Here is a 111,395-nt window from a genome sequence, read left to right as displayed (position 1 = left end):
GAGCGAGGTCATCGCATAGGAGAACGTCCCCTTCTCCGCCCGCTCGCGCCAATCGGTGTCGATGCCGTGGCTGCGGAAGGCCCGCGCCTTGCGGTCGTGCGCGGGGTCGAGGGCGATCAGCATGCCGCCTTCCGCCGTCGTGATGTGCTTGACGGGATGGAAGCTGAGTGCGGTCAGATCCGCCAGCCTGCCCACCGCGATGCCGTCGCGCCGGGCGCCGAGCGCGTGGCAGCCGTCGGCGACCAGCGGAATCTCGTGCGGCTCGGCGATTGCACGCAGCGCCCGCCAATCGCAGGGCTGGCCGGCGTAGTCGACGCCGACGATCGCCTTGGTCCGCGGGGTGACGCGGCGGGCCACGTCCCGCGGATCGATCAGCAAAGTCGCCGGATCGATATCGGCAAAAACCGGCCGCGCGCCCTGGAAAACGGCGGCATTCGCCGTGGCGACGAAAGTGAGGCAGGGCACGATCACCTCGTCGCCCGGCCCGATGCCGAGCACCGCCATGGCGGCATGCAGCGCGGCGGTGCCGGTATTGACGGCGACCGCATGCGGGACGTCGAGATAGCCCGCCACCGCCTGCTCGAAGCCGGCAACCGCGGGGCCGGTGGTCAGCCAGTCGGAGCGCAGCACGCCGGCGACCGCGGCGATATCGTCATCGTCGATCGAATGCCGACCGTAGGGAATCACGTCGTCCCCCTTTGTCGCCGTCAGGCGGCCTGGAGCAGGCGCAGCTCCCCGAGCAGCGCGCGGATCTCGTCGACCGTCAGGAAGTGGTGGTTGGTGCCGCTGGAATAGACGAAGCCCGGCGGGACCGCGACCGGCTCATGGCCGTTGGCGTTGACGATGTCGCCTTCCGACCACCAGGGGAACAGCGGCTTGAGCAGGAAGCGGTCGCCGAGGTCGAGGCAATGCCGGCTCTCGTCCTCGGTCACCATGGTCTCGTGCAGCTTCTCGCCCGGACGGATACCGACGGTCTCGAGCTTGCAGCCCGGCGCCAGCGCCGCGGCGAGATCGAGGATGGTGGCCGACGGGATCTTCGGCACGAAGATCTCGCCGCCGCTCATCTGGTCGATGCAGGTCTCGACGAAGCGGACCGCCTGGTCGAGGGTGATCCAGAACCGCGTCATGCGGTCGTCGGTGATGGTGAGCTTGCCGTTGTTGCGCTGGTTCAGGAACAGCGGCACCACGCTGCCGCGGCTGCCGACCACGTTGCCGTAGCGCACCACCGAGAAGCGGGTGCCCTTGTCGCCGGTATAGCTGTTCGATTGCACGATCAGCTTCTCGGCCGCCATCTTGGTGGCGCCGTAGAGGTTGACCGGGGCGCAGGCCTTGTCGGTCGAGACCAGCATCACCTTCTGCACGCCGCAATCGAGCGCCGCCTCGATGACGTTCCTGGTGCCGTTGATATTGGTGTTGACCGCCTCGATCGGGTTGTACTCGCAGGCCGGGACCTGTTTCAGGGCAGCCGCGTGGATCACGATGTCGACGCCCTGGAACGCCCGGCGCAGCCGGTCCAGGTCGCGCACGTCGCCGAGGAACCAGCGGAGCCGGGGATCATCCAGGCCGCCGGTGCGCAGCTCGTACTGCTTCAGCTCGTCGCGGCTGAAGATGATGATCTTGCGCGGCTTCAGATGGCGCAGGGCATGCGCGGCGAAGCGCGAACCGAACGAACCCGTCCCCCCGGTGACCAGAACCGTCTTGCCAACCCACGCCATGTGACCGTGACCTCGGAAATCTACCGTTCGGTCACGATCGTCAACAAAGTGGGTGAAGATCTGGTTGATAAAGGCAATTCCGATAAAAGGCTCTCTTTAACTATCCTTAAAGCAACTTTGCCTACCGTTCCGTCGAGGTGCGGATTCTCCCGCCCCGACGAGTGCACCCATGGTCACGGTCAGCAAGAATTCGATCTTCAACCTGACGTCGCAGACGAACCTCTACAAGTACAACGTAGAGCGTATGTTCACGATTCTGCAGGGCCAGATCCTGGGCAATGCCGAGTTCGACATCGCCAAGTTCAACACCCAGAAATCCGACGAGCTGGAATCGGTACAGGTACGGCTCGACGGTCTACTGAAGGCAAAGGACGAGATCGGCAACCGGCTGGACGCCATCCGCCGCTCCCGCGATCAGTTGGCGGAAGTGCGCACGGCGCTCGCCCAGGCGGCGGCCGCGGCCCAGTCCGGCAATCGGCCTGATTTCGACAATGCGCTGCTGGCAGCGAACCTGGAAGCCGGCCAGTCGCGCACCGACAAGGACAACCTGATCGGCGCGCTCTCGGCCAGCGGCCGCGGCGCACGGTCCGAGGTCATCACGCTGCCCGATGGCGACGTCATCCTGCAGACGCGCGCATTGACCACGGGGTACAGCATCACGCTCGATACCGGCGAGCAGATCACGCCGGAGCTGACCGCAGGCTCGATCAAGATCGACGGCACGAAATACGACCTTGCGGCGCTCAACTACGTCTCCGGAAGCGGCGACGACATTACCTTCGAGAGCGGCGGCAGCACGTTCACCGGCACGGTGAGCCGAGGCGGGCTCGGCGTCCTGAACTCGTTCTTCTACGAGGATCTGGGGACGCAGACCGGGCGCGACGCGGCAATTGCCGATGTGCGCGCCGCGCTCAAGATCGTCGACGAAGTGGCGAAGAACCTCGATACCGCCGAACTCGAGGTTGGCTATGGCCTCGGGAGCGTCGATGTAGACGCCAGCGCGGTCCAGAACGAGATGAACGATCTCGTCCTGCGTCAGCGCGAAGAGGAGAAGGCGTTCAACCGCTCGCTGCAGGTGCGCACGCAGGTGGCCTTGTCGTCGATCGCGCTCGCCGCGAAGACGGCCGAGACGCAGATCCTGAGCATGTTCACCGAGGAGCCCAAGTACACCGACACGATCCTCGACAAGTTCGGCATCCTCGACAAGAAGTGAGCAGCGGCAGCCCATGACCTCCCCTCTCGCCGTGCTCCGTGCCGATGGCGGCCCACGCATCGGCGGGGGTCACGTCTCGCGCTGTCTTGCGCTCGCCACGGCGCTTCGTCGCGCCGGCTGGGAGACCACGCTCGCCGTCGAGGAGCCGGCAATCCCGTTGCTCAAGGGGCAGACCAGCGACACGCCGTTCGTTCGCCTGCCGGACGCCTCGCCGCTGGCGCTTGCCCGTGCGGTGGAGGGCAGGACCGACCTGCTGCTGGTCGACCATTACGGGCTCGACCATGAATTCGAAGCCGCCTGCCGTCGCTTCGCCGACCGCGTCGTGGCACTGGACGACATGCCGACCCGACGGCACGACGTCGACCTGTTGATCGACTACACGCCGGGCCGCAAGCCGGACGAATACAGCGGCCTGGTGCCTGGTCGGACTTTGGTGTTGACCGGTCCCAGGCTCGCCGCCTTGAAGGACGCCTATGCCGCGGCCCGTCCCGGTGCGCTCGCCCGCCGCCGCCGGAATGGCCCGGCCCAGCGCCTGCTGGTCTCGCTCGGCGCAGGCGACGCGATCCGCACGCTGGAGACCGTGCTGTCCGGCGTCGCCGCGGCGGCGACGGATCTCGATGTCGACCTGGTCGCCGGCGGCGGTGCCGACCTGCATGCCCTGGCGCAGCTGCTCGCGCGCTTTCCGCGCCACTACGGCCTGCATGTGGGCTTGCGCGATCTCTCAGCACTGGCGGCCGATGCCGATATCGGCATCGGCGCGGCCGGCGTGACGGCCTGGGAGCGCTGCACGGTCGGCCTGCCGACCATCCTGGTCCAGGTTGCCGACAACCAGCGCGACGCGATCGCCAGCCTCACCATGGCCGGCGCCGGCCTGTCGCTCGGCCCGGCCGACAAGCTGACGGCACAGTCGGTGACCGCCGCGATCGACCGCCTCGCGCAGGACGATGCCGGGCGCCGCCGCATGGGTGAAGCCGCCGCGGGCCTGGTCGACGGCCTGGGTGCCGTGCGTGTCGCACTGCTGCTCCCGCCGCCCGGCGCGCCGGTGGCGCTCCGCGCGGCCTGCCTCGCCGATGCCCGGATGCTGCACGAATGGCAGTCCGAACCGGCTACCCGCCGCTTCGCCCGCAATCCCGGCGTACCCGGTTTCGCCGAGCACGTGGCCTGGCTCAACCGCACGCTGGACGACCCGGCACACATGCTCTGCATCGTGCTGTCGAACGACGCGCCGGTCGGCATGCTGCGCCTCGACCGCAGTGAGGACGAGACCGGCTTCGAGGTCTCGATCGTGATCTCCGAGCGCTATGCCGGGAAGGGCCTCGCCCGCGCCGCCCTGGCGCTGGCCCGCCGCATGCTGCCGTTCACCGAGCTCCGCGCCACCGTGCTGCCGGGCAACGAGCGCAGCCATGCGCTGTTCCGCGCCGCCGGCTACCGCCTCGGCCAGGACGGCCTCTACCGCCTGATGCCGGGCATCGCGGCATGAGCCGCACTGTCGCCACCATCGAGGCGCGCATGACCTCGAGCCGGCTGCCCGGCAAGGTCATGATGGAAATCGCCGGCCGCCCGGCGCTCGAGCTGATGGTCGAGCGGCTCAGCCGCGTGCCCTCGCTCGACGGCACCGTCATCGCCACCACGGTGAACGCGGCCGACCAGCCGATCGTCGATCTCGCCGGCCGGCTCGGCATCGGCTGTTTCCGCGGCAGCGAAGAGGATGTCCTGGCCCGCGTGCTCGGCGCCGCCGAGGCGCATGCTATCGACGTCATCGTCGAGACCACCGGCGACTGTCCGCTGATCGATCCGGCCGTGGTGGAACGCACCATCCAGGCCTATCGCGCGAGCGGTGCCGACTACGTCGCCAACGTGCTGCGGCGCACCTACCCAATCGGCATGGACACGCAGGTCTTCGCGCGGTCGGTGCTCGCCGATGTCGCCCGCCGTACCGGCGACCCATACGATCACGAGCACGTGTCGGTCTTCATTTACCGGCATCCGGAGCTGTATCGCCTGCTCAACGTGGCGGCGCCCAACCGCCAGACCGATCCGGAGCTCCGCCTCACCCTGGATACGGCCGACGACCTGAAGCTGCTGCGCGCGCTGGCCGATAGCGCGCTGGCCGGCGATCCGGGCGCCGGACTCGACGACATCCTCGCCGCGCTACGCGGGCAGCCCGCGCTGCGTGCCCTTAACTCCCACGTGGTGCACCGCCATGTCGCCGCGGCTTGAGGCTGCCATCATCGGCTGCGGCCAGGTGGCCGGCGGCTATGCCTCCGCCGGCAGCGACGTGTTCACCCATGCCGCCGCCTATCGCGGGCATCCGGACTACGAGCTGACCGCCTGCGTCGAATCCAATGCCCAGCGCCGTGCCACCTTTGCCCAGCGCTGGGAGATCGAGCACGCCTATGCCACAGTCGAGGAGCTACTCGACCGCCATCCCCATCTCGCTGTCGCCAGCCTCTGCACGCCGACCGCCAACCACGCGGAGGGACTGCGCGTCCTGCTGCCTTCGCGTGTTCCGGCGGTGTTCTGCGAGAAGCCGATCGCGGCGAGCCTCGACGACGCGGAGACCCTGGTCGCCGCCTACGAGGCGGCCGGCAAGATCCTGGCGGTCAATCACACCCGGCGCTTCGATCCGGCGGTGCGCGGCCTGCAGCGCCGCATCGCCTGCGGCGACCTCGGCACCATCCGTGCCGTCGCCGGCACCTATACCGGCGGCGTGGTCAACAACGGCACGCACTGGATCGACCTCGCCAGCATGCTGCTCGGCGAACTGGCGCTCGACCATGTCGTGCATGCGCGGATCGACCGCGATCCTGGCGATCCGACGGTCGATGCCGTGCTCAAGGGACATGGGGACACCCCGGTGCATCTGGTCGGCGCCGATGCCCGCGACTATTCGATGTTCGAGTTGCGCCTGATCACCGAGAAAGGCGTGCTGGATCTGGAGGAGCGCGGCTTCGTGCTGCGCGAGCGGCATCCAGAGCCGGACGCGCGCTTTCCCGGATTCTGGCGGCTCGGCGAGCCGGTCTCCGAGGAGACCCGGCTGAACGAGAGCTTCCGCTTCGCGCTCGATGCCATCCGCGACGCGCTCGGCGGCCAGCCACCGCCTTCGACTGGCCGCACCGCCCTCGCCGCCCAGCGGCTCTGCGAGGCGATGCGGCGCGAGGGCCTGCGCTATCTGGGGACCCGTACATGACCAAGCTCGCTTTGCTCGGCGGCCCGCAGACCCGCACCCAGCCCTTCCCCGCCTACCGCACCATCGGGGCGGAGGAAAAGGCCGCTGTGAGCCGGGTGATGGATACCGGCTGCCTGTCCAAATATCTCGGCGCCCATCACGAGGATTTCATGGGCGGGCCGGAAGTGCGCGCCTTCGAGGCCGACTGGGCCGCCGCCATGGGCGCGAAGCACGCCCTGGCGGTCAATTCCGCCTCCAGCGGGCTGCACGCCGCGATCGGCGCCGCCGGGGTTGGCCCCGGCGACGAGGTGATCGTCACGCCGTGGAGCATCACGGTTTCCGCCACCGCGCCGATGGTGTTCGGCGCCGTGCCGGTCTTCGCCGATATCGACCCCAACACCTGGACGCTGGACCCGGCCAGCATCGCCGCGCGTCTGACGCCGCGCACCAAGGCGATCATCGTGGTGCACATCTTCGGCCAGGCGGCCGACATGGACCCGGTCATGCGGCTAGCGGGCGAGCGCGGCCTGACCGTGATCGAGGATTGCGCGCAGATCCCGTTCGGCCGCTACAAGGGCCGCGCCGTGGGCACACTCGGTCATATGGGCGTGTTCAGCCTGAACTACCACAAGCACATCCATACCGGCGAAGGCGGCGTGGTCACCACCAACGACGCCCGGCTCGCCGAGCGCGTCGCGCTGATCCGAAACCATGCCGAAGCGGTGGTGGCCGGGCGCGGCGTGACCGATCTCAACAACATGCTGGGATTCAACTTCCGCATGGGCGAGATCGAGGCCGCCATCGGCCGCTGCCAGCTGGCCAAGGGGCCGAGCCTGATCGAGGCACGGCTGGACAACGTGCGCCGGCTGGAGGCGCGGCTGAACGGGCTGCCGGAGCTGCACATCCCGGTGCCGCGCGAGGGCGACAAGCATGTCTACTACGTGCACGCCTTCCGCTTCGATGCCCGCCGGGCCGGGATCGACCGCGACCTCTATGTCGAGGCCGTGAAGGCCGAGCTGCCGCTGACCGAGGGCCGCGAGGGCGAAGGCGTTCTGGTACGCGCCGGCTATGTGAAGCCGATCTACCTGCAGCCGATGTTCCGCGACCAGATCTGCTTCGGCGGTACCCGCTACCCGTTCCAGGGTCCGCACTATGCCGGCCGGCAGGACTACCGCCCCGGCCTCTGCCCGCATGCGGAAGCGGCCAATGCCGATATCATCATCCACGAGCTGATGCGGCCGCCGATGACCGACGCCGACATCGCCGACGTGGCCACCGCCTTTCACAAGGTTCACGACAACCTCGATCAGCTGCGCGACCTCGCGCGCACCCGGAAAGCCGCATGAGTGCCCTGCCCAAACTTGCCGCCGGCCCCGCCGCAATCGATTTGCTGCTCTATGCCCGCGATCCCGGCGCCGCCAATGTGGTGGTTGCCGCCCGTGCCGCCATGCTGGGCGACGCGCCCTGCCCGCTCCCGCTGCAGGTGCTGGCCTATCGGCTCGGTAGCCGGCCGCGCTGCGCCGTCTTCGCCAAGTCCTATGCCCGCAACAGCTTCGAAGCCGCCGGTGTCGACGCCGTCGACTGGTCGTCGGCCGTTCCGGCGGGCGGCCGGGACGCGGCGATCCATCGCCTGCTGACGCGGCACAGCCCGCGCGCCGTACTGACCGGCACGTCCGATATCGACGACGACGATGACATCGCGCTGTGGCGCGCGGCGGCGCGGTTCGGCGTCCCAAGCTATGCCGTGGTCGACAGCCCGGCCAGCATCCGTGCCCGCTTTACCGACCGGAACGGCGAGACCTGCTTCCCGACCGAGATCCTCGCGCCGACCAAGGCGGCGCGGGACGAAATCGTCGCCCTCGGGGCGCGGCCCGGCGCCGTCGCCGTTGCCGGCCAGATCCATCTCGACCGCCTGCGCGCCGAAGCCTTCTTCCGCGATACCACGGCGGCCAACCGGCTGCGCGTGCATTGGGGCGCCGGCCTCGGCGACAGCGTCATCCTGTTCGCCTCCGAATGCGGGCGCGAGATGGCGGCGCAAGGCCGGCCCGCGCCCTATGACGAGGTCGAGACGCTCGGCCGCCTGCTCGATTTCGTCGAGCGCGGCGACAAGATCGGTGCCATCGAGACGGAAACCCGGCCGACGCTCGTCGTCGTCCGCCCGCACCCCCGCGACGTCGCCGCCAAGTTCGATGCGGTAACCGCCAACCGCAAGGCCCGCGTCATCGTCAGCGCCGCAGGCACGCCGAAGGAAGCGATCATGGCGGCGGATCTCGCCGCCGGCATGAACTCCATGCTGCTGCACGAGGCCAAGGCGCTCGGCCGCCCGGTCGTCTCCCTGGTCGGGATCGAGATCTGAAGGTCTCGCGATGGACGGGGGATCGTTCTTCGGGCTCGACCGCGCCACCGGCTGCCGCGCGCCGCCGGACATGGTCAAGGCGCGGCTCGAGCGCTGCGGCGCCACCCGTGCCCTGGTCGGCGCCCTCACCGCCCTGCAATACGACACCGCGACCGGCAACGACGAGACCCTCGCACTGTGCCGCCGCGACGATTTCTTCCTGCCCCAGGCGCTGCTCAACCCAGCCGCCTATCGGCGTGGCGACGGACTCGTCTTTCGGCTGAAGCAGAACGGATTCGCGGCGCTTGGCGTGTTCCCGCACTGGCCGGGCAATGGCGGCGATTTCGACGATCTCAGCCTGCGGCACATCGCCGAGGACGCGGCGAGAGCCAACCTGCCGCTGTTCGTCGGCCTGCAGCAGCGGACGGATTTCGCCAAGGTGGCGCGCAACCTGGCGCCCGCCGGCGGCGCCCTGGCGCTGCGCTGGATGCGCGGCTCGGGCTACACCGTTCTCTCGGAAGCCCTGGCGATCGCCCGCGACCACACCAACGTGCACCTCGACATCGCCATGGCCGTGCAGACCGGCATGATCGAGATGCTGGTGCGCGAGCTCGGCGCCGATCGCCTGTTCCTCGCGGGCAACGCGCCCTTCGCTTACGAAGCCTGCCCCTACTACCTCGTGCACGCCGCCCGGATCGAGCCGGCGGCGCGGCAGGCGATCCAGGACGGCACGCTGGCCCGGCTGCTGCGCGTGCCGCCGACGGCAGGCGACGCACCAGCCGACTTCGCCCGCCTGATGGCCGCGCCGAAGATCGACACGCTCTACAATATCGGCAGCTTCGACGTGATCGAGCCGGAGGCCGACGACGCGGCCGTGGCCGAGAGCATCGCCCGCTTCGGCGCCGAGATTGCCATCACCTCGTCGATGCGCGCTGTCTTCGATGACATGGCGGCCGGCAACGAGGAGACGGCGCGCTTTCTCGAACGCGCGCCCGCCGCCCGCGGGTTGGTGGTGGTCAATCCGCTCGACCGCGACGGCAGCCTGGCCGAGCTCGAGCGCTATGCCGGCGATCCGCGCTTCGTCGGCGCCAAGACCATCCAGGACGACGCCCACGGCCTCGCCCTCGACGACCCGCGCTTCGATCCGATCCTCGAGCGCATCGCCCGGATGCCGGGCTGGCCCTTGATGGCGCACCCGACCGGGATCGGCGCCGCGGCGCGGAAGCATCCCGGCGTGACCTTCGTCTCCGAGCACGGCACCTGGCGGCACCGCGAGAACGCCGATTGTCGCAACATGGTGTTCGATCTCTGCACCTCGACGCCGCTGCGCGCCCAGACCGATATCCCGGATCTGATCGCGCGCGCCGGCGCCGACCGGGTGCTCTATGCCTCCGACGCGCCGCTCATGTCGCCCGCCTTCACCATGGGCAAGCTCGCCTCGCTCGACATGGATGATGCGGCCCTGGCCGCCATCCTGCGCGGCAACGCGCTCCACGCCTTTCCGCGGCTCCGGCTGAACGCGCCGTGATCGGCATTGTCTCCTGCGGCATCGGCAATGTGCAGTCGGTGCTGAATGCCTTCGCCCGTCTCGGCCATGAGGCAATGGCGGTCGAGGACCCGGCACGGCTGGGCGAAGCGGACCGGATCGTGTTGCCCGGCGTCGGCGCCTTCCCGAGCTGCATGCGGCGCCTGCAGGAGAGCGGCTTCCGTGCCGCGCTCGATCGCGATGTGAAGAGCGGCAAGCCCTTCCTCGGCGTCTGCGTCGGCATGCAGCTGATGGCGGAGACCGGCACCGAGTTCGGCGACATGCCGGGCCTCGGCTATATCCCCGGCCGGGTCGAGCTGATCCCCAAGACCTCGCCCGATCTCCGCATCCCGCATATCGGCTGGAACGACCTTCGCATCGCCAGGCCGACGCCGCTGCTGGCCGGGCTCGATACCGATAGCGCCTGCTATTTCGTGCATTCCTATGCGCTGCGCTGCGCCGAAGAGCAGGACGTCGCGGCCTGGACCGATTACGGCTCCCCGGTCGTCGCCGCGGTGGCGCGCGGCAATGTGTTCGGCCTGCAGGCGCATCCGGAAAAGAGCCAGCTGGTCGGGCTGCGCATCCTCGACAATTTCGCGAGGCTACCGTGCTGAAGATCCGCGTCGTGCCGATGCTCTACCTGATGAACGGCCTGGTCGTCCGCAGCGAGGGCTTCCGCGAGTTCAAGGCGATCGGCAATCCGGTGGCCGAGATGGAGCGCTATGGCGAGTGGCTCGCCGACGAGCTGGTCTATCTCGACATCACCCGCGACGGCGAGCACGATTTCGGCCGCGAGGACCACAAGTTCAAGGGCGAGCGCGACATCGTCGCGATCCTGCGCCAGATCGCCGCCTCCTGCTTCATGCCGCTCGCCTTCGGCGGCCGCGTCAAGACCATGGCGGATGTCGACCGCTTCATCCGCAACGGCGCCGACAAGGTGGTGATCTGCAGCCAAGCCTTCCGCGAGCCGGCCCTGGTGACCGCGGTCGCGGAAAAATACGGCGCCCAGGCCATGGTGGTCGGCATCGACGTCAGGCGCGAGGACGATGGCCGCCACCGCGTCCATGTCGACCAGGGTCGCACGCCCGTCGACGAGGCGCCGGAAGCCTATGCGCGGCGCATGGAAGCGGCCGGCGCCGGCGAGATCCTGCTCAACTCGATCGACCGCGACGGCGCCGCCGAGGGTTACGATGTCGAGATCACGCGCCGTATCGCCGACGCCGTCTCGATCCCCGTGGTCGCCTGCGGCGGCGTCGGCGATTTCTCCGATTTCCGCGCGGGCATCGACGAGGGCCATGCCAGCGCGGTGGCGGCCGGCAACATCTTCCATTTCACCGAGATGAGCTACAAGCGCGCCAAGCGCTATCTCAAGGACAAGGGCTACGGCGTACGCTACCCCTACCCTGGCTGAAGGTCCCGCATTGTCGCCATTGCGACGATAACAACTTGCAACAAACCAGCTTTTCGGCTGAATTGCCGGCAGTGGAGCCGCCCGCGACGTTGCGGCCGGCTATTGACAATCGGGAGGTTACCAATGAGGCAATTTCTCGCCGCCGTCGCGGCTGGCGCCCTGCTGCTCGGCGCCGGTGGCGCTTCCGCCAAGGAGACGGTGATCAAGTTCAGCCACGTGGTGGCCGAAAAGACCCCAAAGGGCCAGGCGGCCCTGAAGTTCAAGGAAGAGGCGGAAAAGCTGCTTCCCGGCAAGGTCAAGGTCGAGGTCTACCCGAATTCGCAGCTGTTCGGCGATGCCAAGGAGATGGAAGCCCTGGCCTTGGGCGACGTTCACATCATCGCCCCGTCGCTTTCGAAGTTTAACCGCTTCACCAAGAAGCTGCAGGTCTTCGATCTGCCCTTCCTGTTCGACGATATCGCCGCCGCCGACCGCTTCCAGGCGAGCCCCAAGGGCCAGGAACTGCTGACCTCGATGGCGTCCAAGGGCTTTGTCGGCCTCGCCTACTGGCATAACGGCACCAAGCAGCTCTCCGCCACCAAGGCGTTGCTGGTCCCGGACGACGCCAAGGGCCTGAAGTTCCGCGTGCAGCCCTCCGACGTGCTCGCTGCGCAGTTCCAGGCCGTCGGCGCGGTGCCGCAGAAGCTCGCCTTCGCCGAAGTTTATCAGGCGCTGCAGGTCGGCACCGTGGACGGCCAGGAGAACACCTGGTCCAACATCTACTCGCAGAAGTACCAGGAGGTGCAGAAGCACTTCACCGAATCCAACCACGGCCTGATCGACTACATGGTCGTGGTCAATGCCGGCTGGTGGAAGGGCCTGCCCAAGGACGTGCAGGCCGGCCTGACCAAGGCGATGGCAGCGGCCACCAAGGTCAACAACGACATCGCCAACAATCTGAACGAGGAAGCGAAGAAGAAGGTGGCGGCCGCTTCGGGCGTGACCATCCACCAGCTCACCCCGCAACAACGCTCGGCCTGGAAGAAGGCCATGGCGCCGGTCTGGTCCAAGTTCGAAGGTGAGATCGGCAAGGACCTGATCCAGGCGGCGCAGACCGCCAACGCGACCAACTAACTAAGGTGGAGGCGCGGCCCTCGGGTCGCGCCTCCGGCTTCTCCGGGGGATTTCTTTGCTGCGGGTCGCGCTGCACCGCGCCGAGGAGGGTCTGATTGCCGCCATCCTGGCGGCGATGACGCTGCTCACCTTTCTGCAGGTCATACTCCGCTACGTCTTCAATACCGGGCTGCTCTGGGCGCTCGAAGCCACGCTCTACATGTTCGGCTGGCTGGTGCTGCTCGGCATTTCGTATGGCGTGCGGACGCACGCGCATATCGGCATCGACGCCGCCGTCAGGCTGTTCCCGCCCGCTGTGCGGCGCAGCATCGGCATCGCCGTCGTCGCCCTCGCGCTGGTCTATACCGGCCTCATGCTCTACGGCGCCTGGTTCTATGTCGACCGGCTCTTCATCCTCGATGTCGATGCCGAAGACATCCCCATTCGGCGCTGGATCCTGACGCTCTGCCTGCCGATCGGCTTCGCCCTGCTGGCGATCCGGCTGCTCGGCATGGCATGGCGCATCCTGGCCGGACGCTCGCCGGGCTACGAACTGGCCGACGAGGCCGCCGATGCCTTGCGCGATGCGGGCGTCGAGCGGACCGCCGACGGGGCGCCGCGCCGATGACGACTCTGTTCCTTTTCGTCACCCTGTTCGCGTTCCTGATCCTCGGCATGCCGATCGCCATGGGGCTCGGCCTCGCCTCCATGCTGACCATCCTGCTGTTCGCCGAGGACAGTCTCGCCTCACTGGTCCTGAAGTTCTTCCAGACCATGGAGCAGTTCACACTGCTCGCCATTCCCTTCTTCATCCTGGCCGGCAACTTCCTGACCACCGGCGGCGTCGCCAAACGGATGATCGATTTCGCCATCGCCTCGGTAGGGCATCTGCCGGGCGGGCTCGCCATCGCCTCGGTGCTGGCCTGCATGCTGTTCGCGGCGGTATCGGGCTCCTCCCCCGCCACGGTGGTCGCCATCGGCTCGATCGTCATCGCCGGCATGGTGCGCGTCGGCTACACGCAGAGCTTCGCCACCGGCGTGATCGTCAATGCCGGCACGCTCGGCATCCTGATCCCGCCTTCCATCGTGATGGTGGTCTACGCAGCCGCCACCGAAACCTCGGTCGGGCGGCTGTTCATCGCCGGCATCGTCCCAGGCCTGCTGCTCGGCCTGGCGCTGATGGTGGCGATCTATGTCGCGGCGCGGATCAAGGGGCTCCCGCGCCAGCCTCGCGCCTCGTGGCTGGAATGGCTCTATTCCTTCCAGCAGGCGATGTGGGGCCTGTTCCTGATCGTCATCGTGCTGGGCGGCATCTATGGTGGATTGTTCACGCCGACCGAGGCGGCGGCCGTCGCCGCGGTCTACGCCTTCATCGCGGCCGTCTTCATCTACCGCGATATCGGCTTCGCCCAGGTGCCGAAAGTGCTGGTCGATTCCGGACGCGTGACGGTGATGCTGATGTTCATCATCGCCAACGCCTTCCTGTTCGCCCATGTGCTGACCACCGAGCAGATCCCGCAATCGATCGCGCGCGGCCTGACCGAGGCGAACCTGGCCCCCTGGCAGTTCCTGGTCATCGTCAACATCATTCTGCTGGTCGCCGGCAATTTCATGGAGCCGTCGGCGATCATCCTGATCCTGGCGCCGATCCTGTTCCCAGTGGCGATGGAGCTTGGGATCGACCCGATCCATCTCGGCATCATCATGGTGGTGAACATGGAGATCGGCATGGTGACGCCACCGGTCGGGCTCAACCTGTTCGTCGCCGCGGGTATCACCGGCATGCCGCTGATGTCGGTCGTGCGCGCTTCGGTCGGCTGGCTGATGATCCTGCTCGCCTTCCTGATCGTCGTCACCTACGTGCCCGAACTGTCGCTGTTCCTGCCCAACACCATGTTCGGCGAAGCGGCACGCTGAGGCGGACGGGCTTACGGTCCGGTCGCCGTCTTCGTTCGATCATCTCGGCGAAATCAAACTCTCATGATCGGCGCCTAGGACCTGCTCGGCATCCGAGGCCGGATGTCGTTGTCCAAGGGGATGTCCGCCACCGCACATCGTCGGGGTTGAGGACGGCACCGTCTGAGTTCCGACGGTGTGGGGGTGCATCGCTGTTGGAGAGCTCCACGCGCTGCGAAGGAATACAATGTCATGAGGATCAAGGTAGCTCCACTTGTTCTGACGCTCGGCTTCGCGCTGATGAGTCAGACCGCTCTCGCCGGCACACTTTCGAAATTCAGCGACTTCACGCCGCTACCCAGCTCGGTGCCTGCCGGCTCCCTGCCGGAGGCGGCCCCATTCCAGTTGTCGGCGCCGAATTTCGAGCAGAAATCCATCAACGCCAACGATTCCGGCCCGCAGAATGGCGGCATCAAGCTCGGCGACAACTGGGACATGATCACCCTGAACGAGAGCGGCCCGAGCGCCGGCCGCTATCTCTTCGCGCCCTATGAAACAGGCTCCGCCGGCGTGCGGCGCCTCGATCTGCAGACCGGCCAAGCCGTCAGCATCGTCGCTCCGGGGACGCAGGGCTTCGTGTCCGGCGACGCCTCCCGCTGGACGCCCTGGGGCAGCTACCTCACGGCGGAGGAATCATGGGGCACCGGCTCGACCAAGGGCCGGCTGTTCGAGGTGACCAATCCGCTGGCGAATCCGGGATCGGTCAACTTCGTGCAGCGCGATATCCTGCCGCGCGTCTCGCATGAAGGCCTCGCCTTCGACGCCGCGAAAAACATGTACTTCATCGACGAGTTCAACAGCGGCGCGATCTACAAGTACACCTCGACCACCCCGAGCGCATCGAACGGCGACCAGTACTTCGACAAGGGGCAGACCTTCGTGCTCCAGGTCGGCGCCGGGGGCGCCTCGATCTGGATACCGATCACCGACGCAAACGGGCAACCTCTCCCGGGCGTACCGACCGTGATGGTCGACGGCAAGACGGTGATCGACGGTCGCGCCGCCGCTGATTTCGTCGGCGGCACCGCTTTCAATCGGCCCGAGGATCTGGAGATGCAGACCCTCGCGAGCGGCAAGCAGGTGCTCTACTTCACCGCGACCGGCACCGACAACGTGTTCTCCGTCGCGCTCGACGATGCCAGCAATGCGACGGTGAAGCTGTTCGTCGATCAGGCAACGATCGATCTCGCTACCTCGCTGCTGGTTGGGGCTCCTTTTGACTCCCCCGACAACCTGGCGATCGATGCCGACGGCAACATCTACATCATCGAGGACCAGCCGGGCGGTTCGGCCGATATCTGGCTCGCCATCGACGCCGACCGCGACGGCGTCGCCGAAGCGATCGGCCGCTGGGCCTCGATGTCGACCTCCGGCGCTGAGCCGACCGGGCTCTATTTCAGCCCGTTCGATCCGAACGTCGCCTATGTCAACGTCCAGCATGCGAGCAGCGACGTGGACCGGACGATCCAGATCACCGCGGTGCCGGAGCCGGCCAACCTCGCCCTGTTCGGGCTGGGCCTCGCCGGACTCGGCCTGCTTCGGCGGAAGCGCGTGATCTAAGTCGGATCTGAGTGGCGCGCGGCGGCGGCCCGAGTCGGTCGCCGCTGCGAACCGCCTGGGCGGCAAATCGCCGCTTGCATCCGACCGTCGGCTCTGGGGTATCATCGGCGCGATCTGACTGGGGCGCGTGCCGTGATTCCGACCAGCGAGATCGTCACCGAGAGATTGCGGCTGCGTCGCCCGCAGCCGATGGATGCCGAGCTGGTGTTCGAGCACTACGCCCGCGATCCTGAGGTCTCTCGCTATCTCGCCTGGCGGCCACATGTCGAGCTGGCGGAGACACGCGACTACATCACCTCATGCATCGATGCCTGGCACGGCACGATGAACCGGCCCTACCTGATCGACGCCGACGGCCAGCAGGCGATCGGCGTGTTCGACCTGCGGCTGCGCAGCGGCCCGGGCGCCGTCAGCTTCGGCTATGTGCTGGCCCGCGCCTTCTGGAACCGCGGCTATATGACCGAGGCGCTGAAGGCCGTGGTGGCCCAGGCCCTGGCCCAGCACGACGTCTGGCGCGTCTGGGCCTTCTGCGACGTCGAGAACCACGCCTCCGCCCGGGTGATGGAGAAGGCCGGCATGGAATACGAAGGCACGTTGCGGCGCTGGGCCATGCATCCCAATGTCGACCCGATCGCGCCCCGGGACTGTCGCTGCTACGCACGGGTAAAGTGATTTAGAAACAGCTGATTACGAACCATATTTAAAGAACCTCAGAAATTGGAGCCGCGCCTTTCCCGGAGCCGAAATCGTAAAAAGCTTCGGCATTTGGTAACCACGTCCGTCCGACAATTTGGCTCGGTTTTTACGGATTTCCGGCGAGCCAATGATCCAGGGCGAGTTCCTTCCGCGCGTCAAGCCGCCGCGCGTCACCTATTGCACGCGCTGCGTCTATCCGGCCGTCGCCGCCACGGCGCTGACCTTCGATGCCGACGGCGTCTGCTCCGGCTGCCGCACCCATGACGAGCAGAAGAAGGTCGACTGGGCCCGGCGCGAGCGCCTGTTCCGCGAGCTCTGCGACGATCACCGCTCCAAGTCGGGCAAGACCTATGACTGCCTGATCCCGGTCTCCGGCGGCAAGGACAGCTTCTACCAGGTGCACCTTCTGAAGAACGTGTACCGGATGAACCCGCTGCTGGTGACCTACAACGAGAACAACGAGACCGAGATCGGCAAGCGCAACATCCAGCGCATGAAGGACGTGTTCGGCTGCGACTACTGGAACTTCACGCCCTCGGTCGCGGTGCTGAAGAAGATGAACCGGGTCGGCCTTGCCAAGATGGGCGATCCCGACATGCATTGCCACATGGGCATCAACTCGGTGCCGATCCAGATCGCGGCGAAGTTCGGCGTGCCGCTGATCGTGTGGGGCGAGCACGGCTTCATGAATCTCGGCGGCATGCATTCCTACAAGGACATGGTCGAGTACACCGCGCGCTACCGGAAAGAGCACCTGTTGCGCGGCTACGACTGGGACGACTTCGTCGGCCAGGAAGGGTTGGAGGAGAAGGATCTGCTCTGGGCCAAGTACCCGGACGATGCCGAGATCGAACGCGTCGGCATCCGCGGCGTCTTCATCTCCAACTTCTTCGGCTGGAACCAGAACGACCACACCCAGCTGATGGTCGACAATTACGGGTTCGAGGTGAACGCCGTCGCCTTCGACCGCACCTACAAGCGCGACAGCAACCTGAACAACATCCACGACAACGGCGTGCACGACTACATGAAGTTCGTGAAGTTCGGCTACGGCCGGGCGACCGACCATGTCTGCCGCGATATCCGTTCCGGGGCCATCGACCGCGCCGCCGGCATCGACCTGGTCCGGCAATACGACCACGTGGTGCCGGGCGACCTGCCGCGCTGGCTCGACTATGTCGGCATGACGCGCACCGAATTCGACCGTATCGCCGACACCTTCCGCGATCCCCGCGTCTGGGTGAAGAACGAGTACGGCCATTGGATCAAGGACAACATCTGGGACCACAACTGATGGCCAACCGCGTTGCATTGCTGTTCCAGGACGGAAACTTCGTCGGCCGCGAGTATTTCGCGAAGCTGGCCGCGGCCGGCCGCAAGCCGCATCTGACCGTCGCCATCGGCCAGATGAAGCCGGAAAGCGTCGCCATCGAGGAGGCGCGCACCGGCGGCCGCTGGAACCCGCCGCAATTCCCCGCCAACCATCCGACGCTCCGCTTCGACAGCCTGAAGAACCCCTCGATGATCGAGGTGCTCAGGCGGGAGCGGATCGATATCTGCATCCAGGGCGGCATCGGCATCCTGAAGGCCGAGCATCTGGCGCTGCCCCGCCTCGGCTGGATCAACGTCCATCCGGGCCGACTGCCCGCCTATCGCGGCAACAGCTGCCCGGAATGGGCGCTCTACGAGGACGCGCCGATCGTCGCCACCGCCCACATCATCGACCAGGGCATCGATACCGGCCCGGTCATCTGCGAGCGCGCCATGAAGGTGCCGCTCGACTGGTCCTATGCCGATCTGCGCGCCCGTCTCTACGGGCATTGCGCCGACGTGCTGATCGAGGCGCTGGCCAGGCTCGACAACGCGACGCCGGAGACACTCGACCGCTTCGTCAAGCCGCAGCCGGCCGAGGGCGCGCGCTATCTGCCGCAGATTCCCCCCGACAAGCTGGCCACCGCCAAGTCGAAGCTCCGTCCGGAGGCGGTCGCCGCATGATCGAGGCCAACCGCGACAAGCTGAAGGACATCATCCGCGCCGTGCTGGAGCTGCCGGACGGCGCTGAGGTCGAAGGCGTGAAGCGCATCACCACAAGGCGCTGGGACAGCCTGGCCCAGGTGTCGCTGATCGCCGCCATCGAGGGCGAGTTCAACCTGGCGCTCCCGGTCGCCGATTACGGCCGCTTCACCTCCTACAAGGCGATCGAGCTGCTGCTCGACGAAAAGGGGCTCTGACGCCCGTGCATACCCGTGCGTCGTTCGAGGTCGAGGTCACGCCGGCCGACGCCATCGCCTTCGCCGGCCTGAGCGGCGACTGGAACCCGCTGCACACCGACGCAGCGCATGCCGCCCGCACCGCCTACAAGGTGCCGGTGCTGCACGGGGCCTTCTCCGCCGGCCTGCTGTCGCGCCTCGCCGGCATGCATCTGCCCGGCCGCGATTGCCTGCTGCACGACCTGAAGCTGCGCTTCCTGAAACCGGTCCTGCCGCCGGTGAAGCTGCGCGTCGAGGGCGAAGTGGTGCGCGACGACGGCACCACCGGCGAGGTGCGCGCCACGGTGCGCGACGCCCGCACCGGCGAGACCTACGCCGAAGGCAGCTACGGCTTCGGCCGCCACACCTCCACCATCCCGGTCGTCAAGCTGCCGCCGCAGGATCGCGCCAACCAGTTCGCCCGCGTCGCCGTCACCGGCGCCTCCGGCGGCATCGGCGCCGCGGTGGTGGAAAAGCTGAACGGCGAGGCGATCGCGCTGCCCCGTGGCGTGGCGCTGGACGAGACGACCCGGCTCTCCGCCATCGTGCATTGCGGCTGGCCCAGCCCCGACAACACCCCCCTGCTCGAGATCGGCGCCGCCGACAGTGCCGTGGAGCACCATGTCGCCGGCCCGCTCAAGGAATGCCTCGCCCTCGCCCGCCTGCTGGCCAGGCAGGGCGAGCCGGGCGCGATGCTGATCCTGCTCGGCTCCGCCTTCGCCGAGCCCGGCCGGCACGGCTATCGCTCCCCCCTCTACACGCTCGCCAAGGGCCTGCTCCCGGCGCTGACCCGGGCCTTGGCCGTCGAGCTTGCCGCCCACGAGATGCGCGTCGCGACGCTCGTGCTCGATGTGATCGATGGCGGCATGAATGCCGGCGTCAGCCCGGCGGTCAAGCAGGCGCATGCCGACCGCGTGCCGTTCGGCGAGCTGCCCGGCCCGGCCGAAGTGGCCGGCCAGATCGACTGGTTGCTCGCCAATCGCGGCCGCCTGCTCTCAGGCGCCGTGGTCACCTTGAGCGGCGGCGCGCTGCCGTGACCTTCCTCGAAGCCAAGCGCCTGCTGCAGGGCTTGCGGGATGGCCGCCCGATGCGCCTCCGCCTCTGCCTCTCCGGCACTGGCGAACCGTTGTTGCTCTATATGAAAGCCGCCGCCGCCGCGCGTGGCGTGGCGCTGGAAGTCGAGACATTGCCGTTCGGCACGCTCCGCCAGCATCTCCTCGCGCCCGCCGACGACGTGCCGGAAGTAGCGCTGTTCTGCCCTTGGGACCTCGCCGATGCCCTCGACTGGCGCACCGGCGGGCCCGCGGCGCCGAAGACGGCGGATCGCCTGTTCGTGCAGACCGCACAGACACTCGGTGCCTTGCGCCAGCGCCCGCGCACCCGCCTGCTCTATCTGCCGGCGCCGGTGCCCCCCGTCACCACGGCGCCTGCACAATTGGCAGCCGTGGCGCACAAACTCAGCGCTGAAATGGCCGGGTTTGGCGCGCGGATGCTCGATCCCGCCGACTTCGCCCTGACGCCCTATCTCGCCTCCGGCTTTCCCATCGCCAGCCAGTCGATCTTCCGGGTCGCCGAGGCGCTGGTCGAGACCGCGTTGGCACCGGACGCGGAACCGAAGAAGCTCCTGGTCACCGATCTCGACAACACGCTGTGGCGCGGCCTGGTGGCCGAGGATGGATTGGACACCCTCGCCTTCGGGCCGGAAGGCACCGGCTATCGCCATTACCTGTACCAGGTCGCGCTGCTGCGCCTGAAATCCGCCGGCGTGGTTCTGGCGGCGGCCAGCCGCAACGATCCGCGCGATGTCGCGGCCGCGCTGTCACCCGGCCGCATGCCGATCAGCCGGGACGATCTCGTCGCCGTCGAGGCGGGCTACGGCGCCAAGTCGGCGATGGTCCGCGACCTCGTCGCGCGCCTCAATCTCGGTCTCGACGCCGTGGTCTTCGTCGACGACAATCCGGTGGAACTCGCCGAAGTGGGCGCCGCGCTGCCTGCCGTCACCACCCTCGCCTTCCCCGCTGCGGAAGACGCACTGCCTGCCTTCCTGGAGCGGCTCGCCGAACTGTTCCGGCGCGACCACGTGACGGCGGAAGATCTGGCGCGGACCGAGCTCTATCGACGCATGGCGGAATCCAGCCCCGCCGGCACGACCAGCGGCGCCGGCAACGTCGAAGATTTCCTGCGCGGCCTGGAAATGCGCCTTGCCATCCGCGACGCCAGCCAGGGCGACCGCACGCGGGCAGTCCAGCTCATCAACAAGACCAACCAGTTCAACCTGAACGGCCGTCGCTTCGACGATGCCGCGGTCGCCACCGTGCTGCAGGCAGGCGGTCGCCTGCTCACCGCGAAGCTCGACGACCGATCCGGCAGCCATGGCGAGATCCTCGCCTGCCTGATCGGCGCCGACGGCATCGTCGAGGCGCTGGTGCTCTCCTGCCGCGTCTTCCAGCGCCGCGTCGAGCACGCCTTCCTCGTCTGGTTGCTGGAGCAACCCGGCGCCCCGCGTGCGTTGCGTTTCGCTGCCACCGACCGTAACGAGCCGCTGCGGCAATTCCTCGACGACCCCGCATTCGCGGCAGCAAGAGATGGCCTGGTGTCGATCGACACGTCTGCCTTCGCGCACGCGTATCGCAACGATCTTTCGCTCTTCGCCCTGGAGGCCCCATGAGCGCCGACGAGGCCTTCCTGACCGGCCACACCATCTATCTGCGACAGCCGGTCGATGCCGACGTGACTGAGGGCAACTGGCATCGCTGGTACAATGATCAGGCGGTGACCCGCTTCAACACCCACGGCGTCTATCCGATCAGCCGCGAGCAGGAGCTGGATTACGTGCGCGCCGCCATGGCCCGCGCCAGCACGCTGCTGTTGGCCGTGTGCGAGAAGGGCTCCGACCGCCTGCTCGGCAATGTGGCGCTGCAGAACATCGACCTGATCAACCGCAAGGCCAATATCGGCCTGACCCTGGGCGAAGAGGCCGGCCTCACCGCCGGTGTCGAGGCCTTCGGCCTTGTCTGCGACCACGCCTTCTCGCGCCTCAATCTCAACCGCGTCGCCGATGGCACGCATGAGAAGCTCGAGCCCTTCGCGCGCATGATCGGCGTTCTCGGATTCGCGATCGAAGGCCGCGGCCGGCAGGACTACCTGCGCGACGGCCGCGCCTACGACCAGATCCTGTTCGGCTGCCTCGCCGCGGATTTCCTGCGGCTGAAGGTCGAGCGCGACGGCCGCATCCTGTTCGCGACCGTGGACGAGCTGACGCGCGCCGTCGTGCAGTCGGTGCGGTCGCCGGCCCGGGACACCGGAGCAAAGAAAAATGTCGCGCGATAAGCAGGCTCGCGAATTTTTTTCTAGCTCACAGATCTGCGAATGATATTGATGTCGCTGAACGCCCGCAACTGGCGGCTTTCAGGCGTCAGCGTCGCGTAGCCGTCAACCCTCTGCCGATCCGCTGATCGCGATCCTACGGTGCGGTCAGGCTGCAGCCGCGGGCGCCTGAGCCGGCGGTGCGTCGGGAAACTTCTCGCGCACCAGCGCTTCCGCGCCGTCGCGCATCTCCAGCAGGCAGGCGCGGTACTGCTCGACGAAAGCCTCGGTCAATTGGCGGCGCTGGTCAGCCTCGCGCACCCTCGACGCGAAGAACATGCCGATGCGCGGCAGGGTGCGCACCGAGCCGAGGGCGATGGACCAGGAATTGGCGAAGCGCCCGATGATGTCCTGTTCCAGCGTGATCACCTCGCGGTAGATCGCCGAGACCGCGGTCTCCGGCTCCGCCTCGACCACCCGGTCGACCATGTCGATCAGGGCGTCGTGGAAGTCGTGCAGGCCGCGGACCAGCGCGTCGCGGTCGACATCGGCAACCACGTCGCCCGGCTTGAACGGGAACATCTGCGCCTTGCAAGCGGCATCGATTGCCGCCCAGTCGATCGGCGGCGAGGTGATGTCGACGCATTCCGGCAGCAGCGGGATGGTGTGCTCGATCAGGCAGCCGTCGCTGCAGTTGTAGGCCTCCAGGCCGCGCAGCCGGATCACCGTGCCGAGCAGCGACCGGCTGGCATTCAAGGTGATCTCGGTATGCGCGGCGCCGCCGAAATTGCCGCGCACGGTGATCGGATATTTTAGGGTGGATTCGATGTACTCCTTGAAGTCGTCGCCCTCGTAGTACATCGAATCCTTCGAGTGATGCTCGCCACCCGGCAGCACGCCGCAATCCACCCCGAAGAAATAGTACTTGGTGAAGCCCATCAGCGAGGCCATGGCGAGCGCCGTGTTCGCCACCGTCGGCGAGCCGCCGAACACGTCCTTGAAGCGGCTGCCCATGATCACCGTGGAGCTGACGCTGTCGCGGAAGAAGAATACCGCCTCGCGGAACATGCCGGGCACGCTCGGATCGACCGTGCAGGAGCAGATCAGGGTGACCTGCTTCAGGTCGCCGAACTTGGCGGAGCGCTGCAGCGCATCCACCGTCTCCGGCGTGTTCTCGATCTCGACATGGAAATTGGGAACGATGCCGTTCTTCAGCAGGATGCGCAGCGACGAGCCGCAGGAGACCACGACGGCCTGGTCGCGGAACCGCTTGATCACCGGCATCGCGGCATCAGCGGAGGGACCCGAGCCGACGATGAAGACCGGCTCGGACCGGAGCCGCATCGGCCGGCCATCGATCACATGGCCGCTGTTGCCGCGGAAATTCGCCGTGGCGTTGGTCATCATCACCAGCTCGTCCTCGTAGAAGCCGGCGGCGATGAAGCGGCGGCGCATCGCCTCCACCAGCTTCTGCCGGGCGGCCGAGAGGGTCCAGAGCGGATAGTGCTGGTAGATATACGAGCCTTCGAAGAAGCCGCTGCCACGCTTGGAGATCATCCGCCCGATCTTGTCGGAGATGCGCTCCGGATCGCCGTCGACGATCAGCGCCACCTCGACGCCGTCGGACTCCGCCTTCTCCAGCAAGCTCTGCCAGTCGACGGTGCCGAGCGAATGCTGGATCAGCTGCGCCATCGGCTCGACCAGGAACATCCAGCGCGGCTTCAGCTGGTCGTAGAGCGGCTGCAGATGATAGCCGAGGCCGACGCCGAACACGCAGAGATAGAAGAAGCCGTCGACCGGCTGGGCCGCCACGGCGTCCGGGCCCAGCGCCTTGGTCTCGCGGTACATGCGCTCGATCATCTTGCCGCAGACCGGGCTGCCCATGCCGGCTTTGCGCAGGTCGGAGATGAGGAAACGGCGCGGATCCTTGACGAAGGTTTCGACTTGGGCCTGCGTGCCGGCGACGCCATCCTCGCCGTAAAGGCGCTTCTCACCGACCCGCACGTCGATGATCTCGCCGTCCTCGACGATCGCTTCCAGCTGGGCCGTCTCGCTCTCTATCCGCGCCGCGACATCCGGGAAGAAGCGGTGGAACGCGGCGAGCGAGGTCTCGTAGTACTTACCTTGTGGCATGACGTGGCTCCACCCGCGCCGCGAGCTCGGCGATGGCCGCCGCGATCCGCCGGCCGTCGAACGCCGCGACGGCGGATTGCGCCGCCGCCCAGGCTTCCGCCAGCTTCGCATCGTCCTCGGCCAGACCGCAGATCACCTTGATGGCCGCCGCCTCGTCCGCGACGGCGAGACCGGCAAGACCGGCATTGCATGCGATGGCCGCCGACGTGCCCTGGCCGATGACCAGGGTGGGAACGCCATGGCCGATGGCTTCGGCGACGGCGCGCGGCGTCTCCGCGGCCGGCGGCACCACGACCACATCGACCTGGGCCAGGAACGCCCGCATCTCGGCGGCCTTGACGACATCCGTCTGCGCCGCCGCATCGCCGAGCTGGGCGATCAGCCGGTCGACCACGATGGGCTGGCTGAAGCCATGGTCGAAGATCATCACCTGCACGCCGGGCACCGCGGCAACGATGCGGCGCAGCAGATCGATGGTCGCTGGCGTCATCTCGCGCGGCGTGATGTCGAAGCCGATCCGCAGGCCGCTGCCGACCGGATCGAGACGCGGTATCGGCTTGCCGGACGCCGCGACATGCGTCGGCCCGAGCGAGATATGGGTGGCGTCGCCGGCCGGCGCGACGCCGTCGCAGGTCAGCCAGCGATCGTACGGCGCCCCCGCCACCATGTCGGGCAGGCCGAGCCAGCCGCAGCGCAGCGGGAGGTTGGCGAGCGAAAGCGCGATCAGCCCGTCCGGAGCCCTGAGGCCGGAGGCGTCGATCACCAGGTCCAGCGCGTCGCCTTCCAGGATGCGGGCCAATGTGCGCGGGTCGATGCGCGACACGTCGCGCCATTCGTCGAAGCCGCCACGCAGGCCGATATTGCTGTCCGCCGCCAGCTCGCCGAAGCCATAACCGCGCACTTCGACGGCGGTGCGGTCGTGCTGGCGGGCGACCGCTGCGACGGAAGCGGCGAGCGGCGAGCCGGCGATCCCGGCAACCAGGTAGCCGATGCGCAGCCTGTCGCCGCGGGGCGCGAAGGGACGCGACGAACGGGGGCCGGCCGCGAAGCGGGCGAGCCAGGCTTCGGTGGCCTTGTTCCGTCGGTCCGCATCCGGCTCGAACCAGCGGGCATCGCGCACGGCGGCGCCAACCACGGCGGCGTCGCCCGGCGCCAGGGTGGTGGCGGCCTCATGCAGCGCTGCGGCGCCTTCGGCATCGCCGATCGCGGCCGACGCGCGGCCGAGCAGCGACAGGGCAACCGCGTCCTTGGCGCCGACCAGGGCGCCCACCTGCTGCACCGCTTCGGCCTCGCGGCCCGACATCAGCAGCAGTCGCGTCAGACGCTCGGCCGGAATCCGATCGTCGGGGAACAGCCGGACATGCTGTTCGAACGCCCTGGCGGCCTCGCGCAGCCGCCCCTGGTTTTCCAGGCCGGCCGCGACGGCGACCAGCGGCCGCTCGTTGATGCCGAGAAAGGCGTCGCCGAAGGCCGGGAAGTCGGGCGGAACTAGCGCCTGCAGCGCCGGATCCTTCGGCAGCGCGGTACCGAGCTTGCCGTAGAACAATGCCTCGGTGAGGTCGCCGACCAGCGCCTTCAGCGTCGCCAGCGCCTCGGCATAGGTGCCGTTGCTCGGCGCCTCCTCCGCCAGGTCGGTGAGCAGCTGCATGGCGCGCACGAGGTCGAACATGCGCCAGGCCACGAAGGCGAGCAGGAAGCGGATCCGGGGGTTGTGCGGATCGTGCTGCCGGGCCGCCTCGATCAGTTCGACGGCTTCGAGCACCTCGCCGCGCGCCAGCAGACGCGCGGCCTCCGCGGCACTCTCCGCCGACCGCCCCCCCGGCGCGGCGACGGAGGCCTCGGACCTAAGCGACCTCATTGATCGGCTGCCGGTCGGCCCCCGGCGCCGGGGTTGCCGGGGCCTCGGGGATGGTCATCAGCCCGCCGGCGATCTGGGCGTTGATGTTGATCAGCGCATCCACCAATTGCGGATCCGGCTTGGCCAGGATCTCGACCGAACGGCGATCGACGAAATTCGACAGCGACAGCATGTTCTCGCGGATCGGCTTGGGGATCGCCGCGTCGGGATCGACCAGATTGGACTGAAAGATGGTCCAGAGCTTCCAGTTGAGGCGGACGGCCTTGATCAGCGCTTCAGCGCCGGCGCTCTTGGCGTCCCGCATGCGCCGGGCGGCCTCCATCAGGGCCCAGGCCTCGGTGTTCCGCGGGTTGCCCGCCTGGGGCACTCGGTTGTAGCCGCTGGCCGCCGAACGCATTCATAATCTCCTGTTCGCGCTCGATCAGCTTGCGGGCTGATCTGAGCGCCGGGTAATAGCGCTCCCCTTCCACCTCGGCCCTGATCTTGCGGGCCAGCGGCTCCGCGCTCGGGGCGGCGCTCACGAACTCTTCAAGGAATCCGTAAAAATGCTGTAAATATAGATCTTTCTTACTAGGGAACAGGTAGGCGCACTGGACCGTGTAGTAGACGCGCGTGGCGGGCGAAACCGCCCGCTCCTCGGTCATGATTTCGCGCTCACGCAACAAAGCTGCCGCATTGTGCACCAACAGGGTCGCCGGCGCGTCGCCGGCCTGCAGCACGGCACCGTTGACGATAATCTTTTCGCCGGCCTTGAGCGCGATCCTGAGCGGCATCCCGTTCCTCGACGCGATTCGTGATCAGGATGCCAGAGCCGCCGGGGAATGAGAACCGGCCGCTGCGACGGGTGACGCCGAAAGAAAACGGGGGCCGGCGATGCCGGCCCCCGCCACGAAACGCTCGTGTAACCGATTAGCTGAACAGACGCAGCACGGCCTGCTCGGACTGACCGGCGAAGGCGAGCGCCTGGATGCCGAGCTGCTGACGGGTCTGCAGCGACACCAGGTTGGCGCCTTCCTCGTTGATGTCGGCCAGCGTCAGCTTGTCCGCGCCTTCCGACAGGTTGTTCACGTACTGCTTCGTGAAGTCCAACCGGGTCTGCAGGAAGGTCACGTTCGCACCGAGCGACTTCGCAGCGCCGCGGAGCTTGCTGATGCCGGTATCGAGCAGCGTGATCGCGTCGTCGAACGCGCTGACCGTGGTACCAACGGCCGAGAACTCCGCCGCGCCACCGGTGCCAAGGAAGGTCGACAGACCGCCGTTGAAGCCGGTGAGGGCGTCGCCGCCGTTGGTGAACAGGCCGGACACGTTCAGGTTACGGCCTTCGACGGTGAAGGTCGCCGTCGACGAGGTGGAGAAGTCGACGCTGAGCTTGCTCGCCGTGCTGTTGATCAGGTTGAGGCCCTGATAGCTCGCGTCACCGGCGAGCTCGTTGATCTGCCCAAGCAGCTCCTGGAACTGGTTGGTCAGGTCGGCCTGCTCGGTCGTGGTCGCGGTCTTGGCCGAAGAAACGATACCCTTCAGCTGCTTGACGATCTTGTCGATCGCCTCGACGCCGTTGTTGGCGGCCTTCAGGGTCGAGATGCCCTGATCGATGCCGTCCTTGCGGTCGGTGAAGTCGGCCGCGCGGTTGTTGAGCGCCTGCGCCTGGAAGAACGACACCGCGTTGTCGATCGCCGACGCGACCTTGAGGCCCGTCGACAGACGGCCCTGGGTCAGGTTGATGCTCGACTGGGTGCCCTGCAGGGAGAGCAGGTTGGAACGCGTGGACGCGCCAAGAATAATATTCGGCATTTGAGATGTACTCCGTTCTGGAAGTCAGCTTCGGGGCGCTTTGCACCCCGCAGACCCCTCAGCAACGGATGTGCCATCAGGCTGTCCGGTAGGCAGAATCGAGCCGCCGGGCGGCTGAATTTGCCTAATGAGTTCTTAGGTTTATCGGTTATTCACTGCGTTTCGGCCAAATCTGCCCGGCAAAAATTGCCGACCGGCAAGCGGTGCCGGGCGGATCTTGCCGGGCGCGCCTCACAGGCCGTGCACGTTGCCCTTGCGCCAGTTGCCCTTGACCAGGATGTCGGCTTTGGGCGAAGCGGCGCTGAACACTTGGCCGTAGATCAGGGTATCGAGGCAGAGCCGTCCCATGCCGAAGGAGCCGGCCGAGAGGCAGAGCAGGTCGCCCTGCACGCTCCAGGTCTCGTTCGCCACGGCCCGCCAGGCGTTGCGCGCCTCGTCCAGCACGCGCACGCGGGCGATGCCGTCCTCGCGGAGCCAGGCCTGGAAGACAATGCGATCCGAGCTTTCCAGGCCGCCTTGAGCCGGCTTGGCCGGCGCGAAGGAACGATAGGCGAGAACGCTGATGGTGCTGCCCTTGAGGGTGGCGCCGACATCGACCGGCGTGTCGGGCTTGAGGATCGAATCCTCATGCTCGTGGTGGCCATCGGGCGCGCCGCCCGCCGCGAGATGCAGCATCGCCGCCGTTGCCAGTGCCACGAGTTTCATGCCGCCCGTCCCCTCGCTAATCGGGTCACTTTAGCCAAGGCGTTGCGGCCGCGCGAGAGGGCCGGGAGGCTCAGTCGAGCAGTGCCCAGCTCAGCGCCGTGCCGCGGGGGATGTCACCGCGCGCGGTGCGTCCGAGCAAGGCGGGCAGATGCTTCGGCGCCAGGCCATGGCCCGGCCGGATCGAGCGCACGTTGCGGGCGGTGATCGTCTCGCCGGCGCGGATGTCCTCGACCGCATAGAGGGAACGGCGGAACATCACGTTGCCGCGCTCGCTCGCCGCCCGTGTGTAGCTTACATGGCCGAGTGCGGCATGGGCGGAACGGCAGCCCTCGACCAGCGCCACCAGTTCCTCCGGCTCCAGCGAGAAAGCGGCATCGGGGCCCCCGTCGGCCCGGCGCAGGGTGACATGCTTCTCGATTACGCGGGCGCCGAGTGCCACCGCAGCGATCGACACTGCCGTGCCGATCGTGTGGTCGGACAGTCCGGGCACCACCCCGAAGGCCTCGCCGAGATGGGCGACGGTTTGCAGGTTGGCGTCCTCGGGCGGCGCGGGATAGGCGCTGACGCAGTGCAGCAGCGCGATCTCACGCGCGCCGGCGCGGCGCGCCGCGGCGACCGCCTCGCCGATCTCGCCGAGATCGGCCATGCCGGTCGAGATGATCATCGGCTTGCCGGTCCTGGCGACGCATTCGATCAGCGGCAGGTCGATCACCTCGAACGAGGCGATCTTGTAGGCCGGCGCGCCAAGCTCTTCGAGCAGGCGCACGGCGGTCGGGTCGAACGGCGTCGAGAACACGGTGATGCCGAGCTCGCGCCCCCGGGCGAACAGCGGGGCATGCCATTCCCAGGGCGTGTGCGCCTCCTGGTAGAGCTCGTACAAGCGGCGGCCGGCCCAGGGGCCCGTCTCGATGCGGAAGTCGGGACGATCGCTGTCCAGTGTGATGGTATCGGCGGTATAGGTCTGCAGCTTGACGGCATCGGCGCCGGCGCGCCGCGCCGCCTCCATCAGTGCGAAGGCGCGCTCGATATCGCCGTTGTGGTTGCCGGAGAGCTCGGCAATCAGATAGGGCGGCGCGTCGTCCGCGATGCGGCGGCCGGCGATACTGATTTCCCGACTGCCCATCACTGCCGTCTCAGTGCAGGAACCCGATGCAAGGAAAGGTCAGGCGGTCACGCCCGGCCTTCGATGTAGTCGTCCCAATAGCGCTCGATCCGGCGCATCAGCTTGAGCGCCCCGACGATGGAACCGTCTTGCGTGAGATTGCCAATCGCCTTGGCCTGCCGGGCTTCCAGGTCGCGCACGCGCTCGATCAGCTTCAGGCCGCGATCGCTGACCTTGAGCAGGGTGGAGCGGCGGTCGCGCGGCGAGCGCTTCTGCTCGAGATAGCCGACCTCGACCAGCTTCTTGATGTTGTAGGAGGCGTTCGAGCCCTGGTAGTAGCCGCGATCCATCAGGTTGCGGACGTTGATCTCCTCGCGCCCGATATTGCTCAGCAGCAAGCATTGGACGGGGTTGATGTCGTGGATGTCGAGCCGGTCGAGCTCGGTCCGCAACACGTCGAGGAATCGCCGGTGCAGGCGCTCGATGAGCTGGGTCAGCTCGCGGAACTCGTCGGGCATCGGCGACTTTGCCGCTGGCCGTGAGGCCGTGGCAGTGCTGGATTCGAGCTGCAGTGTATCCATGGGACCCGATCTTCCTATGGCCGTTCACCGGCATGACTGCGGAACCGCCCTCCGCCCGGATCGGGAAGTCGGTCCCTGCGACCGCGTCACCCTCGCTCCATCACCGTAAAACATCGGTTAATCTCGTATAGTTTCTCGCAACATTCCTCATAAAGTCACAGTAACCTTCAGAAGCCATTAAGCTTTCCGGCCGACACTGCCGCCATGACCAGCGCCCCGGAAAACGCGCGCGGGAGCACGGAACAGGCAGCCGATTCTCGGCCCAGGTCGAACCTGCTTCTGGCGCTCGCCGCCGACCGCAGCCCTGCAGGCCGTGGCGCCCTGTTCCGCTCCGTCACCGACGTGCTGCTGGCCTCCGGGGCTGCCATGTCCGAGCGCGAGCGGACCGAGGCCGGCGCCATTCTCGAAACCCTGCTGCGGGAAGTGGAGGCAGGCTTGCGCGCGGCGCTGGCCCAGGGCCTCGCGCGGCGCAACGATGTGCCCAGGTCGCTGGTCATGGCGCTCGCGGCCGACGAGATCATGGTCGCGGAGCCGATCCTGGCCTCGAGCCCGCTGCTGGGCGACAACGAGCTGATCGAGCTGATCCGCACGCGCTCGCAGGAACACCGCCTGCTGATCGCGGCGCGCCCCGGCATCGCCGAGCGTGTCTCGGATGCGCTGGTCCAGACCGGCGAAGAGTTGGTCATCGAGCGACTGATCCGCAATCCGGATGCGCATCTGTCGCAGAAGGCGATCGAGTATCTGGTCGCTGAATCCCAGCGCGTCGACCGCTTCCGCGAGCCATTGCTGCGGCGCGCCGACCTTCCGTCGCACCTCGCCGCCCGCATGTATCGCTGGGTATCGGAAGCTCTGCGCCGGGAGATCCTGAACCGCTACCCGATCGATCCGGCGACGCTCGACCAGGCGATCGCAGCGACAGCACCTCCGGCGGTCCAGGATGCCGAGGCCGAAGGCGAAGCCGCGCTGCGCCTCGCGCACCAGCTCGCGCTTCGCGCCCGTACCAAGGGCATCCTGAACGATCGCTTCGTGCTGCAGAACCTGCGCGCCGGTCACGTCGCCATCGCCGCCGCGGCGCTGGCCGAGCTCGCCGGGGTCAAGCCGGATCAGGCCCGCCGCTATCTGCTCGATCCGACCGGCGAGGCACTGGTGCTGTGCTGCCGGGCCGCCGACATCCCGCTGCCCGCGGCCGTCAGCATGGTCGCGATGGCGGCGAAGGCGCATGACCGTGCGGCGTTGCGACCGCTCGGCAATGCCGACATCGCCGCGATCTACGATCGCATGTCGCCGCCGCAGGCGCGCGTCGCCTTGCGGCTCTGGCAGCCCGGCAAGAACGGGAGCCGCGTCGCTTGATCCAGCAAGCACGCAACGGCCAGTCCGATCACGGCTCGCCGGCCATACCGGAGACGTTGCTGCGCCTCGCCGAAGCCGTCGCGCTGATCGACGTTGCCTATCTGGCGGACACGCAAGGCCGCCTGCTGGCTGCAAGCCAGGGCTACCGCGAGCTGATGGACCTCGCCGTCGACGCCACCATGGTGCCGCCCCGGCATGCGGGCATCGTCGCCGCGGCGGTACGCGACGGCGAGTCCCTTGGCGGCACGGAGATGCTGGGCCGGGGGCTCGGCGCCAGCGCGCACGCGGCGCGGCACGTGCCCGTGCGGCTGCCCTCCGGCGAGATCGTCGGTGTGCTCGGGGTCCTCATCGACGCCAAGGAAGACCCGGCGGGCAACCGCGCCAGCCGTGACCGCCGCCGCTTCCAGGACTTCATCCGCGCCTCGGCCGACTGGGTCTGGGAGACCGATCGCAGCGGCGCCATCAGCTTCGTCTCCGACCGCGTCACCGAGGCGCTCGGCCTGCCGCCGATCCTGCTGCTGGGCCGGCCGTTCGACGAGATCGGGCGATCGGTCAGCAGCGACGCACAACGTGTGACGATCGGCGCCGCCATGGCGGCGCGGCGGCCCTTCCGTGGCGCCGAGATCGCCATCGACGACCGCGAGGGCAACGAGCGTCGCTTCCTCGTCAACGCCGTCGCCGCCTTCGACGATCGCGGCGACTTCGTCGGTTTCCGCGGCACCGCGACCGACATCACGCCGCAGCGCCGGGCCGAGCTACTGGCCGGCCAGGCGCGCGAAGAGCTGCGGGCGGCGCATACCGAGCTCGAGCGCAAGGCGGCCGAGCTTGCCGAGGCGCTGAATCGGGCGCACGCCTCCGAGCGCGCCAAACGCGAGTTTCTCGCCACCATGAGCCACGAGCTGCGCACGCCCCTCAACGCCGTGATCGGCTTCGCCGACATTCTGGCCCAGTCCGAAGGCAGGACCCCGGCGCCACGCGTCGCCGAGTATGCCGGCGACATCTCCATGGCGGCCCGGCACCTGCTCCGCCTGATCGGCGATCTCCTCGACGTCGCGGCCATGGACGGTGCGACGCTCCGCCTGCAACCGGTAGCAACAGAGATCGGCCAGCTGGTCGCCAAGGCACGCGCCATGATGCTGCCGCAGGCAGCGGCCGGCGGCGTGGCCGTGCAGATGCGGGTCGACCCGCCGGACCTTGCCGCGCACGCCGATCCGACCCGGGTGCTGCAGGTGCTGATCAATCTGCTGGTCAGCGCAACGAAGCGCACGCCGGCCGGCGGCGCGGTCCTGATCGCGGCGGGCGTGACCGCCGACATGGTGGTGATCGAAGTCAACGACGGCGGCAGCGCCCTGACGCCCCGCGAGGGAGAGCAGCTGTTCGATGCGTTCGGCCGTCCGGGCTCGAGCGTCCTGACCCGGCCCGATCTGGGGCTCGGCCTCGACCTGCCGATCGCCCGCGGTCTTGCCCGCCTGATGGGTGGCGATCTCGCATTGCACGCCACCGGACCGGCCGGCTCGGTGTTCCGGCTCACTCTGCCTCGTGCACAGGCAGTGGTAGCCAAACCTTAACCGTTCCAACGCTGGAATGGCCGACAAATGTATGCCTTGTGCTACCTATGAGCGAGATCGTCCGGACGGCTGACGCCGATCGCCTGCTGCAGCTTGCCGCGCGCAAGTCTGCGCAGGGACGGGAGACGCTGTATCGCACCTTATGGGACTTCTTCGAACAGCGCTCCGGCACGCTCACCGATGCGGAGCGGACGCTGATGACCGACATCCTGCGCCGCCTGAGCCGCGATATCGAAATGTCGATCCGCATCGAGCTCGCCCGCGCGCTGGCCGCCAAGCCCAGTGCGCCGCGCGATCTGGCCCGCGTGCTGGCGGATCAGGAGATCGAGGTCGCCTTCCCGATCCTGATGGAAAGCCGCGTCCTCGAGGACATGGACCTGATCGAGGTGGTCCGCACGCAGACGCATCAGCATCGCCTCGCCGTCGCCATGCGCCAGGACATCAGCAGCGACGTCTGCGAGGCGCTGGTCGACAACGGGTCGCCCGAAGTGGTGGTCGCCCTGCTGCGCAACGAATCCGCCCAGGTCGGGCACAGCCTGATGGATCGGATTGCCGAGGCCTCGCGCTCGATCGACGCCTACCAGGAGCCGCTGCTGGCGCGACCCGACCTGCCGCCGGCGCTGGCCCGCCGCATGCAGGCCTGGGTCTCCGCGGCGCTGCGCCAGTTCATCGTCGACAAATTCAAGATCGATATCGACGAGGTGGACGATCAGCTGTCCGGGGCGCTCGACAAGGGGCCGCATGCGGAGATGAACGAGGTGCCCCGCACGCCGATCGAGACCATGGTCGAGCGCATGGCACAGGAGGGCAAGCTCACCATCGATTTCGTCATGCGCTCGCTGCGGCGCGGCGAGATCGCGACCTTCGAGGCGGCATTCGCGCAGCTCGCCGGCATCCGCCTGCGTCTGGCGCGCCGCATCATCTACGAGCCGGGTGGCGAGGCCTTCGCCATTGCCTGCGTCGCCGCGCGGATCGACCGGCAGAACTGCCTCAGGCTGTTCGAGCTGACTCGCCGCGCCCACGACCTGTCGGCGGGCGAGATTGCCGACCAGAGCGCGGCGCTGGCGGTGTTCTACGACCAGACCACGCCTGAAGCGGCGGAGATCGTCGCCCGCAAGTGGCGCCGCAATCCGGTCTACCTCGCCGCCCTGAAGCAGATCGGCGCGACCTAGCGTCATTCGCCGCCGCAGCTCAGGAACCGGGCGCCGCCGTCCGCCCGGCCGGTGTGACGTCGAGGCCGACCGCGATCCTTTCGTTGTCGCTGCGGACCACGACGATCTCGAGCTGTTCGCCAATGTCGACGTTCCGCTCCTGATGCGGCACGAAGGGAGCGAAGTAGGCGAAATCCCCCGCGGCGATCTGCGCCGCATATCCCAGCCGCTCGCCCCACCTCAGCTCGCCGCGCCCGCGCACGACATAGACCGCCACTTCGTGCCGCCCATGATGATGCGCGCCGGTCCGCGCATTCGGCGCCAGTGCCACGCGGCCGATCCAGGTTGCGTGTCCACCGGTGCCGGCAAAGTCGAACGCCGTCGCACGGCCGCTCCCTGCCGGACCGGTCATGGCGGCATCCAAGGTCGCCCCTTGCACGACCCTGACGCCGTCCGCCCATGCGCCGTTCGTCGTCATCGCCACCTCACTGTGCCGCCGCTGCGTAGACCGAGGCGAGCTGGCGCGAGACCAGTTGGGCATAGAGCCCGCCCGCGGCCAGCAACGAGGCATGCGTGCCAGTCTCGACCACCCTGCCCTCCTTCAGCACGACGATCAGGTCGGCATCGCGGACCGTCGACAGGCGATGCGCGATGACGATGGTCGTGCGATCGGTCTTGAGCTGATCGAGGGCGCGGCGCACCGCCTGCTCGTTCACGGCATCGAGATGCGAAGTCGCCTCGTCGAGGATCAGCACCGGCGCGTCCTTGAGGAAGGCGCGCGCGATCGCCACCCGCTGGCGCTGGCCGCCCGACAGGCTGGTGCCGCGTTCGCCGACCGGCGTGTCGACGCCGTCGGGCAGTGCCGCCACCAGCTCGCCGAGCGAGGCATGCTCGATCGCCGCCGCAAGCTCCACCTCGCCGGCTGCCGGACGGGCGATCAGGATGTTGCGGCGGAGCGTATCGTTGAACAGGTAGGTGTCCTGCGCCACCAGCGCGACCTGGCGCCTGAGATCGTCGAGCTTGTAGTCGCGCAGGTCGGCGCCGTTCAACGTGATGTGGCCCTGATCCGGATCCCAGAACCGCATCAGCAGCTGCGCCGTCGTGGTCTTACCGGCACCCGATGTGCCGACCAGCGCGACCGTGCTGCCGGCCGCGATCTCGAACGATACATCGGCGAGCGCACGGCGGCTCTGCCCCGGATAGGTGAAGCCGACCCCCTGAAGCGCCAGCGCCGCGGGCCCCGATTGCCGCGGAACGCCAGGTCCATCGGCGACCGGCACCGGCTCGTTCTCCAGCGCGTAGATCCGCCGCGTGGCACCGAGGGTGTCGGCGAGCTGGCGGCCGATCTGCGCGATCTCCGAGACCGGCAGGAAGGCCGCCATCGCGAGCAGCGCGAGCAGCGGCAGCAGGGCGGGATCGATCGCGCCCTGCGTCGCGAGAACGCCGCCGCACACCACCACCGCGAGGCCGCCGAGCCCGGTCAGCGTGTCGAGCAGGCTCTGCTGGCGCGTCAGCTCGGCGAAGAAGGGCAGCCGCAATCCGACATGGTGGTCCGACAGCTCGTCGAGGCGCCGGCCACGCGCACCTTCCTGCTGGAAGGCGACGATCTCGCCAAGGCCCTGCACGGAATCGACGGCGAAGGCACCGAGCTCGCCCGAGGCCTCGCGTGCCTGCGAGCCCAACCGGTCCACGCGTCCGCGCAGCAGGAACGGGCTGGCGCCGACGGCAATGAGGAACGGCAGCAGGGCAAGCGCGACCCACGGGCTCGCGCCGGCCAGGATCACCAGCACCGCCGCGGGCACCAGCACGGCGACGAAAGCCGGCGCCATGGTATGGGCGAAGAAATACTCGACCAGCTCGACATCGTGGGTGGCGAGCGTCATCAGATCGCCGGTGCGGCGGCGCACCAGATAGGCCGGCGCCAGCCGGTCGAGCTTGCGGAACACGTCGATCCGCATCTCCGCCAGAAGGCGGAACGCCATGTCGTGCGCGATCCAGGATTCGAGCCAATGCAGCGCGCCCGAGAGCGGCGCCACCACGGCGAGCGCCCAGAGATAGGCGCCGAACGGCTGGCCGTTCTTCAGCGCCAGCACGGTGAGCGCGCTCAGCACGCCGATGCCGATGAAGGCGAGCACGCGCAGCACGCCGAACACGAAGGTGGCGGCGAGCCGGCCCTTCCACGGCATGATCTGCTTCATCAGGGCGGCCACCAGGCCGAACCAGCCGAGCCCCTCGGCCTTGATGATCCCCTCGGTCACCGGCTTCGCGGCGCCACCCGGCTGATGCGTTTCGGTTTCCACCGTACCGGTCGGGGCCGCAAGGTCGATCGCATCGGCGACGGCGCCTTCCCGCACCTGTTCCGCCATCAGCCGGGCATAGAGCCCGCCGCCGGCCATCAGCTCGCCGTGACGCCCGTTCTCGGCCACCCGGCCGCCCGCCAGAACCAGGATGCGGTCGCAATCGATCACGCTGGAAAGCCGATGCGCGAGGATGAGCGTGGTGCGGCCTTGCATCAGCCGGCCGAGCGCGTCCTGGATCACGGCCTCGTTTTCGGCATCGACGGCGGAGAGCGCCTCGTCCAGTACCAGGATCGGCGTGTCGCGCAGCAGCGCGCGAGCGATGGCGAGGCGCTGGCGCTGCCCACCGGAGAGCTTGATGCCCTTCTCGCCGATGACCGTCCGGTAGCCCTGCGGCAGGCCTGCGACGAAGTCGTGGATGTTGGCGGCCCGCGCGGCCGCCTCGATCGCCGCGTGGTCGGCATCCGGCCGACCCATGCGGATGTTGTCCTCGACCGTGCCGTGGAACAGGAAGGTGTCCTGGTTCACCACCGAGATCATTGAGCGTATCTGCTCGAAGGAGAGCTCCCGCAGGTCGCGGCCGCCGATCCGCACGGTGCCGGCATCCGGGTCGTAGAAGCGCAGCAGCAGGCGTACGATCGACGACTTGCCGCCGCCCGACGGACCGACCAGGCCGATCCGCTCGCCGGCGCGCGCTTCGAAACTCAAGGCTTCATGCACCGTGCGCCGCGTGCCCGGATACTGGAAGCGCACGCCCTCGAAGGCGATCGTGGGCTCGAGCGGACGGTCGAGCGGCGCCGGCGCGCGGTCGGCGACGATCGGCTGCGCGTCCAGGATCTGGTAGATGCCCTGGGCCGCCGACATGCCCACCATGCCCTGGTGCAGCACGGTCCGGAGCTCGCGCATCGGACGGAAGATCTCGACACCCAGCATCAGGATGATGAGCAGCGCGGTGAGCGGCATGGTGCCGGCCTCGACGCGGAAAGCGCCGAGCGCGAGCGCCGCGGCGGCGCCGCAGGCGATGGCGCTGTCGGTGATGCCGCGCGCCAGCACGTTGGTCGCCAGCACCCACATGGTGCGCTGGAACAGGTCGCGCGCTTCGTGCTCCAGCTTGTCGGCGCGCGCCTTGCTCTGGCCGAAGGCCTTGAGCGTGGCGAGGCCTTGGATCGAATCCAGGAACTCGGCGGCAAAGGCGGCATAGGCCTTCTGGCGCCCGACGGCGTTCTTCACGTCGCGCTTGTGCCAGAGCGCCGGCGCGAACAGCGCGATCAGCGCGAAGGCGAGCATGACTGCCGCCACCGGCAGGTCGATCCAGGCGACCACGGCGAAGATCAGCACCGGCGTCAGCAGCGAGATCAGGAATTGCGGCAGGAACTGCCCGAAATAGGTCTCCAGCTGATCGACCCCGTCGATCAGCGAAAGCGTCAAGGCGCCGGAGCGCTGGCGCCCGATCGTGGCAGGGCCGAGCGCCGCGATGCGGTCGTAGATCGCCCGGCGCAGGCGCTTCTGCACCGCCGCGGCCGTGCGATGCGCAACCATGGTGCGCCATTGCTCGAACAACCCGCGCAGCACCATGACGACGGCGATCAGCGCAATCGGAAGGACCAGGGCGTCGGGGCCGCGCCCGGCGAAGATCTCGCCGATCAGCCAGCCCAGCAGGCCGAGCCGCGCGATGCCGAGCCCGACCGCGACCAGGCCGATCAGAACCGCCCCGAGGATGCGAAGGCGGACCCCCTCGGTGAAAACCCAAAGACGCGGCTCGAAGTGCATCTGCATTTCCCCTATCGCAGCGCCGTCACGATAGCTTGAACGCTGATGTTCGCCATTCGACATTTTGGCGATCTTGCCGTACATTTTTGAACGCTTGGCGGGGCAAAGGGCATGATTGCGGACTGGGGCGACCTGAGAATCTTCCTGACCCTGGCGCGCGAACGGAAGCTGGCCGCCGCCGCGCGCAAGCTCGGCATCAGCCATCCGACCGTGGCGCGCCGCGTGAAGGCGCTGGAACAGGCGATCGGTGCCCGGCTGTTCGACCGCCTGCCGGATCACTTCGTGCTGACCGCCGCCGGCGAGGAGCTGATGGCGGATGTTCAGGCCATGGAGCAGGCGGCGGAGTCGATCCACCGGCGCAGCGCCGGCCTCGCCGCAACCGCCAATAAGGGCACGGTGCGGCTTTCCGCCGGCGAGGCGATGACCGCGTTCATCGCCCGCCACCTGCCGAGGCTGCGCCGCAACCTGCAGTGCATCGAGATCGAACTGGATTCGAGGCACTTGCTTGCCAACCTTTCCAAGCGCGAGGCGGACCTGATGATCCGCGAACAGGTGCCGGATCTCGCCAGCATCGTGACGCGCAAGCTTGGCCATGTTGCCTACGCGGTCTATGGCGGTGGTGACCTGGCGCAGCGGGACGCGGATCCGGCCTGCCTACGCGCGGCGCCCTGGGCCGGCTTCGACGACGATCACAGCTACATGCCCGGCCAGCGATGGCTGCTCGACCTGCTGGACGGCGGGCGGCCAGCCGTCCGGGTCAACAACTGGCTGGTGATGCATGAAGCCGCCGCCGCCGGCGCCGGCCTCGCCGTGCTGCCCTGCTATCTCGGCGACGGCGATCCCAGGCTGCGCCGGATCGGCCCCGTTCTGCCGCGGGTCGCGCCCGAGCAATGGCTGCTGGTGCACGACGATCTGCGCAGCCTGCCGCGGGTCCGGGCGGTCATGGACGTGCTGGTTCAGCTGTTCCAGGAGGAACGGGCAGCGCTCGAGGGCCGTGGGTCCGCCCGCCCCCACGAGGCTCGGCCCGGTCCCACCGCCCGACCGCGCAAAACCGGCCAGCCCGCGCTATATTCCGTCCCATGATCGACCCGTTCGGCCGCTCCGTTACCTATCTGCGCGTGTCGGTGACCGACCGCTGCGATTTCCGCTGCGTCTATTGCATGGCGGAAGACATGAGTTTTCTGCCCAAGGCCGAGATCCTGAGCCTGGAGGAGCTCGACCGGCTGTGCTCCGCCTTCGTCGCCAAGGGCGTGCGCAAGCTACGCCTGACCGGCGGCGAGCCGCTGGTCCGGCGCAACGTCATGTGGCTGATCGAGCGGCTCGGCCGCCACCTCCAGACGGGCGCTCTCGACGAACTGACCCTGACCACCAATGGCAGCCAGCTCGCCCGCCACGCCGAGGGCTTGGTCAAGGCTGGCGTGCGCCGGCTCAACGTCTCGGTCGACACGCTGGATCCCGCGCGGTTCCGCAAGCTCACCCGCTGGGGCCGCCTGGAGCAGGTGATGGAGGGGCTCGCCGCCGCCAAGGCGGCCGGCCTCAGGATCAAGATCAATGCCGTCGCGCTGAAGGACGAGAACGAGGAGGAGTTCGACGACCTGATCGCCTGGTGCGGCCGCGAAGGCTTCGACCTCTGCCTGATCGAGACCATGCCGATGGGCGATATCGACGGCGACCGCACGGCGCAGTACCTGCCGCTGTCGCTGGTGCGCGCCAGGCTCGCGCGGCGCTGGACGTTGGAGGACACCGACTACAGCACCGGCGGCCCCGCCCGCTACGCAAGGGTGGCGGAGACCGGCCGCATGCTCGGCTTCATCACCCCGATGACGCATAACTTCTGCGAAAGCTGCAACCGCGTGCGTCTCACCTGCACCGGCACGCTCTATATGTGCCTCGGTCAGGAGGATGCGGCCGACCTGCGCGCGTCGCTCCGCGCCAGTCCGGACGACACGCTGCTCGCCGCCGCGATCGACGAGGCGATCGGCCGCAAGCCCAAGGGGCACGACTTCATCATCGACCGCCGGAACAACCGCCCCGCGGTGCCGCGCCATATGAGCGTGACCGGCGGCTGAGCCGTCAGTCCAGCTTGACCTGGTGGGCGAAAGTCTCGCCGTCGGAGACGGTGAGCTGCTCGAAGCCCATCAGCTTCAAGAGATCGAAGAAAGTGAACACCTCCTCGACCTGCATCTCGCGCAGCAGCGGCGTGGTGCGGGCGACCGCGGTCAGCTGTGCGAGCAGGCCGCGCGCCTGATAGATCGAGCGGAAGCCGTGATCGCCGAGCGACACGATGATCATCTTCTCCGCCCGCTCGCCCTTGGCGAAAAGGGCGAAGGGCGGCGGATAGGGCTTGCCGAGCTGCTGCTGTGTCAGCGCGGTGACGAAGGCCACGCGGGTCGAGCGGGTCGCATCCGGCATCGCCGCGGCGCGCGCCGCGTAGATCTCGCGGCTGGTGATCTCGGGGTAGTAATAGCCTTCATGGCGCTGATCGAGGCTGCGCTCGTCCATCCGCTCCGGCATGCGATCGGCCGGTGCGCCGCCCTGCCCGGTCTGGGCGAGGGCTTCACACCCAGCCGCCATGACCAGAGACAGCGCTAATGTTGCCAGACGTCGCCGATACCACATCCTCGCCCGCCCCCGACTCCGCGGCGCCGATCTTGTCGTTCCGCCGGCCGGCCAGCAAGGGCCGTCGCGCCGGCGCCGAATGCATAGAACGTTAGGGCCGCTCGGCTATACTCCGCCCCCTTCATGGCCGCCGCAGGGGAGCGCCGTTCGTCGATGGCATATGACAAGATCGCGTTCCTCGCCGATCGCAACGACAACGCCCAGACGGCTCTGAAGGCCCTGGAGGAACGCTATGGCAATGCGCCGGTCGCGGAGGCCGATGTCATCGTGGGCCTTGGGGGCGACGGCTTCATGCTGCGCACCCTGCATCGGCACATGACGCGCAACGTGCCGTTCTACGGCATGAACAAGGGCACTGTCGGATTCCTGCTCAACGCCTTCGCGGTAGAGGATCTGCCGGCGCGGCTGGGCCGGGCCGAGACCGCGACCCTGCACCCGCTCCGCATGAAGGCGCTGCGCGAGGCCGGCACGGAACAGGAGGCGATCGCCATCAACGAGGTGAGCCTGCTGCGCCAGACGCGCCAGGCCGCCAAGATCCGCATCTCGATCGACGGCCGGGTCCGCATCGAGGAGCTGATCTGCGACGGCGTCATGGTGGCGACGCCGGCCGGCAGCACCGCCTACAACCTGTCGGCGCATGGCCCCATCCTGCCGCTCAGCGCTGGCGTGCTGGCGCTGACGCCGATCAGCGCGTTCCGCCCGCGGCGCTGGCGCGGCGCACTGCTGCCGCGCAACGTGCATGTGAAGTTCGAGATCCTCGACAACTACAAGCGGCCGGTCAGCGCCGTAGCCGACCTGACCGAGGTGCGGGAGGTGGTCGAGGTCGAGATTGCCGAGGCGCCTGATATCTCGCTCAAGGTCCTGTTCGATCCCGAGCACAATCTCGAGGAGCGCATCCTGAACGAGCAGTTCATTCCCTAGGCGGCGCGCGCGGAATTCAGCCTTTCGGCGGCCTGACGCTCATCGCCAAAGTTCGGTCGTCGGCGCGCGGCTCGTAGTTCAGCCCGTCGCGCATCGCCCAGGTATTGACGTTGAACAGGATCGGGATCACCGCGTGATCCTGCATGGCAATCTCGGAGGCTTCGATCAGCAGCTTTTCGCGCGCGCCGTCGTCCAACGTCTCCAGCGCCTTGTCGAGCACCGAATCGAGCGCCGGGTTGGCGTAGCGGCCGCGATTGGCAATGCCGGCGCCCTTCTTCGGGTCGAAGCTCGCGACCAACGCCCTGAGCGGCGATGAAACATCGCCCGTGGACGCACTCCAGCCGGCCAGCAGAAAGCTGAACTCGAGCTGCGCGCCACGGGAAAAGAACAAATTCGCCGGCATGGTCTCGACCGCGGTCTGGATGTCCACCCGGCCCAACATCTCGGCGACCGCTTCGGCAATCCGCTCGCCGTTGACGTAGCGGTTGCTCGGCGCGTGCAGCGTAATGCCGAAGCCGTTCGGATAACCGGCATCGGCGAGCAGCTTCCTCGCCCCTTCGGGATCGTGCTTCGGCGGGCCGAGTTTTCTGGAAGCGCCGAAGAAGCTGTCGGGCAGGAACTGGCCGGCGGGCATGCCCTGCCCCTCCAACACCCGCGCGACGATCGCCTCGCGGTTGATCGCCCGGGAGATGGCGCCGCGCACTCGCGGATCGCGCAGCGGATTCTTCTCCAGCGGATTGCCGGCACGGTCGGTGACGAAGGGCGATCTCGTCTCGCGGCCGGTATCCATATGCAGGTAGATCACGCGATTGGACGCCGTGCTGGCCAGGCGAATGTCCTTGTTCTGCTTCAGCTGCGAAAGATCGGCCGGCGGCACCGCATCGATCAGTTGCACCTTGCCCGCCAGCAGCGCCGCCACCCGGGCGCCGTCGTTGGTGAGATAGCGGATCTCCACCTTGTCCCAGGCCGGCGCGGCGCCCCAATGGGCGGGGTTCTTCTCCAGCAGCAGCCGGTCGCCCCGCTGCCACGCGACGAAACGATATGGACCGGTGCCGATCGCTGCCCTGCCGCCGTTATAGTCCTCGGTCGACGCCCCCTCGCCATGCTTCTTCGAGACGATCAGGACATTCGCGAGGTCCACCGGCATTCTCGGATGGGGCCTGGCCGTACTGAGCCTGACGGTGTGCGAATCCAGGACCTGGATCCCGCTGATCTGTCGCGTGTAGGTGGCGAAGGAAGCAGGGCTGTTCGGCACGTCGGCGGCGCGTTCGAGCGAGAACTTCACATCGTCCGCCGTGAAATCGCTGCCGTCATGCCACTTCACGCCCCGGCGCAGCTCGAACTCCCAGGTCAGCGGATCGATCGTCTTCCATGCCACGGCAAGGGCGGGAATCGGTCGCTGTGCCGCGTCGAAATCGACGAGCGGCTGAAAGATGTGGGTGAGCACCGCGAAGTTGGGTGCGAGCGCGTGAAAATGCGGATCGATGGCGCTGCTGTCGGTCGAAAGGCCAATGCGCAGATCTGCCGCCGGCGCGGGCGCTGCCCAGATCAGCGCCGCCGCCAGCAGGGCGCATTGCAGGCCGCGCCCGGAGAATTGCCGCATTTAGTCCTCTATCCCTGAGGTTGAGCCCCGGTAGGTGATGGTACCAACAGGTCGTCCGGCCGGCCTGCCCGGTCGAGGGCGGCCACGATGCCGGCCGCCGAAGTCACGCGCAACCGGCCTGTGCTGTGGACCCCGGCCCGGCGGGGATGCTAAACACGAACATCGACATGACAACGAGCGCGGGATGAGCGCCAACGTTCTCGAACTGCTCCCGATCGACATCACGCGCTGGGCGGCCGGGAACACCGGCATCCCATATGTCACCACGATCGAGAGCGGACGAGCGGGCCCGCATGTGCTGCTTACGGCATTGACGCATGGCAACGAAGTCTGCGGCGCCCATGCACTCGATTTCCTGCTCGAGCAGGGTGTGCAACCGACACATGGACGGCTCACTTTCGCCTTCGCCAATGTCGGCGCCTACGAGCGCTTCGATGCAACGCGCCCGACCGAGTCGCGGTTCCTCGACGAAGACCTGAATCGCGTCTGGAGCCCGGAGATCCTCGACGGGCCGCGGCAAAGCCGGGAGCTTGCGCGGGCGCGGGCGTTGCGCCCGGTGGTCGCGGCCGCCGATTACCTACTCGACATCCATTCGATGCAGACCGGCGCGCCGGCGCTCATGCTGTGCGGCTTGCAGGCCAAGGGCCGCCGCCTCGCGGCAGAGGTCGGCGTGCCGCCGCTGGTGGTCGCCGATGCCGGGCACAAGGCGGGCCCGCGCATGCGCGATTTCGGCGATTTCGGTGACGAGGCCAGTCCGAAGACAGCCCTGCTGGTCGAATGCGGCCAGCACTGGTCCCTGGCCGCCCGCGACGTGGCACTCGACACCGCGCTGCGCTTTCTGATCGCAGTCGACGTGATCGATCCCCACTGGGCCATTGCTCGCCTCAGCGCCCGGGCGGTGCCGCAACGCTTCATCCGCGTCACGGACGCGATCACGATCACGTCGCCCGACTTCCGCTTCCACAGTCCCTTCGAAGGCATGGAGGTCATCCCAAGGGCCGGCACCGTGATCGCCGATGACGGCGACCACGACGTCGCCACGCCATATGACGATTGCGTCCTGATCATGCCGAGCCGCCGCATGGTCGTGGGCCAGACCGCCGTCCGCTTCGGCCGTTTCGAGGCCTGAGCAGCACCGTGCGGGGCGTTGTCGGGGGTGCCGCGCTGACGCTCGTCGTCGGCGCCGCCGGTGGTCTTTTGTTCTATTGGCTTCGCCTGCCGCTCCCCTGGATGCTCGGCGCCATGGTGGCGAACACCATCGCCGCGCTCGGCGGGGCGCCGGTCCGCCTGCCGAACAGTTTCCGCGCGCTCTGCATCGTCGTGATCGGCGTCATGCTGGGCAGCGCTTTCACGCCGGGCCTCGCCGCCCGCGTGCCCGACTGGATCGGCGGGATCGCCGTGCTCGCCGTCTATGCGCCGCTCGCGACCATCGCCGGCTATCTCTACTTCCGCCGCGTCGGTGGATTCAGTGTGCCGGATGCCTATTTTGCCTCGGCGCCCGGCGGACTCAACGAAATGGTCCTGGTGGGCGAGGCGATGGGCGGCGATCCGCGCCGGATCGCGCTCGTGCACGCGACCCGCATCCTGATCGTCGTCTTCACCGTGCCGTTCTACTTCCGCTATTTCTCCGGCCAATATTCCGAGGCGGCGCGCGTCGCAGCCGACCATCTGCCGCTCGGGCTGCAGGACGCGCTGATCCTGACCACCGCCGGCATCGTCGGCGCGCTGCTCGGCCGCGTCGCCCGTGTTCCGGCCTCGCAGCTGCTCGGCCCGATGGCGATCTCGGCCGCGGTGCATCTCACCGGCGTCACCAGCTCGCGCCCGCCGGTGGAGCTCGTCGCCGTGGCGCAGATCGTCATGGGCAGCACGATCGGCTGCCGCTTCTCCGGCGCCCGTCTCCACGAGATCCGGCGGGTGATCCTGATCGGTGCCGGCAGTGCCTTTCTGCTGCTGACCGGCACTGCCGGCTTCACCTTGGCGTTCCAGGATCTCGTCGATGTGCCGGCGGAAGCCCTGGCGCTGTCGCTCGCGCCCGGCGGCGTGACCGAGATGTCGCTGGTCGCGCTGGCGCTAGCGGTGGACGCCGCCTATGTCTCCTGCCTGCACATCATCCGCATCGCCATGGTGGTCAGCGTCGCGCCGCTCGCCTTCCGGCTCGGAGCGAAGCGCAAGACCTAGGCGCGGAACAATCCCTGCGGCGCCTTGATCGTCGCGGTATCGGGGAACACCTTGCGCTCGATCGCCGGGACATCAACGCCCAGATGGTCGCGCAGCACCGCTTTGTAGACGGCCCGCGTATCCAGGGTCGGCTTCAGGTCGCGGCCCTCGAATAGCGCGCCGCGACCGAGGCCCGGCCAGTCGGCAAGAACCCGGCCGCCCTTCACCGCACCGCCGACCAGCAGAGCCAGACCGCCGGTGCCGTGATCGGTGCCGCCGGTGCCGTTCGGCGCCGCGGTCCGCCCGAACTCGCTGACGCAGAGCACCACAGTGTTGCGCCAGGCCGGGCCGAGCTCGGCGGCCATGGCGGTGATGCCGGCGCCGAGCGGCGCCAGGCTCTGCACCAGCCTTCCGCGTACCGTGCCCTGGGCCGAATGCGTATCCCATCCGCCGATGTCCAGCACGGCGATGCGCGGGCCGCGATCGGCGGCAAGGAAGCCGCCCGCCGCCCTGGCGATGGCGACGAAGGCGCCGGCGCCGCGGCCGCCGCCCATGCGTTCGTCGCCCGACAGCACCTCGCCCGCCATGCTCTGCGCCTTGAGGCCTTCGGCCAGCGCCGGGCCAAGTTCGGCATCCTGCTGCCACAAAGCGGCGATGCGGGTCATCAGATCGGCCGACGGGGTCGGCATCCGGCTCGGCGCCCAGCTGGCCACCGGCGCCTCGCCGCGCAAAGTCAGCGGCATCGATGGGCCGACCGCCAGCGCCAGACGCCGGTCGGCCGGCGACGGCAGCTCGCCCAGCGCGCGGTTGAGCCAGCCATCGGCGCGGCCGACAACACGTGGCATCCCGGCTTCCAGCTCGTCCTGCGCCTCGAAATGCGAACGGCCGCGATGCGTGGTCGCCACAGCGTGCACGGGTAGAAGCTCGCCCTGGCGCCAGAAACCGATCAACGGCTCGAGCGCCGGATGCAGGCCGAAGAAGCCGTCGAGATCGAGCGGCGCTTCCACGCCGCCCGGCCGGCCCATGTCCAACGCACCGCGCAGGCCGGCAAAGGCCGGATCGCCGTAGGCGGGCACCACCGCAAGCCCGTCCCACGCCCCGCGCAGCACGACGACGGCCAGACGGCGCTCTGTCGGAGCCGCCGCGAGCACGAGCCGCGGCGCATAGGTCGAGATGAGACCGGCGAACAGCAGGCGGCGTCGATCGATCGGCATCACCTTACCTCCGCTGGAATTCAGGGCTGGCGAGCAGCAGCGCCAGGCCCTCGCGGCCGCTCTCGGCCCGTGCCACCGCGAACCGTGTCGCGTCGCCTGCCGCCGGGCCGAGCGCACGTTCCAAGATCGCCGTCGGCGCTTCAGTGACACGCACGCGCTCGGCCACGGCGACGGCCCATTCGATGCGCTTCACCAGAGCCTCCGGCCCGGCCCAATCCTTGGCGCGGTCGGGCCAGCCGGCCGGCGAGGGCGCGCGGAACATCGGATGGCCGAGCTGGGCCAGGCTGCCCAGCACGCGGTCCGGCGCCGGCGCGATGCCGAGCGCACGATAGGCTGCTACTTGCAGTTCGAACGGCGTGCGCAGCTTGGGCGCGATCTCGGCCCAGGGCTCGGGCGCCTCTACCAGCGCGCGCGCCACCTGCAGCAGGTCGCCGCCGGTTTCGACAAATCGCATTGCAAGTCGGTCGACGAGCGTCGTTGGCGGATCGTCGCCGGCAAAGTGGCGCGCCAGCTTGGTCGCAATGTGCCTTGCCGTCGCCGGATGGGTCGCGAGAAATGTCAGCGCTGCCTCGCCCTGCTCGTAGCCGCCGGCAGCAAAGGTGCACCCGAGCAGCGTCTGCTCGCCCGGCTCGTGCGCCCGGGCGCGGAAGGTGAAGGCGCCCGTCGTGCCGCCCTCGTTGGGCCGCAGCAGGCCCCAGCCGGTGATCATCTTCGCCAGCGCCCGCACATCGTCCTGGCTGTAGCCGGCGGCGACGCCAACGGTGTGCAGTTCGAGGATTTCGCGCGCCAGGTTCTCGTTCAGCCCACGCCGCGACCGCACGCCCGATTCCGAGTTCGGACCGACCGAAAGGTGATTGTCGAGATAGAGCAGCATCGCGGGATGGGCGCAGGCGGCGACCAGCATGTCGGCGAACCGGCCCGTCACATGCGGGCGGATCGCCTCGCGCTCATAGGCGCCGGCGAAGAAGGTGATGGCCGGCCGCAGCACGGATACGGTCAGGTGATTGGACCAGAAGGCGACGAGGCGTTCGCGGAACGACTGCGGCGACCGCACGGCCGCGAGAAAGCGGGCGCCGGCCTCCTCGCCATAGACTTGGCGGCCGTTGCGCCGCAGCAGGTCTTCGAGCCCGGCCGCCCGACGCGCGGCGACGGCTTCCATGTACTCGCCCGCACGCCGGTTGCCGGAGGCGAGATTCGCAAAGGCCGCCGGGACTTCGCCGGGCATATCGATCTGCCGCAGCAACCAGCCGCGCGGATCGGCTTCCAACAGCGGTACCTCGGCCGCCCGGGCACCGAGCCCGAACCGGTTCGCCGCGATGATGGCCGCCCCGCTTCGCATGCCAGATCATACGGCCGCCGACGGCCGATCCTGCGCCCGAACCGGCAACGGCGCTATTTTTCCGAAGCGATCCGTCCGGCCTAGGTCCCACCGCCGTCCGACGTCCGCACTTCGCGCACCTCGACTTCCACGCGCATGCCGAGCATCTCGCCGGGCCGGCCGGTGAAGCTGCCGGCGATCGGCACGGCCTGAGAGGCATCGCGCGCGACCGCGATGCGGATGAGGTTGGCCGATCCGACGAGCCCGTTGGTCGGGTCGTATTCCACCCAGCCGGCGCCGGGGAGGTAGACATCGAGCCAGGCATGGGTGGCGCCGCCGCCGGTCAGGCCGCCGGCCCTCGCGTCGCTCGCGGGGTCATAGAGATAGCCCGAGACGAAGCGCGCCGCGAAGCCGAGGCTGCGCAGCGCCTCGATCATCAGAAGCGCGAAGTCGCGGCACGAGCCGGCGCCGCGCTCGATTGTCTCCAGCGGCGTCTGGGTTCCCTCGGCGTCGCGCGCCTCATAGCGAAAGCTGCGCTTGATGCCGAGATTGATGTCGCTGAGCAGGGCCAGCGTGTCGGTCGTCTCGCCGTGAACGAAGGCTTTCGCCCATTCGGTCACGCGCCCCTTGGGGTCGGGATGATGCAGTTCGAGCAATCGGCCGAGATCGGCGCGCTCCTCCGGGCTATAGATGAAGGGGTACCGGGCCGCCCCCGGATCGAGATCGAAGACCGGCCGATCGAGCGCATAGCGCTCGAGCTCGAGCCGGCTTTCGATCGTCAGCTCGTTCGCCGTCGCCGCGAAGCGCGCGATGGCGATCGAGTTGCCGAACACGTCATGCACCCAGCGGATCTCGGCCGACGGCGAAATCGCGAGCGTCGCGTCGACCAGTCGAAGATCGTGGCTGTCGCGCGGGCGCAGTGTCATCCGGTGGTCACCGAAAGCCACGGGCGCCGCATACGAATAGACGGTCCGATGGCGGACCGAGAGACGCTTCATGGCATTCACCTTATCCCGGATAAGTGGAGGCGGCTGCCGAACCAGCTGCCGCGCCGGTAAGTTGCCCTCCCCTCGTGGCGACGGTCTCGACCAATGGCTGCGCCGCGCGCGTCTCGGCCTCGACGATTGCGCGCGCCGAACGGCCGGCTTTGTTCTGATGGGCGCTCAACCTGGCTCCTTTCCGCCGCCACGCCGATGGCGGAATGCGCCGGGAGCCTGCCGGTTCCAAGGCTGGCAGCCCCAATTACCGGTGTCCCCGCGGAGGTGGCCGCCGATTCGCTGCTCGGCCGCCAGGCCCGAGGGGTACCAGCCGCCCGAAACCGGCGCCATGGCCATGGTTTCTCCGTCTAGCCATCCCGTTGGATACAATGGTAAACCGACGATTACGGATGCTAGGCCATATGGACGATCGACCTATTTCCGGTTGCCGTGCCATAGCAGTGGACGTAGCCTTTACGTGGGAGGGCTGGGTGCCGCGTGCCGGCCGTGCAACGAGAAATCAGGAGAAAGCGGAGAAATTCAATGTCAGCCATCACCCAAAAGGTCCGCAAGCCCCGCGCCAAGCCGCTGGACGGACATATCGGACAGCGGTTGCGGCAGCGCCGCACCCTGATCGGAATGAGCCAGGAGAAGCTGGCCGACGCAGTCGGCCTGACGTTTCAGCAGATTCAAAAATACGAGAAGGGTACGAACCGCATCGGTGCCAGCCGGTTGTGGCAGTTCTGCAGGGTTCTGGACGTGCCGCCGTCCTATTTCTTCGAAGCGATTTCGGGCACGCCCTATGCCGACGAACCGATGTCGGCCATCGTGACGGTGCCGACCAAGGGCCGCAGCAAGGACCCCCTGACCCGCCGGCAGACGCTGGAACTCGTCCGCGCCTATTACCGCATTGCCGATCCGAACGTTCGCCGCAACATCTTCGACCTGGTGAAGAACCTGTCCGAGGCCGGAGCGGCGACGGCCGAAGCGACGACCGCCTGAGCGATCGACAGCACGTACTCAATACGGTGTCATGAAGTGGAACCCAATCGCGGGCCGGAAGGGCCCGGGCGGGGATACGACAGATAATCCCATCGCGCGCGCCAAGGCGGCGCGCGAGGTGTGCGACTATCTGCTCGACGAAGTCGGCCAGCTCGGCATCGAGGATGCGGTACGGCTGGTGGATGCCGCCGCGGCCGCCCTCGACGACTGGCTGCAGCAACACAAGGCGTCCGCCCGCCGCCCACCGCGCCCGCCGACCGCACCCCGTTGAACCGGCCGACCGTTCAGATCTGCAGGACGACCTTTCCGATCGAACGCCGGGCGCGCAACTCGGCCATCGCGTCGCGAAAGGCCGCCAGCGGGTAAAGCCCGGCCAGCCGCGGGCGGACTTGTCCGGCCTGCATCAGGGCGAAGATATCCGCCATCATGCCTTGCACTCTGGCGGCGAAGGCGGATCGGCGATCGACCGGACTCCAGCCGATATACTCGCCGAAATTGAACCCGCAGGCGGAGGCGTTCTTCAGCAGGAGCAGATTGCCCGGTACCTGCTGGATGCGGCCGCCGGCGAAGCCGATGACGACGATCCGGCCATCAGGCGCAATGCAGCGCAGGGATTGGTCGAACGCATCCCCGCCGACCGGGTCGTAGATCACGTCGACGCCGCGCCCTTCCGTCAGCGCCAGGACCGCCTCGCGGAAGCCTTCCGTGGCGATGACATGGTCGGCGCCATGTTGCAGGACGATCTCTCGCTTGGCCGAGCTGCTCGCGGTGGCGATGACACGGGCGCCGAGCGCCTTGCCGAGCTCCACCGCCGCAAGCCCGACGCCACCCGCCGCGCCGTGCACCAGCAGGGTCTCGCCCGGCTGCAGCCGGGCGCGCCAGGCAAGGCCGCCATAGGACGTGCCGTAGGAAAGCGGAACGGCGGCCAGCGCCGGCCCGGGCTCGATGCCCGGCGGGATCGGATAGACAGTCTCCTCGCGCAGTGCGACATATTCGGCATAGCCGCCCCAATCGATCGCGGCGACGACGGGGTCGCCCGCCCGCAGCCGAGTGACGCCGGCCCCGACGGCGGCGATCTCGCCGACCACGTCCGTGCCGGGCGAGAACGGCAACGGTGGCTTGCGCTGGTACTTGCCGGCGACGACGAGCTGGGTCGCGAAGGAGACGCCGCAATAGGCGATGCGGATCAGCACCTCGCCCGGGCCGGGCTCCGGCACCGGGACATCCTCGATCTCAAGCTCGTCGTAGTCGCACCAGCGCCGGCAGATGACGGCGCGCATCAGCCGACCGCGCCCGAGGCCCTGAGCTTCGCGATTTCGGCGGCGCCCAATCCGGCGCCGCGCAGGATCTCGTCGGTATGCTCGCCGAGCCGCGGCGCATGCGCAGATCCGCTGCCCTGCTTCGGCACCGGCACGCCGGGAATGCCGACCACCGGGATGCTGCCGGTGCGATCATGCTCCAGCCAGTTCACCGCGCCGACCTCCTTCACATGGGCATCGCCCAGAAAGTCGTCATAGGAGTTGACGCGCATGTGCAGCACGCCCTTCTCGGCCAGGATCTTCTCCCACTCCGCCGTGCTCTTGGTGAGGAAGGCGGCCTCCAGCACCTTGTTCAGCTCCGCCCGGTTGTCGACGCGCTTCTGCCGCGTGTCGTAGCGCGGGTCGGTGATCAGGTCGGGCCGGCCTACCGCCTCCATGGTCGCGGCATAGTGGTGATCGCGCATCGAGCTGATCATCACAAAGCCGTCGGCCGTCTTCATCATGCCGGCCGGATAGTAGAGCGGCTGCGGATTGCCGTGCTCCAGATGATGCTCGATCACCTTGGCACCCTGCAGCGCGGCGAAGGCCTGCATCAGGCTGCTGTCGATATACCCGCCCTTGCCGAAGCGGAACTTCCGCATCAGTGCCGCCTGCACCGCCTGGAAGGTGTAGATGCCGGTCACCACATCGACGATGATCATGGCGTTGCGCTGCGGCACGCCCGCGGCGCTGCGGTTCATGTGCATGAAGCCGGAGAAGGCCTGGATCAGGCCGTCCACTGTCGGGGTGTCGCGCCGCGGCCCCTTCTGGCCGAAGCCGGTGACCGAGGCGTAAACGAGGCCGGGATTCTTCGCCGACAGCTCCTCGTAGCCGAGGCCGAGCCGCTGCATCACGCCGGCGCGGAAGCTCTCGACCACCACGTCGGCAGAGGCGGCGAGCTTCTGCGACAGGGCCTTGCCCTCGGGGTTCTTGAGGTCGATCACGATCGACTTCTTGCCGCGGTTGAAGGCGATCGAATGCGCGCACTGGTCGTCGAACCGCCTGCCGAGGCCGCGGCCCCAATCGCCTTCCGGCGGCTCCACCTTGATCACCTCGGCGCCGTACAGCGCCAGCAGCATGGTGCAATGCGGGCCCGCCACGCCCTGGGTCGCGTCATAGACCTTCAGCCCCTGATAGGGCAGCTCTTCCTGGCTCATCGCTTCCTCGACGTTTCCGACTTTTTGTTGGACCAAATCTATTGGCGCTTCGCCAGGCTCGCCGCGCGCATGGCGGAGAGCGTGGTGCGCGTGGTGATCACATCCGGGTCGATCCTGAGTTCCATCACCACCGGCTTGCCGGCCTTCAGCGCACGGTCGAGCGCCGGTTCGAACTCTTCGGTGCGCGTCACCATCTCGCCATGCGCGCCGAAGGCCCGCGCATAGGCGGCGAAATCCGGATTGACCAGCGTGGTGGCTGGATTGCGGCCCGGATACTCGCGCTCCTGATGCATGCGAATCGTTCCGTACAGGTTGTTGTTCACCACCATGGCGATGACATTGGCGCCGTACTGCACCGCCGTCGCCAGCTCCTGTCCCGACATCAGGAAGCCGCCATCGCCGACCCAGGCGATGCAGACGCGATCGGGGTGCGTCAGCTTGGCGCCGAGTGCGGCCGGATAGCCATAGCCCATGGCGCCGTTGGTCGGACCCAACTGACTCGGATATTTGGTGAAGCGCCAGTAGCGGTGCAGCCAGCCGGAGAAATTGCCGGCATCGTTGGCCATGATCGCATCGGCCGGCAGCTTGCGCCGCATCACCTCGACGACCGCGGCAAGGTCGAGCGCGCCGGGCTTAGGGTGATCCGGCTTCTGGCCAGCTTCGAAGGTAGCGCGCGCCGCCTTGGTCCCGGCCCGCCAGGTGCCGGCTTCGACCGGCTTAATCGCCCGCGCCGCGGCGGCGAATTCCGGCATGCCGGCATTGATGTAGAGCGCCGCCTGATAGACCCGGCCAAGCTCTTCCGCGTCCGGATGAATGTGGATCAGCTTCTGGCGGGGCACCGGCGGCGTGAACAGCGTGTAGCCCTGGGTGGTGATTTCGCCGAGCCGTGCGCCGACGACGATGACAAGATCGGCCGACTTCATGCGCTCGACTAGGGCCGGTGCCGTGCTGGTGGAGCAGTCGCCGATATAGCAAGGCGAGGCGTTGTCGAACTTGTCCTGGCAGCGGAACGAGACAGTGGCCGGAATTTCGCTCGCCTCGGCGAAGGCGGTGATGTCGGCGACGGCTTGCGCGTTCCAGCCGCCGCCGCCGATCAGCAGCACCGGTGACTTGGCGCCGGCCAGCAGTTCGCGGAATCGCTGCATGTCCGCTGCCGAAGGGCTCGGCCGTACCGGTTGGAAGGGCGCGCAATCGACCGCGTCGACCTTGTCGACCAGCATGTCCTCCGGCAGGCCGAGCACGACCGGACCCGGACGGCCGGATGTCGCCGTCTGGAAGGCGCGCATCACCATCTCGGGGATGCGTTCTGCGTCGTCGATCTCGGCCGTCCACTTGGTGGTGTGACCGAACATCGCCTTCAAGTCGATCTCCTGGAACGCCTCCCGCTCCTTCATCTCGCGGGCGATCAGGCCGATGAACAGGATCATCGGCGTCGAATCCTGGAAAGCGGTGTGCACGCCGACCATGGCGTGGCTGGCGCCGGGACCGCGGGTCACGAAGCATATCCCCGGTCGACCGGTCAGCTTGCCGTACGCCTCCGCCATCTGGCATGCCGGCGCTTCGTGACGGCAGGTGACGAGGCGTAGCCGGTCCCGCACATCGTGCATCGCATCGAGCGCCGCGAGATAACTCTCGCCCGGCACACAGAAAGCGAGATCGGCCCGGTGGATCAGCAGCTGGTCGATCAGCACCTGGCCGCCGGTCCTGAGATTTCCCTTTGCTGTCATGCACTTCCCCTCAGCCGGGCCCGGCCCGCAGCGGGCTGCATTGTGATTGCCGGCGCGCGAAACGACAAGCGCCGCCGCCAGGGAACCGGCATGCCGAACCTGCAACTCAGTGCGTTGGCGGCGGCCCTTCCGGCTTCCGCGCCGGCCTCAGGGCGCCTTGCGGCGTACCCAGGCGCCGATCGCCTGCATCATGGCATCTGCCTGCGCCAGCTGGTCGCGCGCGATCCACTCGTCCGGCCGGTGCGCCTGGTCGATCGAGCCCGGACCGCAGACCACCGCGGGGATGCCGGCCTCCTGGAAGAAGCCCGCTTCGGTGCCGAAGGGTAGCGGTACGGCCGGACCGGCGGCGCCGAGCTCGGCCATCATGGCCGCGGCGGTCGGATCCGGCCGCGGCAGCGGCGGCACGCGGGCGATCGCGCGGCTCGCGATTCCGACCCGGTTGCCGCGCGTCGAGGCGATGAAGTCGTCGACGGCGGTGCAGATCCGTCGCGCAGCGGCGCCGTCGCCGGGGCGGAACTCCCAGGTCACGGCGCAGCGGCAGGGCACGATGTTCAGCGCGGTGCCGCCGTCGATCCGCCCCACGTTGACCGTCGTGCCGGATCCCTGATCCAGGACGCGCGGAATGGCGTCCAGCACATAGCGGACGAAGTCCGCTGCCGGGGCGATGGCGCTGGTGCCGAGCGAGGGATCGCTCGAATGCGCAGCCTGCCCTTCGAACACCGTCTCGAAGGCGAGGCAGCCGCGATGGCCGTCGCCAAGGCGCATGTCGGTGGGTTCGCCGATGATCGCCAGCGCCGGCGGCGCCACATGCGCCGTCATGTCCTGCACCAGTCGGGAGATGCCGAGGCAACCGAGCTCCTCGTCATAGCTGAATGCGAGATGGATCGGCCGGTGCAAGCCATACGCCGCCCAGCCCGGCACCGCGGCGAGGCACGCGGCAATGAAGCCCTTCATGTCGGCGGCACCGCGGCCATGCAGGCGACCGTCGCACTCGGTCAGCACGAAAGGATCGCTCTGCCAGGCCTGATCGTCGACCGGCACCACGTCGGTATGACCGGACAGCACGATGCCGCCCGACCGGTCGGGCCCGAGGCTCGCCAGCAGATTGGCCTTGGCGCCATCGTCGTTCCGGGTGAAACGCAAGCGCGCGCCCTGCCCCTCCAGGAACTCGGCAACCCAGTCGATCAGTTCGAGATTGGAGTTGCGCGAGTTGGTGTCGAAGCCGACCAGCAGGCGCAGGACGTCGATCGTATCCACAGGGTTGTCTCAGGCGAAGCCGATGCGGATGCGGCGATTGTGCCGTCCCTTGTTCTCGATCTTCAGGATGCGGACGCGCCGCGAGCCGCCGGTCGAAGCCAGATGCGTGCCGCCGCAGGCCTGGGCATCGAGCCCGGCGATCTCGACGATGCGCACGTTGCCGTCGGCGTCGGGCGGCGGCGCGACCGAGCGCGAGCGCAACAGGCCGTTCACCTCCATCGCCTCGTCGAGGGGCATGTAGCGATCGGAGACTGCCAGGTCCTGCCGTATCGCATCGTTGATCGCGGGCTCCAGCGCGCGCAGGCGGTCGTTGTCGGCGCCCGGCAGGTCGCAGTCGATGCGCGCGGTGCCGTCGTCGTTCATCTGCGCGCCGGTGACCAGCGCGCCGTCGAAGCTCTGGAACACCAGCGCGTTGACGATGTGCAGGTCGGTATGCAGCTCGCGCATCATCTGTCGGAAGACGGGATCGACCGCCGCCTCGACCGTGCCCGTGACCTCGATCGGTTCGGCAAGCTTGATCCAGAGCCGGCCGCCGGCGCTCTCGAACCCCGCAACTGCGACCTCCCCGCCCTGCCAGCGGATCACACCGCGGTCCGGCAGCTGGCCGCCGCCGCCCGGATAGAACGGGTGCCGGGCCAGCAGCACGGCGCCGGGCCGGGCATCGGCCACCTCGGTTTCGGCGGTCAGGGTCTCGGGGAATTCGTGACAGAAATAGCGCGCCATCGTGCGACCTCTCGGAGCCGCATCAGGATTCCCGCAACCTGCCCGCCCGTATTGGCGAAAATTGCGGCCCTCAGGCGACCGCGCGCGCGTACTGTCCGGGCGTGATGCCGTAGACCCGGCGGAAATGCCGGTTCAAGGCGCTCTGGTCGTAAAAGCCGGCGGCGCCGGCCGCTTCGGCCGGCGCCAGACCAGCCCGCAGGTGCCGGATCGCCGCGGCAAGCCGGATCTGGGTCAGATAGACATGCGGCGTCAGCCCGGCGGTACGGCGGAACAGGCCGATCAACTGGAACGGCGTCAGGCCGACAGCCTGCCCGATCGTATCGAGCGTGAGGGGCTCGGCATGCCGTTCCTGCATCAGTTCCCTTGCCTGGCGCAGCAGCGTGCGGTCGCGCGGCATCGGGTTTCGCGGCCGCGCTGCATCGGCCCGGGTAAACAGCAGGCCGAAAGCATCGGCCATCCGCTCCCGTACCGCGAACGGCTCGGCCGGACCGTCCAGTGCGTGATGCAAGTCGCGGAAGGCATCGGCAAGTGCCGGATCCGGCAGCAGGCTCTCGCAGAAATATGGCTCCCGATCGAATCCGGTCAGGCTCAGCAGGACCGCCAGCGCCGGCCGCTCCAGGTAGAACGACCGATAGTGCCAGCGCCGGCTGCGCCCCATGCGCCCGGAATGCGGCTCGTCGGGGTTGAACACCAAAGTGACGCCTGGCGTCGCCTCTTCGGTCCGGCCACGCGCCTTGAACTCGGAGCCGCCATCCTCGGTCACCGCGATCACCAGCGCGTCATGGCTGTGCGGCGCATAGTCGTGCCGGGCGAAATCGGCGTGCAGCAGGCTGAGGCCCGGCAGGACCGGGTCGCGCCAGTAGCGGGCCAGATTGTGGCGATTGGATCGCGGCATCAGACGAATTCCTGGCTCGAGACTAGCGCCGATGGCGCCGAATAGGCGAATCAGCGTAACGTCGGCGTCCGACCCACCCCGAGAGCGAGGCGCGCATGCCCTGTTCCCGCATCGAGACCGGCGCCGGTTGGATCGGCCATCGCCATTTTGACGTGATCGACGCCGTGCAGACGGCGCTGGAGGACGTGCTCGGCATCCCCGACTGGGACCGCGACGTCGTGCTGACCGAGCACCCGATCGACAAGCGTATCGTGCCCTCCGGCCGGTCGGAGATGTTCACCCGTATCGAGATCGTGCTGTTCGCCGGCCGTTCGCACGCCGCCAAACGAGCCCTCTACAAGCAGGTTTGCGACAATTTCGAAGCACTGGGCGTGCCGCGCGGCGACGTCAAGATCGTCCTGATCGAGACCCCGCGGGAGAATTGGGGTATCCGCGGCGGCCAGAGCGCGGCCGATATCGAGCTTGGCTTCGAGGTCGCGATCTAGCGTGACCAATTAAGGTTTACGGGCGCGTCAGGTCCCCGCCGCTTGGCAGGCTGCCGCCTGCCTGCTAAGCGGTGCTGAGAGGTCGAGGAACGCAAGCCGGGAGCCGGAACGCCCCAATGCCCACGCGCAAGAAGCCGCTCGTCGTCGTCACGCGCAAACTGCCCGACGCCATCGAGACGCGGATGATGGAGCTGTTCGACACCCGCCTCAGCGCCGACGACCATGCGATGAGCCAGGCCGAGCTGACCGAGGCGGTGAAGACGGCCGACGTGCTGGTGCCGACGGTGACCGACCGGGTCGACGCCCATGTGCTGGCCCATGCCAATCCGAACCTCAGGCTGATCGCAAGCTTCGGCACCGGCGTGGACCATATCGACCTCGCCTCCGCCCGCCAGCGTGGCATCACCGTGACCAACACGCCCGGCGTGCTGACCGAGGACACCGCCGATATGACCATGGCGCTGATCCTGGCCGTGCCGCGCCGCATCACCGAGGGCGAGCGGGTGCTCCGCGAGGGCAATTGGCGCGGTTGGTCGCCGACCTGGATGCTGGGCCACCGGATCTGGGGCAAGCGGCTCGGCATCATCGGCATGGGCCGGATTGGCCAGGCGGTGGCGCGACGGGCGCGCGCCTTCGGCCTTTCCATCCACTACCACAACCGCAAGCGCCTGCCGGCCGAGGTGGAGCAGGAGCACGAGGCGACCTATTGGGAGAGCCTGGACCAGATGCTGGCCCGCATGGACATCATCTCGGTCAATTGCCCGCACACGCCGGCGACCTATCACCTGTTGTCCGCCCGCCGGCTCGAGCTGCTGCAGAAGCACGCCTATATCGTCAACACCGCCCGCGGCGAGGTGGTGGACGAGAACGCGCTGACCCGGCTTCTGCGCAAGGGCCAGATTGCCGGCGCCGGCCTGGACGTGTTCGAGCACGAGCCGGCGGTGAACCCGAAGCTGCTGGAACTGCCGAACACCGTGCTGCTGCCCCATATGGGCTCGGCCACCATCGAGGGTCGGATCGACATGGGCGAGAAGGTCATCATCAACATCAAGACCTTCGTCGACGGCCACACCCCGCCCGACCGCGTGCATCTCGGTATGCTTTAATCAAGGCCCGGCCGGCAATTGTACAGCCGCCGCCCGGAATAGCCTGACGCCCGGGAGCGTTCATGGGGTGAACGAGGAAGAGAACGCCGCCCCCGTGGGCCCGGACCAGATCCGCGACGCCGTGGTGGCGGAGATCCCGCATCTCCGCCGCTATGCCCGCGCGCTCCTGCGCGACGCCACCGCCGCCGACGACCTGGTGCAGGACTGCCTGGAGCGGGCGCTTGGGCGGCTGCATCTCTTCCAGCCCGGAACGAACTTGCGGAGCTGGCTCTTTGCCGTGCTGCACAACCTGTTCATCAGCCAGCGCCGGACCCAGGCGCGGCGGCGCGACGAACCGATGGCCGAGCCACCATCCCCGGCGGTGCCGCCGGTTCAGACGGCGAGGCTGGAGGCACGCGACATGGGCAATGCTCTCGCCCAGCTACCGGCGGAGCAGCGCGTCGTGGTGCTGCTGATTGGCCTGGAGGACATGAGTTATCGCGAGGCGGCCGATGTGCTGGGCGTGCCGATCGGCACGGTCATGTCGCGCCTCTCGCGCGGCCGCGAGCGCCTGCGCCTGCTGATGGAAGGCCCGCCGGTGGAAGGATCGGGCGAGCCGGTGCTGAGGCGGGTGAAATGAGCGACACCGGCGCGCACCGCCCAGTCGACGAGACCATGCTGCACGCCTTCCTCGACGGCGAGCTCGATGCCGCCGGCCGCGTCGAGGTGGAGCAGTGGGTGGCGCGGCATCCGGACGACGCGGCACGTCTCGCTGCCTTCGGCCGACAGAAGGCGGCGCTGCACGCCGCGTTCGACCGCGTGACGGAGGAAACGGTGCCGACCCGGCTGCTGCAGGCCGCCCGCCGGCGCCGCCAGGCGACGCCCTGGGCGCGAATAGCGGCGGCGCTGGCCCTGCTGGTCGCCGGGGCCGCGGCTGGCTGGTTCGGCCGCGACATCGCAACCGGCCCCAACCGCAGCGTGACGCTGGCCGAGCGCGCCATCGGCGCGCATGTGATCTACACGGCCGAGGTACGCCACCCGGTCGAGGTGACATCGGCCGAGGAGGAGCACCTGGTCCGCTGGCTGTCGCGCCGGCTCGGCCAGCCGCTCAAGCTGCCCGACCTGCGTCCGGTCGGTTTCCGTTGCATGGGCGGCCGGCTGCTGCCCGATGACGGCCGCCCGGCGGCGCAATTCATGTACGAGGACGAGACCGGCCGGCGGCTCACGCTCTATCTGCGTGTGATGCCGGAGGGACGCGACACCGCCTTCCGCTTCGTGCACGAACGCGACGTCTCGGCCTTCTACTGGATCGACGGCAAGTTCGGCTACGCCCTGACCGCCAACCTGCCCCGCGACCGCCTGCTCCAGGTGGCGACGGCGGTCTACGAGGCGGGCCCGAAATAGACGGTCAGCCGACCGCGAACATCCCACGCAACTCGCCGATCGCCGCCATATCCCGCATCCAGGCGAAGGAGCCTTGCTCCTTCATGGCGCGCGCTGCGTTGGTGAAGCTCGCCAGCGCGAGGCGATTGAGCGCGCCGCCGACGCTGATCCGCTTCGCGCCGGCTTCGGCGAGCTGCGATGCCGTGATGTCGCGTTCGAGCCAGCCGGTCACGACGTTGAACGGGCGCTTCACCGCGGCGCAGATCTCGCGCACCTCCGCCAAGGTGCGGATCCCCGGCGCGTAGAGCACGTCGGCGCCGGCGGCTTCGAAGGCCTGCAGGCGCCGGATCGTGTCGCCCATGTCGCTCCGGCCATGGAGGAAATTCTCGGCGCGGGCGGTCAGCATGAACGGGACCGGCAGTAACCGCGCCACATCGGCCGCGGCGCGCACGCGCGCCACCGCAAGGTCGAATTCGTAGATCGGCTCCTTCGGGTCCCCCGTCGCATCCTCGATCGAGCCGCCGGCGGCGCCGGCCTCCGCGGCGAGCCAGATCGCCTCCGCGGCCGCCTCCGGCGCATGGGCGAAGCCGTTCTCGAGATCGACATTCACCGGCAGGTCGGTCGCTTCCACGATGACCCGCGCATTGTCGATCACTTCCGCGCGGCTGACACGGCTATCGGCGCGGCCGAGCATGTTGGCAAGGCCCAGGCTGGTGGTGGCGAGCGCCTCGAAGCCGAGCGCCGCCAGTATCTTCGCCGTGCTGGCTTCCCAGGGATTGGGAATGATGAAAGCACCCGGCCGTTCGTGCAGGGCGCGGAAAATAGCGGCCTTCTCTGCTTGTGTGCGCATCGTGCTGCTCCTGATGTCGAGGCTGAGATGCGTCAACCTCGCCTTGGCAAGGCAAGTTGTCGAATGCATAGTTCATTGCAGATATATCAGGATTCCTGATCGATGGATTTCGACGAGGTCCAGACCTTCGTGGCGATCGCGGAGCTCGGCGGCTTCACACGCGCCGGCGCGCGGCTGCACCGTTCGCAGCCGGCGATCAGCCGTCGCCTCGGCCTGCTGGAACAGAAGCTCGGCGCCCCGCTCTTCGAGCGCATCCGCGGCCGGGCGCGGCTGACCGAGGCGGGCCGCGCCTTCCTGCCGCATGCGGAGGGCGCACTCGCCGCGCTGAAGGATGGGCGCGAGGCGGTGCGCGATCTGCAGGGTGGCTTGCGCGGCACGGTCTCGCTCGCCCTGGTCGGAACGCTGGCGGATACCCAGATTGTCGACGCGCTGCGCCGCTTCGGCCGGCGCGCCAGGGACGTGCGGCTCGAATTGCGCACGGCTTCCAGCAGCGAGGTGACCGATCTCGTCCGGCGCGGCGAAGCGACCCTGGGCCTGCGCTACTTCAACGCCGAGCGGCCGGAGCTCGCGTCCCATGCGGCGGGCGGCGAGGCAATGCTGGTGATCGCCGCCGCGGGCCACCCGTTGGCCGGGCGGCGGGTGCGCGACGCCCGGGCGCTCGCGGCCGAGCGCTGGATCGGCTTTCCGCCGAGCCCGGGCGAGCGCGATTCCTCCGGCCACGTGCTGGCACGCCAGCTGGCACGCGCCGGACTGCACGACGCCGACGTCACCCTGATCGACAGCCTGACGGCACAGAAGCGCCTTGCGCAGGCGGGTTTCGGCCTCGCGCTGGTGCCGGAAAGCAGCGTGCGCGACGAGCTGCGCCAGGGCGCGCTGATCGCGCTCGACGTGCCTGCCCTGCGGACCACGATCCCGGTGACGGCGATCCACCGCAAGGCTGGCTATCTCAGCCCGGCGGCAAAGTCGCTGCTCGCGGCGCTGGTCAGCAATCCGCTGCGGGCGCGTCGGCGCCCCGCAAGCTGACCGGGCCGCGGCCATGGCGGGATTCCCGATCGACGACTTCTCGCTCGACAAGGCGATCGAGCTCAACAACCGCCACGCTGCCGAGCTGTCGCACCAGACGCCCGACCAGTTTCGCCGCCTGATCGGGCTCGCCTGCTATGCGCGTTGGAGCGTCGGCCGGTCGGGCTTCCTGATCGCGCTCGACGAGCGCGCGCCCTACGCCAATCCGAACTTTGCCTGGTTCAAGCAGCGCTACCCGGCCTTCGTCTATATCGACCGCGTCGTGGTGGAAGCGCCGCATCGCGGTCGTGGCGTGGCCCGTGCGCTGTACGAGGATCTGTTCGCCGAGACGCGCCGCTCCGGCCGCTCGCGCATTGTCTGCGAGGTGAATGCGGAGCCCCCCAATCCCGCTTCGGACGCGTTTCATGCGCGTCTCGGCTTCAGCGTGGTCGGGACGGCCCATCTCGTCGATCGGCAAAAGACCGTGCGCTACTTCTGCAAGGCGCTCGATTGACCGGTGCCGCTCACATGGTGAGCACGAGCGACAGCCGATCCTCGTCGACCGCGATCGCCTTGGTCGCCCGGCGGGGTAGCGGCGTCTTGGTGCGGATGCAATGCGCCACCATCAGGGCGGCCACGGCCTCCGGCTTGAGCTCGATGGTGGTGGGCTCCCCACGGGCGGCCATATAGATCGTCACCGCCAGGGTGCCGTTCGTGTCGCGGATCGCCAGCTCGGCGATCCGATCCTCCTTCTTTACGCCCCGGGTCGCCTGCAGATAGGCCTGAACGGCCGCCGACAACTCATTCATCGAGAAGGTGAGTTTGCGCAACTCGCTAATCATTGCCCCTCCGGTTCCTTCCTTTTCCGTCCGAGAATCCGGACCCCCGGCGCCACAAATGTTGTACTCACGAACGATTCGCTACGCTCCCCATTCAGTATAAACAATGGTTGCAGTTTCTCGACATTTGGTGGCTGATTTTTGAAATGCTGCCATGCGCCCCTGTGGCGGGACCACCGTCCGGGCGGCCCCTCGCGTGCGGCGGAGACCCCGCGTCAGGCCATCGACAGGACGAGGGCGACGCGGTCGTCGTCCACCACGATCGACTTGGTGGCGCGCCGCGGCAGCGGCGTCCGCGTGCGTATGCAATGGGCGACCATCAGCGCCGCCAGCGCCTCCGCCTTGAGCTCGACCGAGCTCGGCTCGCCGCTCACCGCCGGATAGATGGTGACGGTTACCGCGACGTTGTGCGGATCGGTGATGGCGACGCCGCCAAGCCGGTCATCCTTGGCCATGCCGCGCGTGGCCAGCAGGTAAGTGGTGATGGCCGCCGCCAGCTCGTCGGTCGAGAAGGTCAGCTTGCGCCATTCCGTGATCATTTGGCTTCCCTGCCTCGGGATGCGGCAATGCAGGTTTGCCGGCACGCTCCCGATTCGCGTGACGCAATCTACCCCTTCCCTGCCTCGCCACGCAGCCGCTCTTGAGCATCGCGCATTCGGCCGCGATTGCGGCGGAGGGCGCTGCTCAGACAGTCCGGCCTTGCCGGGCGACTGAAAAAGCCCCTTCCGTTCAACGGTGATGCCGGCCGAAACGGGCGCGACGAGCAGCCGCAGCCCGGCGCTACCGCCGCGCGGCCTGGACGATACAGCCGTACCAGCCGAGGCCGCGATAGGTCTCGTAGCCGGGCGTCAAGTGGAAGGCGACAGTCGCGCCCTGGGAATCGGTATAGCTGCCGGTATGCCGGCCTTGCGTCTCGATCGGAAAGGTCTCGTTGAAGACGCCGCGCCCGTCGGAGGCGGCGATGATCCGGCGCTGTGCGTCGAGCAGCAGGACGCGCGAGTGCGACTTTTCCTCCTCGGTCAGCCGCACGCCCTTGACCACGGCCTCGGCCTGTGGGCCCCAGTCGAAATGAATGCCCAGCGCGCCCTGCACGCGGCCGTGCATCTCGCCGCCTTCGCGCACCGCGGCGGCATAGGTCGCGACCGGCGCGTTGCCCAGCGCGCCGCAGGTATTGGCATCGGCCACCGTGTAGTCGTCGCCGCTTGCCGCCGCCATGGCCTGCTGGAACCAGCCTTCCGACGAGACGTCGAGGCCGCGCAGGCCCGGATAGCGGTCGGGCCGGCCATGTGCCACCACCTTGCCCTTGGTGTCGCAGAGCCAGAGATCGAGATAGACGGTATAGGCACCGAGGATGACGCCGAGCCGCTTCTCGGCAAAGGCAATGCGCTCCGGAGTCGGCTCGGCCAATGCGTCGACCACGGCGGAATCGGTGGCCCACCAACGCACGTCGCAGGTGCGCTCATAGAGGTTGCGGTCGATGATCTCGATAGCGTTGAGGCAGAGGTCCTGCAGGCGCTGGCCGCGGGTCTGCACGATCATGCGCTCGCCGACGGTGCGGAGCTGCTCGAAGGCGCCGGCGAGCCCGCTCTGCATCTCGCGGGCGAGGCGCTCCACTTCGAGCGAGACGTTCTTCACCTCGGAGGCGACGACGGCGAAGCCCTTGCCGGCCTCGCCGGCGCGGGCCGCCTCGATGGTAGCGTTCAGCGCCAAGATCTTGGTCTGGCCGGTGATGCCCTGGATGGCGCGGCCCTTTTCGGCAGCGATGCGTCCGGCGGCGTCGGCAAGCTCCAGCACCCGCTCGGGCGAGGCGTTCTCGCTATCGGTCGACGCGGCCTCGCGGCGATCGCGCATCTTGCTCTCTTCGGCCAGGGCATTCATCGGCGGTCTCGGCGCAGTCGGTGGTCGATCCGACAATGGGCGGAACGTGACAGCCGCTCGTGCGCACGTGATCGGCCATCACGGGCGAGCAGAATTCACCACATCCCTTGATAAAATCTTCACGCGAAAAAGAAATGCAGATCGCACGCGACTGCACGTCTTTTGTTCACCTGACGTATTATTGGGCAGAACACTCGGAGAAATGCATGAAACGGGCGTTGGAAGGTCTACGCGTGCTCGACTTGTCGCGTTACGTGGCAGGACCGCACGGCACCATGCTGCTCGGCGATCACGGCGCCGACGTGGTGAAGGTGGAGCCCCCCGACCGCGGCGACCCGGCCCGTGGCATCGACCGCCATCTGGGTCCGCCGGACAGCCTGTTCGCCATGACGGTGAACCGCAACAAGCGCAGCCTCGCGCTCGACCTGCGGAAGGCCGAAGGCATAGCACTGCTCAAGGACCTCGCGGCCAAGGCCGACATCATGGTGGAGAACTTCAAGCCCGGCACGCTCGAAGCTATGGGTCTCGACTACGCCAGCCTCGCGGCACCCAACCCGCGGCTGATCCTGGTTCGCATCTCGGGCTTCGGCCAGACCGGACCTTGGGCGGAGCGGCCCGCCTATGACGCGATCGCACAAGCCGCGAGCGGGCTGATGGACCTGACCGGATCGCCCGACGGACCGCCCACCATGGTCGGCACCATCGTGATCGACTACACGACGGCGCTGCACGCCATGCTCGGCGCCATGATCGCCTTGCAGGCACGCGAGCGCACGGGGCGCGGCCAGGAGGTGCATGCCTCGCTGCTCGACGGCATGGCCTCCATGCTGATGACCGCGATCCCGGAGACGCTGCTGTTCGACCGCGAGCCGACCCGGCACGGCAACCGCGACCGGCTGATTGCGCCGTCGAACAGCTTCCGTACCGCGGATGGGCAATGGGTACACCTGATGACGGTGACCGACGATCAGTTCAACCGCCTCGCGCCCGCAATGGGCCGATCCGACCTGATCGAGGATCCCAGATTCGCGACCACCCTGCCCCGCATGCAGAACGGCGCCGAAGTCGAGGCGATCACCGCGGATTGGGTGGCGCGCACGCCGCTGACCGAGGTCCTGGCCGTGCTGCAGGCGGCGGGAATTCCCTCCTCCAAGGTTACGACGGTGGCAGAACTCGCCCGCAGCGAGCAGATGCAAGCCCGTCGCCGCATCGTCGAAATCGAGCATCCTGTGGCGGGGCGCGTCCCCGTCGCCGCACATCCGATCGAGCTTTCCGTCACGCCGGCGGTCGAAGGCGGTCGAGTGCCCACACTCGGCGAGCACACGGCGGCCGTGCTTAAGGACTGGCTTGCACTGGACGAGCGTGAGATCGCCGCGCTGCGCGAAGCGGCGGTGGTCGCCTAGGCGTGGCCTGAAAGGTCCTTGATCGTCGCCTGCGGGCCGCAGAGCGGGCAGGCGGGATCGGGTTTCAGGCGCACGGTGCGGACCGCGGTCGAAAGCGCGTCGTAGATCAGGAGCCGGCCCGACAGGCTGTCGCCGATGCCGATCAACTCCTTCAGCACCTCGGTCGCCTGCAGGGTGCCCATCACGCCGGCGACGGCGCCGAGGATGCCGGCCTCGGCGCAGTTCGGCCGCGAATCCGGGGGCGGCGGCTCGCGGTAGAGGCAGCGGTAGCAGGGATGCCCGCCGCCGCCCTCTGTCCCTCTGATATGCGACTTGAAGGTCGAGAGCTGGCCATCGAACTGCACGACGGCAGCCGAGACCAGCGGCTTGCCGTAGAGGTGACAGGCATCGTTGATCAGGAACCGGGTGTCGAAATTGTCGCTGCCGTCGGCGACCAGATCGACGGCGCCGATCAGCTCGCGCGCATTGCCCGCAGTGATGCGCGTCGCATGCTCGACGATCGTGACTTCCGGATTGATCGCGCGGAGCTGCGCGGCCGCCGAGGCCGTCTTCCGCTCGCCCACCCGCGCCGTGGTGTGGGCGATCTGGCGTTGCAGGTTGGAGAGCGAGACGGTGTCGTCGTCGACCAGGTGCAAGGTGCCGACGCCGGCGGCGGCGAGGTAGAGCGCGAGCGGCGAGCCGAGTCCGCCCGCACCCACCACCAGCACCCGGGACGATTTCAGCTTCTGCTGGCCGGCGCCGCCCACCTCGCGCAGCACGATGTGACGGGCATAGCGGTCGAGCTCGGAATCGGAGAGTGGCATCGCCCGAGGGTCAGAGCCCGTCGAATAGCGGCGTCGAGAGATAGCGCTCGGCGAAGGAGGGGATGATGGTCACGATCTTCTTGCCCGCCATCGCCGGCCGCTGCGCCACTTCCAGCGCCGCCGCGATCGCCGCACCGGAGGAGATGCCGACCGGAATGCCGTCGAGCCGGGCCACCTGGCGCGCCGTCTCGAACGCCGTCTCGTTGCCGATGGTCAGGATCTCGTCGATCACCTTGCGGTCCAGGATACCCGGCACGAAATTCGCGCCGATGCCCTGGATCTTGTGCGGACCCGCCTTGCCCTTGGAGAGCAGCGGGCTGTCCTCCGGCTCCACCGCCACGACGTGGACCGAGGGCTTGCGGCTCTTCAGCACCTGGCCGACGCCGGTGATGGTGCCGCCAGTGCCGATGCCTGAGACGAGTACGTCGACGCCGCCGTCGGTATCGACCCAGATCTCCTCCGCCGTGGTGGCGCGGTGGATCGCCGGATTGGCCGGATTCTCGAACTGCTGCGGGATGATGGCGCCCGGGATCTCCTTGAGCAGCTGCTCGGCGCGCTTGACGGCGCCGTCCATGCCGCCCTCCTTCGGCGTCAGGTCGAGTTCGGCGCCGAGAATCTTGAGCATCTTGCGTCGCTCGATCGACATCGTCTCCGGCATCACCAGGATCAGGCGATAGCCTTTGGCGGCGGCGACGAAAGCAAGGCCGATGCCGGTATTGCCCGAAGTCGGCTCGATCAAGGTCGCGCCGGGCTTGAGTTTGCCGGAAGCTTCCAGCGCCTCGATCATCGAGACTCCGATGCGGTCCTTGACGCTCGCCAGCGGATTGAAGAATTCGAGCTTGGCCAGAACCTCGCCCTTGGCACCCGCCTCCTTGGCGATGCGGTTCAGGCGCACGAGCGGCGTCGAGCCGATGGTGTCGACGATCGAGTCATAGATCCGGCCGCGCGGTGCGGCGCGGCGGGCGGTCAGCGTGGCGGCATCGTTCATTGACGTTTCCTCCCGAAATCAGATGGTGAAATCGGCCCGGGGCTGTGCCACCAGCGGCACGTCGCTCAGCTGCGCGGTCGAGCAGAGATCCTCGAGCGTGGTATGGTCGAGCCGCTTCTCGAGCTCAGCTCTGAGGTCGTCCAGTAGCGGCCGCACCACCTTGATGCCGATCGGCGAGCCAGGCTCCGCCGCTTCCTCGCCGTTCTCCGGATCTTCGAAGCCCTCGATCGCGCGGATCACCTCCCCGACCGAGATCCGCCGCCGCTCCCGCGCCAGCGTATAGCCGCCGCGGGGCCCCCGCACGCCTTTCAGGATTCCGGCCCGCACCAGCTGCTGCATCACCTGTTCCAGATAGCGCGGCGGAATGCCTTGTCGACGGGTGATCTCCTTCGCCTGCACCGGATCGGGCCGAGCGTTGTAAGCGATGTCAACCACCGCCTCGAGGGCGAACAGGGTGCGGCGAGGCAATCGGAGCATATCGTCTCAGCTCTTGGTTCCGGTCGAGCCGAAGCCACCGGCGCCGCGGGCGGTCTCGGTGAGCGCATCGGCTTCCACCAGACGGGCGTGGGTGACCGGCGCCACCACCGCCTGGGCAATGCGCATGCCGCGCTCCACCACGAAGGCCGCCTCGCCCAGATTGACCAGGATCACGGCGACCTCGCCGCGATAATCGCTGTCGATCGTGCCGGGGGAGTTCAGCACCGTGACACCGTGCTTGGCGGCAAGGCCCGACCGCGGCCGGACCTGCGCCTCGAAGCCCGGCGGCAGCGCCATGGCGAAGCCGGTCGGCACGAGGGCGCGGGCGCCGGGCGCCAGCGTCACCGGCGTCGCGACAGCGGCGGCCAGATCGAAACCTGCGGCGCCCTCCGTCGCATAGGCCGGCAGCGGCAGGTCGGCCGCATGCGCAAGGCGCTTGATCTCGACCACGGCCTTGCTCATTGCCCGCTCCCGTTCAACGCCTCGGCGATGCGCCGCGCCAGGCGTTCGGCTATCTCGTCCTTCGAGGCGGTCGGCCAATCCTCGAAGCTCTCGCCCGCCAGCAGATGCACGGTGTTGCGCGCGCCGCCAAAGGTGCCGGTGCCGGGGCTCACATCGTTCGCCACGATCCAGTCGCAGCCTTTGCGCGCGCGCTTGGCCTTGGCGTTCTCCTGCAGCTTCTCGGTCTCCGCCGCGAAGCCGATGACGAGACGCGGCCGCTGCTTCTTGCGCTTCGACAAGCTCGCGAGGATGTCCGGGTTCTCCGCGAGCGCGAGCGTGGGCAGCGGCTTGCCGTCCTGCTTCTTCAGCTTCTGCGCCGCTTCGGTGGCCACGCGCCAATCGGCGACAGCGGCCGCGCACACCGCGACATCGAACGGCAACGCAGCTTCGCAGGCCGCCAGCATGTCACGCGCGGATTCCACCCGCACGATGCGGGCGCCGGCGGGGTCCGGCTCGTGCGTCGGGCCGGAGACCAGCACCGTGTCCGCCCCGAGCCGCACGAGCGCCGCGGCGATCGCGTGCCCCTGCTTGCCCGAAGAGCGGTTGGCGATATAGCGCACCGGGTCGATCACCTCGTGCGTCGGCCCCGAGGTGACCAGCGCCTTGACGCCTTTCAGCGGCAGTTCGGCACCGCCGAAAAAGGCTTCGATCGCGGCGACGATCTCGAGCGGCTCCGCCATCCGCCCCGGCCCGTATTCGCCGCAGGCCATGTCGCCGTCGTTCGGGCCGACGAAGCGGACACCGTCCGCCTTGAGCCGCGACAGGTTCCGCTGCGTCGCCGGATGATTCCACATCCGCACGTTCATCGCCGGCGCGGCCAGGACCGGCTTATCGGTGGCGAGCAGCGCCGTGGTGGCAAGGTCATGCGCGAGGCCGCCCGCCATTCGCGCCAGGATGTCGGCAGTGGCCGGCGCGACGACCAGCAGATCGGCATCGCGCGACAGCTGGATATGGCCCATCTCGGCCTCGTCGGTCAGCGAGAACAGTTCGCCATAGACCTTGTCGCCGGACAGCGCCGAGACGCTGAGCGGGGTCACGAATTCGGCGCCCGACTTGGTCAGAATGCAGCGCACGGCGGCGCCACGCTCGCGCAGGCGGCGGATCAGGTCGAGGCTCTTATAGGCCGCGATTCCGCCAGCGATGACCAGCAATACGCGCTTGCCCGACAGGGTTGCCGACATTCATACATTCTCCAAGTGTGATTATTCTACATTGCCGCCCGAGGAACCGCAAACAAGGGAAATTATCGCGGCCAATCAGCAGGATGATATCCAAGCGGAACGGCCGGACGGAGCCAATGGGCGGGTGTCTCGCTGAGCTGCACCGCCGGCCCGAGGTGGCGCAGACGCCCCATCGGCGTCTCCGTGTCGACCGAGAGCGCTGCGATCTCCGGTTCGGGCGCGTCCTCCGGCACGGTTGCCAGCGCGGCGGGATCGACCACTCCCTGCCCGGCGATCCAGTGCCCGGTCTGGGCGAGCGAAACGCGGACCAGCCAGCTGCCGCCCTCGGTCGCCCGCCGGGCCAGGGCCACCATGGCGCCGAACGCCATCAGATAGCCGCTCACATAATCGATGGCGGAAACCGGCAGGAAGCGCGGCCCCTTGCTGCCGCCCTGCTGCACCGCCATGCCGCTCACCGCCTGCACGACCGTGTCGAAGCCGCGCCGCGCCGCCCAGGGTCCGCGATGCCCGAAGGCGCTGAGCGTCACGCAGACGATGCCGGGACGCAGCCGCATCAGCTCCTCGGGGGAAAATCCGCGGTCATCCAGAGCGCCCGGCCGGAAGGATTGCGAGAACACGTCCGCCTCGCGGGCCAGACCGCGGAGCCGATCGCGCCCCGCCGCCTCGCGCAGGTCGAGATGCGCCGAAAGCTTGCCGTGCCCGGTGTCGTATTCGATCCAGCCGGAATGCGGCAGATGCGGTCCGGCGATCTTCAGCACATCGGCGCCGTGTTCGGCCAGTGTGCGGGCACAGGTCGGCCCCGCCAGCACGCGCGTCAGGTCGAGCACGCGGATGCCCGCGAGTGGCCGGTCGCCGTCGGGCAGCGGCTCGCGCGGCGCGTCGCCGATGCGGACGATCTCGAGCAGCGGCAGCTCCGCAACTGCCGCAGCCTGGGGATGCTCTGCCCATTCCGCAGCGCTGCGCACCATCACGCCGACGCCGCCCGCCGCTACCACGGCCTCTTCCAGCTCGGCCGCCTCGCGCCGGCTGGCCGCGCCGGCCGCGGCCGCGCGCTCCGGCGCTGTCCCCAGTACCGACAGCATGGCGTCGCGATGGTTGGGGAAGTTGCAGTGGAAGTAGATGAAGCGGCCGTCCCGCGTCGGATAGATGCCGCTCAACGGATCCCATGGGCTGTCGAACGGCTTGCCGTCGAGGCGCAGATAGCGCGAGCTGCGCAGCGACAGGGCAGCGGCGCGCACGTTGACGGCTATCTTCTGCCGCCGGCCGGTGCGCAGTTGCCACAGATCGCTTGCGGCAAGGCCGACGGCGGCCAGCGCCGCTGCGCCGGCCGTGCCGACGCGGTACGGCGTCTGCACCACGGGGTCCGAACCGGTGAAAATCGGCTCCTCCGGCGAACCGGTGCCAGCCTGCCTGAGGATGTTCCGCAAAGCCCCCATCGGCATCTCGACATCCTCCCTGGTCCGCACCGAGGCTAGCGATCGATCAGCCAGAGCACCACGGCGCCGAGCGCAATCGCCCAGGGCAGCCAGTCGCGACGGCGCGTCACCGCGACGATCGGTTCGGGCATCGGCTGGCCCAGCCGATCGATCAGGGCCGGCAGGCTCTGCACCAGCCGCGCGCCGTCGCGCGCCGCATCCAGCAGCCGCGTTTCCGGCGACAGGTTGTCGCGCGCCCAGGGCTCCACCACCGGCCGGGCCGCGGCCCAGAAGTCGATCTCCGGGTCGAGCGTGCGGGCCACGCCTTCCACCGTCACCATGGTCTTCTGCAGCAGCAGCAGGTGCGGCTGCGTGCGCATGCCGAAGGCTTCGGTGATGGCGAAGAGCTGTGCCAGCAGCCGGCCGAACGAGATCTCATTCGACGGCCGATCGAGGATCGGCTGGCCGATGGCACGGCAGGCCAGCGCGAAGGCATCGACGGATCGGTCCGCCGGCACGTAGCCGGCGGCGAAATGCACTTCGGCCGCGCGGCGCCAGTCGCCGCGCAGGAAAGCCCCCAGCATGTCCGCCATGAAGAGCCGCGTCCGCCGGTCGAGCCGCCCCATGATGCCGAAATCGACCGCGACCAGCGCACCGTCGGGCGCGACGAACAGGTTGCCGTGATGCGGATCGGCGTGGAAGAAGCCATGCGCCAGCGCCTGGGTCAGGAAGCTCTGAATCACCGCCGCGGCGATCTGCTTGCGGTCGTGCCCGGCCGCTTCGATCGCCGCTATGTCGTCGACGGGAATGCCGGTGACACGCTCCGTCGTCAGCACCCGCTGGCCGGTACGCCGCCAATCGGCTTTGGGGACCCGGTACACCGCCGGCTCGGCGAACATCTCGCCGAGCTCCGCCGCCGCCGCGGCTTCGAAGCGCAGGTCGATCTCCATCGCCACGGTTTCGGCAACCGTCTCCACCACGGCGCTCGGGCGCAGGCGGCGCAACTCCGGCACATGGCGCTCGAGCCTCGATGCCAGCCAGCGGAACAGCGCAAGGTCGCGGCGCAGTGCCGCCTCCACGCCCGGCCGCAGCACCTTGACCGCAACCGGGCCGTCAGGCGTCTCGGCGAAATGCACCTGCGCGATCGACGCCGCCGCCACCGGCTCGCGATCGAAATGCACGAACAGCGCATCGAGCGGCAGGCCGAGCTCCGCCTCTATCGTCGCGATCGCCGCGGCGGTGGGAAACGGTTCCAAATCGTCGCGCAAGCGGCCGAGATCCTCCGCCACATCGGCGCCGACGAAATCCGGCCGCACCGAGAGCGCCTGGCCGAGCTTGATGAAGCTCGGCCCCAGCTCGACCAGCGCACCGGCCAGCCTCGCACCGGGCCGCTTACGGCGCGCGCCGGCCATGGGTCGGCCGGCGAGGAAGCGCAGCAGCGCTGCCGCCGGCCGGGAGACGCCGCCCGCCTCCAGCGGCAGCTCGACGCCGTGGCGGCCCAGCGTCCGCCAGATGCGCCAGAGTTCGCCCGCATGTCGAAGCGCGCGTAGCACGGCTCAGATGCGCCAGGCCGAGTGCAGCGTGACCACACCGCCGGCCAGCCGTCGCTGGCGCACGCGTTGCAGGCCGGCCGCGCCAAGCATGGCGGCGAAGCGCTCGTCACTCGGAAAGCGGCGGATGCTCTCGATCAGGTACTGGTAGGGCTCGGCCTTGCCGGTCACCAGCTCGCCGAGCTTCGGCAGCACCTGGAAGGAATAGAGATCGTAAAGGCCGCTCAAGCCGACATCCGGCCGCGGTCCGAACTCCAGGCAGAGAAAATGCCCGCCCGGCTTCAGCACCCGCCGCGCCTCCGCCAGCGCTTTTGGAATGTCGGTGACATTGCGGATACCGAAGGCGATCGTATAGGCCTCGACCGAACGATCGGCCACCGGCAGCGCCTCGGCATTGCCGACCAGCCAATCGATCCGATCCAGGATGCTGCGATCGATGGCGCGGTCGCGCCCGACCTCGACCATGGCCGGGTTGATGTCGCATACGACCGCGCGCGCCGTGGCGCCGGCCCGGGCGAGGAAGCGGAAGGCGATGTCGCCCGTGCCGCCCGCCACGTCCAGCAGCGTCATCGCCCCGCGCGGGTTGAGCCAGTCCAGCATCGCCTCCTTCCACCGGCGATGTAGGCCGAGCGACATCAGGTCGTTCATCAGGTCGTAGCGGTCGGCGACGCGCTCGAACACCTCGCGTACCAGGCCTGCCTTGGCATCGCGCGGCACGCGGCGGAAGCCGAAATCGACCTCGTCGGTGGGGCTCTCGGTCATGCGCGGCGGACCATAGCGGAGAGGCCCACGCGTATCCATGCGCAGATGCCGCACCCGGAATTGCTGCCGCTGGTCAGGCAAGTCGCCGCCCGCTAGCTTGCCGCCATGCCCGAACTGCCCGAAGTGGAGACCGTCTGCCGGGGGCTGCGCCCCGCCCTCGTGGGCAAGCGGATCGCCCGCGTGCGCGTGATGCGGCCCGATCTGCGCTGGCCCCTGCCGGCGGGCCTGGGCCAGGCCCTGACCGGGCGCCGGGTCGAGGCGGTGGACCGCCGGGCCAAATACATCCTGGTCCGGCTCGACGACGCCAATTTGATGCTGGCGCATCTCGGCATGACCGGCAGCATGCGGGTGCGGCCGGTCGATCCGACGCGGGCATTGCTGCCGCACGACCATGTGATCCTGGAGACCGAGGACGGCATCAGCGTCACGTTTCACGACCCGCGCCGCTTCGGCATGATCGACCTGGTGCCGGCGGCGGAGATGGCGCGGCACAAGCTGCTGGCCGAGCTTGGCCCCGAGCCGCTGGAGGACGCCTTCAACGCGGCGGCGCTGTCCGCCGCGCTCGCCGGCAAGCGCACGCCGATCAAGGCCGCGCTGCTGGACCAGACGGTCGTGGCCGGCCTCGGCAACATCTATGTCTGCGAGGCGCTCTACCGGGCCGGCATCGGCCCGCGCCGGCTCGCGCAAAGCGTCGGCGGCGCACGCGCCGAGCGGCTCGTCACGGCGATCAAATCAGTGCTGCAGGCGGCGATCGAGAGCGGCGGCTCGACGCTCCGCGACTATGTCCAGGCCGATGGCGAGCTCGGCTATTTCCAGCACCGCTTCGAGGTCTATGACCGCGAAGGCCAGGCCTGCCTGCGTTGCGGCAACGCGCACGAGATCAGGCGGATCGTGCAATCCGGCCGCTCCACCTTCTATTGCGGCCGCTGCCAGCGCTGATGCGCACATGGCTCTGATCCGTCCCGCGGAGCCGGCCGATGCGGAAGCGATCGGCGAGGTCCATGTCGTCTCCTGGCGGGAGACCTACACCGGGATCATGCCGGAACTCGTGCTGACCCGGCTTTCGGTCGAAGCGCGCTCGCGCATGTGGCGCACCATGCTGGACCGGCCGGCACCGGCCAGCGCCGTGTTTGTCGCCGAGGACGACGAGGGCGAGGTGGTCGGCTTCGCCTCCTGCGGGCCGCAGCGCACGCCGACGCTCGAATTCGCCGGCGAATACTACGCGCTCTACGTACTGTCGGCGGCGCAGCGGCACGGCATCGGCCGCACCCTGATGGCGGCGATGTCGAACCACCTGAGCCGCAGCGGATTGGTTTCGGCGAGCCTGTGGGTCGTGCGCGACAACGCGCGCGCGGTGCGCTTCTACGAACGCTTCGGCGGCGTTGCGGTGGCGACGCAGGAGGAGCGCCGCGACGGCTATGTGCTGTCCGAGGTTGCCTATGGCTGGCGGGAGCTGCCCCTGGTCTGACCGCAACCCGGCAACGTCAGAACAGCGCCGCCAGGATCAGTACGATCCCGATCATCCCGATCTGCCAGAACGCCGTTCGCACCCACGGCACGCCCAGGGCATAGGCCGGCACATAGGCAATGCGCGACCAGAGATAGAGATGGGCGCCGAGCTCGGTGAGCCAGCCGTTCCGTCCACCGAGATGGGCCACGATCACCGCGACGGCAAAGAGCGGCAGGCTTTCCATCAGGTTGCGCTGCGCGCGGTCGAGCCGGCCGGCCAAGCCGGTCAGCTCGATCGGCCGGTCGCGCGGTCCGATCGACCAGGCGATGCCGGTCACCTGCTTTGCCGCCGTGCTGGCCAGCCCGATCTGCACCAGCCCCAGCAGCACCGTGCCGGCCAGCAGCCAAAGCTCCGTCGTCATCGCTCGCTCCTCACGCTCGTCACCGCGCCAGCAACAGGATCACGCCGCCGACCGTCGCCGCGACGCCGATCACGATACGCCGCCCGATCTCCACGCGGCCGAGCAGCAGCGGGCTCAGGGCCAAGGTCACCAGCGGGTAGGTCGCGACCAGCGGCGAGACCAGCGCGACCGGGCCGAGCGCCAGCGCCGCGTACATCAGCAGCACGGCTGAGGCATTGCCCAATCCGACCAGGGCGAACCAGGCCAGGCCGGGCCGATTCCGAGGCGCCGGGAACGGCACGCCGCGCAACCGGGCCGAGCCCAGGATGACCGCCGCCGAGACGGTGTAGCCGACCAGCACGGCGGCAAAGGGACTCGGCCAATAGCCGAGGCCGAGCTTGGTTCCGGGCTGGATCAGGCCGCGGATCGCCGCGGCAGCCAGCGGCAGCGCCAGCACCCAAAGCGGCCAGGCCCGCGATCGGGCGCCCCGGCCGAGCGACAGCAGAACCACGCCGGCGACGATGACGCCGAGCCCCAGGAGCTGCCGCGGCTGCGGCGCTTCCCCCAGCATCACCGCGGCGGCGGCAACGGCAAAGAGCGGCGCCAGGTTGCCGAGCGCGCCGGCGACGTGCGGACCCATGCGCCGGTTCGCGTCGAAGGTGAGCAAAGTCACCGCGGCGGGAAACAGCAATCCGACCGCCGCGAAGACGGCAAAGCCACGCGCATCGACGCCACCCAGATCGAGCCGGAACGGCACCACCAGCCAGAGCAGCAGCGCCGAGCACGGCACGCTGACGGCAGCCCCTTGCGCCGGTGTCAGATAGGCAAGGCCGCGCTGGGTCAGCACCAGTGCGGCGCCGAAGCAGAAGGCGGCGGCAAGCGCGAGCAACCACGGATCCTGCAGCACGCCTCCTCCCCCATTATCGCCGGCCGCCACCCATTCTGCCCCGGCGTTGCCGACCGACGCACTTCTATCGGGCGATTCGGTATAGGAAGTCAGGGTTCGAGGAGGTTTGACTGTTGGGCATCGATGCCACGCCGCCGGTCGTCCCGGTATTGCAGACACCGCGCCTGCGCCTGCGGCCGCTGCAGGCCGAGGATGCGGAGGCTCTGCACGACGCCTATGCCAATCCGCAGGTGATGCGGCATTGGAGCCTGGCGCCCTCCGGCGATCTCGCCGAGACGCGCCGGCGCATCGCCTGGTCGCTGGCGGCCAGCGTGGAGATGCATGCCGCCTGGGCGATCACGCAGCCGCCGGACGACCGACTGATCGGCTTGGTCAACTACCACCACCGTGAGGCTTCGAACCGGCGGCTCGAGATCGGCTATCTGCTGATGCGCGGGCATTGGCGCCAGGGGCTGATGCGCGAGGCGCTCGTCGCGCTGCTCGACCACTTCTTCGTTGCCTTCGACGTGCATCGCGTCGAAGCGATGGTGGAGCCGAGCAACCTGCCGTCCCGGCGATTGCTCGAGGGCCTGGGCTTCGCCTGCGAGAGCGGTGTCCTGCGCGACCGCATCAAAGTGGGCGATGCTTACCGCAGCATGGTCATGTACGCGTTGCTCGCGCCCGACTGGAAGGCGGCGACGCGGCGCTGACGGCCCGGTCCAAGCCGGGCTAGCATGCGGCACAGCCTGTCCGGGGAAGGAACGCCATGACCGCGCCGACGACGATCGCCGAGCTTCGTACCACCCTGCTCCGCCTGCCCTGGGCCGGCGCGCCGCCCGAGACCGGCTTCCTGCCGACACCGCATCGCGAGTTGCTGGTGCTCGAGGTCGAGACGCGCGACGGGCAGACCGGCATGGGCTATCTGATGCCGTTATCCGGTGGGCTCGAGACCATCGACACCTGCCTGCGCGAGCTGATCGCGCCGAAGGTGATCGGCCGCGACTGCACCGAGATCGAAGGCATCTGGCAGAGCCTGTGGCGCAGCACCTATGTGCTGGGCCGCATGGGCGTCACCATGTTCGCGCAATCCGCCCTCGACATCGCGCTCTGGGACCTGCTCGGCAAGCGCGCCGGTCTGCCGCTCTACCGGCTGTGGGGCGCGGCCAAGGCGGAGGTTCCGGCCTATGGCTCGGGCTGCTGGCGCGGCCTCGGCAAGGACGGGATGATCCAGAAGGCGGAAGGCTTCGTCGAGCGCGGCCTGAAGGCGATCAAGATGCAGGTCGCGCATCTCCGCCCCTGGCGCGAGGACGTGATGAACGTCCGCGCCATGCGCGCCGCGCTCGGCCCCAATATCGAGATCATGGTCGACGTGAACGAGGGCTGGACCGCCGACACCGCGATCCAGGCCGGTCAGTATCTCGACGAATGCGACATCTACTGGCTGGAGGAGCCGGTCGTGTGCGAGGACTTCGCCGGCTATGCGCGTATCGCGCAGGCGCTGAAGACCCGCATCGTCGGCGGCGAGAACCACTTCACCCGCTTCGATCTCAGGCCGTTCTTCGCGACGCCGAACGTACCGATCCTGCAACCCGATCCGATGCGCGGCGGCCTGACCGAGCTGCGCAAGATCGCCGCGACGGCGGATACCTGGGGCATCGCCATGGCGCCGCATCTCTTCCACGAGCTGACGGTGCACCTGATGGCGTCGATCCCGAACGCCAACTATCTGGAATACATGGACTGGATCGACGATCTCTGGGTCGAGCCTGTGCTGCCGGTCGGCGGCAAGATGCGGCCACTGGAACATCCCGGCCACGGTCTCGTCTTCCGACCCGACCTCCTGAAGGAGCACCGGATCGGCGGCAGCCGGATGAAGGCCTAGACGCCGGCGAGCGATTCCACCGAGCCGTCGAGCGCCATCAGCAGCAGCTCGACCTCAAGGTCGGGATGCTTGGCCTTGATCGCGGTCTTGAGCTTGGCCGCCTCGCGGCCATGCGCTGCCGTCTCGACGGCCCGGTCCTTGGCGTGCTCCGGTCCGAGGAACAGCTTGTAGGCGCCGCAATCGCGGTGATCCATCACGATCACCTTCTTGATGTGATGCAGCTGCGCCGCCACACCGACATGGTCCCAGAAGGTCTGGCCCCAGGCCGGATATTTCTCGTTGGTCACACCGATCGAGGCCCCCGCCAGGATCACGTGATCGTACTTCTCGGTCAGTTTGCGCCCGTCCATGTAGCGGGCGACGTCGTCCATCAGCCGATAGTCCATGCAGGACAGCAGCAGGGCCTCGGTCGCGCCGGCAGCGCGGGCCAGCCGCGGCAGGCCGAATGCCGCAACAGCCGCCGCCCCGGCGGCGGCAAGGCCGGTCATCCGCAGCAGCTGGCGGCGGTCGGTCAGATGGCAGGTGCAGGATGCGGCATGGATGCGGGAATGGCGCACGGCTATGGCTCCGGACCAGAAGCGACCCGGCATTGCAACCCGCCAGGCGTGAAGATCCGGTTGCCGCGTGCGATGGCGGCGCGACGCGTTCCGCTCCAGCCCGGAGCTTTCGCGCCCTCCCGGAAGCCGCGAATCCGGCTATCCTCCGCGGCGGACGGCTTCGGGGAAAAGGTGGTGAATGCGCGCACCGGCCAGGGCTTTCCGCCTGTTCAACTTGCGCTACCGGGGCCCCATCGAAGTCTGGGGCCCGCATCTGCCGGTGCCGGAACGGGGCGTTTCGCTGTCCCGCAGCTTCAAGGTGGTCGGCGACGTTCTGCGCTTTCGCGTCGAGTGCTGGCTCTATCAGGACCGCATGGCCCAGGGGACGCAGCCGCAATACACTTGGCTGAAGCAGAATGCGGAGGATCCGGACATACAACTCCGATCGCGTCTGCATATCCGATTTGTCAATGCATTCAATGCGGAGCCCGTTGAAACTCTATTGTCGTACGAGACGAATCCGCAGTTTGCCGATCTCGGGCGCCATCCGCCGGGCTTCCGCCCCAATGTCACCGGCATGGGAATCTGCGGGCTGAAGCTGGCGGCCGACATCGTGGTGCATCCCGATGCCCGGAGCGACACCCGGGTGCTGACGGTGAACCTTCTGATCGACAAAGAGCTGTTCGCCCGACGGCCCTATGCGCAGTATCCGCCCCTGTTCTGCCATCTCAGGCTGAACCGCCTGGAAACCTGGGGGCTTTGCGCGGCCGACGAGATCCCCGGCACGGCGATCGAGCCGATCGAGGCCGACGCTCCCGACACCAGGCCGAGAATGGCCGCCAAGCCCGTCAAGGCGGTTGCTGGCGGCAAGGGCGGAAAGCCGAAGGCGGCCAAGCCGTCGCCCAAAAGCAAGCCGTCGGCCGGAAAGCCGTCGAAGAAGCCGGCGCCGAAGGCCCGGCGGCGCTGATGGCATGCCCGGCAGCGGCGGCATCCGCGACGAACGGCAACCTTTTTCACCAGGGTTGCAGCTAGAATAGCGGTCGATGGACTCATACTACCTTCGGCAACGACGTCGGCGCCGGCTGCTGCGGTTTCTCGCCATCTGCGCCTTCTTCGGCCTGCTTTCCCTGCCGGTCCTGTATCTCCTGCGCGGCGAGGTTCGCGCTGTCGCCGTGCTGGCCTATCGCTTTGCGAAGAGCCAGGTGCAGGCATTCCGCGCCGCCGATCCGGTGGTCGTCGTCGAACGCAGCACGCCGAGCCCGAAGCCACAATCACAATCACAGCCACAGCCACAGCCACAGCCGCAGCCGCAGTCCACGGCCAGCGCCGGCTCGGCGGCGGCGCAGCCACAGCCTCCGCGCCTGCGCACGGTGAAGCTGGGTGAAACGACATTCCGCATTCCCGAGGGCTACGTTCAACGCAAGGAAGATCTCGGCAGCCCGCAGAACCCCGAACTGGTGCTGAGCGCCTTGCTCCCGGATCTCCGCCCCCGCGCGACCGGGCGCGGCGCCTGCGCGCCGAAGGAAGCGCGCTGCCCAGACTTCGCCGTCCTGAAGCTGCGGCCCGGCCGTGCCCTGATCGAATCAGAGTTCACCAAGCGCTACAAGGCGGCGCCCGGATCGTTCGCCCTCATCCCCGGTATCCATGGCCTGCAGCAGATCCCGCCGCACCGGTCTCGACCGGCGAACGAGCGCCAGTTTCTGGCCCAACCGGCAGGACGCTGGACATGGATCAGCTGTCGTGAGCTTGGCCGGCCGAGCGCAAAGCAGCCCGCCTTCGGTGTCTGCCACCTCGACTTCGACACGCCGGACGGCCTGAGCGTCAAGGTCCGCTTTCCCCGGGACCGGCTGTCCGACTGGTCGGCGATTCAAGCCAAGGCCGCGGAGCTGGCGGCGGGATTCCGGGGCTGAACGGCGCAGGCCGGCCGGGCCGGATCAGCGGCGCGGCAAAGACCGTCCGCCGGTGGGCAGAAGGCCGATCAGCTCGGCCGCCAGGCGGTCGCGTTCCTGCCAGTCGTCGAAGTGATCGAGCAAGGCGGCGAGCTTGGTCCCGACCGGGCTGCCCAGCCCTCGCAGCGCGTCGGCCTGTCGGCGAAGCACCTTGAGATCGAGCCGTGCGAGAAGATCGTCCATGGCCGCGAGCTTCGCGCTTCCTGCGAGCCATTGCCATCAAGCATCCGGATTAGGCCGACCGCACTGGCATCGACTCGGCCGAAGCGGGTACGAATCACTGACCCAATTGCCGTCGACGCACGTGGACGACCAACACCGATCCACGGTCATCGCGCTCGGCCTGGAAAGCCGCGCGGCGCGCAAGGATTTCGCTGCGCGGATCCGCACCGTCTCCGAAGCCTATGGCCTGCCGCTCGATCCGCGCCACGTGGTGCACGTCCTCTCTGCCGAAATAGCGAACCTCACCCGCGCGCGGTCGGCGCGCGCGGGTGCACGTAATCCTTGAAGTCGTCGAAGCCCTTCCAGGCCGGCTCGACCGGATCGCTGCCCGGCGCCGGCACATATTTCGACGGCTCCTCCAGCTGCAGCTTCGGGATGTAGCGCGGGCAGTTCGGAAAGATCGCCCGCACCTTCACCCGGACCATCAGCTGCGCCCCGACCGTCGACGCGAGCAAAGGATCGTCGCGGCTGACGGTCGCCCGGCCATTCACGCGCAGCCGCCGCGGCCTCTCGTGCATGTCGATGAACAAGACTCCAACCTCGGCATGCTGGGCGATATTGCCGAGGCTCTTGAACATGCCGTTGCCGTCATAGTCGGGGAAGGCGAGCTCGTCCGGCGCCGTCACCCGCACGAACCCGGCAGGGCCGCCCTTGAACGAGCAGTCGAGCCGCCCCTCCGCATCCGACGTCGCGAGGAAGAAGTAGATCGCCCCCTCGATGAATGCCCTGTCGCCGTCCGTGAACACCGTTCGGGTCAGCTTCTCCTCCAGCCGGTCGGCGATCCGCCGGCTGTCGAAGGCGTCCTGCAGGGCCCGGTTGCCATCGTGGAACATGATCGTCTCGGCCATGGCCGTCCCTCCTCGCTGGCTGCGGTCAATCCTCGCCCGCGGCCTGACGTTGCTCCGCCGGATCGTTCATCATCACGGTGATGTCGGCATTCAGGTGGTGCGTCGGGCCCTCCGCCGCCTGCCCTTCATTGACGACGGTGCGGCCAAAAGCGGCGACGAAGGGAATGGCATCCTTCGTGATCGGCGCCATCTTCTTCTTGCGCGCGAGCGCCTTGGCGATGAAGGGCGCAAGCTCCGCCTGCTTCTTCGCTTCGCGGGCTTCCGCGCCGGCCTTCAGCTTCGGCATCACCTCGGCCGCGAACAGCTCCAGCGCTTCGCAGATATGCTCGTGTTGGTTCCGGCCGCCCTGCTGGATGAAGATCACCTGGTCGACGCCGGCCGCCTCATAGCGGCGGAGATGCTCGGTCAATTGCGCCGGCGTGCCGATGCCGCTGCCGTGCCCCACATCCGGCAGCGAGGGCCTGGCCTTCTCGAAGCGCTGCCAGACATCGGTCGTGCCCGGCTGGTGGTTGCCGTAGACGTAGAAGTGGCCGAGTGAATAGCCGAAGAACTGGAAGCCCTCGGCACCGCGGCGCTTCGCTTCTTCGTAGTCGGGATGGCAGGAGAAGCCGGTCACCATCGCCACATTGGCGTTGACCGCGTGCCCGATCGGCACACATTCCTTCGACTTGATGATCTCGTAGTATTCGTGCGCCCACTTGCCGGCCTCGGCCGGATCGACGAAGGCGAAGGTCAGAGCGCCGATGCCGGCGCGCGCCGCGGCATGAATCGTCTCACGGCGCGAGCAGGCGACCCAGATCGGCGGATGCGGCGCCTGCATCGGCTTCGGCACCACGTTGCGGCAGGGCATGGAAAAGAACTGTCCCTGGAAGCCCGGATAGGGCTCCATCGCCATCATGTTGGCGGTCTGCTCCACCGCCTCGCGCCACATCGCCTTCTTCTGCTCCGGATCGATGCCGAAGCCTTCGAGCTCGACCCGGCTCGCGCTCTCGCCGGTGCCCCAGTCGACCCGGCCGCTCGCGATCAGATCCAGCGTCGCGATGCGCTCGGCAACCCGGGCGGGATGGTTGTAGCCGGGCGGCGCCAGCACCACGCCGTGGCCGATGCGGATCCGCTTGGTGCGCGCCGCACAGGCGGCGAGGAAGACCTCCGGCGCGGAGGAATGCGCGTATTCCTCCAGGAAGTGATGCTCGACCTCCCAGATGTAGTCGATGCCCAGGCGGTCGGCGAGCTCGACCTGGGCCAGCGCCTCGTGGAACAGCCTGTGCTCGGCACCGTTGGTCCACGGCCTGGGCAACTGGTGCTCGTAGAGCAGACCGAACTTCATCGGGCCTTCCTCCTGGCGGCTTTCTCGTTGCCGCCATTGTTGCCTCCGCCGCGCCGGCCGGCAAGAATCACCCGCCCGCCCGTCAAGTCGCGGGCGGGAGGACGCCATGAACCAGGCCGCGCCGGCTGCCGCCGAGCCGCAATTCGAGGACATCGCCGATGCCATCGCCCGCCATGCTCGGGTCATGCCGGATGCGCCCTGCATCACCTATCAGGACCGGACGCTGAGCTGGCGCGAGTTCGACCGGCGGCTCAATCAGGTGGCGAATGCGTTGATCGCGCTCGGCATCGGCCCGTCCGACAAGGTGGCAATGGTGGGGCGCAATTCGCTCCGCTATGCCGAGGCGCTGTTCGGCACCTTGCGCGCCGGCGCCTGCGCGGTGCCGCTCTCCAGCATGGCGGCGGCGGAATCGATCGAGATGATGCTCGATGATTCCGACAGCAAGGTGCTTTTCCTGGAGGAGGAGTTCTACGATCTCGCCGGGCCCGCGAAGGACCGCCTGAAGAAGATCGTTCCCGGCGGCTTCGTCGCCTTCGATTTCGAGCGGCCCGGCTGGACCGCGTTCGACGCCCTGGTGGACCGCGCGCCGGCAACGCCGCCCAGCCGCAAGATCCAGCCGGAATGGGACTTCAACATCATCTACTCCTCCGGCACGACCGGCGTGCCGAAGGGCATTCTGCACAACCGCGACCTGCGCTGGCGCACCGTCTGCGGTCCGCTGTTCACCCAGCTCGGCTTCGGTCCGGGCGGCGTCACGCTCGCCTCGACGCCGCTCTACTCCAACACCACCATGGCGGCGACGCTGCCTTCGTTCTTCTGGGGCTCGCATGTCGTGGTTATGCGCAAGTTCGATGTCGTCGAATTCCTGACGCTGGCGCAGAAATATCGCGTCACCCACGCCATGCTCGTCCCGGTGCAGTACCAGCGCCTGCTGGAGCATGCGGATTTCGGCAAGTACGATCTCTCCGCCTTCAAGCTCAAGCTCTCCACCTCGGCGCCGCTCCGCGCCCACATCAAGCAGGCCGCGCTGGAGCGCTGGCCCGGCGGCCTGATGGAGATCTACGGCCTGACCGAAGGCGGCGCCGCCTGCGTGCTGATGGCGCACGAGCATCCGGACAAGCTGCACACCGTCGGCAAGCCGGCGCCGGATGCCGATATGCGCATCATCGACGACCAGGGCAACGAGCTGCCGCAGGGCGAGATCGGCGAGATCATCGGCCGCGGACCGCTGATGATGTCGGGTTACTACAAGAAGCCGGACAAGACCGAGGAGTTCAAATACATCGCCAAGGACGGCCAGGTCTTCTTCCGACAGGGCGATATGGGCCGGTTCGACCAGGACGGCTTCCTCGAGCTGCTCGACCGCAAGAAGGACATGATCATCTCCGGCGGCTTCAATATCTACGCCAACGACCTCGAGCTCGAACTGCTCAAGCATCCGGCCGTCGCCGATGTCGCGGTGATCGGCATTCCTTCCGAGGAATGGGGCGAGAGTCCCTATGCGCTGATCGTCAGGCGCGCCGACGCGGCGGATACGGCGGCACAGATCGTCGCCTGGGCGAACCACCGGCTCGGGAAGCTGCAGCGCCTCGCCGGCGGCGAGTTCCGGGGCGAGCTGCCGCGCTCCTCGATCGGCAAGATCCTGAAGCGCGAGCTGCGCGCGCCGTTCTGGGAGAAGGCCGGAAGGACGATCTAGGGGCGCATGCCGAAGGCGACCTGGCCCGGCCGGCGCAACTTGGCGGCGAGATTGGCAAATTCGCAGAGCAGCGGGCGGGTCGCGCGCGGGTCGATCATCTCCTCGACCCAGAAGGCCTCCGCGGTGCGGAACGGCGAGCGCAGGCGGTTCAGCTTCGCCTCGATCTCGGCGATCTTCGCGGCGCGGTCGGGCGCCGCGTCGATCTCGGCGCGATAGGCCGCCTCGACGCCGCCTTCCAGCGGCAGCGAGCCCCAGCGCCCGGAGAGCCAGGCATAGCGCACGGAGTAGCGCCCCACCGGTCGGTGCGCGCCGCCGGCCACGCCGAAGGCGTTGCGGATGATGACGGAGCACCACGGCACCGACGACTGGTTGATCGCCGACATGGCGCGGACGCCGTGCCGGATGGTGCCGGTGCGCTCTGCCTCGCTGCCGACCAGAAAGCCCGGGCAATCGGCGAGATAGACCATCGGCAGGTGGAAGGTCTCCGCCATGTCGACGAAGCGGACGATCTTCTGGCAGGACTCCGCTGTCCAGGCGCCGGCGTGAAAGCGCGGGTCGCTCGCCATCACGGCCACCGGCCAGCCATCGAGCCGGGCGAGGCCGGTGATCATCGACCGGCCGAAATTGCGCCCGATCTCCAGGAACGAGCCCGTATCCACCACCGCCTCGACGATCGCGCGCATGCGATAGGTCTTGCGCGTGTCGCGCGGCACAATGGTGAACAGCGCCTCCTCGCGCCGTCGCGGGTCGTCGGCCTGCGCACCGCGCGGCGCCAGTTCGAAGGTCGAATCCGGCAGGTAGGACAGGAAGCGGCGCGTGCGCTCGAAGGCCTCCGCCTCGCTCTCCACCGCATCGTCGACCGCGCCGGCGCGGGTCTGAATCTCGTGGCCGCCGAGCGCCTGCTTGTCGAGATCCTCGCCGACATGCCTCACGACCGGCGGTCCGGCGACGAACATCGCCGAGATGTCCTTCACCATCAGCGAATAGTGAGCGGCGGCAAGGCGCGCCGCGCCGAGGCCGGCGACGGAGCCGAGCCCGAGAGCGACGACCGGCACCGTCGCCAAGTTGGCCGCCATCAGGTTGTAGCCCGAATCCGTGGCCAAGCCGCCCGGCAGGTTGGCGCGCCCGGTGGTCTCGATGGTGCGGACCGAGCCGCCGCCGCCCGACCCCTCGATCAGGCGCACGATCGGTAGCCGGAGCTCGTTCGCCATGCGCTCCGGATACTTGTTCTTCTCCCAGATGGTGGCGTCGGCCGAGCCGCCGCGCACCGTGAAGTCGTCGCCGCTCACCACCACCGGCCGGCCATCGATCAGCGCGCGGCCCATGACGCAGTTGGTCGGCGCGTAGCTCTCGATGCCGCCGGCACCGTTGTAACGCACGGTGCCGGCCAGCTCGCCGATCTCGTGAAAGCTGCCGGGATCGACCAGCGCGGCGATACGCTCCCGCACGGTCAGCCGTCCGCCGGCATGCTGGCGCGCGATCCGCTCAGCCCCGCCGCCCGCCGCCGCGAGCTCCTGTCGGCGGATCAGTTCCCGCCGCTCCTCTTCCCAACTCATGCGCTTCTCTCCCTGCGCCCCTGATGCGGCAGCAACGGCGACGCAAATTCATTCCGCTTCGGGCACGCCGACCTATGATGGCGGCGTGGGGTACGGGTGTCATCGGAATGGTTGATGCGAATAGGACGGCGCCGGCCAGTTTGCGCTGGCGCATGCTGTTCGGCGTCTGGCTGCTCTACGCCTGCTTCGGACTGACCATTGCCGGCCTGGCGCCGCTGGTGGCGCCGATCACCCGCGACTTGGGCATGACCCATTCCGAGATGGGTACGGTCCTCGGCGTCTGGCAGCTCGTTTATATCCTCGCCGCCGTCCCCTGCGGCGCATTGCTGGACCGGATCGGCGTCCGCAAGGCGCTGTTTCTCGGCGGATTGCTGATCGGCGCCTCGGGCCTGCTGCGCAGCCTATCCTCGGATTTCATTACGCTTTGCCTCGCGGTCGGCATCTTCGGCATCGGCGGGCCGATCATCTCCTCCGGCGCGCCCAAGGTGGTGAGCCAGTGGTTCCAGGGCCGCGACCGCGGCTTCGCCATGGGTGTCTATATCACCGGGCCGGCGATCGGCTCCATCGTGGCCTTCGCGCTGACAAACTCCGTGCTCATGCCCCTTTTCGACGAGCACTGGCCCCGCGTCCTGCAGCTCTGGGCGGCGCTCTGCGTGCTGGGCGCCGCCGTCTGGCTCGTGGTGGCGGGGCACGGAGGGGCCCGCGCGGCCGAGCGGGCGGAGGCAGACCAGCCGCGGCCGCCGCAAAGGGAAGTACTGCGCCAGCTGACCCGCTTGCCTGCCGTGCGGCTGCTGCTGGTCATGAGCATCGGCATCTTCATGTTCAACCATGGCCTCAACAACTGGCTGCCGGAGCTGCTGCGCGCCGACGGCATGTCGGCGACCGCCGCCGGCTACTGGGCTACGGTGCCGAATGTCGTCGGCATCGCCGGTTCGCTCATGATCCCGCGGCTGGCCACGCCGGGCCGCCGGCTGCTGATCCTCGGCACGCTGGCGGTATTCGCCCTCGCCGCCAGCCTGCTGCTTCATTTCCATTCCAGTCCGCTCCTTCTGGCGGCCCTGATCCTGCAGGGCATCGCCCGATCTTCCCTGATGACCGTCGCGGTGCTGACCCTGGTCGAGACGCCCGGTGTCGGGGAGCGCCATGCCGGGACCGCGTCGGGCCTGTTCTTCTCCGCGGCCGAGGTGGGCGGCGCGAGCGGGCCGATCGTGCTCGGCGTGCTCTACGACGCGACCGGCGGCTTCGCCGCCGGGCTCGGCCTGCTGACCGGCATCGCGCTGCTGCTGCTGGTCGGCGTTCTGCGCCTGCAGCAGCTCGCCCGGCGGGCGGGAGCCGTGCCATGAGCCTTCGCCACTTCGTCTTCGCCCTGCTGCTGACGATGCTCGGTGCACCGGTTGCCGCCGACCAGCTGATCGTGCCCCAGCCGGCCGACCGCGGCGCCTCGGTCACGGCGCATTACCGCCTCGACCGGCCCATCCGCGCCCGCGGCCATCTCGACATCGAATGGACCGACCAGTACGGCCGGCAGGTCGACCGCCGGCGCGTGCCCGTCGAGCTTGCCGACCAGATCGACGCGACCTTCACGCTGGATCTGCGCCGCGCCGTCGCCTTGCGGAACCATCTGAGCGCGAGGCTGACGCTGGGCGGCCGTCCGGCGGGTTCCGCCGAGACCACTTTCATCGCCCGCCCCGCCGGCGCCCCCTTCGACGACTATCAGATTGTCATGTGGCAGAAGCGCACACCGGCGCAATGGGCCACATTGAAGCGGATTGGCGTCACCGCCGGCACCGTGTTCGGCGACCGCGAAGGCCGCGGATTGTCGTTCAGCCTGCAGCAGATCGAGCCCCTGCTCGATCACGACCTGCGCTGGTATGTCGAGAATATTGCGACCGACTACTACGCCGCCTATCACCGCTGGACACCGGACAAGCCGATCAACTGGCTGTTCCTGGAGGCGCAGCGGCGCTACGCGGAGAACCCGTTCGACCCCGCCGCGTTCCGGCGCCAGCCGGGGCTCTCCGATCCCATCGCGCTGCGCACGATCGAGCAGCGTCTGGCAGCGACCGTGCGGCTGCACCAGCGCTATGCGCCGCTATTCTACAATCTCGGCGACGAGCCCGGCATTGCCGACCTGTCGGCGCATTGGGATTTCGACTTCTCGCCGGCTTCGCTGGCGGCGTTCCGCGAGCATCTTCGCCAGCGCTACGGCTCGCTCGCCGCACTGAACGCGACCTGGGGGACGGATTTCGCCAGATGGGATGCCGTCGCGCCCCGCACCACGCGCGAGGCGATCCGGCAATCGGGGGAGAATTTCGCCGCCTGGGCGGAGTTCAAGGCCTGGATGGACGACACCTTTGCCGCGGCGGTCCGGGCCGGTACGGCCGCCGTGCACCGTGCGGACCCCATGGCGCTGGCGGCGATCACCGGCGGGCAGGTGCCCGGCTGGGGCGGCTGGAACTACGCGGCGCTTGCCGGATCCGCCGACGTCATGGAAATCGGCATCAGCGGGCGCGCCTTCGATATCGCCCGCGATCTCGACCCGCGGGTCGTCATGCCCAACACGTCGTTCGGCAGCGGCGGGCGCGAGGCGCACAAGGTCTGGCGCCAGCTGCTGCGCGGCGGGCGCGGCCTGATCATCTGGGACGATCAGGACAGCGTGGTGGCCACGGACGGCACCCTGATGCCGCGGGGCCAGCAGGCGGCAGAGCTCTACGCGCTGCTTCGCGGCGGCGTCGGCAGCCTGATCATGCAGATCCGGCGCCTGAGCGACCCTGTCGCACTGCTCTACTCGCCGGCCAGTTTCCGCACCCGTTGGATCCTCGATCGCCAGCCGGACGGCGAGGCCTGGAGCCGCCGCTCGGCCGAGGACGAGCATCTTGACGAGAGCGATTGGCGAAAATCGCTGGCCGCCTATGTCGCGCAGCTGGAGCGGCTCGGCCTCAGCCCGCGCTTCCTGGCATCGCGCAACGTGGAAGCCGGCGCGCTTCGCCACGGCGATGTCAGGCTGCTGGTGCTGCCGCAGGCCATCGCGCTGTCCGCACGCGAGGCCGAAGAGATCCGCGCCTTCGTCGACCGCGGCGGCACGGTTGTGGCCGATACCGAGCCCGGCATCTTCGATCAGCTCAGCCGGCGGGTTGCCCGCCCGCCGCTGGCCGATCTGTTCGCCGCCGATGACGGCCAGATCGCGCGCGCCGGCCGCGGCCGGGCTGCGATCCTGGCCCCGTCGGCGCTGAACCCGGTGGACGAGGAAAGCCGGCAGCTCGACCGGCTGCTGACGCAGGGCGGCCTGCAGCCGCCCTTCCGTATCGACGCGGCGGACGGCCGGCCCCGACCCGACATCGCCATCTATCGCTTCGGCAACGACGGCGTCACTCTGCTGGCGATCCAGGCCGATCTGCCGCCGGCGACCGAAGTCGACGAGCCGCGATCGCTCGATCCGCGCCGTCTCCGCCTGGACCTGCCGCGGCCGGCCTACCTCTACGACGTACGCGAGGGCCTGGCACTCGGCCGCACCGACCGCGTCGATCTGGCGCTCGACCCGGTCGATCCGATCATTGTCGCCATCGCCGAATCGGCCCTTCCCCTGCCAGTTCTGCAGGCACCGGCCCGGATGCGTCGCGGCGAGACCGCGACGATCGCGCTGGCGCCGGCCGGTGCCACCACGGCGGCTGTGCACGTCTATCGGGTCGATGTGATCGATCCGGCCGGCGTGGCGCAGCCGCATTACGCGGCCAATCTGATCGCACCGCGCGGCCGCGCCCGACTGGACCTGCCGATCGCGCTCAACGATCCGACCGGCATCTGGCAGATCCGCGTCACCGACCGGCTGAGCGGCACGCGCATCTCGGCCCGGATCGAGGTGACCGGCCCCTGAGCCGCGTCAGCCAGAGCCGCATCAGGCCGCCGGGCGACGCAGCACGACGATGAACGGGCGATCCTGCTCCAGCAGCGGGCGGAAGGTGACGGCCTTCAACTCCATGCCATGAAAGCCGCGGTATTCATGACGGCGACCGGTCGGCGCGGTGAAGGTGACGCCGTCCATTCCGTCCACCCGGTCGGTCACCACAGCCGGCCATTGCCGGCGGCCGAACCGGCCGACCACCTGGTAGCCCAACTCGCGCTGGCGCTCGAGATAGTTGCTTTCCTTGCGCCAGACCTGGCCGCGGTCGATGTCCGACCAACTGCGCCACAACGCGAGCGTCGCCAGCGCGAAGCAAAGCGCGGCGAAGATGCGGCCGGTGGACGTGACGGGCATGACCGGCGATCATGACGGCCCCCGCCTAACGGCCGGTTACCGGCCCGCTGTCAGTACAGGACGACGGAGCGGATCGATTTGCCCTCGTGCATCAGGTCGAAGGCGGTGTTGATCTGGTCCAGCGGCATGGTGTGGGTGATCAGGTCGTCGATGTTGATTTTCCCCTCCATGTACCAGTCGACGATCTTCGGCACGTCGGTCCGGCCGCGCGCGCCACCGAAGGCGGTGCCCTTCCAGACGCGCCCCGTCACCAGCTGGAACGGACGGGTCGAGATCTCCTGACCCGAGGCCGCGACGCCGATGATGATGCTCTCGCCCCAGCCGCGGTGGCAGCATTCCAGCGCCTGCCGCATGGTCTTGGTGAAACCGATGCATTCGAAGCTGAAATCGGCGCCGCCATCGGTCAGGTCGACGATCGCCTGCACCACCTTGTCGTCGCCGACCTCCTTCGGATTGACGAAATGCGTCATGCCGAATTTCTCGGCCATGGCCCGTTTCGCCGGATTGGTGTCGATGCCGACGATCCTGTCGGCGCCGGCCATGCGGGCGCCCTGGATCACGTTGAGTCCGATGCCGCCGAGGCCGAACACCGCCACATTGGCGCCCGGCCACACCTTGGCGGTGTTGATCACCGCGCCGATGCCGGTGGTCACGCCGCAGCCGATGTAGCAGACCTTGTCGAACGGTGCGTCGGGCCGGATCTTCGCCAGCGCGATTTCCGGCAGCACGGTGAAGTTCGCGAAGGTGGAGCAGCCCATGTAGTGGAACACCTGGCCCCCCTGGCAGGAGAACCGGCTCGAACCGTCCGGCATCACGCCCTTCCCCTGAGTCGCGCGGATCGCGGTGCAGAGATTGGAGCGGCGCGACAGGCAGGTTTTGCACTGCCGGCATTCCGGCGTGTAGAGCGGGATGACGTGGTCGCCGGGCTTCAGCGAGGTCACGCCCGCGCCCACCTCGCGTACGATGCCGGCGCCCTCGTGGCCGAGGATCGCGGGGAACAGGCCCTCCGGATCGGCGCCGGACAGCGTATAGGCGTCGGTATGGCAGATACCGGTCGCCTTGATCTCGACCAGCACCTCGCCCTGCTTCGGCCCCCCGATCTCGATCGTCTCGATCGTCAGCGGCTTCGCTGCCGCCCATGCCACCGCCGCACGTGTCTTCACCACGAACCTCCGTCCAATCCTCTCCGCAGTCTATGGCGCGAGCGGTGCCGTCGTCACGGCCGACGGTTGCGCAGCGGCTCGTCGCTGAACAGGAAGTCGGGTCCCAGCGCGGCGATGTCCGGCGCGCCCATCTGCGCCATGGTCATGTCGATCTCGTTGCGGAAGATGGTCAGCGCCTTGGCGGCGCCGGCCGTGCCGCCCGCAACGGCGCCGTAGAGCGTCGCCCGGCCGACGAAGCAGAACTTGGCGCCCAGGCAGAGCGCGGCCACCACGTCGGAGCCACGGCGGATGCCGCTGTCGATCATCAAGGTCATGCGGTCGCCGACGGCGTCGCGGATCGCCGGGAAGACCTCCACCGGCGAGGGCGACTTGTCGATCTGCCGCGCGCCGTGATTGGACACCATGATGCCGTCGACGCCCAGTTCGGCGGCGCGCTGCGCGTCGCGCGGGTCCATGATGCCCTTGATGACGAAATTGCGCGGCCAGAGGCTGCGGAAGCGCTCTACATCGGCCCAGGTCAGCGGCGCATAGGTCTGCTGCGCCACCAGGTTCGCCACCTCGCCGTTGCTGGCGCCCTTCGGCGCATAGGGCGCCCAGTTGGAGAACAGCGGCTCCCCGTGCTGCATGAAGCCCGCCATCCAGGCCGGATGGGTCAGCGCCTCGAGCTTGGTGCGCAGCGACAGCTTGAGCGGCCGGCCGAAGCCGTTGCGCTTGTTGCGCTCGCGGTTCGACCCGACCGGCACGTCGACCGTCAGCACCAGGGTCGACAGTCCCGCATCGCGCGCCCGCGCGATCATGTCCTCGGAGATCTTCTTGTCCTTGGCCGCGTAGAGCTGGTACCAGCCGTGCTCCGGCGCCACCTTGGCGAGATCCTCGATCGAGGCAGTGCTGGCACCCGACATGATGAAGGGCACGTTGGCGTCGCGCGCCGCTTCCGCCAGCATCAGGTCGGCGCCCGGCCGAAACAGGGCGGCAAGCCCCGTCGGCGCAATGCCGACCGGACTTGCGTAAGTCCGCCCGAACAGCGCGGTCGACTGGTCGCGCCTGGAAACGTCGATCAGGTAGCGCGGCACGATCGACAGGTTCTGGAACGCCCGCTCGTTGCGGTCGAGGCCGAACTCGTCCTCGGCGCCGCCCTCGATGAAATCGTAGGCGATCTTCGGCAGGCGGCGCTTGGCGATGCGGCGCAGGTCCTCGATGTTGATGGCCTCGTCCACGGCTTCACTCCCCTTCGCCGGCCGCTTGCGGACCGGCGTTCTGCCCGCATTCTTGCCGGTTCGGCGCCGACATCCAAGCCGTGCGGCTGTATCATTGCGGCATGGCAGAGGCGGACATCTTGCCGATCACCCCCGATCGCCTGGGCCTTGCGCTGCGGCGCCACCGCCGCTTGGGCGGGCTGAAGCAGGACCACATCGCCGCGTTGCTCGGCGTCACCCAGGCGACCGTCTCGCGCTGGGAGCGCGGCACCCACCAGCCCGACCCACGCCAATCCACCCGGCTGTCGGCGCTCCTGCAGGCTGCGGCGGACGGCGAGGCCGACCGTGCCTTACGGCGACTGGTGGAGACATCCACGCTGTCGGTCCATCTGGTCTGCGATACGTCGCACCGTCTGCTCGCCGCCTCGCCGCGCCGCTTCGCCGAGTGGCGGCGCGACCGCGATCTGGTCGGCAGCTCGCTCTGGCCCTTCGCGACCGACGCTATTCGCGTCGCCGAGGCGGAGCTGATAGGCCTTGGCTGGTATGAGCCGGGCGCGGCGCCGGTCCTGACCTGGACTGGGGCCGGCAATGGCCGCGGCATCCGCATCCTCGCCGGCAGCATGCTATGGGAGCATATCCTTCTTGCCGACGGCAGTTCTGCGCGCCTCGTCACCTCGCTGCGCGAGAGGGAGACGCGGGCTTTCGCCTCCCGGTGGCGGCGCACGAATGTTTCATACGTGGCCGCGCGGTCGGGCCGGAACTAACCTTCCCGGCAACGCCACGAGGGAAATATGCAACCCGCCGACACGAATTCGATCCTGAACTTCCTCGCCCGCTCCGAGCGGCTGAAGACCGAGCTTCGCCACAGCTGGCTCTCCGATGGGCGACGCGAAAGCGTGGCCGAGCACACCTGGCAGATGGCCTTGATGGCGTTGCTGACCCACCGCCATCTCGCGCAGCCGGTGGATATCGGCCACACGCTGAAGCTGATCCTGGTGCATGACCTGGTGGAGATCGAGGCCGGCGATGTGCCGTTCTTCGAGACCGGCGACCGCAAGGCGGCCAAGGCGGCGCGCGAGGCCGCGGCGATCGAGACCATCCGCGCCGCCATCGGCGGCCTCGCCGGCCAGGAGGTACATGACCTCTGGCATGAATACGAGGCGCGCGCGACGCAGGAAGCGCGCTTCGCCGGCGCGCTCGACCACCTGGAGGTGCAGATCCAGCACAATCTCGCCGACCTCGCGACCTGGGAACCGGTGGAGCACGGGCTGGTCTACAGCAAGATGGACGGCCCTTGCGGGGTCGACCCCTTCCTTGCCGTCCTCTGCGAGGCGGTGAAGGCCCGGGCCGAGGCTAAGCTGCGCGCCGGCGGGGTCGATGTCGCCGCGGTGAAGGCGGAGGTGGCGGCCAAGGCGCGGACCTAGATCGCATACGGCTTGCCACATCGCACGCCGTTCCGCATCCTCCGCTGCAACGACAAGCACGCGTTCGGAGGAAGCGTTAATGCCTGCAGGAATCCCGGCCGAGGATTGGATCGCGCATCACGCCCGGTTCACGCCCTGGGCCGAAGCGGCGCATGACCTCGCGTCGGAGCGCCGTTTCACCTATGCCCAGTTCGACGATCGCGTGCGCCGCGCGGCGCTCTGGCTGAGATCGGCCTTCGGCGTCAAGCAGGGCGACCGCGTCGCCGTGCTGTCGCACAACGACACCGATGTGTTCGAGCTGCAATTCGCCTGCCGGCGGCTCGGCGCCATCTTCCTGCCGCTCAATTGGCGCCTCGCGGTGCCCGAGCTCGAATTCATCTGCAAGGACGCGACGCCGGTCGTGCTGGTGCATGGCGTCGAGTTCACGGCCGAAGCGCGCGATGTCTGCCGTCTCGCATCCGTGCCGCATGCGGCGACCCTCGCCAACGGCCGGCCGAGCGATTACGAGGCCGGGCTCGCCGCGGCCAAGGGCGAGCTGAACCCGCCGGCGCTCGACCTCGAGGACATCTGGACCGTCATGTACACCTCCGGCACCACCGGCCGGCCGAAGGGCGCGCAGATCACCTACCGGATGTGCGTATTCAACGCGATCCAATGCGCCATGACGGTGGCGTTGACGCCGGGCTCGAAGAATCTGGTCTTCCTGCCGACCTTCCATACCGGCGGGCTCAACGTCTACGCCAATCCCACTTTCCACACCGGCGGCACCAACGTGGTGATGCGAAGCTTCGATCCCGCCATGTTCCTCCGGCTCCTGACCGACAAGCAGCTCTGCATCACGCATCTGCTCGGCGTGCCGACCAATTTCCTGATGCTGGCGCAGGAGCCGGGCTTCGCCACCGCCGACCTCTCGCATGTCGTCTGCATCGGTGTCGGCGGGGCCGCCGCGCCGCTCTCGCTGATCGAGGCCTATGGCGCCAAGGGCATCAAGCTGCAGCAGGGCTGGGGCATGACCGAGACGGGTCCGCTCGGCCTGATGCTGTCGCCGGAGAAGGCACTCGCCAAGGTCGGCTCGTCCGGCCTGCCGCCGCTCTATGCGCGCCTCAAGATCTGCGATCCGGAGGGCAACGAGGTGAAGCCGGGCGAGACCGGCGAGCTGATGATCAAGGGGCCGACCGTGACGCCGGGCTACTGGAACCGGCCGGAAGCGAACAAGCAGTCCTTCACGGCGGATGGCTGGTTCCACACCGGCGACGCGGCGAAGCAGGATGCGGATGGCTACTACTACATCGTCGACCGCTGGAAGGACATGTTCATCTCCGGCGGCGAGAACGTCTATCCGGCTGAGGTGGAGAACGTGATCTACCAGCTCGACGGCGTGCTGGAGAATGCCGTCATCGGCGTAGCGCACGAGAAGTGGGGCGAAGTCGGCCGCGCCTTCGTGGTGCTGAAGCCGGGATCAAACCTTGACGAGGCGGCCATCCTCGGCCATTGCGGCGGCCAGCTCGCCCGTTACAAGGTGCCGAAGGAAGTGCGCTTCATCGATACCCTGCCGCACAACGCGACCGGCAAGGTGCTGAAGCACCAGCTGCCGCGCGACTGATCGCCGCGCGGCGCCGGCTGGTCGTCAGCAGACGGTGCCGGCGGGGCAGACCTTGGTCGCGCCGCCCGGCGGAACGACGACCGTCGCGTTCGGCTGCGGGTTTATCACAACCGTCTTGTCGTCGTCGCCACAGGCGGCAAGTCCGAAGGTGAGCGGTGCCAGCACCGCAAGCATCAGCAACGAGCGCATTGCTCTCTCCGTCATCGATTGCGTCGACGGGTTGAACGCGGCCGGCTACGGCGAAGTTCCGCCTCAATAGCAGCCGACGCCGCGCGGGCAGGTACGCAGGTCGTTGGGCGGCGGCGAAACCGCATTGGGCGACGGGAACTGCTGATCGCCCACAGGAGTACCGCTTTCCGCGCAGGCCGCGGCAATCAGCGGCACCAACAGCGCAAATGCCAGAATTCGGGCCATATCGCTTCCTCGCCTCTTCGCCCTCCAAACGCCGCCGGCATGGCGGGGGTTGCCATCGGCAGGCAGCGGTGGCATTCACCGCTGCGACCCACCCGATTCCGCCGCTCCGCGACCAACAACGAGAGATATCCATGGCCCGCAAGAAGCAACCCGCGGCGAGCGGCTTCGTGCTGTTCGACGTCGTGTACCAGGACGGTACGCGCACCTCCAACCGCAAGGTGCCGGCCGCCGATCTCGGCGGCCTCGACGGCGACGAGCCGGCCCGCACCTTCATCGAGACCCAGGACCGCGAGATCGCCGCCCGCTCCGGCAATCCGCGCGGTCCGATCAAGACCATCGCCCGCTCCGCGAGCTGAGCAAGCGGCCCCTCTGGCGGCACGACCTCGATCTGCCTAGGCTCCACCCTTTCGAGAAAGGGGCAGGAGACATGCAGATCGGCATCGCCATGTTCGTCACCGATTACTCGATCCAGCCGCACGATCTGGCGGTCGAGGCGGAGAATCGCGGCATCGAGAGCCTCTGGCTGCCCGAGCACAGCCATATCCCGACCAGCCGCAAGTCGCCCTGGCCGGGCGGGCCCGAGCTGCCGAAGCACTACTACGACACCTACGATCCCTTCGTGGCGCTGGGCGCCGCCGCGGTCGCCTCCAAGAAGATCAAGCTCGCCACCGGCATCTGCCTGGTGGTGCAGCGCGACCCGATCCACACCGCGAAGGAGACCGCGACGGTCGACCGCCTGTCGAACGGCCGCCTCATCCTCGGCGTCGGCGCCGGCTGGAACGCCGAGGAGATGGCCGATCACGGCACCACCGACTTCAAGTCGCGCTTCCGCCTGATGGACGAGCGCGTGCGCGCGATCAAGGAGATCTGGACCAAGTCGAAGCCGAAATTCGCCGGCGAGTTCGTCAAGTTCGACGAGATGATGCAGTGGCCGAAGCCGGTGCAGAAGCCGCACCCGCCGATCATCGTCGGCGGCGGCTTCCCGCACGGCGCGCGCCGCGCCATCGCCTTCGGCGACGGCTGGATGCCGATCGGCGGGCGCGACATGGACCCGCTCGAGCTGCTGCCCCGCTTCCGCCAGATGGCGGCGGAGGCGAACCGCGATCCGGCTTCGCTTTCGTTCAGCGTGTTCGGCGGCCCGATGAACGCGGACGGGCTGAAGCGCTACCGCGACGCCAAGACCGACCGCGCGGTGCTGACCCTGCCGTCCAAGTCGCGCGACGAGACCCTGCCGCTGCTCGACCAGATCGCCGGCTTCGTCAAGGCGATGTGACCTTTCAACGTCGTGGCCGGGCTCGACCCGGCCACCTACGCCTTGGGCACCGGAACGGACAGCCGTGGATGCCCGGGTCAAGCCCGGGCACGACGAAAAGAGGTCGCTACGCCAACCGCGCCACCAATGGTGCCATGCGGTCGAGGAATGGCATGGCGTCCTCTTCCCGCCGCGGCACCATGATGGAGACCCGCTCGACGCCAAGGTCGCGGTAGCGCGCGAGCTCGTCGGGGCCGGCATCGAAGGCGAAGATGGAGACCGGGACAGAAGCCGGATCGCGACCTGCAGCCTTGGCCTTCTCCCGCAGATCGGCCATCGCCGCCGGCAGATCCTTGAGCAGTACGTCGATCGGAAACCAGCCGTCGCAATAGTCCACCACCCGCTGCCGGCCCTGCGGCGTCGCCGCGCCGAGGATGATCGGCGGATGCGGCTTCTGCTTCGGCTTGGGATACGAGATCACGCGGTCGAACCGGGTGAACTCGCCCTGATGGCTCGCTTCGTGCGCGGTCCAGATCGCCTTCATCGCCTTGACCCGGTCCTCCAGCAGCTTCCAGCGCCGCTTGAACGGCGTGCCGTGATTCTCCATCTCCTCCGCATTCCACCCTGCCCCGATGCCGAACAGGAAGCGGCCGTCGGAGAGGTGGTCCAGGGTCGCCACTTCCTTCGCCAGCACGATCGGGTCGCGCTCGGTCACCAGGCAGATGCCGGTGCCGAGCTTGAGTTTGGTCGTCACCGCCGCCGCCATGGCGAGCGACACGAACGGGTCGGCCATGTGGTAGTAGGGCTTCGGCAGCTCGCCGCCGCCCGGATAGGGCGAGCGCCGCTCCGCTGGGATGTGGGTGTGCTCGCCGACCCACAGGCTCTCGAAGCCGCGCGCCTCCAGCGCCTTCGCCAGGGTCGCCGGATGGATGCCGTAATCGGTGTTGAAGCTGAAACAGCCGAGCTTCATGGCGCTCTCCCCTGCTCTTCTTCTCCGCGCATTCTTGCCGATCGCCGCCCCTTCTGCACGAAACTTGCTTGCGCCATAGTGGCCGCGAAAGAGGAGTCCAGCGATGAAGCGCAGCGACGACGAAGCCGCCCTGGTCGAAACCGCCCGGCGCGTGCTGCCGGCCGGCACATTCGGCAATCTCGCCGCCGATATCGTCATCCGCGAAGGCAAGGGTGCCCGCGTCCGGGATGTCAGCGGCAACGAATATATCGACTACCTGCTCGGCTCCGGACCGATGTTCGCCGGCCATGCCCATCCGGAGGTGAACGCGGCCGTCACCGCCCAGCTTGCCCGCGGCACCACCTTCTTCGCCAATAACGAGCACGGCATCCGCCTCGCCGAAGCGATCGTCGACGCCGTGCCCTGCGCCGAGCAGGTGCGCTTCGTCTCCACCGGCTCGGAGGCCGATCTCTACGCCATGCGGGCGGCCCGCGCCTTCCGCAAGCGCGACAAGATCCTGAAATTCGAGGGCGGCTATCACGGCATGAGCGATTACGGCCTGATGAGCCTCGCCCCCAAATGGCCCGGCAACTTCCCGACGGCGACCCCGGATTCCGCCGGCATCCCGAAATCGATCCGCGACGAGATGATCATCGCGCCGTTCAACGACGCGGAGGCGACCGCGAGCCTGATCGCCCAGCACAAGGACGAGCTCGCCGGCGTCATCGTCGAGCCGTTCCAGCGCCTGCTGCCGCCCAAACCGGGCTTTCTGCAGGCGCTCCGCAAGATGACGGCGGAGGCCGGCATCCCGCTGATCTTCGACGAGGTCGTCACCGGCTTCCGCTTCGCCTATGGGGGCGCCCAGGCCTATTACGGCGTGACGCCTGATCTCTGCACCCTCGGCAAGATCGTCGGCGGGGGCTTTCCGCTCGCCGCCATCGCCGGCCGCTCCGAGATCATGGCGCATTTCGACCGCGCCAAGGTCGGCGACGACGGCTTCCTGATGCAGATCGGCACGCTCTCGGGCAACCCGGTCGCGGCGGTCGCCGGCCTGGCGACCCTGGAGATCCTCAAGCGTCCCGGCACCTACGAAGCGGTCTTCGCCACCGGACGCCAGCTGATGTCGGCGCTGTCCGAGATGCTGCGCGCGGCGCATCTGCCGGCCCAGGTCAAAGGCGAGCCGCCGCTGTTCGACGTCGTCTTCGCCGATGGGCCGGTCGAGGATTACCGCGCGACCTTGCGCGCCGATGCCGACCTTGCCCGCCGCTTCAACCAGAGCCTCAGGGCCAGCGGCATCCTGAAAGGCGAGAGCAAGTTCTATCTCTCGATCGCCCATGGCGAGCCCGAAGTCGGCGAAACCCTGAAGGCGTTCGAGATCGCCGTCGCCGCGCTGCGTGGCTGACGCAGCGCCGCTATGGGTCGCGGCGGTCAGCCAGACCGGCCGCGAACACGGCGGCAAGCTGCCTGAGCCGGCGTCGCGCCGATGCTTCCGACGTCTCGTCGCCCAACACCCCGGCCGCCGCATCGACCAGCAACGCCGCTGCCTGACGCGGTGGCAATGATCCGGGCCGGCCGGCCAGTCCGGCCCGGATGATCCTCTCGACCAGTGCCAGGAAGCGCGCATTCGCCTCCGCGCTCAGCGGACCGCACAGGCGATTCTTCTCGTCGATGAGCTCGCGGCCATGTGGTGAGCGTTGCAACAGCTCGAAAGCCCAGCTAGCCCGCGCCTCGATCACCGCCGCGAGACGCTCCGCCAGATCGCCCTCTCTCTGGGCGGCGGCGGTGACGGCCGCGAGCACGCCTGCATTCAGCCGCTGCACGGCAGCCAGGAACACGTCCTCCTTGTCCGGGAAGTGCTTGTAGAGCGCGGTCCGGGAAAGCTGAGCGGCGGCGGCAATATCCACCATCGAGGTGCCGGCGAACCCTTGCCGGGCAAAGCAGACGAAGGCCGCATCCAGGATGCGTTCGCGGGTGCTGGGCTGCGTGTCCGTTACCTCGGCCATCCGTTTATGTTGACAGATGATGCCAATTTTGTACACTTCCCAAGAAGTTTACAGAATAGGTCTTTTCTGTAAACAACGGAGTTGGTCGCATGCATCTGCTGGCGGAATTCAGCATCGTCATCGAGAAGCCCCCTGCCGTCGTTTTCGCTTTCGCGGCCGACCTTGCGCGCTTCGGCCAGTGGTTCCCGGGCGTGGTGGCGATCCATGCCGAGGACACGTCACCGCCGGCCGCCATGGGAAAGCGCTATCGCGAGACCGTGACCTTGCCGCTCGGCGGACGGCGCGAGATTGACATCGTGGTCGTCGACGCGGATCCCGGTCGGCGCCTCGTGACGGAGGGCGAATTCCCACCGCTGCTACCCCGCATGGAGATGCGGTTCGACCCGGCCGGAAGCGGAGACGCGACCCTGTTCGATTGGCGCATGTACAGCCGCGGCGCCACGCTTCGGGCCGCGGCGATGCGCGTGCCGGCGCGGGCGCTGATGCAAGGCCGCGCGGAGGCCGGCCTCGCGAAACTCAAGGCATTGCTGGAAGCCGAGTGGGCGGCGGCCCCGCATGGTCAGGCATCGTAGCCCGGCGCGCGCCGCGCCAGCCCGTCATAAGCATCCAGCATGCGCGCACGCCAGGCCGCGACCGGATCGCCGGCCTCCAATAGCGCGAAGCGCGATGTAGCGCGGGCCCATTGGAAGCCGCCGAACACGATGTGGTCGGCATAGGCAGGCGCTGCGCCGGCGAGGAACGGCTGCGCCTGCAAGCTTCGCCGCAGCGGCTGCAGGCTCTGGCGGAAGCTCACGACATCGGCGTCGCGATTGGCGGCGAAGGCTTCGAGCGTAACGCCGATCGCCTTCTCGCGGCTGGTGCGGAAGTAGTCCTTGTCCTTCTCATGCAAATGGGCGAACACATCGGGAAGGATCAGGCGGAAGATGCCCGGATGCAGCACGGTGTCCACCCAACCGGCGACGAAGCGCGTCACCGCCTTCGCTTCCGCGCCGCCGAACAGCGAGGGACCGTCGGCGTAGCGCTCCTCCAGATATTCGGCGATGGTCCAGGAATCGTAGACCATGCGCTCGCCATCCTGGATTACCGGCACCCGCCCCTGGCCCGAGAAGGCGATCACATCCTTCTCGGTGAAGCGCCACGGCACCGTCTCGACGTCGAGCCGCTTATGCGCGAGGGCGAGCCGGGTGCGCCAGCAGAACGGGCTGAAGCGTCGCTCCGGCTCGGCGCCGGCCAGGTCGTAGAGTCTGATCGCCATCGCCGCCTCCTCAGCCCCGCACCGAGGCTGCGGTCTGGCCGAACAGCACCTTCTTCGCCTCCTCGCTCACCGTCGGCTGCGTGTTGATCGCGCTCGCCTTCTCATAGGCGCGCAAGGTCGCGGGACGGTTGCGGATCGCATCGAACCAGCGCCGGAGATGCGGGAAGTCGTCGAGGTTCTGGCCCTGCCGCTTCCACGGCACGATCCAGGGATAGCTCGCCATGTCGGCGATCGAATAGGCGCCGGCCATGAACTCGCGGGTCTCCAGGCGCTTGTTCAGCACGCCGTAGAGCCGGTTGGTCTCGTTGACATAGCGGTCGATCGCGTAGGGGATCTTCTCCGGCGCGTACTGGCCGAAATGGTGGTTCTGACCGAGCATGGGTCCGAGCCCGCCCATCTGCCAGAACAGCCATTGCAGCACCTCGACCCGGCCGCGTAGGTCGGAGGGGATGAACTTCCCCGTCTTTTCGGCGAGGTAGAGCAGGATGGCGCCGCTCTCGAACACCGAGACGGGCGCGCCGCCGCCGGCCGGCGCGTGATCGACGATCGCCGGCATGCGGTTGTTGGGCGAGATGGCGAGGAAATCCGGCTTGAACTGCTCGCCGGTCGAGATGTTCACCGGCACGATCCGGTACGGGACCTCGGCCTCCTCCAGGAACATCGTGATCTTGTGACCGTTCGGCGTGGTCCAATAGTACAGGTCGATCATGTACTCTCCCTCCGTAACCACCGGAATCTCGGGCGCGCGCCCGCCCGGGGCAAGACCGCGTCGGTCATGACATCGATGCGTTGCGCTGGGGGCTCAGGCGAGATAGGCCGCGACGATGCCCGAGAGCACGATGCCGTCGAAGGTACCGGCACCGCCGATGCTGGCCATGCCGGCGCCGACCCGGCCGATGTCACGAAGATGCAGCAGGTCGGCGCCGATCAGCGGGCCGGCCACGCCGGCGATGAAGGCGACCGGCGCGGCCGTGTCGCCCGGCGCCAGCAGCAGTGCCGCCGCCGCGGCAACCAGCGGCGGGACCAGGCCCGGCATGATGATGCCGATACCCGGTGCCGGCTGGGCCAGCCGGTAGCAGACGAAGCAATTCAATGAAGCGGCGACCAGGGCGACGAACGGCGCCGTCCCGCCCTGTGCCGCCAGGTGATAGAGCTCGTACAAGGCAAGCCCGGCCGGGATCACGCAGCCGCCGAGATTGACCGCGATCACCACGCCGGGACCCGTTGCGCGCGCCTGCCACGGCACCGGCAGGCGGTAAGCCGAGAACGGATCGAGTGCCGCATCCGACCCCTCGCGCACGATCCGCCTGACCGGGATGTTGACCAGGCCGCCGAGCACGATCGCAATCACCAGCGCGACCGCCGCGCCGGCGCTGAGATGCAGCTTTTCCAGGCTCGTGATCAGAAGCTGCCCGAACAGGATCGGCAGCAGAATGACCAGCGCCACGAAGGCGAGCAGCGTGAACCAGACCAGAAACCTCATTCCACCTTCCTCGCCGGTGCGGCGGCCGATGCGCGCCGGCGAGCCTAGCGCCGGCGTGCCGGTCCCGCATCCCGGCGCGAGGTCAGGCGGTCGCGGGTGGCGCCGCCTTGCGGGTCGGGAAGGTCCGCTTCAGCCGCGCGAAGGCATCCGAGGCGGGATGCGTCGTGCTCGGCGACAGCGCGGCCGAGGCCGCGCGCAGCCGGTCTATGCGCGCCTGGGTGTCCGGATGCTTCGAATAGAGCGAAGTGGTCGCCACCGCATCCGGCGGGATGATGGCGAGCAGCGTCTCGAAGAAGCTGTAGGCATTGCGGCCGGCATAGCCTTCGCGGCGGAACATGGCGACGATGCCCTGGTCCGCCTCGTTCTCGTTCGAGCGCGAATAGCCCGAGGTGATCAGGCCGACCAGCGGCGCCTGCAGCTCGTCCAGCACCTTGTCGGTCAGCCCGGTCTGCCCGGCGACGGAACCGACCATGCCGGTGCGGCTCTCGATCAGCCCGGTGCCGAAGCTCTTGCCGACCTCGGTGAAGGCCTTGGTGCGCTCGGCATCCGCGAGCTCGCGCACCGCATGGCTCTTCTCCACATGCGTCATCTCGTGCGCCAGCACGGCGGTCAGCTCCGCCTCGTTGGCCACATAGCGCAGCAGGCCCTTGTTCACGCCGAGCTTGCCGCCGGGCAGCGCCCAGGCATTGACGGCGTTGTCGTCCAGCACCGTCACCTCCCACTCGAACTCGGTGCGCGGCGAGTTGGCGAAGAGCGGGATGCAGAAGTCGAGCATGGCCTGCTGGATGCGCGGATTGCGGTAGACGCCGCCGGCCTGCTCGATGGTCGGTGCGTAGAGCGCCTCGCCCATCTGCCGCTCCTCTGCCGGGCCGAATTTCTGGCCGCCGCCGCCCGCTGCCCGCGAAACGCCCGGATTCGTTACCATCTGCATGACGTCGTCGCCGGTCAGGCAGCCCTGCAGCAGCATGGTCGCGCCCCACAGGCCGAGCGCATTCACCACATCCCGCCGGCGCAGCATTGCGCGTCGCTTGGTCTGGTCCATCGTCGCGTTCCTCACTTCTCCTGCAATTCGTAGGCGCCGTTCCAATCCGCCGCCGGCGGCGTCGCCAGGAAGCGGCGGCAGCGCCCGAGATAGAGCGAGGCCACCGGGTCATCGGCGGCGAGCGCCGCAAAGATCGCCGCCGCGCCGGCGAAGTCGCGGGCGCGGTAGGCCGCCAGCGCCGCCTCGAACTCGGCAATGCGATCGAGCGCGGCCTGCGTCACCTCGCCGGCCCGCCCGACCACCTCATGGACCTCGACCGCCTCGGCCTTGCCTTTGACGGCGAGGAAGTCGAGCCGGCGCAGCACGAAACGGCCGCGCACCGCCGCCGCCGTCTCCGGCCCGATCATGATCGTCGTGCCATAGGCCTTGTTGGCGCCTTCCAGCCGCGAGGCCAGGTTCACCGTGTCGCCGGTGACCGTGTAGTTGAGCCGGGTCGGCGATCCCATATTGCCGACGATGGCCGTGCCCGTATTGATGCCGATGCGGGCGCCGAGCGGCGGCAGGCCGTGGGTGCCGACCACCACTTCCTCGTTGAAGCGCCGGAGCCGGCCCAGGCAATCGAAGGCGGCGTTCACCGCCTGCAGCTCCTGCGCCGGCTCGTCCAGGGGCGCGCCCCACACCGCCATGACGCAATCGCCGATGAACTTGTCGACATAGCCGCCGTCGCGCTCGACGACCTCGACCATGGCGGTGAAATAGCCGTTGATCACCTCGACCAGCTTGTGCGGGTCGTGGCGCAGCTTCTCGCTGACGCTGGTATAGCCGACGATGTCGGAGAAAAAGACGGTGACGCGCCGCGCCTCGCCGCCGAGATCGAGCGCCGCGTCGTGGCTCTCCAGCCGCTCGATCAGCACCGGGGCGAGATAGCGGCCGAAGCGCTGGGTCAGCTCGCGCTTGGCGGCCTCCGAGCGGCGCCGGGCTTTCAGCTCCTCGACGGAGCGGAAGGCATAGCTGGCCCCGGCCGAGACGATCGCACCCGCCGCGAGCACCGGCAGCGGCAGCAGGCGGCCGCGGTCGAGCGCCACGACGGCACCGAAGGTTGCCAGCAGCAGGACACCGGCGAGCAGCGCGATGCCGGCGCCCGGATGCAGTCCCTGGAAGCCGAGCGTCACCAGGCCGACGAAGCCGAAGGCAAGCGCCCCTGCCGCGATCGGCGAGAGCGGCGCGAGCGGCCGCTCCAACAGCAGCGTGTTGAGCGCCGCGGCATGGATGAACACGCCAGGAAGGGTGCGGCGCGCCACCGCATCGCCATAGGCAGCTGCCTCGGTCGGCTTGGACTGACAGCGCTCGGTGGGTCCGTCATAGGGCGCGAGCGCAAAGCGGGTCGCCGGCACCCGCCGGTCCTCGACATCGAGCGCGGTGCCGACCAGCACGATGCGGTCGCGAAACGCCTTGGCCAGGAAGCCGGCGTCGCCCATCGCCGCGCAGGCGACGATGTCGGCGAAGCCATAGACCGGCACGGTCTCAGGTCCGGTGTTGTAGTTGATGAAGAAGGTATCCGGCGCCGTCGTGCCGGCGCGGCGCGCGAGCTCGCCGACCAAGGTCGGCACGGCCGCGCCGGTCGCGGCAGCGGTCAGCGATCCGGGATGGCGGCGCGCCACGCCGTCGGCGTCGGTGATCAGCTGCAGGCTGCGCACATGCACCTCGTCGCCGACGGCAAGCAATTGCCCGCGTTCCGGCAGGATCGGCTCGCGCGAGGAATCCACCCGGCCCAGGACCAGCTTGCCGGCACGGCCGAGCTTCGCCACCGCGCGGCGCAGCGGCCGGTCGTAACCGGGGAGCAGACTTTCCAAGGTGGTCGGATAGACGAGGTCGAGGCCGACCAGCTTGGCCCCTGCCCCGTCGAGCGTCTCGAGCAGCTGGCCCAGTTGCGGTGTCCAGGCGACCTGCGGCAGGCCGGCATAGGGCGCGCTGCCATAGGTCTCCTCGTCAATCACCACCACCGCGACCGGCGACTGCACGGGCGCATGGATCGGACCGAAGACGAGCTGGCGCAATGGAAACAGAAGGTCGAGCGCGGCCGCCGTGGTGGTGAAGCCGCCCAGCGCCCCGGCAGCCTCGGTCGCGGCCCAGCCGGCGAAGGCCAGGCCGGCGATCAGCGCCGCGATCAGGCGGCCACGCGGCAGCGCCAGTGCGGACATCGGCCGGTCACGGCCCGCGGGTCAGCGGCACGGTGCGGTTGGCGACTGTATCGGCGATCTCGAGATCGGGATCGATCGAGAACCGCGCGTAGAGCGGCGCGCCGAGGCCCGACACTTCCACCACATAGGGCGCGCCGGGCTCGAGCGGCGGCGCATTGGCCGGATATTCGGCGAAGCTCTTCGGCGTGGTCGCGGACCAGACCGGCCTCCGGTTCTCGTCCAGGATGCGGATGCTGGCATTGCCCTTCCCCTCCCAGCGGAAGATCGGACGCGGGCTCGCCAAAGCCACCTCCGCCCAGGACTTGGAATCGAACGGCGTCAGCCTCTTCACGCCCGCGCCGGCTTCCGCCGTCTGCACGCTGGCGGTGAAACGCTTGGTGTCGCAGGGCTTCTCCGCGCCCTCGACGCGGCCACCGGCAACGCTCGACTGGCTCTCGCCAATAGTGACGGTGCCGCCGCGGATCGTCTCGCTGCGGCACGAGGCGAGATAGCTGAGCTTGAGCTCCCCGCGCGGGCCAAGCTGGATGCGCTGGCCGGGAAACACATAATCGGTGAACTCGACGCCGGCGCCCGGCGCGTTCTTCACCTCCTCCACCATGGCGGCGGGCCTGCCCTGGGCAAGCGACGTCACCGGCACTGCCAACGCCGCGAGCGCCAAGGCGATCGCGGCAGCACCCGACTTGATTTGACGCTGCATGGTCCCTCTCGGCCTCGGCAATGCGCCGCATCGCCGATCGGCAACGGGACCGACTCGGATTGCGGCAGTGCAACATTACACGTGATGTATTGAGGGTTTCCTTAAGCTCAATCCGACCCATGTTTGTCACTGTGACGTCGCAGTGGGCCGTAGCCCGCGCCGGGCGCAAATGCCCGGCTTGCCGGCGTCGCCGCTGCGAGCGCAGCGCGAAGGGCGCGTCGACGCCCGATCCGACATAACCAACCACAGGAGGCCGCAATGGCAGACGGACAGACTTTTGCGCAACGCTGGCAGGACTACCGCCCCTCGAAGGCCCTGCTGTTCTGGGCTTGCGCCGCTAGTATCGCCGCGACGATCGCGATCGGCTTCACGATCGGCGGCTGGGTCACCGGCGGGACGTCGGCACGAATGGTCTCGAGCGCCGCGGAGGATGCCCGCTCGCAGCTGGTGGCGACTATTTGCGTGCAGCGCTTCACCGCGGCTGCCGATGCGCGCGATCAGCTCGCCAGGCTCAAGGCGGAAAGCCTGTGGGAGCGCGACGATTTCATCGAGAAGGGCGGCTGGGCCACCCCGGCTGGCTTCGAGCAGCCGGTTGCCGGGGCTGCCGATCTCTGTGCCGATCAGCTGGCCGATATGACCTTGCCGGCCAAGGATGCCGCCTCGGCGGACGGCAAGAAGACCGCCATTCAATAGCAGGAAAAGCGGCGCGACCCGGTGGTCGCGCCGCTCTTCGGCGGAGCCGGCCGCTAGCTGCGAATGAAGTAGCGGTACGCCGTTCCTTCGTCCCGGTCGCGGCCGCCGCAACGGGCGCCGAATCCCGCCGCCGCGGCGCCTGCCAGCAGGGCCGCGGCGCCCAGGAAGCCAAGCACGATGGCACTCTTGCGGGCCGCCTCGGCCGCCTGCCGCGCCGTCTCCTCGGCCTGCGCCCGCGCGTCGCTGGCACGCTGCAGGACCTCGTCGACCCGGGAGCGCGCGTCCGCCTCCGACATGCCGCTGTTCGCCGCCACCACCCGGGCGACGTATTCGCGATCTTCGGAGGGCACGCCGCCGGTGACAGCGCCGCGCGCCAGGATGCGCGCGACTTCGGCGCGCGCGCCCTCGGTCTCGGCCGGCGGTGCTGCCTCGCCTTCGGTGCGGAACAGCCGGTCGGCGTAATAACCGACATAGCCCTGCTGTTGATCGCCCTCGCGCGCCATGGCTCCGGCGGCGACGCCGCCCGCTGCCGCGCCCGCGCCTTGTGCCGCCCCGGCCGCCACGTCGGCGGTCTTGACCGCCGCCCCGGCGGCCAGCAACGCGCCGAGCAGCATGGTTGCCAATGCCGACACTGCCCAGGCGGTCAGGCCATGCGCGGTGTCGCGGATCTCGGCCTCCTTGGCCGTCACCGCGCCGCGCCGCCGCATGCGACCGGCGATATAGCCGCCGGCGCCGAAACTGACTGCCTGCGATATCACCACCCAGATCGCCGTGGCGATGGCAAGGCCGGTCACGCCGAGCCCCCACTCCCCGCGCAGCGGTGAGGTCGTCGACAGCCCGACCGCCGCACCGAAGGTGAGCAGGATGATGGAGGCGGCGGCGCCGATGCTGGCGCCGGCGAAGATCGCGCCCCAATCCATCGGCGAACGGGGATCGAGTGCGACGTCGTCGGTGACGACGGCTTCCTGCACCGCGCCCGCGCGGTATTCGGTTGCGACCATGACGGCCTCCCTAGCGCAGGCCGAAGAAGGACAGGATCGCCATGATGACGACGATCAGGCCGATCAAGTAGATGATGCCATCCATGCTGCTGGCTCCCGCGGTTAAGCTGTGTCGACGCGGAAACGTCGCTGCGGGGATTAAGTTGCCTCGGTTGTTGACGAGGGGCTTGAAGCTCCGGTCGGGCGTTCCCAAATCGACCAGCCGATCGACATTCGACCGCCGGAGCCATGGCCATGGACCATCGCCCTGCCGGCCCGATGCCGGGTCGGGCCGCATCCCCGCCGCCGCTGCCGCCGCTCTTCGCGCGCGAAGAGCGGCACAATGCGACAGCGCCGCCGGATATCGGGGCCGACGACGCCCTCCGCAGCCGGATCGATATGCTGCTGCGTGAATGGCGTTCCTGAACCGCGTGCCTAGCGGGTTGCAGCGCCCGCCGGTTTCGCGCCACCGGCCTTCTGCCATTCCAGGAACTGGCTGAACAGCGCCTCGCGCTGCTGGTCGGTAAGGCCGCCCCCGGCCGGCGCCACCTGGTTCAGGAACTGGCCGAACTGCTGGCGCTGCTCGCGCGCGTCGTTGGCCGCCATGGTCTTCAGCCAGTTCTCCGCTGCCGCGAAGCGGGTCCAGCCCGGTAGCCGCGCCGCCAGGTTGACCTCTTTCCACTTGGCGTGCCGCGGCGCCTGCAGGAATTGCGGGAAGCGGCTGAAGAAGGCATCGACGAAGCGCGCGACCTTCTGATAGCGCTCGGTATTCGGTGCCCAGCCATAGGCCGCCATCACCGCGCCCACCGCCAGCGTCTCCACGCTCTCGCCTTCGGGGATCAGGCCGGGATAGTCGGCCGAGGTGAGCGTCGAGGGCAGGTAGATCTCCTGCAGGCTCTCCGTGGCCGGGATCGGGATGAAGTGCAGCCCGTCCTCCGCCTTGCCGTCGCGGAACAACCGGGTCGGCCGCCCGGCGACATAGACCAGCGCCGCGATCTCGCCCGCCTTCAGCTTCTCCAGCGCCAAGGCCTGGTCGAAATGCGTCGGCTCGACCTCAATGCCGAGCTTCTCGAACACCAGGCTCGCGGTCATGAAGGTGCCGGAGCCCTTGGTGTCGACATTGACCTTCTTGCCGCGCAGGTCTTCCAGCTTCTGCGCGTCCTTGCCGCCCAGCAGGTGCAGCTCCTCGTTGTAGAGCTTGGCGATGTAGTGCACCGACTTGTCGACGCCGGGCACGGTGCGGTCGCGCTTCAGGAAGGCCAGCACGTCGGACTGCACGATGCCGATATCGATGCCGCGCAGGAACAGGATGTCCATCGTGTTCTGCACCGAGCCCTTGCCGATCACCGGCAGGATGCGCAGCTCCGGCCCGTCCAGCACGGCGGCAAGGTCGGCCGCGATGCGCACATAGGTGCCTTCCACGCCGCCCGAGATCAACCCCACCGTGCCGGCATTGGTCTTTTCGCGCAGGGCGTCGTAGGGCGCGGTGCCGGTCGGCGCCGGCGGCGCTTGGGGCGGCGTCTGGGCCATAGCCGGCGCCGTCAGCGCCAGCCACGCGGCGCAAGCCACACTCGCCATTCGGCGGCCGATCGGATCGTATCCGGAACGCATCGCTTCCCTCTCCCTTGCTCTACTGGCGCGGCGGCGCGGCGCGCTCGGTCTCCGTCGCCTTGCGGTACCATTCGTCGGCACGCTTCTGATCCGCCGGCATCCCGACCACACCCCATTGCCGCAACATGCGCGCGTCGTAGGTGCGCCCCAGCGCCTGCATGGCGGCCGGGTCGCCAGCCGCGGCGGCCCGCTCGTACCAGAGCCGCGCCCCGGCGATGTCGCCGGTACGCACCATCTCGTCGCCGCGGCGGACATAGCTTGCAGCTTGCTCGGCACTCAGCCGCGGCGCCGGCGATGCAGCTGCCGGCGGCGCCCCGGCGCTCGGCTCGATCGATCCCGGCGATGGTAGAGCCGCGGGCGGCGCCACCGGCTCGGGAGAGCTGGCAGGTTCGGCGGCCGGCGCTGGCGACGGCGCCGCGGCCGGCGGTTCGGCAGCCGGCGGGTCGGCAGCCGGAGCAGCCGGCGCCTGGGCGATCGGC

The 111,395-nt window shown here is 68.5% G+C and carries 112 protein-coding genes and 2 pseudogenes (1 of these 114 running past the window's edge); 55 read left to right on the top strand and 59 right to left on the bottom strand.

The window, feature by feature from the left end:
- Positions 1–687, bottom strand: the 5' portion of a protein-coding gene (locus tag DT074_RS00560) for a DegT/DnrJ/EryC1/StrS family aminotransferase (protein ID WP_119417842.1). The gene continues 459 nt to the left of window position 1, outside the view; the window shows 687 of its 1,146 coding nt (coding positions 1–687); its start codon is at positions 685–687; its stop codon lies off the left edge, out of view.
- Between the two features lie 20 nt (positions 688–707).
- Entirely contained in the window at positions 708–1,715 is a 1,008-nt protein-coding gene (gene pseB, locus DT074_RS00555) for a UDP-N-acetylglucosamine 4,6-dehydratase (inverting) (RefSeq protein WP_119417841.1), read from the bottom strand.
- Between the two features lie 169 nt (positions 1,716–1,884).
- On the opposite strand from pseB, the gene DT074_RS00550 reads away from it, so the two are divergent.
- The 20 genes from DT074_RS00550 (at position 1,885) to DT074_RS00455 (ending at position 22,251) form a co-directional block, all read left to right on the top strand.
- Positions 1,885–2,928 carry a hypothetical protein gene (locus DT074_RS00550; protein ID WP_119417840.1) on the top strand — a complete coding sequence of 348 codons (1,044 nt, stop codon included), beginning with the start codon at positions 1,885–1,887 and terminating at the stop codon, positions 2,926–2,928.
- A gap of 13 nt (positions 2,929–2,941) precedes the next feature.
- Complete coding sequence (gene pseG, locus DT074_RS00545; protein ID WP_119417839.1) at positions 2,942–4,408, top strand: UDP-2,4-diacetamido-2,4,6-trideoxy-beta-L-altropyranose hydrolase; 1,467 nt, start codon at positions 2,942–2,944, stop codon at positions 4,406–4,408.
- Positions 4,405–5,148: a cytidylyltransferase domain-containing protein gene (locus tag DT074_RS00540; RefSeq protein ID WP_119417838.1), complete on the top strand. Its 744-nt coding sequence runs from the start codon at positions 4,405–4,407 to the stop codon at positions 5,146–5,148. The genes pseG and DT074_RS00540 overlap by 4 nt, the downstream gene beginning before the upstream one ends.
- Positions 5,132–6,118 carry a Gfo/Idh/MocA family protein gene (locus DT074_RS00535; RefSeq protein WP_119417837.1) on the top strand — a complete coding sequence of 329 codons (987 nt, stop codon included), beginning with the start codon at positions 5,132–5,134 and terminating at the stop codon, positions 6,116–6,118. The genes DT074_RS00540 and DT074_RS00535 overlap by 17 nt, the downstream gene beginning before the upstream one ends.
- Positions 6,115–7,443, top strand: coding sequence for a DegT/DnrJ/EryC1/StrS family aminotransferase (locus DT074_RS00530; RefSeq protein ID WP_119417836.1), 1,329 nt, complete (start codon positions 6,115–6,117; stop codon positions 7,441–7,443). The genes DT074_RS00535 and DT074_RS00530 overlap by 4 nt, the downstream gene beginning before the upstream one ends.
- Positions 7,440–8,453 carry a glycosyltransferase family protein gene (locus tag DT074_RS00525; RefSeq protein WP_119417835.1) on the top strand — a complete coding sequence of 338 codons (1,014 nt, stop codon included), beginning with the start codon at positions 7,440–7,442 and terminating at the stop codon, positions 8,451–8,453. Before DT074_RS00530 ends, DT074_RS00525 begins: the two co-directional genes overlap by 4 nt.
- 10 nt (positions 8,454–8,463) lie before the next feature.
- Positions 8,464–9,960 carry an amidohydrolase family protein gene (locus DT074_RS00520; protein WP_119417834.1) on the top strand — a complete coding sequence of 499 codons (1,497 nt, stop codon included), beginning with the start codon at positions 8,464–8,466 and terminating at the stop codon, positions 9,958–9,960.
- Positions 9,957–10,571 (top strand): imidazole glycerol phosphate synthase subunit HisH, encoded by a 615-nt coding sequence (hisH, locus tag DT074_RS00515; RefSeq protein WP_119417833.1) that lies wholly within the window; start codon positions 9,957–9,959, stop codon positions 10,569–10,571. Before DT074_RS00520 ends, hisH begins: the two co-directional genes overlap by 4 nt.
- Positions 10,565–11,368, top strand: coding sequence for an imidazole glycerol phosphate synthase subunit HisF (hisF, locus tag DT074_RS00510; protein ID WP_119417832.1), 804 nt, complete (start codon positions 10,565–10,567; stop codon positions 11,366–11,368). The genes hisH and hisF overlap by 7 nt, the downstream gene beginning before the upstream one ends.
- A 123-nt stretch (positions 11,369–11,491) precedes the next feature.
- Positions 11,492–12,481: a TRAP transporter substrate-binding protein gene (locus DT074_RS00505; protein WP_119417831.1), complete on the top strand. Its 990-nt coding sequence runs from the start codon at positions 11,492–11,494 to the stop codon at positions 12,479–12,481.
- Positions 12,482–12,536: 55 nt separating this feature from the next.
- Positions 12,537–13,088 (top strand): TRAP transporter small permease, encoded by a 552-nt coding sequence (locus DT074_RS00500; protein ID WP_368744354.1) that lies wholly within the window; start codon positions 12,537–12,539, stop codon positions 13,086–13,088.
- A complete protein-coding gene (locus tag DT074_RS00495) occupies positions 13,085–14,377 on the top strand; it encodes a TRAP transporter large permease (protein ID WP_119417830.1) in 1,293 nt (430 codons plus the stop codon). The genes DT074_RS00500 and DT074_RS00495 overlap by 4 nt, the downstream gene beginning before the upstream one ends.
- 231 nt (positions 14,378–14,608) lie before the next feature.
- Entirely contained in the window at positions 14,609–15,976 is a 1,368-nt protein-coding gene (locus DT074_RS00490; protein WP_119417829.1) for an alkaline phosphatase PhoX, read from the top strand.
- 132 nt (positions 15,977–16,108) lie between these two features.
- The gene (locus DT074_RS00485) at positions 16,109–16,648 is read left to right on the top strand and encodes a GNAT family N-acetyltransferase (RefSeq protein ID WP_368744353.1); all 540 of its coding nucleotides are present in this window, start codon (positions 16,109–16,111) and stop codon (positions 16,646–16,648) included.
- Between the two features lie 151 nt (positions 16,649–16,799).
- Positions 16,800–17,966 (top strand): N-acetyl sugar amidotransferase, encoded by a 1,167-nt coding sequence (locus DT074_RS00480; protein WP_119417828.1) that lies wholly within the window; start codon positions 16,800–16,802, stop codon positions 17,964–17,966.
- A complete protein-coding gene (locus tag DT074_RS00475) occupies positions 17,966–18,667 on the top strand; it encodes a formyltransferase family protein (protein WP_119417827.1) in 702 nt (233 codons plus the stop codon). The genes DT074_RS00480 and DT074_RS00475 overlap by 1 nt, the downstream gene beginning before the upstream one ends.
- Positions 18,664–18,903 (top strand): hypothetical protein, encoded by a 240-nt coding sequence (locus DT074_RS00470; RefSeq protein ID WP_119417826.1) that lies wholly within the window; start codon positions 18,664–18,666, stop codon positions 18,901–18,903. Before DT074_RS00475 ends, DT074_RS00470 begins: the two co-directional genes overlap by 4 nt.
- Before the next feature lie 5 nt (positions 18,904–18,908).
- On the top strand, positions 18,909–19,958 hold the full coding sequence (locus DT074_RS00465) for an SDR family oxidoreductase (RefSeq protein ID WP_119417825.1): 1,050 nt from the start codon (positions 18,909–18,911) through the stop codon (positions 19,956–19,958).
- Positions 19,955–21,589: an HAD-IIIC family phosphatase gene (locus DT074_RS00460; RefSeq protein ID WP_119417824.1), complete on the top strand. Its 1,635-nt coding sequence runs from the start codon at positions 19,955–19,957 to the stop codon at positions 21,587–21,589. The genes DT074_RS00465 and DT074_RS00460 overlap by 4 nt, the downstream gene beginning before the upstream one ends.
- A complete protein-coding gene (locus DT074_RS00455; protein ID WP_119417823.1) occupies positions 21,586–22,251 on the top strand; it encodes a GNAT family N-acetyltransferase in 666 nt (221 codons plus the stop codon). Before DT074_RS00460 ends, DT074_RS00455 begins: the two co-directional genes overlap by 4 nt.
- 144 nt (positions 22,252–22,395) lie before the next feature.
- Here the strand turns inward: DT074_RS00455 and DT074_RS00450 are convergent, their stop codons facing one another.
- From DT074_RS00450 to DT074_RS00415, 8 genes are all read right to left on the bottom strand, one after another.
- Positions 22,396–24,360 (bottom strand): motility associated factor glycosyltransferase family protein, encoded by a 1,965-nt coding sequence (locus DT074_RS00450; RefSeq protein ID WP_162914519.1) that lies wholly within the window; start codon positions 24,358–24,360, stop codon positions 22,396–22,398.
- Positions 24,347–26,218 (bottom strand): tetratricopeptide repeat protein, encoded by a 1,872-nt coding sequence (locus tag DT074_RS00445; RefSeq protein ID WP_119417821.1) that lies wholly within the window; start codon positions 26,216–26,218, stop codon positions 24,347–24,349. Before DT074_RS00445 ends, DT074_RS00450 begins: the two co-directional genes overlap by 14 nt.
- A complete protein-coding gene (locus tag DT074_RS00440; RefSeq protein ID WP_368744352.1) occupies positions 26,205–26,540 on the bottom strand; it encodes a flagellar biosynthesis regulator FlaF in 336 nt (111 codons plus the stop codon). The genes DT074_RS00445 and DT074_RS00440 overlap by 14 nt, the downstream gene beginning before the upstream one ends.
- A complete protein-coding gene (locus DT074_RS00435) occupies positions 26,494–26,991 on the bottom strand; it encodes a flagellar biosynthesis repressor FlbT (protein ID WP_119417819.1) in 498 nt (165 codons plus the stop codon). The genes DT074_RS00440 and DT074_RS00435 overlap by 47 nt, the downstream gene beginning before the upstream one ends.
- Positions 26,992–27,127: 136 nt before the next feature.
- Positions 27,128–28,009: a flagellin gene (locus DT074_RS00430; protein ID WP_119417818.1), complete on the bottom strand. Its 882-nt coding sequence runs from the start codon at positions 28,007–28,009 to the stop codon at positions 27,128–27,130.
- Between the two features lie 231 nt (positions 28,010–28,240).
- Positions 28,241–28,714, bottom strand: coding sequence for a hypothetical protein (locus tag DT074_RS00425; protein ID WP_119417817.1), 474 nt, complete (start codon positions 28,712–28,714; stop codon positions 28,241–28,243).
- 70 nt (positions 28,715–28,784) lie between these two features.
- Positions 28,785–29,837 (bottom strand): pseudaminic acid synthase, encoded by a 1,053-nt coding sequence (gene pseI / locus DT074_RS00420; RefSeq protein ID WP_119417816.1) that lies wholly within the window; start codon positions 29,835–29,837, stop codon positions 28,785–28,787.
- A 47-nt stretch (positions 29,838–29,884) separates the two neighbouring features.
- Complete coding sequence (locus DT074_RS00415; protein ID WP_162914517.1) at positions 29,885–30,334, bottom strand: MarR family winged helix-turn-helix transcriptional regulator; 450 nt, start codon at positions 30,332–30,334, stop codon at positions 29,885–29,887.
- Between the two features lie 267 nt (positions 30,335–30,601).
- Here DT074_RS00415 and DT074_RS00410 point away from each other — a divergent pair, with 267 nt between their 5' ends.
- Genes DT074_RS00410 through DT074_RS00400 form a run of 3 tightly spaced genes read left to right on the top strand, consistent with a single transcriptional unit; the run spans position 30,602 to position 34,487 of the window.
- Complete coding sequence (locus DT074_RS00410; RefSeq protein ID WP_119417815.1) at positions 30,602–31,747, top strand: DUF2336 domain-containing protein; 1,146 nt, start codon at positions 30,602–30,604, stop codon at positions 31,745–31,747.
- A complete protein-coding gene (locus tag DT074_RS00405) occupies positions 31,744–33,315 on the top strand; it encodes a sensor histidine kinase (protein WP_119417814.1) in 1,572 nt (523 codons plus the stop codon). The genes DT074_RS00410 and DT074_RS00405 overlap by 4 nt, the downstream gene beginning before the upstream one ends.
- Positions 33,316–33,362: 47 nt before the next feature.
- Complete coding sequence (locus DT074_RS00400) at positions 33,363–34,487, top strand: DUF2336 domain-containing protein (protein ID WP_119417813.1); 1,125 nt, start codon at positions 33,363–33,365, stop codon at positions 34,485–34,487.
- A gap of 19 nt (positions 34,488–34,506) precedes the next feature.
- Here the strand turns inward: DT074_RS00400 and DT074_RS00395 are convergent, their stop codons facing one another.
- Positions 34,507–34,944 (bottom strand): cupin domain-containing protein, encoded by a 438-nt coding sequence (locus DT074_RS00395; protein ID WP_368744351.1) that lies wholly within the window; start codon positions 34,942–34,944, stop codon positions 34,507–34,509.
- A 7-nt stretch (positions 34,945–34,951) separates the two neighbouring features.
- Complete coding sequence (locus tag DT074_RS00390; protein ID WP_119417971.1) at positions 34,952–38,533, bottom strand: ABC transporter ATP-binding protein; 3,582 nt, start codon at positions 38,531–38,533, stop codon at positions 34,952–34,954.
- A gap of 111 nt (positions 38,534–38,644) precedes the next feature.
- On the opposite strand from DT074_RS00390, the gene DT074_RS00385 reads away from it, so the two are divergent.
- Complete coding sequence (locus DT074_RS00385; protein ID WP_119417812.1) at positions 38,645–39,616, top strand: LysR family transcriptional regulator; 972 nt, start codon at positions 38,645–38,647, stop codon at positions 39,614–39,616.
- A complete protein-coding gene (gene moaA / locus DT074_RS00380) occupies positions 39,613–40,602 on the top strand; it encodes a GTP 3',8-cyclase MoaA (protein ID WP_368744349.1) in 990 nt (329 codons plus the stop codon). The genes DT074_RS00385 and moaA overlap by 4 nt, the downstream gene beginning before the upstream one ends.
- A gap of 4 nt (positions 40,603–40,606) precedes the next feature.
- Here moaA and DT074_RS00375 read toward each other — a convergent pair whose 3' ends face one another.
- Positions 40,607–41,107: a molybdopterin-guanine dinucleotide biosynthesis protein A gene (locus DT074_RS00375; RefSeq protein ID WP_368744348.1), complete on the bottom strand. Its 501-nt coding sequence runs from the start codon at positions 41,105–41,107 to the stop codon at positions 40,607–40,609.
- A gap of 198 nt (positions 41,108–41,305) precedes the next feature.
- Between DT074_RS00375 and DT074_RS00370 the strand changes: the two genes are divergently transcribed.
- The gene (locus DT074_RS00370) at positions 41,306–42,073 is read left to right on the top strand and encodes an NAD kinase (RefSeq protein ID WP_368744347.1); all 768 of its coding nucleotides are present in this window, start codon (positions 41,306–41,308) and stop codon (positions 42,071–42,073) included.
- A 16-nt stretch (positions 42,074–42,089) separates the two neighbouring features.
- Here the strand turns inward: DT074_RS00370 and DT074_RS00365 are convergent, their stop codons facing one another.
- The gene (locus DT074_RS00365) at positions 42,090–43,676 is read right to left on the bottom strand and encodes an ABC transporter substrate-binding protein (RefSeq protein WP_119417808.1); all 1,587 of its coding nucleotides are present in this window, start codon (positions 43,674–43,676) and stop codon (positions 42,090–42,092) included.
- 184 nt (positions 43,677–43,860) lie between these two features.
- On the opposite strand from DT074_RS00365, the gene DT074_RS00360 reads away from it, so the two are divergent.
- Positions 43,861–44,805, top strand: a complete 945-nt coding sequence (locus DT074_RS00360) for a M14 family metallopeptidase (protein WP_119417807.1) — start codon at positions 43,861–43,863, stop codon at positions 44,803–44,805.
- A gap of 8 nt (positions 44,806–44,813) precedes the next feature.
- Positions 44,814–45,854, top strand: a complete 1,041-nt coding sequence (locus DT074_RS00355; RefSeq protein WP_162914516.1) for an AbrB family transcriptional regulator — start codon at positions 44,814–44,816, stop codon at positions 45,852–45,854.
- Here the strand turns inward: DT074_RS00355 and DT074_RS00350 are convergent.
- The 3 genes from DT074_RS00350 to DT074_RS00340 all read right to left on the bottom strand — a co-directional run bounded on the left by DT074_RS00350 (position 45,851) and on the right by DT074_RS00340 (position 49,363).
- Positions 45,851–47,047, bottom strand: coding sequence for a DUF1501 domain-containing protein (locus tag DT074_RS00350; protein ID WP_119417970.1), 1,197 nt, complete (start codon positions 47,045–47,047; stop codon positions 45,851–45,853). The genes DT074_RS00355 and DT074_RS00350 overlap by 4 nt on opposite strands.
- Positions 47,048–47,051: 4 nt before the next feature.
- The gene (locus tag DT074_RS00345) at positions 47,052–48,386 is read right to left on the bottom strand and encodes a DUF1800 domain-containing protein (RefSeq protein ID WP_119417805.1); all 1,335 of its coding nucleotides are present in this window, start codon (positions 48,384–48,386) and stop codon (positions 47,052–47,054) included.
- 80 nt (positions 48,387–48,466) lie between these two features.
- A complete protein-coding gene (locus DT074_RS00340) occupies positions 48,467–49,363 on the bottom strand; it encodes a transglutaminase family protein (RefSeq protein ID WP_119417804.1) in 897 nt (298 codons plus the stop codon).
- A 522-nt stretch (positions 49,364–49,885) separates the two neighbouring features.
- On the opposite strand from DT074_RS00340, the gene DT074_RS00335 reads away from it, so the two are divergent.
- Both DT074_RS00335 and DT074_RS00330 read left to right on the top strand, forming a co-directional pair.
- Positions 49,886–50,344, top strand: coding sequence for a helix-turn-helix domain-containing protein (locus DT074_RS00335; RefSeq protein WP_119417803.1), 459 nt, complete (start codon positions 49,886–49,888; stop codon positions 50,342–50,344).
- A gap of 31 nt (positions 50,345–50,375) precedes the next feature.
- Positions 50,376–50,615, top strand: coding sequence for a hypothetical protein (locus DT074_RS00330; RefSeq protein WP_119417802.1), 240 nt, complete (start codon positions 50,376–50,378; stop codon positions 50,613–50,615).
- Between the two features lie 13 nt (positions 50,616–50,628).
- Here the strand turns inward: DT074_RS00330 and DT074_RS00325 are convergent, their stop codons facing one another.
- From DT074_RS00325 to DT074_RS00300, 6 genes are all read right to left on the bottom strand, one after another.
- Positions 50,629–51,624 (bottom strand): NADPH:quinone oxidoreductase family protein, encoded by a 996-nt coding sequence (locus DT074_RS00325; RefSeq protein WP_119417801.1) that lies wholly within the window; start codon positions 51,622–51,624, stop codon positions 50,629–50,631.
- The gene (locus tag DT074_RS00320; protein WP_119417800.1) at positions 51,624–52,799 is read right to left on the bottom strand and encodes a CaiB/BaiF CoA transferase family protein; all 1,176 of its coding nucleotides are present in this window, start codon (positions 52,797–52,799) and stop codon (positions 51,624–51,626) included. Before DT074_RS00320 ends, DT074_RS00325 begins: the two co-directional genes overlap by 1 nt.
- Before the next feature lie 38 nt (positions 52,800–52,837).
- Positions 52,838–54,526, bottom strand: a complete 1,689-nt coding sequence (locus DT074_RS00315) for a thiamine pyrophosphate-binding protein (RefSeq protein WP_119417799.1) — start codon at positions 54,524–54,526, stop codon at positions 52,838–52,840.
- A gap of 147 nt (positions 54,527–54,673) precedes the next feature.
- Entirely contained in the window at positions 54,674–55,783 is a 1,110-nt protein-coding gene (argE, locus tag DT074_RS00310) for an acetylornithine deacetylase (RefSeq protein ID WP_119417798.1), read from the bottom strand.
- A 9-nt stretch (positions 55,784–55,792) separates the two neighbouring features.
- Positions 55,793–56,506 carry an alanyl-tRNA editing protein gene (locus DT074_RS00305; protein WP_119417797.1) on the bottom strand — a complete coding sequence of 238 codons (714 nt, stop codon included), beginning with the start codon at positions 56,504–56,506 and terminating at the stop codon, positions 55,793–55,795.
- 70 nt (positions 56,507–56,576) lie between these two features.
- Positions 56,577–57,401: an AraC family transcriptional regulator gene (locus DT074_RS00300; protein WP_119417796.1), complete on the bottom strand. Its 825-nt coding sequence runs from the start codon at positions 57,399–57,401 to the stop codon at positions 56,577–56,579.
- 95 nt (positions 57,402–57,496) lie between these two features.
- Between DT074_RS00300 and DT074_RS00295 the strand changes: the two genes are divergently transcribed.
- The 4 genes from DT074_RS00295 (at position 57,497) to DT074_RS00280 (ending at position 60,375) form a co-directional block, all read left to right on the top strand.
- The gene (locus DT074_RS00295; protein WP_119417795.1) at positions 57,497–57,886 is read left to right on the top strand and encodes a tautomerase family protein; all 390 of its coding nucleotides are present in this window, start codon (positions 57,497–57,499) and stop codon (positions 57,884–57,886) included.
- 116 nt (positions 57,887–58,002) lie between these two features.
- Positions 58,003–58,992: a 2-hydroxyacid dehydrogenase gene (locus DT074_RS00290; protein WP_119417794.1), complete on the top strand. Its 990-nt coding sequence runs from the start codon at positions 58,003–58,005 to the stop codon at positions 58,990–58,992.
- A 109-nt stretch (positions 58,993–59,101) separates the two neighbouring features.
- Positions 59,102–59,611, top strand: a complete 510-nt coding sequence (locus DT074_RS00285; RefSeq protein WP_438503656.1) for a sigma-70 family RNA polymerase sigma factor — start codon at positions 59,102–59,104, stop codon at positions 59,609–59,611.
- The gene (locus DT074_RS00280; protein WP_119417793.1) at positions 59,608–60,375 is read left to right on the top strand and encodes an anti-sigma factor family protein; all 768 of its coding nucleotides are present in this window, start codon (positions 59,608–59,610) and stop codon (positions 60,373–60,375) included. The genes DT074_RS00285 and DT074_RS00280 overlap by 4 nt, the downstream gene beginning before the upstream one ends.
- 4 nt (positions 60,376–60,379) lie before the next feature.
- Here the strand turns inward: DT074_RS00280 and DT074_RS00275 are convergent, their stop codons facing one another.
- Positions 60,380–61,204: an isocitrate lyase/PEP mutase family protein gene (locus DT074_RS00275; RefSeq protein WP_119417968.1), complete on the bottom strand. Its 825-nt coding sequence runs from the start codon at positions 61,202–61,204 to the stop codon at positions 60,380–60,382.
- A gap of 102 nt (positions 61,205–61,306) precedes the next feature.
- Here DT074_RS00275 and DT074_RS00270 point away from each other — a divergent pair, with 102 nt between their 5' ends.
- Both DT074_RS00270 and DT074_RS00265 read left to right on the top strand, forming a co-directional pair.
- On the top strand, positions 61,307–62,227 hold the full coding sequence (locus DT074_RS00270) for a LysR family transcriptional regulator (RefSeq protein ID WP_119417792.1): 921 nt from the start codon (positions 61,307–61,309) through the stop codon (positions 62,225–62,227).
- 13 nt (positions 62,228–62,240) lie between these two features.
- A complete protein-coding gene (locus tag DT074_RS00265; protein WP_119417791.1) occupies positions 62,241–62,720 on the top strand; it encodes a GNAT family N-acetyltransferase in 480 nt (159 codons plus the stop codon).
- 10 nt (positions 62,721–62,730) lie between these two features.
- On the opposite strand, the gene DT074_RS00260 is transcribed toward DT074_RS00265, so the two are convergent.
- The 3 genes and pseudogenes from DT074_RS00260 to DT074_RS00250 form a co-directional block, all read right to left on the bottom strand.
- Positions 62,731–63,048: a hypothetical protein gene (locus tag DT074_RS00260; RefSeq protein WP_119417790.1), complete on the bottom strand. Its 318-nt coding sequence runs from the start codon at positions 63,046–63,048 to the stop codon at positions 62,731–62,733.
- A gap of 212 nt (positions 63,049–63,260) precedes the next feature.
- On the bottom strand, positions 63,261–63,584 hold the full coding sequence (locus tag DT074_RS00255) for a hypothetical protein (RefSeq protein ID WP_119417789.1): 324 nt from the start codon (positions 63,582–63,584) through the stop codon (positions 63,261–63,263).
- Positions 63,585–63,825: 241 nt separating this feature from the next.
- Positions 63,826–64,776: pseudogene (locus tag DT074_RS00250) on the bottom strand (cache domain-containing protein); the annotation flags it as partial.
- A gap of 353 nt (positions 64,777–65,129) precedes the next feature.
- Here DT074_RS00250 and DT074_RS00245 point away from each other — a divergent pair.
- Positions 65,130–66,326 carry a CaiB/BaiF CoA transferase family protein gene (locus DT074_RS00245; protein ID WP_162914514.1) on the top strand — a complete coding sequence of 399 codons (1,197 nt, stop codon included), beginning with the start codon at positions 65,130–65,132 and terminating at the stop codon, positions 66,324–66,326.
- On the opposite strand, the gene DT074_RS00240 is transcribed toward DT074_RS00245, so the two are convergent.
- The 8 genes from DT074_RS00240 to DT074_RS00205 all read right to left on the bottom strand — a co-directional run bounded on the left by DT074_RS00240 (position 66,323) and on the right by DT074_RS00205 (position 74,003).
- Positions 66,323–67,129 (bottom strand): HesA/MoeB/ThiF family protein, encoded by an 807-nt coding sequence (locus DT074_RS00240; protein WP_119417787.1) that lies wholly within the window; start codon positions 67,127–67,129, stop codon positions 66,323–66,325. The two genes, DT074_RS00245 and DT074_RS00240, sit on opposite strands and share 4 nt — an antisense overlap.
- A gap of 10 nt (positions 67,130–67,139) precedes the next feature.
- A complete protein-coding gene (gene cysK / locus DT074_RS00235; protein ID WP_119417786.1) occupies positions 67,140–68,117 on the bottom strand; it encodes a cysteine synthase A in 978 nt (325 codons plus the stop codon).
- Positions 68,118–68,135: 18 nt separating this feature from the next.
- A complete protein-coding gene (locus tag DT074_RS00230) occupies positions 68,136–68,594 on the bottom strand; it encodes an RrF2 family transcriptional regulator (RefSeq protein WP_119417785.1) in 459 nt (152 codons plus the stop codon).
- A 6-nt stretch (positions 68,595–68,600) separates the two neighbouring features.
- Complete coding sequence (gene dut / locus DT074_RS00225) at positions 68,601–69,056, bottom strand: dUTP diphosphatase (RefSeq protein WP_119417784.1); 456 nt, start codon at positions 69,054–69,056, stop codon at positions 68,601–68,603.
- Positions 69,053–70,276 (bottom strand): bifunctional phosphopantothenoylcysteine decarboxylase/phosphopantothenate--cysteine ligase CoaBC, encoded by a 1,224-nt coding sequence (gene coaBC, locus DT074_RS00220; protein ID WP_119417783.1) that lies wholly within the window; start codon positions 70,274–70,276, stop codon positions 69,053–69,055. The genes dut and coaBC overlap by 4 nt, the downstream gene beginning before the upstream one ends.
- Before the next feature lie 62 nt (positions 70,277–70,338).
- Entirely contained in the window at positions 70,339–71,718 is a 1,380-nt protein-coding gene (locus DT074_RS00215; protein WP_119417782.1) for a CoA transferase, read from the bottom strand.
- Positions 71,719–71,747: 29 nt separating this feature from the next.
- Positions 71,748–73,244, bottom strand: coding sequence for a 2-polyprenylphenol 6-hydroxylase (gene ubiB / locus DT074_RS00210; protein ID WP_119417781.1), 1,497 nt, complete (start codon positions 73,242–73,244; stop codon positions 71,748–71,750).
- A gap of 3 nt (positions 73,245–73,247) precedes the next feature.
- Entirely contained in the window at positions 73,248–74,003 is a 756-nt protein-coding gene (locus DT074_RS00205) for a class I SAM-dependent methyltransferase (RefSeq protein WP_119417780.1), read from the bottom strand.
- A gap of 105 nt (positions 74,004–74,108) precedes the next feature.
- Here DT074_RS00205 and mutM point away from each other — a divergent pair, with 105 nt between their 5' ends.
- A complete protein-coding gene (gene mutM / locus DT074_RS00200) occupies positions 74,109–74,942 on the top strand; it encodes a bifunctional DNA-formamidopyrimidine glycosylase/DNA-(apurinic or apyrimidinic site) lyase (protein ID WP_119417779.1) in 834 nt (277 codons plus the stop codon).
- 7 nt (positions 74,943–74,949) lie between these two features.
- Positions 74,950–75,471, top strand: a complete 522-nt coding sequence (locus DT074_RS00195) for a GNAT family N-acetyltransferase (protein WP_119417778.1) — start codon at positions 74,950–74,952, stop codon at positions 75,469–75,471.
- Between the two features lie 16 nt (positions 75,472–75,487).
- Here DT074_RS00195 and DT074_RS00190 read toward each other — a convergent pair whose 3' ends face one another.
- Both DT074_RS00190 and DT074_RS00185 read right to left on the bottom strand, forming a co-directional pair.
- Positions 75,488–75,874, bottom strand: coding sequence for an MAPEG family protein (locus DT074_RS00190; protein ID WP_119417777.1), 387 nt, complete (start codon positions 75,872–75,874; stop codon positions 75,488–75,490).
- 19 nt (positions 75,875–75,893) lie between these two features.
- Positions 75,894–76,760: a DMT family transporter gene (locus DT074_RS00185; protein ID WP_162914513.1), complete on the bottom strand. Its 867-nt coding sequence runs from the start codon at positions 76,758–76,760 to the stop codon at positions 75,894–75,896.
- A gap of 113 nt (positions 76,761–76,873) precedes the next feature.
- Here DT074_RS00185 and DT074_RS00180 point away from each other — a divergent pair, with 113 nt between their 5' ends.
- Positions 76,874–77,449, top strand: coding sequence for a GNAT family N-acetyltransferase (locus tag DT074_RS00180; protein ID WP_162914512.1), 576 nt, complete (start codon positions 76,874–76,876; stop codon positions 77,447–77,449).
- A 56-nt stretch (positions 77,450–77,505) separates the two neighbouring features.
- Positions 77,506–78,621 (top strand): mandelate racemase/muconate lactonizing enzyme family protein, encoded by a 1,116-nt coding sequence (locus tag DT074_RS00175; protein WP_119417775.1) that lies wholly within the window; start codon positions 77,506–77,508, stop codon positions 78,619–78,621.
- Here DT074_RS00175 and DT074_RS00170 read toward each other — a convergent pair.
- Complete coding sequence (locus DT074_RS00170; RefSeq protein WP_119417774.1) at positions 78,618–79,178, bottom strand: carbonic anhydrase; 561 nt, start codon at positions 79,176–79,178, stop codon at positions 78,618–78,620. The genes DT074_RS00175 and DT074_RS00170 overlap by 4 nt on opposite strands.
- Positions 79,179–79,356: 178 nt before the next feature.
- Between DT074_RS00170 and DT074_RS00165 the strand changes: the two genes are divergently transcribed.
- Together DT074_RS00165 and DT074_RS00160 are read left to right on the top strand one after the other, a co-directional pair.
- Positions 79,357–80,124 carry a hypothetical protein gene (locus tag DT074_RS00165; protein ID WP_119417773.1) on the top strand — a complete coding sequence of 256 codons (768 nt, stop codon included), beginning with the start codon at positions 79,357–79,359 and terminating at the stop codon, positions 80,122–80,124.
- Positions 80,125–80,200: 76 nt separating this feature from the next.
- Entirely contained in the window at positions 80,201–81,067 is an 867-nt protein-coding gene (locus DT074_RS00160; RefSeq protein ID WP_119417772.1) for a hypothetical protein, read from the top strand.
- A gap of 24 nt (positions 81,068–81,091) precedes the next feature.
- On the opposite strand, the gene DT074_RS00155 is transcribed toward DT074_RS00160, so the two are convergent.
- Positions 81,092–81,289, bottom strand: a complete 198-nt coding sequence (locus DT074_RS00155; protein WP_119417771.1) for a hypothetical protein — start codon at positions 81,287–81,289, stop codon at positions 81,092–81,094.
- Here DT074_RS00155 and DT074_RS27865 point away from each other — a divergent pair.
- Positions 81,288–81,614 (top strand): hypothetical protein, encoded by a 327-nt coding sequence (locus tag DT074_RS27865; protein ID WP_162914508.1) that lies wholly within the window; start codon positions 81,288–81,290, stop codon positions 81,612–81,614. The two genes, DT074_RS00155 and DT074_RS27865, sit on opposite strands and share 2 nt — an antisense overlap.
- Here DT074_RS27865 and DT074_RS00145 read toward each other — a convergent pair.
- Entirely contained in the window at positions 81,571–82,176 is a 606-nt protein-coding gene (locus DT074_RS00145; protein WP_119417769.1) for a pyridoxamine 5'-phosphate oxidase family protein, read from the bottom strand. The two genes, DT074_RS27865 and DT074_RS00145, sit on opposite strands and share 44 nt — an antisense overlap.
- Positions 82,177–82,201: 25 nt before the next feature.
- On the bottom strand, positions 82,202–83,503 hold the full coding sequence (locus tag DT074_RS00140; RefSeq protein ID WP_119417768.1) for an LLM class flavin-dependent oxidoreductase: 1,302 nt from the start codon (positions 83,501–83,503) through the stop codon (positions 82,202–82,204).
- 106 nt (positions 83,504–83,609) lie between these two features.
- Between DT074_RS00140 and DT074_RS00135 the strand changes: the two genes are divergently transcribed.
- Complete coding sequence (locus tag DT074_RS00135; RefSeq protein WP_119417767.1) at positions 83,610–85,199, top strand: class I adenylate-forming enzyme family protein; 1,590 nt, start codon at positions 83,610–83,612, stop codon at positions 85,197–85,199.
- On the opposite strand, the gene DT074_RS00130 is transcribed toward DT074_RS00135, so the two are convergent.
- Positions 85,196–86,755 (bottom strand): acyl-CoA carboxylase subunit beta, encoded by a 1,560-nt coding sequence (locus tag DT074_RS00130; protein WP_119417766.1) that lies wholly within the window; start codon positions 86,753–86,755, stop codon positions 85,196–85,198. The two genes, DT074_RS00135 and DT074_RS00130, sit on opposite strands and share 4 nt — an antisense overlap.
- Before the next feature lie 107 nt (positions 86,756–86,862).
- Between DT074_RS00130 and DT074_RS00125 the strand changes: the two genes are divergently transcribed.
- On the top strand, positions 86,863–88,098 hold the full coding sequence (locus DT074_RS00125) for an MFS transporter (RefSeq protein ID WP_119417765.1): 1,236 nt from the start codon (positions 86,863–86,865) through the stop codon (positions 88,096–88,098).
- Positions 88,095–90,629 carry a beta-galactosidase gene (locus DT074_RS00120; RefSeq protein ID WP_119417764.1) on the top strand — a complete coding sequence of 845 codons (2,535 nt, stop codon included), beginning with the start codon at positions 88,095–88,097 and terminating at the stop codon, positions 90,627–90,629. The genes DT074_RS00125 and DT074_RS00120 overlap by 4 nt, the downstream gene beginning before the upstream one ends.
- Positions 90,630–90,650: 21 nt before the next feature.
- Here the strand turns inward: DT074_RS00120 and DT074_RS00115 are convergent, their stop codons facing one another.
- Genes DT074_RS00115 through DT074_RS00105 form a run of 3 tightly spaced genes read right to left on the bottom strand, consistent with a single transcriptional unit; the run spans position 90,651 to position 93,390 of the window.
- Positions 90,651–91,010, bottom strand: a complete 360-nt coding sequence (locus DT074_RS00115) for a hypothetical protein (RefSeq protein WP_119417763.1) — start codon at positions 91,008–91,010, stop codon at positions 90,651–90,653.
- 50 nt (positions 91,011–91,060) lie between these two features.
- Entirely contained in the window at positions 91,061–92,173 is a 1,113-nt protein-coding gene (locus DT074_RS00110) for an S-(hydroxymethyl)glutathione dehydrogenase/class III alcohol dehydrogenase (RefSeq protein ID WP_119417762.1), read from the bottom strand.
- A gap of 53 nt (positions 92,174–92,226) precedes the next feature.
- Positions 92,227–93,390, bottom strand: a complete 1,164-nt coding sequence (locus DT074_RS00105; RefSeq protein WP_119417761.1) for an alpha-hydroxy acid oxidase — start codon at positions 93,388–93,390, stop codon at positions 92,227–92,229.
- 119 nt (positions 93,391–93,509) lie between these two features.
- On the opposite strand from DT074_RS00105, the gene DT074_RS00100 reads away from it, so the two are divergent.
- The 3 genes from DT074_RS00100 to DT074_RS00090 all read left to right on the top strand — a co-directional run bounded on the left by DT074_RS00100 (position 93,510) and on the right by DT074_RS00090 (position 96,396).
- On the top strand, positions 93,510–94,133 hold the full coding sequence (locus DT074_RS00100) for a helix-turn-helix domain-containing protein (RefSeq protein WP_368744345.1): 624 nt from the start codon (positions 93,510–93,512) through the stop codon (positions 94,131–94,133).
- 27 nt (positions 94,134–94,160) lie between these two features.
- Positions 94,161–94,793, top strand: a complete 633-nt coding sequence (locus DT074_RS00095) for an HD domain-containing protein (RefSeq protein ID WP_119417760.1) — start codon at positions 94,161–94,163, stop codon at positions 94,791–94,793.
- A 79-nt stretch (positions 94,794–94,872) separates the two neighbouring features.
- Complete coding sequence (locus DT074_RS00090) at positions 94,873–96,396, top strand: acyl-CoA synthetase (protein WP_119417759.1); 1,524 nt, start codon at positions 94,873–94,875, stop codon at positions 96,394–96,396.
- Between the two features lie 24 nt (positions 96,397–96,420).
- Here DT074_RS00090 and DT074_RS27860 read toward each other — a convergent pair whose 3' ends face one another.
- On the bottom strand, positions 96,421–96,585 hold the full coding sequence (locus tag DT074_RS27860; protein ID WP_162914511.1) for a hypothetical protein: 165 nt from the start codon (positions 96,583–96,585) through the stop codon (positions 96,421–96,423).
- A gap of 63 nt (positions 96,586–96,648) precedes the next feature.
- Positions 96,649–96,810 (bottom strand): hypothetical protein, encoded by a 162-nt coding sequence (locus DT074_RS27855; RefSeq protein WP_162914510.1) that lies wholly within the window; start codon positions 96,808–96,810, stop codon positions 96,649–96,651.
- A gap of 131 nt (positions 96,811–96,941) precedes the next feature.
- Between DT074_RS27855 and DT074_RS00085 the strand changes: the two genes are divergently transcribed.
- Together DT074_RS00085 and DT074_RS00080 are read left to right on the top strand one after the other, a co-directional pair.
- A complete protein-coding gene (locus tag DT074_RS00085; protein ID WP_119417758.1) occupies positions 96,942–97,166 on the top strand; it encodes a hypothetical protein in 225 nt (74 codons plus the stop codon).
- 71 nt (positions 97,167–97,237) lie between these two features.
- Complete coding sequence (locus tag DT074_RS00080; RefSeq protein ID WP_119417757.1) at positions 97,238–98,083, top strand: LLM class F420-dependent oxidoreductase; 846 nt, start codon at positions 97,238–97,240, stop codon at positions 98,081–98,083.
- 106 nt (positions 98,084–98,189) lie between these two features.
- On the opposite strand, the gene DT074_RS00075 is transcribed toward DT074_RS00080, so the two are convergent.
- A complete protein-coding gene (locus DT074_RS00075) occupies positions 98,190–99,032 on the bottom strand; it encodes an LLM class F420-dependent oxidoreductase (RefSeq protein ID WP_119417756.1) in 843 nt (280 codons plus the stop codon).
- Positions 99,033–99,135: 103 nt separating this feature from the next.
- Between DT074_RS00075 and DT074_RS00070 the strand changes: the two genes are divergently transcribed.
- Entirely contained in the window at positions 99,136–100,413 is a 1,278-nt protein-coding gene (locus tag DT074_RS00070) for an aspartate aminotransferase family protein (protein ID WP_119417755.1), read from the top strand.
- Positions 100,414–100,423: 10 nt separating this feature from the next.
- Here the strand turns inward: DT074_RS00070 and DT074_RS00065 are convergent, their stop codons facing one another.
- The gene (locus tag DT074_RS00065; RefSeq protein WP_119417754.1) at positions 100,424–101,014 is read right to left on the bottom strand and encodes a TetR/AcrR family transcriptional regulator; all 591 of its coding nucleotides are present in this window, start codon (positions 101,012–101,014) and stop codon (positions 100,424–100,426) included.
- A gap of 89 nt (positions 101,015–101,103) precedes the next feature.
- Between DT074_RS00065 and DT074_RS00060 the strand changes: the two genes are divergently transcribed.
- Positions 101,104–101,586, top strand: coding sequence for an SRPBCC family protein (locus DT074_RS00060; RefSeq protein WP_119417753.1), 483 nt, complete (start codon positions 101,104–101,106; stop codon positions 101,584–101,586).
- Here DT074_RS00060 and DT074_RS00055 read toward each other — a convergent pair.
- The 6 genes from DT074_RS00055 to DT074_RS00030 form a co-directional block, all read right to left on the bottom strand.
- Positions 101,574–102,269 (bottom strand): glutathione S-transferase family protein, encoded by a 696-nt coding sequence (locus tag DT074_RS00055; protein WP_119417752.1) that lies wholly within the window; start codon positions 102,267–102,269, stop codon positions 101,574–101,576. The genes DT074_RS00060 and DT074_RS00055 overlap by 13 nt on opposite strands.
- A 10-nt stretch (positions 102,270–102,279) precedes the next feature.
- Positions 102,280–102,978, bottom strand: coding sequence for a glutathione S-transferase N-terminal domain-containing protein (locus tag DT074_RS00050; RefSeq protein WP_119417751.1), 699 nt, complete (start codon positions 102,976–102,978; stop codon positions 102,280–102,282).
- Positions 102,979–103,071: 93 nt separating this feature from the next.
- Positions 103,072–103,752 carry a DUF1614 domain-containing protein gene (locus DT074_RS00045; RefSeq protein ID WP_119417750.1) on the bottom strand — a complete coding sequence of 227 codons (681 nt, stop codon included), beginning with the start codon at positions 103,750–103,752 and terminating at the stop codon, positions 103,072–103,074.
- A gap of 82 nt (positions 103,753–103,834) precedes the next feature.
- Complete coding sequence (locus DT074_RS00040; protein WP_119417749.1) at positions 103,835–104,794, bottom strand: M48 family metallopeptidase; 960 nt, start codon at positions 104,792–104,794, stop codon at positions 103,835–103,837.
- Between the two features lie 11 nt (positions 104,795–104,805).
- A complete protein-coding gene (locus DT074_RS00035; protein ID WP_119417748.1) occupies positions 104,806–106,935 on the bottom strand; it encodes an adenylate/guanylate cyclase domain-containing protein in 2,130 nt (709 codons plus the stop codon).
- A gap of 7 nt (positions 106,936–106,942) precedes the next feature.
- Positions 106,943–107,632 (bottom strand): hypothetical protein, encoded by a 690-nt coding sequence (locus tag DT074_RS00030; RefSeq protein WP_119417747.1) that lies wholly within the window; start codon positions 107,630–107,632, stop codon positions 106,943–106,945.
- Between the two features lie 258 nt (positions 107,633–107,890).
- Here DT074_RS00030 and DT074_RS00025 point away from each other — a divergent pair, with 258 nt between their 5' ends.
- Positions 107,891–108,325, top strand: a complete 435-nt coding sequence (locus DT074_RS00025; protein ID WP_119417746.1) for a hypothetical protein — start codon at positions 107,891–107,893, stop codon at positions 108,323–108,325.
- Positions 108,326–108,378: 53 nt separating this feature from the next.
- Here DT074_RS00025 and DT074_RS00020 read toward each other — a convergent pair whose 3' ends face one another.
- The 4 genes and pseudogenes from DT074_RS00020 to DT074_RS28390 form a co-directional block, all read right to left on the bottom strand.
- The gene (locus tag DT074_RS00020; RefSeq protein ID WP_119417745.1) at positions 108,379–109,326 is read right to left on the bottom strand and encodes a hypothetical protein; all 948 of its coding nucleotides are present in this window, start codon (positions 109,324–109,326) and stop codon (positions 108,379–108,381) included.
- Positions 109,327–109,336: 10 nt separating this feature from the next.
- On the bottom strand, positions 109,337–109,603 hold the full coding sequence (locus DT074_RS00015; RefSeq protein WP_162914507.1) for a hypothetical protein: 267 nt from the start codon (positions 109,601–109,603) through the stop codon (positions 109,337–109,339).
- A gap of 137 nt (positions 109,604–109,740) precedes the next feature.
- Positions 109,741–110,916 (bottom strand): TAXI family TRAP transporter solute-binding subunit, encoded by a 1,176-nt coding sequence (locus tag DT074_RS00010; RefSeq protein ID WP_368744344.1) that lies wholly within the window; start codon positions 110,914–110,916, stop codon positions 109,741–109,743.
- 19 nt (positions 110,917–110,935) lie between these two features.
- Positions 110,936–111,395 (bottom strand): annotated as a pseudogene (locus DT074_RS28390) (hypothetical protein); the annotation flags it as partial.

This window comes from Desertibaculum subflavum, from assembly GCA_003576705.1.
Taxonomy (GTDB): domain Bacteria; phylum Pseudomonadota; class Alphaproteobacteria; order Ferrovibrionales; family Ferrovibrionaceae; genus Desertibaculum; species Desertibaculum subflavum.
Note: the sequence above shows the minus strand (reverse complement) of the source record. Positions and strands in the feature narration are given on the sequence as shown.

Bases quoted from the DNA above. Each gene is read 5' to 3' on its own strand.
- pseB (WP_119417841.1), bottom strand. From the start codon at position 1,715: ATGGCGTGGGTTGGCAAGACGGTTCTGGTCACCGGGGGGACGGGTTCG.
- DT074_RS00550 (WP_119417840.1), top strand. From the start codon at position 1,885: ATGGTCACGGTCAGCAAGAATTCGATCTTCAACCTGACGTCGCAGACG.
- pseG (WP_119417839.1), top strand. From the start codon at position 2,942: ATGACCTCCCCTCTCGCCGTGCTCCGTGCCGATGGCGGCCCACGCATC.
- DT074_RS00540 (WP_119417838.1), top strand. From the start codon at position 4,405: ATGAGCCGCACTGTCGCCACCATCGAGGCGCGCATGACCTCGAGCCGG.
- DT074_RS00535 (WP_119417837.1), top strand. From the start codon at position 5,132: ATGTCGCCGCGGCTTGAGGCTGCCATCATCGGCTGCGGCCAGGTGGCC.
- DT074_RS00530 (WP_119417836.1), top strand. From the start codon at position 6,115: ATGACCAAGCTCGCTTTGCTCGGCGGCCCGCAGACCCGCACCCAGCCC.
- DT074_RS00525 (WP_119417835.1), top strand. From the start codon at position 7,440: ATGAGTGCCCTGCCCAAACTTGCCGCCGGCCCCGCCGCAATCGATTTG.
- DT074_RS00520 (WP_119417834.1), top strand. From the start codon at position 8,464: ATGGACGGGGGATCGTTCTTCGGGCTCGACCGCGCCACCGGCTGCCGC.
- DT074_RS00505 (WP_119417831.1), top strand. From the start codon at position 11,492: ATGAGGCAATTTCTCGCCGCCGTCGCGGCTGGCGCCCTGCTGCTCGGC.
- DT074_RS00495 (WP_119417830.1), top strand. From the start codon at position 13,085: ATGACGACTCTGTTCCTTTTCGTCACCCTGTTCGCGTTCCTGATCCTC.
- DT074_RS00490 (WP_119417829.1), top strand. From the start codon at position 14,609: ATGAGGATCAAGGTAGCTCCACTTGTTCTGACGCTCGGCTTCGCGCTG.
- DT074_RS00480 (WP_119417828.1), top strand. From the start codon at position 16,800: ATGATCCAGGGCGAGTTCCTTCCGCGCGTCAAGCCGCCGCGCGTCACC.
- DT074_RS00475 (WP_119417827.1), top strand. From the start codon at position 17,966: ATGGCCAACCGCGTTGCATTGCTGTTCCAGGACGGAAACTTCGTCGGC.
- DT074_RS00470 (WP_119417826.1), top strand. From the start codon at position 18,664: ATGATCGAGGCCAACCGCGACAAGCTGAAGGACATCATCCGCGCCGTG.
- DT074_RS00455 (WP_119417823.1), top strand. From the start codon at position 21,586: ATGAGCGCCGACGAGGCCTTCCTGACCGGCCACACCATCTATCTGCGA.
- DT074_RS00450 (WP_162914519.1), bottom strand. From the start codon at position 24,360: ATGCCACAAGGTAAGTACTACGAGACCTCGCTCGCCGCGTTCCACCGC.
- DT074_RS00445 (WP_119417821.1), bottom strand. From the start codon at position 26,218: ATGAGGTCGCTTAGGTCCGAGGCCTCCGTCGCCGCGCCGGGGGGGCGG.
- DT074_RS00440 (WP_368744352.1), bottom strand. From the start codon at position 26,540: ATGGAGGCCGCCCGGCGCATGCGGGACGCCAAGAGCGCCGGCGCTGAA.
- DT074_RS00435 (WP_119417819.1), bottom strand. From the start codon at position 26,991: ATGCCGCTCAGGATCGCGCTCAAGGCCGGCGAAAAGATTATCGTCAAC.
- DT074_RS00430 (WP_119417818.1), bottom strand. From the start codon at position 28,009: ATGCCGAATATTATTCTTGGCGCGTCCACGCGTTCCAACCTGCTCTCC.
- DT074_RS00425 (WP_119417817.1), bottom strand. From the start codon at position 28,714: ATGAAACTCGTGGCACTGGCAACGGCGGCGATGCTGCATCTCGCGGCG.
- pseI (WP_119417816.1), bottom strand. From the start codon at position 29,837: ATGGGCAGTCGGGAAATCAGTATCGCCGGCCGCCGCATCGCGGACGAC.
- DT074_RS00415 (WP_162914517.1), bottom strand. From the start codon at position 30,334: ATGCCCGACGAGTTCCGCGAGCTGACCCAGCTCATCGAGCGCCTGCAC.
- DT074_RS00410 (WP_119417815.1), top strand. From the start codon at position 30,602: ATGACCAGCGCCCCGGAAAACGCGCGCGGGAGCACGGAACAGGCAGCC.
- DT074_RS00400 (WP_119417813.1), top strand. From the start codon at position 33,363: ATGAGCGAGATCGTCCGGACGGCTGACGCCGATCGCCTGCTGCAGCTT.
- DT074_RS00395 (WP_368744351.1), bottom strand. From the start codon at position 34,944: ATGACGACGAACGGCGCATGGGCGGACGGCGTCAGGGTCGTGCAAGGG.
- DT074_RS00390 (WP_119417971.1), bottom strand. From the start codon at position 38,533: ATGCACTTCGAGCCGCGTCTTTGGGTTTTCACCGAGGGGGTCCGCCTT.
- DT074_RS00385 (WP_119417812.1), top strand. From the start codon at position 38,645: ATGATTGCGGACTGGGGCGACCTGAGAATCTTCCTGACCCTGGCGCGC.
- moaA (WP_368744349.1), top strand. From the start codon at position 39,613: ATGATCGACCCGTTCGGCCGCTCCGTTACCTATCTGCGCGTGTCGGTG.
- DT074_RS00375 (WP_368744348.1), bottom strand. From the start codon at position 41,107: ATGGCGGCTGGGTGTGAAGCCCTCGCCCAGACCGGGCAGGGCGGCGCA.
- DT074_RS00370 (WP_368744347.1), top strand. From the start codon at position 41,306: ATGGCATATGACAAGATCGCGTTCCTCGCCGATCGCAACGACAACGCC.
- DT074_RS00365 (WP_119417808.1), bottom strand. From the start codon at position 43,676: ATGCGGCAATTCTCCGGGCGCGGCCTGCAATGCGCCCTGCTGGCGGCG.
- DT074_RS00360 (WP_119417807.1), top strand. From the start codon at position 43,861: ATGAGCGCCAACGTTCTCGAACTGCTCCCGATCGACATCACGCGCTGG.
- DT074_RS00350 (WP_119417970.1), bottom strand. From the start codon at position 47,047: ATGCCGATCGATCGACGCCGCCTGCTGTTCGCCGGTCTCATCTCGACC.
- DT074_RS00345 (WP_119417805.1), bottom strand. From the start codon at position 48,386: ATGCGAAGCGGGGCGGCCATCATCGCGGCGAACCGGTTCGGGCTCGGT.
- DT074_RS00340 (WP_119417804.1), bottom strand. From the start codon at position 49,363: ATGAAGCGTCTCTCGGTCCGCCATCGGACCGTCTATTCGTATGCGGCG.
- DT074_RS00335 (WP_119417803.1), top strand. From the start codon at position 49,886: ATGTCAGCCATCACCCAAAAGGTCCGCAAGCCCCGCGCCAAGCCGCTG.
- DT074_RS00330 (WP_119417802.1), top strand. From the start codon at position 50,376: ATGAAGTGGAACCCAATCGCGGGCCGGAAGGGCCCGGGCGGGGATACG.
- DT074_RS00325 (WP_119417801.1), bottom strand. From the start codon at position 51,624: ATGCGCGCCGTCATCTGCCGGCGCTGGTGCGACTACGACGAGCTTGAG.
- DT074_RS00320 (WP_119417800.1), bottom strand. From the start codon at position 52,799: ATGAGCCAGGAAGAGCTGCCCTATCAGGGGCTGAAGGTCTATGACGCG.
- DT074_RS00315 (WP_119417799.1), bottom strand. From the start codon at position 54,526: ATGACAGCAAAGGGAAATCTCAGGACCGGCGGCCAGGTGCTGATCGAC.
- DT074_RS00305 (WP_119417797.1), bottom strand. From the start codon at position 56,506: ATGGCGCGCTATTTCTGTCACGAATTCCCCGAGACCCTGACCGCCGAA.
- DT074_RS00300 (WP_119417796.1), bottom strand. From the start codon at position 57,401: ATGCCGCGATCCAATCGCCACAATCTGGCCCGCTACTGGCGCGACCCG.
- DT074_RS00295 (WP_119417795.1), top strand. From the start codon at position 57,497: ATGCCCTGTTCCCGCATCGAGACCGGCGCCGGTTGGATCGGCCATCGC.
- DT074_RS00290 (WP_119417794.1), top strand. From the start codon at position 58,003: ATGCCCACGCGCAAGAAGCCGCTCGTCGTCGTCACGCGCAAACTGCCC.
- DT074_RS00280 (WP_119417793.1), top strand. From the start codon at position 59,608: ATGAGCGACACCGGCGCGCACCGCCCAGTCGACGAGACCATGCTGCAC.
- DT074_RS00275 (WP_119417968.1), bottom strand. From the start codon at position 61,204: ATGCGCACACAAGCAGAGAAGGCCGCTATTTTCCGCGCCCTGCACGAA.
- DT074_RS00270 (WP_119417792.1), top strand. From the start codon at position 61,307: ATGGATTTCGACGAGGTCCAGACCTTCGTGGCGATCGCGGAGCTCGGC.
- DT074_RS00265 (WP_119417791.1), top strand. From the start codon at position 62,241: ATGGCGGGATTCCCGATCGACGACTTCTCGCTCGACAAGGCGATCGAG.
- DT074_RS00260 (WP_119417790.1), bottom strand. From the start codon at position 63,048: ATGATTAGCGAGTTGCGCAAACTCACCTTCTCGATGAATGAGTTGTCG.
- DT074_RS00255 (WP_119417789.1), bottom strand. From the start codon at position 63,584: ATGATCACGGAATGGCGCAAGCTGACCTTCTCGACCGACGAGCTGGCG.
- DT074_RS00245 (WP_162914514.1), top strand. From the start codon at position 65,130: ATGAAACGGGCGTTGGAAGGTCTACGCGTGCTCGACTTGTCGCGTTAC.
- DT074_RS00240 (WP_119417787.1), bottom strand. From the start codon at position 67,129: ATGCCACTCTCCGATTCCGAGCTCGACCGCTATGCCCGTCACATCGTG.
- cysK (WP_119417786.1), bottom strand. From the start codon at position 68,117: ATGAACGATGCCGCCACGCTGACCGCCCGCCGCGCCGCACCGCGCGGC.
- DT074_RS00230 (WP_119417785.1), bottom strand. From the start codon at position 68,594: ATGCTCCGATTGCCTCGCCGCACCCTGTTCGCCCTCGAGGCGGTGGTT.
- dut (WP_119417784.1), bottom strand. From the start codon at position 69,056: ATGAGCAAGGCCGTGGTCGAGATCAAGCGCCTTGCGCATGCGGCCGAC.
- coaBC (WP_119417783.1), bottom strand. From the start codon at position 70,276: ATGTCGGCAACCCTGTCGGGCAAGCGCGTATTGCTGGTCATCGCTGGC.
- DT074_RS00215 (WP_119417782.1), bottom strand. From the start codon at position 71,718: ATGCCGATGGGGGCTTTGCGGAACATCCTCAGGCAGGCTGGCACCGGT.
- DT074_RS00205 (WP_119417780.1), bottom strand. From the start codon at position 74,003: ATGACCGAGAGCCCCACCGACGAGGTCGATTTCGGCTTCCGCCGCGTG.
- mutM (WP_119417779.1), top strand. From the start codon at position 74,109: ATGCCCGAACTGCCCGAAGTGGAGACCGTCTGCCGGGGGCTGCGCCCC.
- DT074_RS00195 (WP_119417778.1), top strand. From the start codon at position 74,950: ATGGCTCTGATCCGTCCCGCGGAGCCGGCCGATGCGGAAGCGATCGGC.
- DT074_RS00190 (WP_119417777.1), bottom strand. From the start codon at position 75,874: ATGACGACGGAGCTTTGGCTGCTGGCCGGCACGGTGCTGCTGGGGCTG.
- DT074_RS00175 (WP_119417775.1), top strand. From the start codon at position 77,506: ATGACCGCGCCGACGACGATCGCCGAGCTTCGTACCACCCTGCTCCGC.
- DT074_RS00165 (WP_119417773.1), top strand. From the start codon at position 79,357: ATGCGCGCACCGGCCAGGGCTTTCCGCCTGTTCAACTTGCGCTACCGG.
- DT074_RS00160 (WP_119417772.1), top strand. From the start codon at position 80,201: ATGGACTCATACTACCTTCGGCAACGACGTCGGCGCCGGCTGCTGCGG.
- DT074_RS27865 (WP_162914508.1), top strand. From the start codon at position 81,288: ATGGCCGCGAGCTTCGCGCTTCCTGCGAGCCATTGCCATCAAGCATCC.
- DT074_RS00155 (WP_119417771.1), bottom strand. From the start codon at position 81,289: ATGGACGATCTTCTCGCACGGCTCGATCTCAAGGTGCTTCGCCGACAG.
- DT074_RS00145 (WP_119417769.1), bottom strand. From the start codon at position 82,176: ATGGCCGAGACGATCATGTTCCACGATGGCAACCGGGCCCTGCAGGAC.
- DT074_RS00140 (WP_119417768.1), bottom strand. From the start codon at position 83,503: ATGAAGTTCGGTCTGCTCTACGAGCACCAGTTGCCCAGGCCGTGGACC.
- DT074_RS00135 (WP_119417767.1), top strand. From the start codon at position 83,610: ATGAACCAGGCCGCGCCGGCTGCCGCCGAGCCGCAATTCGAGGACATC.
- DT074_RS00130 (WP_119417766.1), bottom strand. From the start codon at position 86,755: ATGAGTTGGGAAGAGGAGCGGCGGGAACTGATCCGCCGACAGGAGCTC.
- DT074_RS00125 (WP_119417765.1), top strand. From the start codon at position 86,863: ATGGTTGATGCGAATAGGACGGCGCCGGCCAGTTTGCGCTGGCGCATG.
- DT074_RS00120 (WP_119417764.1), top strand. From the start codon at position 88,095: ATGAGCCTTCGCCACTTCGTCTTCGCCCTGCTGCTGACGATGCTCGGT.
- DT074_RS00115 (WP_119417763.1), bottom strand. From the start codon at position 91,010: ATGCCCGTCACGTCCACCGGCCGCATCTTCGCCGCGCTTTGCTTCGCG.
- DT074_RS00095 (WP_119417760.1), top strand. From the start codon at position 94,161: ATGCAACCCGCCGACACGAATTCGATCCTGAACTTCCTCGCCCGCTCC.
- DT074_RS00090 (WP_119417759.1), top strand. From the start codon at position 94,873: ATGCCTGCAGGAATCCCGGCCGAGGATTGGATCGCGCATCACGCCCGG.
- DT074_RS27860 (WP_162914511.1), bottom strand. From the start codon at position 96,585: ATGCGCTCGTTGCTGATGCTTGCGGTGCTGGCACCGCTCACCTTCGGA.
- DT074_RS27855 (WP_162914510.1), bottom strand. From the start codon at position 96,810: ATGGCCCGAATTCTGGCATTTGCGCTGTTGGTGCCGCTGATTGCCGCG.
- DT074_RS00085 (WP_119417758.1), top strand. From the start codon at position 96,942: ATGGCCCGCAAGAAGCAACCCGCGGCGAGCGGCTTCGTGCTGTTCGAC.
- DT074_RS00080 (WP_119417757.1), top strand. From the start codon at position 97,238: ATGCAGATCGGCATCGCCATGTTCGTCACCGATTACTCGATCCAGCCG.
- DT074_RS00075 (WP_119417756.1), bottom strand. From the start codon at position 99,032: ATGAAGCTCGGCTGTTTCAGCTTCAACACCGATTACGGCATCCATCCG.
- DT074_RS00070 (WP_119417755.1), top strand. From the start codon at position 99,136: ATGAAGCGCAGCGACGACGAAGCCGCCCTGGTCGAAACCGCCCGGCGC.
- DT074_RS00065 (WP_119417754.1), bottom strand. From the start codon at position 101,014: ATGGCCGAGGTAACGGACACGCAGCCCAGCACCCGCGAACGCATCCTG.
- DT074_RS00060 (WP_119417753.1), top strand. From the start codon at position 101,104: ATGCATCTGCTGGCGGAATTCAGCATCGTCATCGAGAAGCCCCCTGCC.
- DT074_RS00055 (WP_119417752.1), bottom strand. From the start codon at position 102,269: ATGGCGATCAGACTCTACGACCTGGCCGGCGCCGAGCCGGAGCGACGC.
- DT074_RS00050 (WP_119417751.1), bottom strand. From the start codon at position 102,978: ATGATCGACCTGTACTATTGGACCACGCCGAACGGTCACAAGATCACG.
- DT074_RS00045 (WP_119417750.1), bottom strand. From the start codon at position 103,752: ATGAGGTTTCTGGTCTGGTTCACGCTGCTCGCCTTCGTGGCGCTGGTC.
- DT074_RS00040 (WP_119417749.1), bottom strand. From the start codon at position 104,794: ATGGACCAGACCAAGCGACGCGCAATGCTGCGCCGGCGGGATGTGGTG.
- DT074_RS00035 (WP_119417748.1), bottom strand. From the start codon at position 106,935: ATGTCCGCACTGGCGCTGCCGCGTGGCCGCCTGATCGCGGCGCTGATC.
- DT074_RS00030 (WP_119417747.1), bottom strand. From the start codon at position 107,632: ATGCAGCGTCAAATCAAGTCGGGTGCTGCCGCGATCGCCTTGGCGCTC.
- DT074_RS00025 (WP_119417746.1), top strand. From the start codon at position 107,891: ATGGCAGACGGACAGACTTTTGCGCAACGCTGGCAGGACTACCGCCCC.
- DT074_RS00020 (WP_119417745.1), bottom strand. From the start codon at position 109,326: ATGGTCGCAACCGAATACCGCGCGGGCGCGGTGCAGGAAGCCGTCGTC.
- DT074_RS00015 (WP_162914507.1), bottom strand. From the start codon at position 109,603: ATGCGGCCCGACCCGGCATCGGGCCGGCAGGGCGATGGTCCATGGCCA.
- DT074_RS00010 (WP_368744344.1), bottom strand. From the start codon at position 110,916: ATGCGTTCCGGATACGATCCGATCGGCCGCCGAATGGCGAGTGTGGCT.